Consider the following 98,670-nt stretch of genomic DNA (forward strand, 5'->3'; position numbering starts at 1 on the left):
GAGCAGCCAATAAGCACCCCTCCCCACAGCATCACGACAGAAAGATCCTGCTGAAGAATTCCATCATCTATGATTTTGGCGATTAATAAAGGCTGGACAAGCTCAACGGCAAGCTCCATAAGCATCAGGGCCAGCGCAATGGTAATCGCGATACGATAAGGTGTTAAAAACGGGAAAATTCGTTTCATGTAAAGCGCCGCCCTTCCAATGACCCAGCAAATTTGCCCTAATCATCTATATTTTCTTTGATACTCGAAATACTGTTGTAAAAACTTTATCATAATATTCGTAAAATGAGTAGAAGCGAGACGCTGCTGAGTCCATTCAATTTATTAAGATTCCCCATTATAACCGGATAAAACCCATAAAAAAAGAAGCATGAGGGGTTCTCATGCTTCTTTGTGAATTATTTGCTTGCGAGTGCATCTGAAAGTGCCTTGCCATATGGCGGCAGATCAGGCGGTCTTCTGCTGGAAATAATATGTCCGTCTGTAATGACCGCTTCGTCATGCCAGACCGCTCCTGCATTGACCATATCGTCTTTAATTCCTGGTGTACTGGTTACCTGGCGTCCTTCAAGGATGCCAGCTGAGATCAAAACCCAGCCTGCGTGACAGATCTGACCGATGATTTTTTCATGTTTGTCCATATGTCTTACCATGGCCAATACTTCCGGGTAGCGTCTTAGTTTATCAGGTGCCCATCCGCCCGGCACGAGGATGCCATCATAATCTGAAGGCTCGATGTCTGTGAAGGAATATTCTGCTTCTGCAGGTACACCGTATTTACCTATGTATGTTTCTCCTCTTTTTTCACCTACTAAGTGAACGAGTGCTCCTTCTTCGCGAAGCCTCATGACAGGATACCATAGTTCTAAGTCCTCGAAATCAGCACTTACAAGGGCGATTACTTTTTTGTCTTGCAGTCTCATTTGAAGCACCTCCTGTTGGTATTATAGCATTGATTGGGGCTGGGATCATTTCTCAGGGGCTGGGGTTGAGTTAAAGGGTTTACGTAAATGCTTCTTAATGGAGGCTGATTTCCGCTGCAGGTGGAGGCTTTCCGCGGGGCGGGGCTTAAGCTAACTTGCTAGCGCAAGTGGATCTCAAGCTCCCGCTCTATCCCGCAGGAGTCCCCACCTTCCGCTTCAATCAGCTTGGTCAGGGAAGGAATAAAATACTTCGAACGTTAATTGTGCTGTCTATTAAACGACATGTTAATAAAAGGAATCTGGCAGGAAATGTCGAACCTATACTTCAGATGGAATGAATTAAATGATTATACTTGTTTTAGTCTGGGGGAAAAGGGTTTGCGGAAAATCACGTTATCAAATGGAGAAACGGTGGAAGTTGATTGTCTTAGCTGTGGAATAGCTAGTGGATTGATTGAACCTGATGGCGGTGTGGTGATTGAAACAGAACACTTTCATGCCCATCAGGATGTTGCGTATCCTATTAGAGGGTTAATTATCTTAGCTTCGAAGAGACATATTAAATGTTTTGATGAATTAAGCGACTCTGAGCGGTTAGACTACATCAACATTTTAGCAAGAATAAGAAAAGCACAAAGAAACGCTTTGGGTATTGAATACGTTTATTATTTTTACAAGGAAGATACAACGCATCATTTTCATACGTGGATGGTTCCGAGATATGAATGGATGTATGAGTTTGGTCGTTCGGTTGAGTCGGTCAGGCCTGTATTACTTCATGCCCGAAATGAAATGAATGACAGGGAAAATGTTCAGCAAGTGACAGAAGCGATCAAGATCCTTACCAAAGAATTAAAGAGTTTGGGGTAAATGTCTCTTAATTAGGGCAGATTTCCGCTGCAGGTGGCGGCTTTCCCAGGGGCGTTCTGTAACTGTAGACTTACCTTATTCATAAAAGGCTCATACCAATAAAAATCACTCAGAAATTGATTGCAACTTAAGGAGACGACTCTGAAGGGATGCAGCTGGGAGGATTAGATCCATTAACGAAGGTTAATTAGCTAAGCCCCGCATTCAGAAAGCGTTCCCCAGCGGCGTAAATCAACATATCTCATTGAAACAGTGCATTGTATTTAGTGATTGCTTAATTTATTATTAATTTGTGAATAATTTCACAAAATTCTCACATAGGAGATGATCATTTTGAGATTTCTAGTGTTATTGACTCCAGGGGTTAAGTGGGTACAGGATGTTTTATTTCATAACCAGCCTTATATGCCGGAGCATGCCGTATATGTCCAAGACCATTATAACCAAGGCAAAGTACTTATGGCTGGACCTTTTGGAGATTTATCAGGCGGAGCTATTGTTATTGACGTGGAAAATGAAGAGGAAATCATTTGTTTCGCTGAACATGATCCTGCCGTCAAAAACGGCATATTTAATTATGAAATTAAAAAATGGGGTGAACTTATGAACAGGTTTGATAATAGAAACCCCAACTTCGGACAAGAATATTTAGATTTTAAGCATAAAGAACAAAGGGATTTAGGAATTCGTTATCCTTAATTGCTTAGTAGAGAGTTTTAAAAGAGCAATTTGTACCTTGAATGAATACAAGCACCTATTTTTTCTGTATACTGTGAATAGCAGATTAGAGAAAGGGTGAGATAATGATTACAATTACTGAATATACGGTTGAAAAGATTAATGATCCTTTTGGAATTTTAACGGGAGATCGTTATGAATACACGCTTGAAATTGATGTTCCTGAGGATGATGAGCTCTATACGGAAACGGGTGTAGCCATCAGAGTGATTTTTAGAATTGAAGATGGAAATGAAAGCATTGTAAAATACGATTTAATGGATAAAGCAACTTCACAGCCAATGGATTTTGAGCTGGAAGATGATGAGTTCGCTCAAATTGAGGCATTTTGCCGTGCGAACATGCCTGAAGACCTTTAATAACAAAAAGCCGCTGACTGATTCTCCAGTCGGCGGCTTTTTCCTTTATTTATTATCCTTATGCATAAAAGGACATTTCCCTTTAATCGGCTCAATATCATCACCGATAAAAAATTGTTTCCATTCATTGTGCTCGGGGTCACCGTAATGGCTGATGTCGGGATGTTTGGGCAGCTGATCCCATTTTTCCACCCGCTCACGTACCTTCTCTCTTGACATAATCCCGCCTTTTTCTGTTCCTTCAAGCCCTTGGAAAATGGAGCGGGGCTGAAAGCCAAGAATTAAACTGTTGCCAAGATTTCTTGTTTTACGCTGCTTGTAGGCAGGCGCGTTGCCGAATACAAAAATCGGGTCACCGTTAAAATGAAAGTCCCATAAAAAGTGTTCAGGATCCTTTGGATGATCTGCAGGCCATTCTTTCTTGTCCTGTTCATGAAGATACTGCAGAATGTCCCAAAACTGCTTTTCATAATCCTTTAGTGTCCCCTCCTGTTCAAACGGCTCAACAAATAGGAAAAAACCATGCTTAATTTTTGTTGCTTCATTGAACAAATCAAGGAACTCCTCAAGTGCAACTGGCAGATTTGACCAGTCATCCTGAGAGATATAAGCGTAACGCAGCTCCCCTTTTTTCTGGCCTTTCATGCCAAAATAGCAGGGAAACGTTGCATCCGTTACTGTTTCTTCAAATGTTTTATATTCTTCAATCAGCCATGAAGGCAAATTATCTTTTTGTTCCATATCTTCCTTTGTTAAAAGAGTTGAACTTGTCGCGATCATTTAAACTTCAGCCTCCAATGGACATAAATTACTAGCTCTAGCTGTTTGTTTTACCCTATTACTTAAGATGTAAAACCCAAAAGTTTGGAATTATCAAAGGTTAAAGATTATGGAAAAATGACTTTATAACTTGGTTGATTTTTGTTTTAAGGAAGACGCTTCAATCAGTTTATGGTTAATTCATTTAGTTCATTAAAGAATTTATGTTAATTTTAATTCGGACATCCCCCTTAATCCTTGAAGGATAGTTAGTTAATTGGACTGTTAATGGATCGGTATAGCTTTCTGTAGGCAATTCGAATCCGTATCTGGCATCAAGACCGGAGGAACGTAGAGATGAACCGTTAGTATTAAATTCCTTTCCATCTGCATCCCGTACCTCTCCAAAAAGAAAATATCTAAAATCCTCTACACCTTTTAACTTAATAAAAAAGTAGCCGTCCTCAATTTCAGCTGGGAGAAAAAAGTTTTCTTTAGGCTGACTTACTATTTCCATATTTTCAGTATCAATGACTACGTATGGGTGATCCTTATCAACTGCCTGTATTTCCCCTATTTCCAGGTATAGTTCTTCAAACTGCTCAAAATAGTTACTTTCCAGATAAACCTCCCAGCCGTTTTCGTTATCTCCTGAAGATTGGATCCCGTCCGAGGTTTTGGACCATGTTCCCCCTTTTTCATCCACTAACTGAATGGAATCAAAATGAAAGATCTTTTTTGTATTTTCAGGATCGGCTTTTATTTTCACTGCCGTTCTTATTGGATGAATGGTTATATTTTCAACAAACAGCTTTTGTCCTTCCACTTCTATTGTTTCATTTATTTCATATACCCGGCTCATTTGTTCCAGTACTTCCATGTTAAAAGGAATAGAGAAGCTTTCTGATGAAGCTGAGCTTTCTATATCTGCGTTAAAAATAAACTCCGTTTCATAAAGTGGTTCAGAAAACAAATATTCAGCTGAGACAGTAATTTCCTTTATATCCTCGTAACCAGGAGATCCGCTCATTGAAAAATCAATCGGCAGCTCGTTCCCTTCCCCATCTGTTAAACTGACATCCCCTGCCATTAGATTAGATTGAGTTTCATCTGCTTTGACCGTGTAAAAGAGGACCATCCCCTGCTGATCATAGATAGCGGAATCAATTGAAAGCGTGATGCCATTTTGTGTTTCGGATACGCCAATTGCCTGCATATATTCATTTTCCACCGCAGACATCAGCCCTTTATCGTGATTAATTAACTCCACAATTTTTCCCATCCCAGGGATTGAGGCGACCTGGCTTGCAAAAACCGGGGATACTCTGATGGAAGTGACAAGTGTGATGAGCAGGATCGCTGCGGTGAAAGCAGTCCAAATCCAGCGTTTTTTCTTTGTCATTTGTTTTTGTTTTTCTCTTTTGGCTTTCTGAAATCCTTCCTGTATAGACGTATTCAACAAATCTGCTGGAATCTCTATTTCATCAATTGAAGATTTATAGTTTATTAAGCGCCGCTCTTCATTTTGAAACACGCTGCTTTCCTCCTTCCTCTTCCATGATTGCTTTAAGCCTGCTTAACGCTTTGGTCAGCCAGGTTTTAATCGTACTCTCCGGCCGGTCCATGATCATGGCTATATCTTTTAGCTTTAAATCATGGAAGTATTTCAAAAGCAGGAGCTCCCGCTGTTTTCCGTCAAGCTTTTCCAGTGCTTCTTGTATTTCGATAAAGGCATAATTATCTTTCATGCCAATTGTTCTTATCATTTCATCATTAAAATGATGCTGGGCCGTTTTTTTAAGAGTATCCTGGCAGTAATTGATCATAATCCGGATAAGCCAGGTTTTAAAATAAGCCGGCGTTCTCAGACTCCCAATTGCTTTATACGCCCGATAGGTTACTTCCTGCAGAGCCTCAAGTGAATCGTGTTCATTTTTTAAGTAAGCATATGCGGTTTTATAAAGGTCAATTTTAAATTCATCAATTAATGATATAAATGCTTCATCATCACCGGCAATTGCCGCCTTTACCTTTTGGATGACTTCCACATCATGCCCTCCTTTCAAAAGGGGTTCTATGTATTAGACTGGAGAGTATGGAAAAAGTTTTATTTTGCGAAATTTTTTTTTACAGGAGAGTAAAACCTTCTCCTTATGAGTAATGGTAACGATCTAAAGAAACCTTTTTTTAAAACTAAATCGTATCAATGTTAGAACTATTTTCGCTGGAGGTGATGATGGTGTTCGGAGAGAAACCAAAATGCTCAGGCTATGGTAAAGAGATTAAAGGCAATGACGTTGTTTTGGTGAGAATGAGATACCCCATGTATAAAGGAATGACTGAAAAAAAGCATTTTTACGGAATGAAGGTCGTTTTATCTGTTCAGGATTGCTTCTACAAAAAAACCGGATAAAGGGTTGGCCCTCTATCCGGTCTTTTACTATCGTATTAGGTTTATCTTAGTCGGAAATTCACGCCAGCAAGATCTGTTTTACCAGCCTTTGTTGCATAGGCATAGACATTGTAATAGCCTGGTGCCAGCTTCGTACCATTAATTTTTCCGTCCCATGCGAATGTCTGGAATCCTGATCCCACATCCGTAACAATACCGATGTCCCCCAGATATTGTAGAGGTGCTCCGTTTGCATCTGATCTGTAAACAAATAGATCTACTGTCTCAGCACCGCCCGGGAAGTAGGCACTGATGGTGAAGGCTTCGCCGTTTTGTGCCACGCTCATGCTTGATACACGAGGATAATCAGGCTCCTGTACAAATAGAATCGTAGGAACATTGATCGTTTCTGTTCCATTTGAAACGTTGATTGAGCCTTCATAATAACCTGGTGCAAGCTTGCTTGCATCAACCTGAACATTCATATTGATTTTCTGGCTTGATCCAGCCTTTACCTTAAGATTTTTACTATTGTTAACTTTAATTGCTTTTCCGTGCTCACCAAAATCTACATCAAATGAGTAGGTTTGCTGTTTGGAAGATAGATTTTTAATCGTGAAATGATTTTTTTCTACCTGTTTCCCTTTGGATTTAGAGAAAATACCAAATGAGTGACTGGCATCTGTTACAAGTGTTGTCGTCTGAAGTGCATCGACTACGCGGATGCTTCCAGCTCCCTGCGTATTGTGAGGATATGATTTTCCGGTTGCAGGATCAATTAAATCCTCAGCTGTATTCATTAGAGATGCTTTTACATCCTCCACGCCCCAATCAGGATTCGCCTGCAAAATAATTGCTGCTGCTCCCGCTACGTGAGGGGACGCCATACTTGTTCCCTGCAATGCTGCATAGCCATGCGGATTTGCTGCAACATGAGTTGGTACAGTGCTTGTAATGTTAACACCAGGTGCAGATACATCAGGTTTAATCATCCATGTATCGACAACAGGTCCTCTGGATGAGAAGCCGGCCATTGTTTCCCCTACAGCCTGATCAAACTCAATGTTAAAGGAAATTTTGTTATTGCCTGCTGCAAGCTCCGCCAATAATTTCTGACCGTCAGCAAGGGTAGTTTTGATCGTTGGCACAGCAAGACCCGGTACATCAGCATGCTCACCTTCAATGTTATTGTAGATCACTGCCCCTACTGCTCCTGCAGCTTTTGCATTTTCTGCTTTATCAACAAAAGGAAGAACTCCTCGTGCAATCAAGGCAATTTTACCTGTAAGATCTTTACCGGCAAAGTCTTCCGGTGCTCCAATTCCTACATGTACAAATTCGTATTCTCCATTATTAAGGGCAAGAAGCTCCTCTTCTGTTGGAAAGCCCTGTACTTTAGCTGAAGGATAGCTTACACCTTCAGATGTGAAAATATCAGCGCTGAATACGTTGTACGGGAGCTGTGTAGCACCAACCGAGATCGCTTCGCGGGACGTTCCCGGAGAACCTACCGTCCAGTTATTCGGTCCGCTGTTGCCGTTTGAGGTTACCGCTACAACGCCTTCTGCCATTGCCCAGTCAAGAGCGATTGATGTAGCAAAATCAGGATTGTTTAATGAGTTTCCAAGAGATAGATTCATAATGTCGGCGCCGTCAAGAACAGCCTTTTCAATCCCTGCGATAACGTTTTGTGTTGTACCGCTTCCGCCAGGTCCGAGTACTCGGTACGCAAGAAGCTCAGCATCCGGGGCTACCCCTTTAATGCCGCCATTGGCTGCGACTGTACCAGCCACATGTGTGCCGTGAACGGTTGAAGCGCCACGAGGATCACCAGCTGGCGTTTCCTGAGGGTCATTGTCGTTATCGACGAAATCATAGCCTTTGTATTCTCCAAAAGCATGCTGCAGATCCGGATGTGTGTAATCAACTCCTGTATCGATGACAGCAACTGTCACTCCTTCACCAGTGTAGCCCAGGTCCCATGCCTCCTGAGAACCGATAAAAGGTGCGCTGTCAAACATTTCAGGACTGAAATCTTCCTCAGTAATACTCATCCCTTCCCCAACATCAGTCGTTGTATATGTAACATCAGGATAAACAGCCTTTACTCCCTCTACTGCCAGTAAAGCAGGAATTTCATTTTCCGGCAGATTAATAGAGAATCCTGAAAACACATGTTCATATTCTCTGTTCACTTTCGCATTTGATAGTTTTTTTGTTACCTCTGCCTTTACTTTATCGCGTTTATTTTTAAGATTAGCCTTTGTTTGGCTCTTTCCTGTGTTTTTTGCTTCAAGAATCGATGGTTCGGTTAATTCCACGATAACAGTTTCTGTGTTGGAGGATTGAAAATTAAAGTCCCCGTAAAGCTCTGCTAGTGTGTTGGCATCCTTTTCGTTTGAACTGGAGTTTGCCCCCGCTCCAAAAGAAAAAGAAGAGAATGCTAGTAAAACGGTAAGAAATACTAGAATTGATTTAAATATACCTTTCATTTATAACTTCAGCCCCTTTTTTAAGTTATGCGCGATGCTTATTTTCACCCTCTTTCTCCTGCGCCTGTAAAAAGTTTCAATCATTAGTAAAATTCAATTGAAAGCTTATTATTTCCTTGAGATTAATTACCTGTTTTATACATATTATTAAAATAGGTAATTAAACACATAATTTTCAGATAATATGACCTTTTGACTTATGTAAAAGAAAAAGCAGAAGCTCATTTTCATGAACCTCTGCTTTTTCAAAGTGATGATTATTTATTATGGCTTTCGCTTAGGCATCCAGACTCGGTCTTTATTTTTCGTCTCCGGAAATTCCTCTCCAGCTTTGAGCTTAATTTGATTTGGATCATTAACAGTGCTGCCCGTTTCCCCAATTTCTACATAGTACCCATTGTTCGGGGCTTTTTGTCCTGGTTTAAATTGATGGTTCTGTCCCATAATCTTCCCTCCTTTTTTAAGCTTCTTTCTAGTATGACCGCTCTTGGTTATTTTATTTTTTAACTTTAAAAGTGCGGAGACGAACCGCAGAAAATGAAGTGTATAGTTATATCGTTTGGAAATATCCAATATCTTAGGTATCGTGAATTCATTAAAAAAATCAAAAACAGAATTATTTTGATACCATTCCTGATTCCAAAAGTTTGAAGCATATTTTCCCCAGGCATTTTCAAGAACAGGACTGTAGATCATTTTTCCGGTCTTCTTTGAAAAACAATCCGGCCAATAATCAGCGCGTGATCCTGAATGAACCGTGGAAGCACAAAATTCCGTGATTTCTTCAGTAAGGGAAGGAGAGGAGAAAAGCATGGCATAAAGCCGTTTTCCAAGACTAATTCTTTTTTCTAAAGGAGCAAAATGACTTACGTTTCGTCCGATCAGCTGAGTCTGTCCGAAATTACGGTGAGGAAACACAATATAATTAAAATGAAAAAATTCCTGAATCCGAAAAAGCCTCGATTCGTAAACCTTCTTCTGAAAATGGCTGTTAGAGATTAAACGCTGTTCGATATAATGCTGCTCATTAATAATGAGGGCAACGGTTAGAAGCTTTGAGCTAGGTGAGTTTAGAAATGAGTGCCAGATAGGCTCCATAAAAGAAGATACACCAAAGAAAGGGAGCAGTTTAAAGTAATTTTGCCGGTCATTTTTGCTTTTCTCATAAAGCAGCAGCTGCGGAAAGGCATCATGAAAGATAAACGCATTTGCCTTTTCTAAAAAGGCAAAAAAATCTTCTTTTTGCTGCTCGGAGAAAACAAACTCCAGCAGATTCCCCTTTAAATCCGTCATACTCCACCCTCCGTTTCTTGATACCAAATGAGCAAGGAGCGCCCAATGAATCTCAGGGTGTCTTTGATAAAAATCAAAATAAGCCTGTGTTCTTGTCACGTTGGTCTGGTTTAACATACTGGTTTTTTTGTTAATTTCCTTAACCAATTCTTTTTCCTTTTCGTTCAGCTCCGGCTTATGCTTTATCTGGTTATGTGATTTCCATTTCGCAATCATGTCACGCTCTTCTTTAGACAATGTGTATGACGATCCTCTTCCCTCCTTCATTCTCACTCACCTCTTTACTTAATTTCCCTAACATAAATCTTCAACCTGCTTCATAAAAGTAAAATGATGAGAAAAGGAGGAAGGTTATGCTCGATCAGCAAGTAGAAAATGTATTAAATGATCTGATTCAAATAGAAAATAATTCCTCTGCGCTTTATTTAGCCATGTCTGCTTATTTAGCCAACCTGAATTATACGGGAATGGCCGCCTGGCACATCAATTTGCTGCTCAGACAGACCCTCAAACAGCCGTCGTTCTCCAGGAATTTCTGCGGGAGCAAATTGATGAAGAAGCACAATCACAGACGATCGTGGACCGCTTGAGTATTGCAGGAAGTAACGCAGCAGCTATTCTGGTATTGGATCAGCAGCTCGGTCAGCGCGGCACTGCAGCAGCTCCGGGAGCCGGGACTGCACCAGCAGGTGGATAACAATCAAAAGCAGGACATCCTTTCTATTATGGATGTCCTGTTTTTTATATTAAAATCCATTCATGTTTTCTTTTGTCTGGATGAGCTGTTCTTTCAGTTCGCGGATCGGCCCAATGTCTCCTCTTGCTGAAGAAGCGTTTTCGCAGGCGCGTTCAGCATGACCAAGCTTGTCCTTTGCTTCCTGGATATGAAGTGCTGAAGGATTAGTTTGAGCAAGCCCCGCTGCCTCTATGGCATTGTTTACGGAGTTGCTTAGTTGAAGAATAACCTCATCATCCTTCCAGCTTGTATCAGTCCTGTTTTCCATATTTCATCTCTCCCTTTACTTGTTTAATTTACTATGGCAATTAACCGGTTTTTTTATTCAGGAGAATGGCTGCCTGAAATCCCCTGCAATAATTTAAGCCGCATTGCTTCATACTAGGACTGTACTTCATTTTCTTAAGGAGGTTTTCATTATGAGCAGGTCCAATAATAAAACGCCTTCAGCCAATAAAAATTCCTTGCCCCAAACACCAAAGGGATTGAAGATTGCGCCTGAAAATGTAAGTGAGGAGTTTGCAAGGGAGCTTGCAGCTCATGGTGATACCATTTCAAAGCGGGAGCTGAACAGGCTCAAGCTGAATAAGAACAAGTAATAACACGCGGTTCTTGGGCACTTTAGCCTGGGAACCGTTTTTCGTGAGGCGGATTAGTTTAAATTAATCCCCCTCCTGCGTTACAGTGGGTACATAGAAAAATGCCTTACAGAAAATGGAGGAGATTAACTTATGCAAAAGAAAATTCTTTTAATTAACCGTCCTGAAGGTACACCTGATCACAATGATTTTAAAGTGGTGGAAGCAGAAATTGACCAGCCGTCTGACGGTGAGGTGCTTATTCGTACCATTTACATTTCCGTTGACCCCTATCTACGTGGACGAATGAACGAAGGAAAGTCCTATGTAGAGCCATTTCAATTAAACGAGGTTATTACAAGCGGCGTGATCGGCCAGATAGAGGATTCAAAATCCGATCGTTTCAGCAAAGGAGACGTTGTCCTTGGCTCTTTAGGATGGCAGGAGTATTCGATTGCGAAGGAAGATACGATCCGAAAAATTGATCACAATCAGGCACCTGCCTCTGCTTATTTGAGCGTGTTAGGGATGACCGGATTAACAGCTTATTTTGGCTTACTTGATATCGGAAAACCAAAAGAAGGCGAGACTGTAGTCGTTTCAGGCGCTGCCGGAGCCGTCGGATCTGTTGTAGGGCAGATTGCTAAAATAAAAGGAGCGCGGGTTGTTGGGATTGCTGGTTCAAATGAAAAAACAAGCTACCTGAAAGATCAGCTCGGCTTTGATGCAGTTATTAACTATAAAACACAAAACGTTCCAGACGCTCTTAAAGAAGCGTGTCCTGATGGAGTTGATGTTTATTTTGAGAATGTAGGCGGTGAAATTGGCGATGCGGTGCTCCCGCTTTTAAATAATTTCGCGCGTATTCCAGTATGCGGAGCTATATCTTCATATAACAATGAAACGGAGGATAAGGGTCCGCGTGTGCAGGGGCATCTGATTAAAACCAGCTCACTTATGCAGGGCTTCACTGTCGGCAACTACTCTTCCCGGTTTGGTGAAGGAGCAAAAGAGCTTGCCGGATGGTTAAGTGAAGGTAAAATTCAATACGAAGAAACTGTTACAGAGGGCTTTGATCATACGATTGATGCTTTTCTTGATTTATTCAAAGGTAAAAATCTTGGAAAAGCGCTTGTAAAGGTTGGAGACATTAACGAATAATTATTGCCCTAAAAATTTCCGCAAAAAGACTGGGACATAACGTTAATTTTAAAAACGTGAGGTGAATGGAGCGGAAGGGGGCGACTCCTGCTTAGAGGAAGCGGGAACTTGAGATCCACTTGCGTTAGCAAGTTAGCGCAGGGCCCCGCCCCGCGAAAAGCGTCCTCCTGAAGCGCAGTGAACCGGGTAAACGAGGTTGAGACACACATTTGTCTCAGCCTCGTTGTGCGTTTAGAATCATTCACACATTTGCCCAGCTTACATATTATAGTGAAAGTTACCCTGTTCAAAAATTAAGAAAAGTGGTGAATGATATGTCCTTGCCTAATATTCCGAATATCACACCAGTCATCTCCCTGGACCGCTGTGAGACCCTCAACCTTTTATTATCTTCCATTGCAATGGAGGAAATCGCACTTTCCCATATATTAAATGCTGAAGGAGAGAAGCTTCAGTTATTTTTAAAAACATGCCCAAAACATTTGGATGACTTCTTACTGATAAATGAAAGCATCAATAAAACCCTGCGCACAATTGTCAGATCCCAGCTGTTGCTTGAAATGAAGCTTGAGGACGCAGCAGATCTTGCTAAGAAATCAGATTGCTTCCCTCATCGCTGCTATGATGATAGAAAAAAATGCAAAAAAACCCCCTGCAAAGAATCCACTCATCCTTGCAAAGAAAAGGAATGTAAGGGTTGTATGTATTGTGGCAAAAAAACCTTACATTAAAAAAGACCAAAGCGAGGGGTTGTGCAGAAAGGAGTCCTGAGATAATGGCCGTTCACCTTGATGCGGAGAAAAATAAAACCTGCCTTTTGTCTTTTTCCAAAACATATGTCTGTTTTCTTACTCATACTGTTACTTTACTATTTGGATATCCTTATCATTACGAAGAAAAAAGACTTCATTTTGAACGCAGCCTGTTAGCTTCCATGAACCTGCTGGCAGCTCTTCATGAAAAAAGCTTTTCAAGGGATATACTTTTTCCTGACATTGAACTCTGTGTCCCAAATCAAAAAAGTCATGAAAAGGGCTCATCAGATACATTTATTGATCACTTGTACCAGCTTGACCGCCTTATTAATGGTTATCCTTTTCTACTCCCCAAGCATAAAAAGCTTTATGAAACTTTGTTTAAGCTTATTCTCCATTACTATGATTGCACTCCTGCAGGGTTAAAATCGTGATCGAAAATAGTGGTCTCGATCGTCCATGGGTGGGGAATAAATCGATCGGTTTGTTTTGAAGGAAACTATAACGAAAGCATGGATATGTGAATGAGTGATAAACCATTTTTATCTCTTTGTATGATTGTAAAAGATGAAGAACAAGTGATAAGAAAATGCTTAAAAAGTGTAAAGGATGCTGTAGATGAAATTATTATTGTAGATACCGGTTCTACAGATGGAACGATTGATATTTGCGAGGAATTCAATGCACAGGTTTTGCCCTAAGAATGGATCGATGATTTTTCAGCTGTTCGTAATTATGGCCTGCTGCATGCAAGCGGAGACTGGATTTTGTGTCTCGATGCAGATGAGGAACTTGATTCTGCTGATAAAAATAGTTTAAAGAATAAATTGGAGACCACAAGTGCAGCTATCCTCTCTCTTCCCATCTTAAGCTATACTGGTAAATTAAATTCTGACCCTAAAGAAGATGTGTTTGTCTTTTACCAGGCGTATCATTTCCTGGGACTTCGTCTTGAAGCCTTAATCAAAAAAGAAGAAGCCCTTGCCGCCTTCCAAAAAGAAAAAGACTCGTATTCCTAAAAAAATCCCCTCTCAGCCTGTCGTTGAGAGGGGATTACGTTTTTAATATGGATCTGCTTTATTTCCTTTGCTTTGAGCGCTGTAAACAGCTTTTTCACTTTTTATGGTACCAAGGCTCTCTTCGTTGCTTTGATTTTTCATCTCAGCTTTGACCTGCTCTAATTTCTCAGCTACACGTCTGCCGTATTCTTCATCAGCTTGCGTGAAATGGTCAATCATCGTCTCCTGGATGGTTGTGTGGCAGACAGCGAGCGCATCAGCAAGGTTGCTGACAAGCTCTTCTCTTTCCCACTCCTCAAAATTGCGGTAGGTCTCGCCTGCCTGGCCAAAGTTATTTGGACGGTCAATCGGCTCTCTTACTAGTTTATCGTTGTAATGAGGCTGGTGGTCCTTGCCCTCACGCTCCGCTTCTTTAAGTCCATCCAATACAGACGGCTCATAGTTAACATGTGGGTTTTTACCCGGCGGTGTATCTACGTAATAGGTGCTTTGACCATCCCGCTGATTTGTTGCTACGCGTTTTTTCGGCGCATTAATCGGCAGCTGCAGATAGTTTGCACCAACACGATAGCGCTGGGTATCAGAATAGGAGAACGTTCTTCCCTGAAGCATTTTGTCGTCAGAAAAATCAAGTCCATCCACAAGAACTCCAGTACCAAAGGACGCCTGCTCCACCTCAGCAAAGAAGTTTTCAGGATTTTTATTCAGCACCATTTTTCCTACAGGAAGGAATGGGAATTTATCAGTTGGCCATAGCTTTGTATCATCAAGCGGATCAAAATCAAGCTCAGGGTGCTCATCATCGCTCATGATCTGAACGCAAAGCTCCCACTCAGGGTATTCTCCCCGGTCAATCGCTTCATAAAGATCCTGAGTCGCATGGCTTGTATTTTTCGATTGGACTTCATCTGCTTCCTTCTGTGTCAAATTACGGATACCCTGGCTAAGCGGCTCCCAGTGATATTTTACAAGCACCGCTTTTCCTTCCGCATTAACCCACTTATAGGTATTAACACCGGAGCCCTGCATCTGCCGGTAATTTGCCGGGATGCCCCAAGGGGAGAAAAGAAATGTCACCATATGGGTCGCTTCCGGGGATTGGGAAATGAAATCAAACATTCTTTCAGGATTTTGTATATTCGTTACGGGATCCGGCTTAAAGGCATGGATCATGTCTGGAAATTTAATTGGATCGCGTACAAAGAAAATCTTCAGGTTGTTACCAACAAGATCCCAGTTTCCATCCTCTGTATAAAACTTAACAGCAAATCCTCTCGGGTCACGTGCCGTTTCCGGAGATTCCTTTGCTCCTGCTACAGTTGAGAAACGGACAAAGACAGGTGTTTGTTTACCTGCGCCCTGAAAAACCTTGGCTCTCGTGTATGTAGAAACATCTTCATCACCGGCTTTGCCATATGTTTCAAAATAACCGTGAGCGCCTGCGCCTCTGGCGTGAACAACTCGTTCCGGTATTCTTTCGCGGTCGAAGTGAGAAATTTTTTCTAAGAAATCGTAGTTCTCTAACGTGGTAGGGCCTCTATTTCCAACTGTTCTAACATTTTGATTGTCTGTAACAGGGTGTCCCTGACGATTGGTTAAGCTTTCCTTTGACTCGCCTGTACCCGTCCGTTCATCCCTGGAATTGCCTGCACCTTCTACAGAAGTACCTGTCATGTGATCCTTTTTCTTATCCAAGAATAATCCTCCTTCACCTATTTTTTACTTTCACTGAACTATTCCCCATAGTAAAATAAGGTAAACGCCAGATTAGAATAATTTTTATTTGATTTTAATGATTGTTAACATAATATAATGACTTATCAGATCCTAGCCTATAATTAAACGAAGCTGGGATAAATGAGTCTCAGCCTCTTTTACCCGGTTCACTGCGCTTCAGGGGGATGCTTTCCGCGGGACGGGGCTTGAGCTAACTTGCTTCGCAAGTGGATCTCAAGCTCCCGCTTCTTCCCGCAGGAGTCACCCCCTTACGCTCCGTTCACCTCACGTTTTTAAAATTATTGTTATGTCCCAGCCTCCGTTTATCTGCTTCAGAGAAACACTTTTACTACCCCTGCTTTAGCACTAACATTTAGGTTGTCTTATCCGGGAAAATCCGGTCGACTACCTGATTGAATTCATTTGCAAGACCTTCAACAGGCTCTCCTTCTTTTACCCGATTGCCGTATTCAGCCATGCGGTCAGTAAAGTCAGGATTTGATGAGACATACACATGCTCTACACCCTCAAGATCAGCTTCCTCTACTTCCTTTGTCACCTTCTCCTTAACCTCACTTGGGATTTCATTTGCAGCAGTATCTTTTAAATTAACCGCTACAAAAGCATTGTGAGCAGAAACAAATACCCAGGCGTGCTCGACTTCATCTAAATTTGCAATGCGGTCTGCTACTTCTTCCTCCACATTTAAGCGGGCATCATTGTTGTCCTGTGTATGACCATCCTCTCTGTTTACAAGGTTTGCGACTTCAGGATTGTCGTTTTGTTCAACTGCTTCATCTGCCTGGTTCACATTACATGCAGCGATTAAGAAAACAGCAATAACCAGCTGGACTCCAATCATCATTTTTTTCATGTTAGTCCCTCCTTATTCATTTGATCTTAAATTAACCAGATTTTTCTTTTATATGTATGGAACTTACTCACTTGCTCTTGATTCAAAATAAAAGATTGACAATTCAAACAGACAGAGATAAAGTAAAAAACAATTTCATATGTGGAAAAAGGTATTTTGAAAATTTGTTTTTTCAAAATTTAAAAGGGAATCCGGTGCAAATCCGGAGCGGTCCCGCCACTGTAATAGAGGAGTCATTACGAATACGCCACTGGCTAATGCCGGGAAGGCCGTAATGATGCTTAACTCTAAAGTCAGGAGACCTGCCTGTTTCGACAACACTGTGATGTACCTACGGGAGATAGGGAGGTGTTAACTTTATCAGCAGAACTTCTATGGATATTGTTGCCTCTTTGCGATGGCAGCAATGTCCTTTTTTTGTTTTAAAAACTTAATTTTTGGAGGTTACCTATTATGACATCAGTTAAAAGCAGCAATATCGGATATCCAAGAATCGGGGAAAATAGAGAATGGAAAAAAACATTGGAGGCATTTTGGTCATCATCGATTTCAGAGGAAAGCTTCTCGATCGAGATGAAAAAGCTAAGACTCTCTTATCTAAAAAATCAGCAGGAAAAAGGGATTGATTTTATTCCTGTCGGTGATTTTTCTTATTATGATCATGTGCTGGATACCGCTGTGATGTTTGGACTTGTTCCGAACAGATTTAACCATGCAGGTGGAAAAGTATCTCTATCCACTTACTTTTCCATGGCGAGAGGCTCAGCCGCTGCACATGCCTGCGAAATGACCAAATGGTTTGATACAAATTATCATTTTATCGTTCCTGAAATTGAAGATAAAAAGCCCGAGCTGGTTCAAAATAAACCGCTTGAAGCATTTCTTGAAGCTAAAAAAGAACTTAACATCCATGGGAAACCGGTTATTCTTGGCCCCTTCTCTTTTTTGAAATTGGCAAAGGGGTATGATAAAAGCCATTTTGAAGAAATACTGCAAACCTTTATTCCGGTTTATGTCCAATTGCTTCAGGAGCTCAAAGATGCAGGTGTCTCTATTGTTCAAATAGATGAACCAGTATTAGTTACAGATTTGAGCGATGATGAAATGGACGTATTCTCTCGAGTTTATAACGAAATTTGCCAGCACGTGCCTTCCTTGGAAATCATCCTGCAAACGTATTTTGAAGCAGTCACTCATTATAAAGAGCTTATCTCACTGCCGGTTAAAGGAATTGGGCTTGATTTTGTCAGAGGCCGTGAAGAAAATCTTGCTTCCATTAAGAAGCACGGATTCCCTTCAGATAAGCTGCTCGCAGCGGGCATACTCGATGGAAGAAACATATGGAAAACGAGAATGGAGGACAGTGTATCCCTTCTACATGAGCTAACTGAATATGTTTCCGTTGATCAGCTGGTGCTTCAGCCATCCTGCAGCCTTCTGCATGTGCCTATTACAGCCGAAAATGAGACCGCCATACATCCTGAAGTAAAAGCAGCGCTTGCCTTCTGTCACGAAAAACTCGATGAATTGACTTTGTTAACAAAGGCGATGAATCATCCCGGTGAAGATAGCAGCTTCCTTCTTCAAACGCAAGATGAGGCCATAAATAAGTTAAAAGCGTCCAACCTGCGGGAACGAAAAGAAATGAACGAGCTTCCTTCAAAAAGGAATAAGGTATTTGCAGACCGCTTCCCACTCCAGCATGAAAAATGGAAGCTGCCTGTTCTTCCAACAACCACGATCGGAAGCTTTCCTCAAACGAAGGAAATCCGAAAAATCCGTGCAGATTGGCGTAAGGGCGAATTGCCTCATTCAACATATGAAACATTGATTAGAGAAGAAATAAAAAAATGGATTGAAATTCAGGAGAATATTGGACTTGATGTTTTGGTTCATGGGGAATTTGAACGGAATGATATGGTCGAATTTTTCGGCGAGAAGCTTGAAGGCTTTGCTTTTTCAAAAAATGGCTGGGTTCAATCCTACGGCTCGCGCTGCGTTAAGCCGCCAATTATTTATGGGAACGTTTCTTTTAGCGAGCCGATGACGGTAAAAGAAACCTTATACGCACAGTCTCTTACGGGCAAGCCTGTAAAAGGAATGCTTACAGGACCTGTTACCATATTAAATTGGTCATTTGTTCGAAATGATCTTCCTGAAAAAGAAGTAGCCTTTCAAATTGCTGAAGCTCTCCTTAATGAGGTCAAAAGCCTTGAGCATGCAGGAATCGAAATGATCCAGGTGGATGAGCCAGCACTGAGAGAAGGCCTTCCTTTAAAGCAGGACAAGCATCAGCATTATTTAAACTGGGCCGTTGAAGCATTTCGCCTGTCTACATCAGATGTCGCTGACACAACACAGATCCATACTCATATGTGTTATTCAGACTTTGAGGATATTATCCAGGCGATTAGTGATTTAGATGCTGATGTTATTTCCATTGAAACGTCAAGAAGCCACGGCGAGCTAATATCTTCCTTTGAAGAAACTACTTATGATAAAGGAATTGGTTTAGGAGTCTATGATATTCATAGTCCAAGAGTGCCTGACGAAGAAGAAATGAGCTCGATCATTGAACGGGCACTCGCCGTTCTTCCCTCCCGCCTCTTCTGGATTAACCCTGACTGCGGATTAAAAACCCGCAACGAAAAAGAAGTGGTCGAGGCCTTAACTAATATGACGTCAGCCGCAAAGAAGATACGTTCATCTATAACAATTAAATAATGAAACTAGGATCTATGAAGAGTATGGGACACATAAATAATTCTAGAAACGTGAGGTGAATGGAGCGGAAAGCGTCCCCCTGAAGCGCAGTGAACCGGACGTACAAGGTTGAGACACCAATGTGTCTCAACCTTGTTTTTTTCTATTTAAATATTCATTTAATAATATTTATACTTTCTATTGAATTTTTATTATCCGATAATGTATAGTCTTATACAAGAATGAATAAAGGGGTTGAATTATGAATCCGATTTTATTGCTGTCTAATACAAATGAAGAAATTATGGAGACAGAGGATGAAGATATCATTATCACAACCAGAGAAGGAAAAATCATAAAAGTTACACCGCAAAGCGGGGAGCATTACGGGCTTACCCCTCACGACCTTCTAGGAAAATCAGTACTCGATCTGCAGGAGCAGGGAATTTTCAATCCTGCTATTACGCCACAGGTAGTCCAGAAAAAAAAGAAAGTCATTATGGTGCAGACAACACCAAATGGAAGCCGTGTGCTAATTACAGGTATTCCTTTATTAAATGAAGAACAGGAAGTTGAATTTGTGATCAGCTATTCATATGAGCTTTCCCAGCTGCTTGTTATGAAGGACTATTTAAAGGAGCTGGAATCAGAAATCTCACATGTAAAAGAAGAGTTGGCTTTTTTACGAAATCAGCAGATGCAGCTGGACCATTTTTTCTCAGAAAGCCCCTCCACAAAACGGGCAGTCAATACAGCGCTTAAAATTGCCCGCTACAATACGCCTGTTGTCATTAGCGGGGAGCATGGTACCGGGAAAACCTCACTTGCTGCTTTTATACACAACCAAAGTGAAAAGCGGAACGGTCCTTTTATTGAAATCGACTGCAGCACTATCCCTGACGCTGTCTTTGATTCTGCTTTTAATGGGACAGAGCGTTCGGGAGGCTATGTCCAGCTTGCTAAAGGCGGAACGATAGTAGTAAACGAAATTGACCAGCTTTCAAAAAGCGCTCAATCTAGAATAGTAAAGATCCTTGAGAACCTCGAATCCACCCGGATTATTGCAGTAAGTGAAGAAAATTTAGAGGAAATGACGAGGCAAAACAGTTTTAGAGAAGATCTTTTTTATTTTCTTCATCTTGCCCCTATACATTTGAAGCCGCTTAGGGAAAGACCTGAGGATCTGGCTAAAATTATTACCGCTGCGCTCTCAGAGCTAAACAGCCAGTATCAACAGGAAAAAAAACTCAATGATCCCCTTTTTCTTCACCTTATGCAGCTTGAGTGGAAGGGAAATATCAGGGAGGTCAAAAATGTTTTAGAACGAAGCTTCCTGGAGAGTGAACAACCCATTATCAGTTTAGAAGACTTACCTGCTCTTTACCGGCCTGATAAGGATGAACAGATCGGGATTGAAATTGAAGGGCAAAGCCTGCCCCATATTCTTGAATATGTAGAAAAGAAAGTCCTATTAAATGCGCAGAAGCGTTTTAAAACAACGACTGAAATGGCGAAGATTCTTGGAATCAGCCAGCCATCGGTCGTCAGAAAGCTGAAAAAATACGGAGGAGCTGACATCTAATGACTACACAACAAACACCGGATTGGCAGGAGCTTGCAGGCTCCATTGGAAATTTCCTGGCTCCAAGCATGGCAAAGGACCACCCTAATCTCCCTGTCGTAAAAGCGGAGGGCTGCTATTACTACGGAGCTGACGGGAAAAAATATTTAGATTTCACATCAGGCATCGCAGTAGAAAATGTCGGGCACCGGCACCCTAAAGTAGTCCAGGCGATTAAAGAAAGTGCTGATCACTTACTGCATGGACCATCAGGCGTTATTATCTATGAATCTATTTTAAAGCTTGCCTATGAACTGCAGCAGATTTTGCCGCCAAAGCTAGATAATTTCTTTTTTGCCAACAGCGGCACTGAAGCAATCGAGGGAGCGATTAAACTCGCTAAATACGCGACGAAACGTCCTTATACTATTTCATTCACTGGCTGCTTTCACGGTCGTTCCATCGGTGCGCTCAGTGTTTCCACATCTAAAAGTAAATATAGAAAGTATATGCAGCCATCATGGCTCACGTATCAGCTGCCTTATGCCCATCCAGACGATCTCCCTAAAGGAGAGGCACCGGAAACGTTTTTCCCGGAAAAGCTGGAACGTGACGTCGAGAAACTATTTAATCACCAGGTAACACCTGAAGAAGTCGCCTGCATCATTTTAGAGCCTGTACTCGGTGAAGGAGGCTATATTATCCCTCCTAAAGAGTGGCTTGCAAAGGTTCGTGAAATTTGCGACCGCCATGGCATCCTGCTAATTTTTGATGAGGTTCAAACCGGATTCGGCCGTACCGGCGACTGGTTTGCTGCTCAAACCTTTGGTGTCACACCTGATATTATGGCAATTGCAAAAGGCATCGCTGCCGGTCTTCCATTAAGTGCAACCGTTGCTTCAAAGGAATTAATGGAAAAATGGCCGCTTGGCACCCACGGTACAACATTTGGAGGAAATCCAATGGCCTGTTCAGCTGCACTTGCTTCTCTTGAAGTCCTAAAGGAAGAGCGTCTGCTTGAAAATGCTCAAAACATGGGGGCTTATGCTAAAGAAGAGCTTGAAAAGCTTAAAGCAAAGTATAAATCTATAAAAACGATTCGTGGAGTGGGGCTCATGATTGGAATTGAGCTGCAGAATGTTAACACGAGCAAACCTGATGGAGAAGCTGTTATGAAGGTATTGGATGAATGTCTTGAGCGCGGTGTGCTGTTTTATCTTTGCGGAAATGCCGGTGAGGTTATCAGAATGATCCCTCCTTTAACGGTAACGAAGGAACAAATTAAAGTCGGAATTGATGTCTTGGATCAGGCACTAAGTGCTCTGCCAATAGAATAGGAGGAAAACCAGTGTCAACATTATATAAGGAAGATCAGCATCCTTCTTCATCTTCCACATGGAAGTTTATCCTTCCGTCTTTAATCGGTGCTTTACTTTTTTTAGTTCCTGTTAAGTTTAATGATGAAATTACGATCGGCGTGGGAATTTTAGCTTCTTTCCTCCAATCAGCATTTGGAGACTGGATTCCTGCATTTGTTCTTGTATTGCTTGGTGTGTCCGCTGTTTTTTCCCTGGCAGCTACCCTGTTAAAGCCTTCTTTTGTAGAGGATTCTTCCTTCCTCCGTTCTCTTTTTATAACTAATTTATTTGGACTTATTGTTCGGGCAGTTGGTTTTGCAGTCGGTCTGATGGCTTTTTATGAAGTAGGACCTGAAGCGATTATGTCAAGAAATACGGGCGGAGTCGTTTTATACGACCTGGCCCCTGTACTTCTTACCTGGTTTTTATTTGCCGGCATCCTTTTGCCTCTCCTTGTAGAATTTGGCTTAATGGAGTTTATTGGTGCGATTTTAAATAAAATTATGAGACCGCTATTCACATTGCCAGGACGATCATCAATTGATTGTATGGCCTCCTGGATGGGCGCTGCCCCTGTCGGCGTACTTGTTACGATGAAGCAATATGACGAAGGGTATTACACGAAAAGGGAAGCAGCTGTTATTGCTACAACCTTTTCTGTCGCTTCTGTAGCGTTCAGTCTTGTAATCGCTAATGTGATTGGAATCGGGCATTTATTTCTTCCTTTTTATCTTTCAGTGACAGCAGCTTCTATTATCGCTGCATTAATTATGCCAAGAATTCCGCCTTTATCGAGAAAGCCGGATACGTATCATGAACCTGTTGGAAAACAAATTGATGATACGATTCCTGAAGGCGTTTCTTTAGTCAAGTGGGGCTTTAATGAAGCACGAAAAAAAGCAGACAAAGCAGGAAGCGTAAAGCTGCTTGCTTCAAAAGGCGCCCATACTGTTCTGGATATCTGGCTTGGACTGATTCCGTTAGTTATGACGCTTGGAACACTTGCGATTATTGTTGCTGAATATACACCTTTATTCCAAATCATTTCCTACCCGTTGATTCCGCTTTTAACGCTTCTTGGAATTCCGGAAGCGTCCGCTGCTGCACCAACGCTGTTAGTCGGTTTTGCAGATATGTTCCTGCCGGCTGTTCTTGGAGCAGGAATTGAAAGTGAATTAACAAAATTCGTTGTAGCAGGAATTTCTTTAACGCAGCTTATTTACATGTCTGAGATCGGTATTTTGATTTTACGTTCGAATATTCCGGTTAAGTTTTATGAGCTGGTGATTATCTTTGTTTTAAGAACAATCATTACACTCCCGGTTATCGTAGTCTTTGCACATTTATTTGCAGGATAAGCAAAAAGGGATTGAGACAAATGTGTCTCAATCCCTTTTGTCCGGTTCACTACGCTTCAGATGGACGCTTTCCGAGGGGCGGGGCCCTTCGCTAACTTGCTTCGCAAGTGGATCTCAAGCTCCCGCTTCCTCCCACTGGAGTCGCCACCTTTCGCTCCGTTCACCTTTCGTTATACTTTTTCAGTTCTCGTTTTAAGCATGAACCTCTTTTAAACGGTGACGGTTAACTTTCTTTTTGGCCATTGGGATGGCGAAGCGGTCAAGTCCATAACGCTGTGCGCCGTAGCCTGCAAGGATAAGTATAACCGCTGCTGTCAGAAGGACAGGGTTTGTGCTGATTGTACCTGCGAGCAGGAAGTTCAGATTCATAAATGCACCTGCGGCAAGAGCCGGCACTGTCATCAATCCAACAATTAATCCAAGTCCTACGAATAATTCGCCCCAAGGAATCAGGATATTAAAAATTCCTACATTCGGTACCGCTACATTTTCAAGGAATGCAGCGTACCATCCGGCCACAACCGGCGCCTCTCCTCCTGCTTTTGCAATTGCTCCCTGTAAATAGCGGTTCGCATCAAAGCCTCCTGTTACTTTCCCCCACCCTGCTTCAAGCCACTGTACACCAAGCCAGATCCGAAGTACTGTCCAAACCGCTGCTGCTGCTTTGCCATTCCACCATTTTTCATTCATGTTCATTCTCTCCTTTTTATTGTGAAATATTTCACATATGTAAGTAAAAAAAGAGTTCCGGTTAATTATGTGAAGTATTTCACATCTATTTCTTATCTTTATAATAAAGTATGAGTTAAGAAAAAACAATACACTTGTGTATTATTTCACAAATTAGAAACAATTATTGTTTTTCTTCATTTCTTTCTTAATATATAGTAATTTCGGCAGTTTCCCCAAATAAAAAAACCTCTTTAAAAAAGAGGTTTCAATTGGTACTTTTTATTCGTAGCCTTTCCACACTTCCGGCAGCAAGTCAGACAGCTCGTGAGCGAGTAAGGTATGGGCAGATCGTGTTTCTGTCCATTTCTCCCCGCATGCTCCGTGAAGATGAACAGCATTTAAAACAGCATGCTTCCAGTTTTCTTCTTTGTGACAGCAAAGCATGCCGAGCATCATCCCGGTCAGCGTATCACCGGTCCCTCCCTTTGCAAGAGCGCTTGAGCCTGTAGGATTTTGATACACTTCCCCGTCAGGAAAAGCAATGACCGATTCATTCCCTTTTAACACGATCGTCACTCCCAGCTTTTCAGCTAGTGAGAGAGCGTGCCCGGCACGATCCTCCTTTACCACTTTGATCTCCATTCCGGTTATTCTTGAGAATTCTCCAAGATGAGGCGTCAAGATTACAGGAGCTTGTCTTTCAGGATAACTTCTCTCAGAAAGAGCCCCTGCATCGAGAATTAAAGGAACGTCACTGCTTAGCAGTTGTTTTATTGCAGCTTCTGTTGTGCTGTCCGGTTCAATGCCAGGCCCTGCAGCAGCTGCTTTATAAGAGTCAAGACCGGCTGAACTGTCTCCAATCTTTTTTAGCCCGTCACTTAAATAGGTTGCCTCAGGAATAATCGATACCGCATGTCCGATGACTTCCTTATCCGTTCCAATGACAAGCTTTCCAATTCCGCTTCTAAGGGCACCGATTCCTGCAAGCAGGGCTGCTCCCGGCATGTCCCGGCTTCCTGCCAACAGGAGACCTGTCCCATACGTTCCTTTATGACCGGTTGCCTCTCTTTTAGGCAGCGTAGATCGCACATCCTCTTCTGACCACCAGGATACTTCACCATTTGACATCTGCTTCACCTCCGAAATGCATTTACTCTGTCTTTTCCTAAAAAAAGCTGCAGATAAACAAATTCACAAGCAGAACTTGAATAATGTCATTTTACTATAAAGCCTAAGAACCTATTTCAAGTTGAACAGGGCAATGATCGCTTCCTAATACGTACGGATGAATGGCTGCATCGATTAATTTATCTTCTAATTTTTGCGAGGCAATAAAGTAATCAATTCTCCACCCTATATTTCGCTCCCGTACCTTGCTCATGTAGGACCACCAGCTGTAAGCCCCCTCCTGATCAGAATAAAAATGGCGGAATGTATCGATAAATCCATCCTGAAGTAAAGAAGTCATTTTTCCCCGTTCTTCCTCTGTAAAGCCTGAATTTCCCCTGTTTGGTTTAGCATTTTTTAAATCAATCTCCTGATGGGCAACATTCAAATCACCACAAATAATCACCGGTTTCATTTCATCAAGCTCGTTTACATAGGCTCTGATCTCATCTTCCCATTTCAGACGGTAAACGAGGCGTGACAGATCCCGCTTTGAATTTGGGGTATAAATATTTATCAAATAAAAATCATTATATTCAAGTGTCAGGATTCTTCCCTCCGGCTCAGATTCCCGATCTCCCAGTCCATATTTAACGGATAAAGGCTTTATTCGGGTAAATACAGCAGTTCCTGAATAGCCTTTCTTCTCCGCATAATTCCAGTATTGATAATAGCCTTCAAGCTCCAGTTCAATTTGGTTTTCCTGTACCTTTGTTTCCTGAAGACAAAAAATATCGGCATTTACCTGTTTGAAATAGTCCAGAAATCCTTTTTTGACACAGGCTCTAATGCCGTTAACATTCCATGATATGAGCTTCATATACTTCCTTCTCCCTATCTGCTAGTCTTTTCATTCCCTTGTAATCCTAGCATATCCTCCTCTTTGTTGGAAAAATGAAGACTAAAATAACCTGCCGGCTTAGCTGCCGGCAGGTTTATTTCTTCCATCATCGTTTGATAGATGGTTTTAGGAATCAGAATGCTTCGGCTTATCGCTGTCACGCTGAGGATCGATATCCTGGCCTTCTTCTTTCTTCTTCTGCTGCTCGATTGAATCATTTTCCTTCTTTTTCTGATCTTTTTCATCTTTTGCCATGACTAATTCCTCCTCGTTTTTAGATTATTTTATATGTATTTCCTCTTGTTTTAATTTTAAACGTTCTTATTGGAAATAGATTAGGAGAGAATTTCTCTTAAACTATTATTTGTCGTAAGCCGCAGCTATTAATTTATTTTGCCTTTCCGCTGAAAGAATTTTTTACATTCTCTGCCTTATTTCTTTTCTTGTCGATAGAAATTCTATAAGATAAAAAGTAGATTAATTGTAAACGCTTTACTAATCTAAAATAAAAGGAGTAAAGAACATGCCCTATCTTGCAAATCAAGAACGCTATTCTGAAATGAAGTATAACCGCTGCGGCAGCTCAGGCCTTCTTCTTCCGGCTATTTCTCTTGGACTTTGGCATAATTTCGGTGGAGTGGATTCGGCAGAAAATGGACGGGCAATGCTCAGAAGAGCGTTTGATTTAGGCATTACCCATTTTGATCTCGCCAATAATTACGGACCACCTCCAGGTTCTGCTGAAGAACTGTTTGGCACGATGCTAAAAAGTGATTTTGCGCCGTATCGGGATGAGCTCGTGATTTCCTCCAAAGCAGGCTACCATATGTGGGACGGACCATATGGGGAATGGGGATCGAAAAAATATCTGGTAGCCAGCCTTGATCAAAGCTTAAAAAGAATGGGCCTTGATTATGTGGATATCTTTTATTCCCACCGGCCTGATCCTAACACCCCTCTCGAAGAAACGATGGGCGCTCTGGATCAGATTGTCCGGCAGGGTAAAGCTTTGTATGTAGGAATTTCAAGCTATGATGCAGAGCAAACGGCTCAGGCTATTTCTATTCTTAATGATCTTGGCACACCGCTTCTTATCCATCAGCCAAAATACTCCATGCTGAACCGTACGATTGAAGAGGGCGTCCAGGATGTACTTCAGGAAAACGGCGTTGGTTCCATTGCCTTTTGTCCGCTTCAGCAGGGCCTTTTAACAAACAAGTATTTAAATGGTGTTCCTGCTGAATCCCGTGCTGCAAAATCAACCGGTGCACTTGGAGAAAATGAAGTGACAGAAGAAGTAATCAGCAAGGTTCAGAAATTAAATGACATTGCATCAGAACGCGGACAAAGTCTTGCCCAAATGGCGCTTGCCTGGGTGCTGCGTGAAGGCAGGGTTACCTCTGCCCTATTAGGAGCAAGCAAGGTCAGCCAGATTGAAGAGAATGTAAAGGCTTTGGATCAGCTTGAATTCTCTACTGATGAATTAGGGGCAATCGAAAATATCCTCTCAGATTAATTTACGACTGAAAAAAGCCTCCTATTTTTGGCAATAGGATACGTTTCTTTGTATTACTTATAACTCAGTACCATAAATTACTCCTTTTACTTGAGTAATTAGGCTCAGCTAATAGACTTAAAGCACTGTACCCTCTGCATTAGGTAACATTGATTTGGCACTTCTAAAGAATACCTGCCTCCAAATGGAAGCAGGTATTTTTATTTATTAAAATTTTCTTCTTACAGTGTTTTAACTTCAAAATATGCCCCCAATCTTCGGTTTATTTTTATAGAAGTTTCTATAAGCCTACGCATCAGAATATTAATTTGAATATTTTAAAGTAATAGGTTCTATGCAGGAAGATTTGCTATTTAAAAATTTTTGAATGATAGTCTCAGCCAGGATTGTTTATAAATTCCCTATTAATTTAATCTATAAGGAGGTGGGATAAATGTATACCATTATTTTTATTGAAACAACAAAATCCGGATCAGCCAGGGAAGCAATCAAAGCCGCTCAACGTTTAGGGTACTTTACCATCCTTTTTACCAGGAGCGAAAAATTTATGAATCAGCGAAAAGAATTTCCAGATGTTTGTCAAATGATTCATTTAAAAGAGCTTACAGAACATGGTATTAGAAAAGAGATAATAGATTTACAGCAACAGAAAAAAGTCATTAAGGCAGTGGTCAGCTTTATGGATCCATACGTTTCTTTAGCTGCAAGAATTATGAATGAATTGTGTTATTCGGAAATTTCCGTTGAAGCTTTTGAGAAAATGGAAAATAAAGCTGAAACAAGAAAAGCGCTACGAAAAAATAGGGCCACACCCTGTTACAATGTATTTAATCCCAAAGACAAGCTAAAGCGATTTCTCACTCAAGAATTTACCTATCCTCTCATTGTAAAATCCCCTGTTTCAAAAGCATCAAAAGATGTTTATTTAGTTAAAAATAAGCTTAAATTGGAAAAAGAGATGACAAAAATGTTAAATTGCTACCCCGATCAAAATATTCTGCTTGAGGAATATTTAGAGGGTCCTCAATTTATAGCGGAGGTTATCGTGCATAAAGGGGAAATAAATATTGTTGCTGTTTTAAAGCAGCACATTACCAAAAAATTAAAATTTATTGTAACCGGTTATGCATTGCAGCCGAAACTTGATGAGAATTTATATAAAAGTTTATCTGCTGCAGTAAAATCAATTATTAAGGACCTTGAAGTAAAGAATGCTGCATGCCATATTGAAATCAGATATGTAAAGGGTGTGTGGAAATTGATTGAGGTTAACCCTCGAATCTCAGGCGGGGCCATGAACAGAATCATTGAGGAAGCATATGGCATTAATCTGGCAGAAGAAATCCTTAAAGTTTATCTTGGGTGTGAGCCTAACTTAACGCGGAAACATGAAAAAAATATTTATGCTTATTATTTAACAATTAACTCTTATGGAAGACTTTTAAAGGTTACAGGTAAAAACATGGCTTCTGCACAGCCCGGGGTAAGAGAAGTTCATATAAAGCCCCGTAAAGGAGCAAATCTGATGCCGCCCATTTCAATGGGCCATCGTTATGGGTATGTGATTGCTACGGGCAATACATTAAAAGAGGCCCAGACAAATGCTACAAAAGCGGCAGATCTTATTAAATTTTATTTGGAGCCGTTATAGGAGCCGAAAACAACCGCGCAAAGTGTTCTAAGGTTCTTTGGATTTCAAATGCCTCTAAACTATACTCTCTCTCTAAAAACTCGTGTAGGAATATAGGAATTGACGAAAACAAAAACCTCTGGATATTCGAAGTGAATTGGAGACCGGGTTGCAGAAACCGTGAATTTGATACTACTGCGAATACAATTCGCTATGCAGTTTACCTTGCCCGTAAACATCTTGAATAAAAGCAATTAATAGTTTGCTAGAAATGGATAAATTCTTATACCTTTAGAAATTGAAAAAAATACTGAACAGGAAGGAGGTGAATAAAGTTGGAGAAAACGAATTGCATTTCTAATGCAATGAAAATATTATTGAAGGAACAAGAAATATTATCAAAAAGAGATAAGGACTCCCTATTTATAAAGTCCAAGAAGATGGATACTATTCCCTTTATACTTACGGCTAAAAATAGTTCCACCCCGTTTACCGCTTATTCTAAATCTGGAGAAACTCCATTTTTTCGTATAGAAGAGATCGACAACCAAACGGGATGTGCTAAATTGTCATTACTTGAAGGCTACGATATGGATGGAACCCCCGCTGCCACCTGCAAAGATGTTTACTCCCTACGGAAAACAAAAGACTGTATTGTTGTGGTTTTAAATTGTTTTTGCGTCATAACTCCTCTTCCTCCAGAGCTTTTAAACAAACCCCTTCCCATCATTGAACCCCAAAAATAGTATTAGCATGTACAGCAGTGAATAAGAAAAGCCACAAGCCTATTGGCTTGTAGCTTTCTCTCTTATTATTAAATTTAGAGAGTTTTTCAGCAGCAGACTGTCCAATTCCAGCTTTACTTTTACTAGTTAGTTCACTGTGTTTCTGTTTCTGTGTTTTTTTTCGTTCCTTTGCTTTTATAGGGCTTAAAGCTCTTTGCTTTTTTCTGCCCTGCTTGCCAGCGGTTCCATCCTTTTTTACCGGTTCCGCTGCCAGTCCCACTTTTCTTTTTTGGTTTACTCATATATTCACCCTGTTTTTTAATCATTATATTGATTACATAATTTGCTTATTATCATAATCCTTTCCGAAAAGAACATTTCGGAGTCCTTTATTACCATACCATATTTTGTTCGGGGTTTCATTAGGGGAGCTGTTTATGCGACATAAAAAAACCTGCCTCCCTATGGAGACAGGCATTCCTATATTATATTTCCATCTTCCAGCGCTCCTGCTCCGTATCCTTCAGCTGTTTTTCCGTTTCTTCAGGGTAAACGGTGCGGAATTTATGCACGTCTGCCGGAATAATTTCAATCATTTTCTTAATCATATCTTCGGGATCAAATTCCTTTAACCCTTCCTCCTGCTCGATCATGTCTTGCTTTTTGGTAAAGTGTTCTTCTTCGTTATACCATTTCCACTTTTCCTCTGCGCTTCGTTTATTAAAGCCGGTAGCATAAGGTCCTGGATTAATGGTCGCGACTTTCACCCCAAATTGCTCAAGCTCTGGCTGCATTGTTTGAGCAATGCCTTCAAGCGCGTGCTTGGTAGCCGTATATGGTCCAACATACGGAGTTGCTGAAATTCCTGCCATCGAGCTTATAAAGACGATTTTTCCGCTTCCTTTTTTTACTAGCTTTTGTGCTGCCAGCTGGACAGATTCAAGCGTTGCAAATACATTGACCTCAAATAGCGCGCGGAAACGGTCCATCGGCACTTCCCCGAGCGGTCCGCCTTCGTTGATCGCTGCATTTGCAACGAAAATATCAAAATCGTATTGACTGATCTGTGCCAGATCCCTTTGATTGGTTATATCAAGCTTGAACACCTCAAGATCCAGTTCCTGCTCATCAGCTTCACGCATAAGATCTGTTTTTTGAGAGGTTAATTCGGTTGTCGCGATAACACGGTGGCCTTCCTTTGCCAGACCAAGTGCTGTTCCTTTGCCCAGTCCGCTTCCGGCACCTGTAATAAAGATTGTTTTGCTCATCCGGTATTCCTCCTAGAAAGTGTCATACCGTATTTGTTCCCATTCGCTAATAATGCAAAACATTTGAGAACCTATTAGCCTGTTTTCGCCACAGGTATTCTTGCCAATTAATTATTGATAATTACTTACAGTTCCCCAATACTCAAACCGATTATAACCGGGATCTGAAGAATCAAAATGAACCCAGATCGCACCCTGGGTAAGCTCAGGGTGAAGCATAAAAAATTCTCTGTCACCATACACGATCGCCTCCAGCGCAAGCGGAAGCTCCCTTCTGAAAATAGCATCACGAACTGCCATTGTTTGGGCTCCCACGGGACCATCTACATGGACATAGACAGATAAGAAAAGCCCCCCATTTTCTACTCTCCATTCAGCCATTACTTCATCTCTCATTGCAGTAATTTTGTCATAAGCATATTCCATGCTAATGGTAAGGAACAAATCAGCTGTTAAATCAGAATGAGTAAGGGTATATTTTCTTCCTATTATTGGACCTGCAGCATTGACACTATCACCCATTTCCACGAATAACTTATTAGGATTCAACTTCTTCATATTTCACCCGCCTCTGTTGAAACTTCTCCTATTTAATCTATGCTGCAGCCATTAAATGACTTAAAGATTTTCCCACTTTTTAAAAAAAGAATTAAATACCCTTTTTTCTGCACAAACCTTATTGAATTAAAATACTTTAATAAAAAGCAAAGCGTACACGAAGCATGGGAGGATGATGAGTCTGATTTATGAGAACGATTGTATTCATTGATAGTAATAAATCCGGCTCAAGCAGAGAGGCAATAAAAGCTGCTGCCAAACTTGGGTTCTATACCGTATTATTTACACCTAGAATGCGTTTTATTGAAAACAGAACTGATTTTCCTGATATACATCAAATGATTTATATAGACATAGCAGATTATCAAGCATTAAAAAACAACATTAAAAAATTGGGTAATGAAGGGAAGAAAATAGAAGCAATTGTGAGCTTTATCGATCCCTATGTACACATCGCAGCAAAATTGGGCTGTGAACTGGGCATCTCCTCCTTTTCTTCGAAGCCTTATGAAATCATGGAAAATAAATGGTTAACACGGGAACATTTACAAGGTCTTCCCGTGTCTCCGGATTTCAAAACTTTTCATCAATCTGACTCTTTAGAATGGTATCTATCGCATCATAAAGAACAATTCCCGCTAATCGTGAAATCAGCTGTATCTACTGGTTCAAAAGATGTCCTGCTTGTGAAAAATAAAACGCAGCTGGCTAAAGCAATAAATACTTTACTTTCAAAGGGAAATAATGAGGTTTTAATGGAGGAGTATCTAGAGGGCCCCCAATATTTAATTGAAACATGCATTTACAATGGGGAGCTTTATATTGTAGCCGTCATCCAACAGGAAATTACATTTATAAAACGATTTATTGTTACGGGTTATTGCATACTGGCAAATTTAGATCCTGAATTTTTATATGGAATTTATCAAACAGTCAGTTCAATCATCAACACTTTTCAATTGCAAAATGGATCCTGCCATCTGGAACTGAGATTAGTAAACGGAAGCTGGAAGCTCATTGAAATAAACCCGCGCATCTCGGGTGGTGCAATGAACAGGATGATCGAGATCGCCTATGGCATAAATTTAGCAGAAGAGACCATCAAAATCGCGTTAGGAAAAAAGCCCAACCTGGAAAAGAAACACCGAAAATTTGTTTATACCCACTATTTAACTAGTGATGAAACAGGCACGGTAATAAAAGTAACAGACACAAAAAGCTTCTCTACTATGCCGGGAATACAGGAGGTCTTCATTAAGCTAAAAAAAGGAATGGTAGTACATCCGCCTTTATCTATGGGTGATCGTTATGGCTATATCATTGCTGCTTCTGATTCTAAAAACGAGGCCATCCGCCTGGCGAAGGAAGCAGCAAAAGAAATTACATTTTATATAGAACCTATTTAATGCTGGAGTGAAAGCAAATGGTAAATAAAGAGGAAAAAAATCAGCTTATTATAATTATGAAAAACATTCTTGATACACAAAATAAAAGCAATTTAATGCCCTTCAAACATCTTTTTAAAGATACTATTCCTATTGTTTTATATACCAATCCAGATTGCAGCCCCTACTTTTGTGATTTCACCTTCGCCTCAGAAGAGATTCGATCCTGCTTCTTTCGTATTGAAGAAATCACAAATTCAGCGGTATCTTTAACCCCCCTTCTGCCTTTAAATGAAGAGGGGAAGTATAATAATACAGAATCCAATCCCTGCGGACTTAAAAAAACATCTGTAAAAGTCAGCCTACCGCTTCATCAGCTCAGTGCAATTCAATGCCTTGACCCTAAATTAGTAAACCGGAAAATTATTAGGGTTGATCAAAAATAACTGTTGTTATTTGCACTTTCCCTTATTGCAGGAAGAACACAAGTTAAGCTTCATTCTCATGTTGCATCTTAAGTGCTGAACCTCAAAAAGTAAAAAGGGCTTTTGCTTATTTATAGCAAAAGCCTCCCTATACCCTAATGGTATCCGTCGATAAAGGCGTTTTTTTTGTGTGCAGAAAACGCTCCTTGTCCTATTGTAATAGGCGAAACGATCAATTTTAGAGAAAAAAACTGCATTGATCTCCCCTAATAAGCAAATGTCATATATATTTCTTGCGTTGTAATCATTGTAATCAAAATTTAAACTTCTATTGAAAACCCTTTTGTAATAAGGGCTGAGCAAGGTTTAATAGATATTGATGGAAGGTTTTACCTCATAAATCCGTCAATTATCCGTGATAGAATCTAACATGAATTAAACATCAGGAGGGAAACAATGAAAAAACAATTAGGTACAATATCACTAGCACTTACACTTGGTATAAGTTCACTTGGAGCAGCACCTTCAGCCCTTGGTGCAATGCCTTCAGGTTATGGAGCAGCACCTTCAGATCAAGCAACACCATCAGATCATGAGGAAGTTCGTTCAGACACTGCAGTTGCAGCTTCTAACCAGGTTAACGAAGAAGTAGAAAATGCAAAGGCTGATGAAATCATTAGTTTTGCTAAAAGTTTAATAGGAAAAGCTACATACGGGTCTGATTATAGTTACACTTATCCCTATCAATTTAAATGTGCATCATTCATAGAGTTCATCTTTCAATCTGAAGGTATTCATCTGGGAAGCCGTGACGAGAACTATATGGTTCAGCAAGGAGAATATGTTTCAAGAGACCAATTAGAGAAAGGTGATTTAGTCTTCTTTAAAAGATCATCTTCTTCAACGACTCCAAACCATGTAGGTATGTACATTGGAAATAACCAGATCATTCATATGGCTAACGAAAAACTCGATATTGTAATTTCCGATCTCGATAGTACATCCTATTACAAAGATAATTATATGACTGCCAGAAGAGTCCTGCCGTCTTTACTTCCATCAAATCCGCCAACTAAAGCGGATAATATTATTGAAAATGCTTATGGCTTAATGGATGAGGTAGAAATGGGCAGAGTTAATGACGAAGCATCTATGAAATTTTCGGGTGGAGGTTACGTCAATTATATTTACAAAATAAATGGAATTGATCTTGGTGCAACGTCTGTAAAAGATCTCTCAGAAATAGGCAGAACTGTATCCCGTGATAACTTGGAAAAAGGGGATTTAATTTTCATAGGTTCTACACCAGGATCTACTACGCCTAGCAGGGTAGCTATTTATGCGGGCGACAGCAGAATAATAGTGCCTAGTTCGGAAGGAATTAGTTCAAGGGTTCTTTTGTCTGATTATTATAGCAGCCACTATATAACAGCAAAACGCGTATTTTAATAAAAAAGTATCAAAGCTTGATCTTTTAGATAAAATAGAAAGAGGCATTCGTTTGCGATATATAGCTGCGAATGCTTCTTTTTATTTTATTCAGTTAATTATATGTTTATCCCTTTAGATGCATAGAGCGTATCGCTTTAATTTGTTTTCGCATTTCCCCATTGCCGACTTTGGAGAAATTGCCGACCCCAGGGCTTGTATTTATTTCAAATAATACTGGATCCATACATTTACTGATGCCAAAATCAATTCCGTATTCAATTTGTGGAACAGCTGTTGCAGCTACTCCGGCTGCTATAATTGACACTTCCTTAATGCAATTAATCAGGTCATTCTTCTTTTTATCGTCCATACCTAAATGCTCTGACAACAATGTATCTATCGTCATAAGCTCAGCTCCCCGGTGTGAGTTAATCACGCCGCTGCTGGTTGTTTCTTCGGTCGCAACCTTTCCATACATCCCTCCAATCACCCATTCTCCTTTTAGCAGCTGAACATGTACCCGAATGGATAACGGCAACCCAGTTGGAGTCAGGCTTGGAATACCCTCCTGAACAAGATATCCGCCAAATCTATTGATAGGATGCAAAACAGGTTCAAACTCCTCAATCTTTTTGACATCCATCTTTATTTTTTCTCCATTAAGAGTATAACCATTAAAACAATAGAGTCCATCCTTATTTTTATATACTTTAAAAATTCCTTTCCCTTGCCCTCCTCTATCATTTTTTAAATAGACGCTTTCATACCGTTTCAGTAAATCAGTCAAGTTTTCAACTGTAAATAAAGCTGTTTCTGGAATGAATTTAGAAAGGGCTGGATGTTTACTTAACAGGATATATTGCAGCCACTTACCTAGTCGTTTTTTCAAAAAAAAACCTCCTTTTCAGTTTCTGGTCATACAGTTATTGTATGTCTATCCGCAACTCGTGCCTGGGTCTGTTTATTAGAATAATCCTTAAAAATAATTTATATTTCAAAACACTGGACAAAGCGAATACAGCCTTAAATCAGTTATTCCTTCTTTTGAAACTTTGAAGCTAATGTAATCATCCCTTTTGAATACATATCCTTTAAATAGGACAATTGTATTTTCATCTACACTCTTTTTTTCCGACTTTAATAATTTTTCCTTTGAAATCAGTAACATCAATTTAATAAATAACTCAAGATTTGTTTCATTTAAAATTGAAAGAAGCATTCGTTTGAGCTGCAAATGCTTCCTTTTGTTTTCTTCAGCTAATTATATATTTATCCCTTTAGGTGCATAGAGCGTATCGCTTTAATTCGTTTTCGCATTTCCCCATTGCCAATTTTAGAAAAATCGCCGACCCCGGGGCTTGTATTTATTTCATATATTACCGGATTCCCAGATTGACTGATACCAAAATCAATCCCATATTCTATTTCGGGAACAGCTGTTGAAGCCACTTCGGCTGCTATAATTGACGCTTCCTTAATGCATTTAATCAGTTCATTCTGCTCCTTTTTGTCCATACCTAAATGCTCCGACAGCAATTTATCCACTGTCATGATTTGAGCTCCCCGGTGCGAGCTGCCGGTTGTTTCTTCCGCTGCAACCTGTCCATATATCCCTCCAATCATCCATTCTTCTTTGAGCAGCTGGACATGTACCCGAAGAGAAAATGGTAATCCATGTGAAGTTAGGCTAGGAATACCCGCCTGGACAAGATATCCGCCAAATCTATTTATTGGATGCAGCACAGCTTCGAACTCATCAACCTTTTCCACATTCATCTGTATTTTTTTCCCATTAAGAGTATAGCCATTAAAACAATAAAGCCCCTCTTGATTTTTAGTAACTTTAAAGATTCCTTTCCCTTGCCCTCCTCTATTATTTTTCAAATAGACGCTTTCATACCGTTTCAGTAAATCAGTCAAGTTTTCAATTGTGTATAGACGTGTTTCGGGAATGAATTTAGAGATGATGGGATGTTTACTAAATAATGAATATTGCAGCCATTTACCTAGTCTTTTTTTCAAAAAAAAACCTCCTTTTAGTGTCTAGACATACAGTTAATGTATGTTCAGCGGTACCCTCTGCTTGGGTAAAAATTATATTCGATTATCAAAAACACTGATTAATATTGATCAGACTTACATGAGTTATTCTTTCTTTTGAAACTTTGAAGCTAAATTAACCATGCCCTTTGAATACATATTACCTTTGAATAGGACAATTGTATTTTCATCTACAATCTTTTTTAAGAGACGATAAACAGAGCTGCTTTTATTGATTGAGTAGACTTGCAATTCAGGATTATTTTTCTTTGCTTGATCGGCCATAATACTTGCCAGAGTATTACCTTTCACAATAAGAATATCTACACTATGTTCAGCAATCATCTCCCCTGCCTGCTGATTAATAGTTTTCCCCCAAGATCCTAATCCTGTTATGCTTCCAACTACTGCGATTTTTTTCTTCCCTTTTCCAATTTCCTCTAACACCTTAATAGCTGCCTCTAAAGAAGTAGAGGTTAAGCTCCATGTATCATCTATCAGAACCGATCCATTTATCCCATCGACCACTTGAAGCTGCCTATCAAACTTTTGAAAGGTTTTTAGCCGTATTACGGCTTCCTGAATACCAATGCCTGTTTCATAAACCGCGGCAAGTGCGGCTAATGCATTATACACTTGATGCTCACCAAGTCCCGGCACATATACCGGATAGCTTTGCTGGTTGTGCAAAAGATTAAAATGCATGCCGTTTTCCAGGAAATTTATGTCTGTTGCTCTAAAATCGCTCAAGTGACCTTTTCCGACTTTAATAATTTTTCCTTTGAAATCAGTAAAATCAATTTTTTTAGTATTTATGTCGTCTTGATTAATAATAAGTACACCTTTATGATCGAGGATCTTTGCCATATCCCCTTTTGCTTCAATATAGGATTCGATTGATTCGCAATGACGTAAATGATGAGCGCCAATATTGGTGATGATTCCAATTGTTGGTTTAAAATACTCCCCTGCATATAACACATCTCCAGGTGATCCAACCGCAGCTTCAAATACAGCGGCCTCGGTATCATCATCTATACTTAGCAGGTATTGCAAATGAGCAGTACGTGAATTATTGGTCTTCTTTGTAGCAGCTACTTTTTTATTCTTAGACAAAATATGCCGAATCATTTCCTTAGTAGTTGTTTTTCCAGTTGTTCCTGTTACAGCAACAACTGGAATATCAAACTGATTTCTATAGTAAGTTAGAAATTCCCAATATGCATTTTCTGTTGATTCTACTTCGATAATAGTTAAATTCTCAAGATGCTGAGTTTTTTTGTAGTCTTTATGAGTGACAACAATTAACGGGAAAAATTCTTCTAATTCCGTCCAGTTCCTAATTGTATATTTGGCAAAGAGGATAGTATTTTTTTTGTGAATTTGCTTAAGACGATAAGCGCCATACTCGACTACTGCATCATCAGATCCCTGGATTAATTCACCATCTATGATAGTTCTAATATCTTTAACGGTAATAGGGTTCACGGGAAACGTTTCACTCCTTTCCTTACTACTTGCATAGTATGTTTCAGCAGCTTTCTTTGCCTGTATAGATAACTGAGGGATTAACTCAAATTTTAGAAATTATAGCCCTTTTTTCTTATAGCCCAGATCATTCTACTAATATATCAATAGTTATTAATCATATAGTCAACTTCTATATTAAATTACTGAAGTTGGTATAAATAACCACACCAATATGACTTTATTTCATAAATATATATAGACGGTTATTGATTGATTGAATTATTTATAGGGAGTGGAACTCTTGAAAACAATACTTTTTATAGGTACTAATAAATCCGGTTCAAGCAGAGATGCCATTTTTGCTGCTAAACGCCTTGGATTTTTTACGGTTGTATTCACTAATAACGAAAACCAAATTCAACAGAGGGACCAGTATCCTGATGTTCATAAAATGATATTTATAGATACAGACAACCTGCAAGATATGAGAGAAGAAATAAAACGCTTACGTTCGAAAGGAATGTATATTGAGACAATTGTTAGTTTTGTAGATTCATCTGTGCTCAGTGCTTCACTACTTTGTGATGAATTTTGCAAGAACCACTTTTCATCTAGAGCCATTAAATTAATGAATAATAAGGAAGACACAAGATTGTTTTTAGAAGGTCAGCCTTATACACCTTTTTTTACAGTTATTAAACCTGGAGAAGAAATCTCTTTTGAAACGATTTTGCCTAAGTTTACATTTCCTGTTATTGTTAAATCTCCGAATTCTACTGGCTCGAAAGATGTCCTGCTGGCAGAAAAAGAGGAGCAGTTAAAAAATCATACCTTAATGCTGCAAGCAAAAGATCCGAATGAATCAATTATTGTAGAGGAATACATTACAGGTGACCAATACTTAGTGGAGGCAGTCGTATACAAGGAAGAGGTCATGATTGCAGGTGTTATTGAACAGGAAATAACGAAGGGGAAAAGATTTATTATAACAGGCTATGGTGTTATGGCCGAAATACCAAAGGATATTAAAGCTGGGATTGAAGAGGTTCTTCATTCTATTGTTAAGAAATTAGAAATCATAAATGGAGCACTGCATCTTGAATTGAGACGAAGTCCGAATGGGTGGAAGCTTATTGAAATAAACCCGAGAATTTCTGGCGGTGCAATGAATAAAATGATCCAAGCTGCCTTTGGATTCAGTTTGGTTGAAGAAACATTAAAATTGGTTTTAGGTGAAAGGCCTTCAGTAGTACCGAAACAGAAAAAATTTGTTTTTACCCAATACCAAATTGCCTCTGAACAAGGAATTTTAGAAAGAGTGACGGGAAAGGGAAAGGCTAAAAAGTCCCCAGGGATCGTAGACGTTTATGTAAAACCCAAAAAAGGAACTTTGCTATTCCCTCCTCTATCAATGGGACATCGATACGCCTATGTAATCGCAGCAGGTAATACGATGGACGAAGCAAAGAGATTTGCCAAAAATGCTGTAAATGAAATTAAGTTCCACCTAAAAAAAGAATAATACCTTTAGATCTTCTATTCTTAAAGAGAAAAAAGGTACCCCGGGAATTTTACAATCCCGGGGTACCTTTCATGTCATAGTATCTATTTGAAGGTTTTCTTTAAAAATTGAATCGTTTCATACATGTTTATCCTGCTGGCACCCTTCACTAAAATAGTGTCTTCCTTTTCTACAACCGTTTTTAGAAATTCATGCATTTCTTCTTTATTATCAAAGTGATGAACACTGTTTGAAGGAAATCCCTTTAATTTCGCCTGATTACCCATTATTTCTGTTTGATCGCCATAGGTAATAAAAAGATCAATTTCTTTCTCATACACATAGTCTCCAATTTTCCGGTATTCTGCCTCTCTTAATTTTCCCAGGGCTCTGATTTCTCCAATAACAGCTATTTTTCGGTTTTTACCGATATTTGAAAGCACATCAATTGCTGCTCTTACTCCTTCAGGATGAGAGTGAACCGTATCATCTATTAGAGTAATATTATGCCGTCGATTATAAACGGTTAACCTCCTCGCCGGTTTATTAAATAATAACCCTGCTTGGATTTGCATTGGAGTTAAACCTAAGTGGTCTGCCACAGCAATGGCATTAAGAGCATTATATACATGATGTTCACCAAAAATAGGAATGAAAAATTTTACTTCAATTCCCTGTAGTGTCATTTTGAAATACATCCCATTTTCCGCATATTCGATTTGATAGGCTTTGTAGTCAGCCTTTGACTTAATTCCAATTGTAATGATCTTTCCTCTAAATTCTTTTGTCTCCAAATACCTGGAATTCCGATTATCCTTGTTAATAATAAGCAATCCTTCTTGATCCATTCCGTGGATTAATTCTGATTTAGCCTTAGCAATTCCTTTTATATTGCTTTTGAATGAACCAACATGTGCAAGTCCGACATTTGTCACAATACTGATATTAGGCTTAATAATGCTGCAGTGTTTTGTTATGGTTCCAGGAGAGGACATTCCATACTCCAAGACGACTGCTTCATGAGATTTATCAATTTCAGAGGCATGAATTTCAGTATGCTGAGCCGTATTCCAATAATCCTTTGATTCAAAAGTGTTCCATTTATTTGAAAGGATAGAAGCAAGCATGGCTTTCGTGGTCGTTTTCCCGGCACTTCCTGTTATTGCGATAATTGGCATTTCACCCTTCGCTTTATTCTTTCTTTTCGCTGCTTCGATTTTCGCTTTAATTGCATCTTGGCTATTTGCCAGATATTTAGCATATCTAATAGAATTTTGGACAACATCCATTTCTAAATAAAATGTGGGAGGACACCCTGGAAGCCAGTTTACTTCATAAATCCATATTTTTAAATTCTCGTCTAATCCAATATCAATTCCTATTTCATCAATTACCTCTCCATATAGCTGCATTTGAAGTTCATCAAGATGCTGAGCTAAAGATAATGAAAAATGTTCGAGTGTGCCCTTAATATTAGTGGCTTCTTCTCCAAATTCCTGCTTTAAAAATGGAGTTAAGTAATTGGTATACCCCCCATTATTAATGTTGGGTATAATGGAGCCTTTTGGGGCAATTCGCGGATAAATGGATGTAATGACCCATTCGCCATGACCGTCTTTTTGAGCATGTAGTCTAAAGTCGTAAATTTGTCCTGATTTGTTAATAGATTTTATATAGGGCTGCATAATATACGTTTCAGCAGAAAGCCTTTCATCTATCAGGCTTCTCAGCTCATTTTTTGTATAATAACTGGAATCCGAATCCTTCGTTACCAAAAATTTATCTTTTTCAATGGATATAAAGTAGATCCCTTTTCCTTTCCTGCCGTCAAAGGGTTTAAATACAACACTTCGGAACCCTGAGAGATAGTGGAAAAATTTATCAGTATCACTTGTAATTTTTTCTGAAGGGATTAAATAATGAGAAAAATCCTTTCCTTTTTTTAAACGCTCATAAACACTCCACTTGTTTCCGATGGAATTTGTCGTAAAAGGGATCATTTCTCTTAACCTTTGAACAACCTTTAAAGACTTTGCCAATTTATTTGGGTCACCCGCATTATAAATGACATCGGGGAAGGGCATAATTCGATCCACCCACAAGCCATGTTCTAAAACTTTCCCCTCAATAGACCTATTAGAAAAATTCACCTTGCCAGGCGTGAAGTAAAAAAACCCGACGCCTTCTGCTTTTGCGACTGCTGCAAAAGCATACGTCTTTCTTACATTGGCCGGATCTTTTCGGTGATGCAGCATCCCTATAAGTGTCATAGCATAAACTCCTTTATTCATCTAAAAACCTACTTTATATTACATTCAGATGGTCAGTGTTTTGAAATGGACAGACGTTTACTTTTAGGTAAAAAAATAGAGCTTATAGGGATATGAAAAGGTATAGAGAAAAGGTGTTCTTTGAAAATTGTATTTAGGCATTGCTACAGGCAATCATATGAATCGTTCATATATTAATAGAAGATAATATTAATGCATGGAGTGAATTCATTTGAAACAAAACTCAAGGTTTAATAAATGGTACAAACATCAGCTATTACTGGAAAGTAAGCATCTAAAAAGATTCTTACCTGAGACTCACTTATATACAATTGAAAAGTTTTGGGAAATGATGGATCAATATAACGAGGTCATCTTAAAGCCTTCAGTTGGGAATGGAGGAAAAGGAATAATAAAAGTATCAAAAACTGATGGCGATAAAGTCGAGGTTAATCTTCAGAAGTCGAAAAAACAAATCATGTTTATAAACGATATTGAACAGCTTTTAGGAGAAAAACTAGAAGGACAGCAGTATCTTCTTCAATATTGCATCCCTCTTGCAAAAGTAAATGGCAATGTGATAGATTTCCGCTATATCACCCAACGCAATAAAGGAGATACCAAATGGGACATCACTGGGAAGTATGGGAAAATCGCTAAAGATGGGTATATAACTACTAACATACTGAATGATGGAAATTTGGTAACTGTTGAAGAAGCCCTTTCAAGGTCAAATATTAAGAATTTTGACTTAGAACAAACAATGGATGCTTTAGACCATTTATCTTTAGCACTCTCAACCTGTTATGCTAATAGCTTCAAAAATCAAAATATCTGGGGCTTTGATCTAGCTGTTGATGAATTTGGGGGTATTTGGATAATTGAAGCAAATGCGACCCCAGGGTTTGTTCCCTTCGAGAAACCGGGATTTTCAGAAATGGGTAAAAAAATAAATTCATATTTAGAGGTCGGAAAGCAAATAGATCTTCCAGAAATTCAAGGATTGGAAGAAGACCCAGGAAAACAGGTTCCTAACCGAAATAAAAAAAGAAAGGGAATCCTTCTATTAAAAGATTTATTTCAGATATTCTTAGACAAGTTTAACAAGTAATAAGGAAGAGGATATTTCTCCATGCAAAGGGAAAACCCGCTGAGACACGGTAAAACGTGCTTCAGCGGGTTTTCTGTTTTCAATCGAACGAAAAACGTTACAAATAGATGAAATTTCATCCTTTCCGGAAAAAATTATTTCCGCTGCCAGCTTACGAGAGGCTAGGCACGTTCTATTCGGTTAAACATAAAATATATAACCTAACCTGGTCAGAGGGGTCGTTCTGATGTAAGCAATTGCTTTGTTGTTTCTTTACTATCCCTTTAAACATTCATGGGGATTCACAACCTAATTTCATTTCAGATAAAGACGGTACCTTTTAGCGTTAAGAACCGGTCTGAACTTATCCTTAAATTTCTGTAACCCTCCATTATCACTGTAATCACTTCCTATATTGATCATCTCCACACCAGGATTCATGTTAAAAATTTCACGGGCAAATTCAACATTTAAAAACTCGGATAATCCATCATATCCTTTAAGGCTTTTTAAAAATGCACTCCAAGCCTGGCCATGAGGCAGGATGCCGCCTGTTACCACGCCCACTACCTCCCCCTTTGTCTCAGCAACCAGGACTATATGTTCTAATTTTTGATTGTTTTTCATTATTTTCCTGTAAGCCTGATCATCCCATATTTTTGAATATTTACTACCTGAAGTTCGATTCCATGAATCCTTAAAGTTTACTAAGGTGCGATAATCTGAAGGCTTGGCCTTTCTTACTACAGTATCGGGATAGTTTCTTAAAAAGCGGTTAATTTTTTGTCTAACTTCTTTGAATTCCTTCCCATGTAATTGAATAACCTTATTTACACTAATGTGCCGGTCCCTGCCATTTAATTTTGCAAAACGAAAGTTTTGATTAAAGAGAGAAGATGTCTGTATAAAGGAAAGCTGCTTTTTTGAGATTGCTCTCACACGAGTTTTTCCCTGCTTTCCATTGTTCCATTGATGGCAAAATTTCAAACATTTTAATAAGACTTCTGTTACTTTATCTGCATCCCCATAGCCGAATGGAAGAAAAGCGATTTGAAGAATATTTCTTCTTGTAAGCTTAAAAGTGACGAGCATCCCCCTTACAACTTTCCATAAAACAAGTTCAGAATCTGGCTGAGAGGCAGCCCAGAGGTAGTCAAAGTTAGAAGACCATAAATCAGTTGGATATTGGGTTTTTTGAATATAGTTTGCGTATAAACTCTTGTCCTGAATAGTAATCCGATAAAACTTCCATTTCCCTAAAATCACCTCTCGTGAATCAGTTTTCATTCTTTAACCCCTTTTAATCGGCATTATTTTGTTCCTTTATATATTATTTTTGAATTTTTATTTTCGCTTGTTCATTCGTCCAGATTTTCGTTAAATTTTCGGGTTATCCAAGCATTTAGATTAGAATTTCATATCCTGAAAGAATGTATTGAAAGGATTGATGAAACATGGAGATCAATTGGATAACCGGAACATTGCCCGATCAGGTTCACCTCTCTTCAAAAACTGCTGCAGAGATCGGAATTACCCCCGGTACCATGAAATTTCAGTTCGGTGAATGGAGCAGGGAGATTAACGTTCAGATTTGCAATGATTATTCCGGGGATATAATCGGGTTACCGGTACAGTGGAGGGAACAGCTGACCATTCCGGACGAACTTCCCTATAAATTAGTAAATAACGGCACAACTCTTAAGCTTGGCCCTGTTCTTGCCTTGATTGTATTTTCAGACTTAAGTGAGATGAAATTATCAAAGATGAATAAATATCGAGAATATTTTAGTGATTACTTTGCTGTTCAAGGACTTACTTATCTCTGTGCATGGAATTCCATTGATATAGAAAAGAAAAGAATTCAAGGGTACTACTATGACCCGGTAGAAAGCGATTCTGCAAAGACCTGGAAGTTAGGTACGTTTCCCTATCCTAACTCTGCGTACAATCGCACAGCGATGCCTAAAACAGTATTCGACGATTTGGTGTATGCAATAGGGGATCGGGTTTTCAATAGCTTTTCAAACGGTTCATTTAATAAATGGAGTTTATGGCAGCGGTTAGCTTCAGTAACACACCTCCGCTCCCATCTTCCAGCAACAAAATGTCTAACAGATATAAAAATAGTAGATAATATGCTTGAAAAATATAACACTATCTATCTAAAGCCAGTAAGCGGAACCTTGTCAAAAGGGATTAAGAAAGTTGAAAAAAGCTCAAGTGGATACCTTGTTAGTTCCCCAGCAGCCAGAAAAGCCGATAGGCCCGCTCAAAATTGCTTTGACACTATCTATATGGTTGAATCATGGCTGCCTAAACTAATAAAGAAGGAATACATTGCTCAACAGGCTATTTCCGTAAAGAGATATCAAAACAGACCCCTTGATTTCCGTGTCATCATGCAAAAAAATGAGAAAGGAAAATGGGGGTGCACTTGCATTTTCGGGAAATTTGGCAAGGCGGGTAATATTGTAACGAATTTCTCAAGGGCGGGTTTTATTCGCTTAGGAGTGGATGCTCTTCGTCTGGCGTTCAACATGAGTCATCAAGAAGCGCAAAGTAAAGCAGAGGATTTAGAAAAGATCGCTTATCAAATATGCCAGATTTTTGACAAATACGGAAATTACGGTGATCTCGGGATTGATCTGATAATAGACCAGGAACTGAATATATGGATTTTAGAGGTAAATACTCAGGATACTTACCATCGCTTTCCCCTCCATATAAATGATCAAAAGTTATATCTAAATATAGTAACCTCTCCCCTGAGATATGCAGAATATTTGGCTGGTTTTTCTTAATTGTCTACCTGCAAATCATTAGTGACTCAACTATTTAAGCTTTTTTTTAAAAATTTATGAAAATGCTTAAGATAATGTTTGGATTAAAAGGGTATTGATAATGAAATAGACGAAAAAGATAACTCGAGCATATGAGTCAACTAGAAGCAAGGACTCCCGATAAGGGTAGAGTTTTATTCATAAAACAATGTCAAAAGCACCTATTTAACTATCCTAAAAAGCAGAAATAACTTTCCCTTAAATTATCTTATTAACACTGGAAGTTAACTCTTTATTTAAACCGTAAAACGATGCTATTATCTAAGCATCGCCTCTACTATAGAAAAAACCGCAGAAATAATCAGCTCACCCCAAAGAAAGGCAGTGATAGAGAGATGCTATATATATGGGCAATCGAAAATATCATCAAAGATACACTGCAGGAGCATCACTTGAACCTGTCATATGAAATTGATAATAACCTTCCAGCCCCTATGAGCTTTAATGTATCAACCAATACCATTAAATTTGATTATCTGAAAATTAACGGCCATAAAGCAAAAGTGAACAATAGGCTTAAAGAAACCGATGAGAACTTTGTAAAAATTATGCTTTATCATGAAATTGGTTACTATCTCGACTTTAAAAAGAATAAACACGATTTAAAAACGTTAAAATACGGAGAAGATTGGGAGATAAAATCATTAATGAACTTGATTGAAAAGAATGCATGGGATTTTGGACGAACACTGGTACCGGATGATTTACTGGATTCCTATGACAAGTATCGGGAAATTGAAAATCAGAGAAGTTAATTTCCCCGTTAACATACAAGGCAGTTTGAACTGGTTCATGACCGGTGCAAACTGCCTTGTTGTTTATTTTTTGAACGTCTCCCACTTCCAATTCTGCCTAATCTACTATTTCGTATAGAAGTCTTTCATCCAATTTACAGACCCTATTTAATACCTTATTATGGTAGTAGTGTTTTTATCCATTTTTAACATTTTACTTCATAGACTACTAATTTAATGGAAAAACATAATTTTACGTAAAGAAAGGGATGGTTGAATGGTAAAGCTCGCAAAAATCTTTAATTCTACTGGACTCTTATTACTGCTCGTCTTCTTGCTGACAGGCTGCACAGGGAGCCCTGAAAACGAAGCATCCGCTACTGAGACAACAGAGGATGCTTCAGAAGAAAATAATCAAGCTGACGAGAAAGAAGCTAAGACAAAAACTGGGACTGATACAGAGTCAGAAGAATCTATATCCGGGGACTCCAGTGAAGCTGTCTCTCAAGAAACAACAAACTCGGATAAAGATACACCATCTGAAAGCAGTGAAGAAAATCTATTATCTGCTTATTCCACTCACGAAATCGAATATGCAAGGGTCTGGCTGCAGCTTGGTCCAAATCTAGAAATCGATGAATTGACGATTCGTCCTATTCCGGCTGGTACTTTGCTTAATCCTGATGATGAGACGAGTGAAAAATACCCAGAGGATGTGATTCAATTATCGGGCACCCGTCTGGTAGATGGTTCAGTAACTTACAGCAGCAATGGAAACGGGACGATCAATGTGTACCATGTCCCGCTCAGATGGGATGGAAATTATCCTGCGGGTGAACAATTTTACATAGACCTTATTTCCAATACTGAGCTAGTCTCGGTTGACACAGGAGACAACAAACAAATCGTTAATCTGATTAAGAAAATCAACTGACTCTCAAAAAAAGCAGGCTCTCCCTTGTATGGAGAAACCTGCTTTTTCAAATTAGCTGGTGACATGCTCTCTTAAGCTCTCAATTTTCACCCAGCCTCTTTTTTCAATCGATTGTTCTACAGCTTCAATAACCTCCTGACACCTTACTCCATCTTCAAGATCCGGTGAGATTTTCTGATCCGAGGCAATGGCTTCTATTAAATCAAACGCCTGATGCGTAAAGCAGTGCTCATAGCCAATAATATGACCAGCAGGCCACCACGAGCTCATGTACTTATGGCATGGCTCCGTTACTAGAATCGTTCTAAAGCCCTGAATATGCTCTTCATCTTCTTTTGAAAAGAATTGAAGTTCATTCATTCGTTCAAAATTAAAGGCAATCGAACCTTTCGATCCATTTATCTCAATACAGTTTTTATTTTTCCGTCCTGTAGCAAATCGAGTTGCTTCAAAATTACCAATCGCTCCATTTTCAAAATTCGCCAAAAATAATGTGGCATCATCAACCGTAACTTTTCCAAGCTTAGCCTGGTCTCCCGTTGAAGCACCAAGACCCCCATCCATATCGCCGCCGTCCGGTCTCTCTTTAACGAAGGTTTTGGACATTCCCATCACTTCTTCAAATTCACCGCATAGATATCTGGCGAGGTCAATCATATGAGCATTCAGATCTCCATGCGAACCGGATCCTGCGACTGCCTTATCCATGCGCCATACAAGCGGAAATTCCGGGTCTACAATCCAGTCCTGTAAGTAGTTCGCGCGAACGTGGTGAATGGCTCCGATTCTGCCTTCATCTATCAGCCTTTTTGCAAGAGCAATGGCCGGTACACGTCGGTACGTAAATCCCACCATATGCTTAACTCCGGCTTTTTTAACTTCTCTCAGCATTTCATTAGCATCAGCAAGTGACAACGCCAGGGGCTTTTCACATAATACATGCTTGCCTGCCCGTGCTGCTGCTATCGCAATTTCCTTATGGGTATTAGTAGGCGTTCCAATGTCCACGAGATCAATATCATCACGTTCGACAACCTTCCTCCAATCGGTCTCATATTCCTCCCAGCCGTATTTTTCCGATGCTTCCTTCACATTTTTCTCATTTCTGCCGCACAGCACTTTTAAGCGGTAGTCAAGGCTTGGCTCAAAATAAAAATTCACATTTCGATACGCCTGACTATGAGCTTTCCCCATAAATTTATACCCGATCAGTCCAATATTAAGTTCAGCCATCCTAACGCACCCTTTCAAAGTTTGTGGATGAATACGCTTACAGCAGCTGCTGCATTTATTTTATTTTTACTGTTTACATCACTCTATTATTCATGTTTTTACAGAATAAATAATAGTAAGTTTACCCTCTATCGTACAGTAAAAGTTTGAATATTTCAACAATATTAGACATGACTGCCATATAATTGGATTTATTATGTATTCATTTTAATTCCGTTTCATCCTCTTACTTGGCATCCTCAATCATTTCTCCCTGTGAAAAAATGGTTACTTTCTTTTCCTCCTGAGCCGATTTTATCGCGGCACACGTTAATTGAAAGCTCTTTATGTTATCCTCTAATGATGTAGCTGGAATCGTATTCTTTTCAATCGCCTGAGCGAAATCGTCCAACGAGCCCATTTGGTCTGAATAGGATACGGGCATCAGCTCTACTTTTTCACTTTTGACCTCTTCATTCTCGACTAAATAAAGCCTCACTTCATCATCAATGATTTCAATCGCTCCATGTTCACCTGCAATTCGTATATCCCCATTCCAGGAAGTATCTCTTCCTCTTGAAACCCAGCTGCCAAAATAGCTCACCCGGATATTGTCCTCAAATTGGATTGCCACACTCGCAGAGGGATTCCCTGCAAACCAGCTCCACTTTGGCCGGAAGCTTTGCGCGTATACTTCAAGCGGCTCCTTGCCAAGTAAGTACCTCACAATATCAAAGTGATGAATACTCATATCCTCAAGTAGAATCTCGGAATATTGATCTCTCCAACCTCCAAATTTTATGGCTTTTCTAAACTCGTACTCGATATAACCGATTTCTCCAATCATCTCTTTTTGAAGAAGTTCTTTTGCTGTACGAATCGGCGCTCTCCAGCGGTAATTTTGACTGATAGCTATTTTTTTATTAAATGCAGCGCTTATTTGCATTAACTCGTGAGCTTCCTCTATAGAGTGAGCCAGAGGCTTTTCCATAAGAACATGAAGACCAGCCTGCAGTGCTTTGATTGCTAAATCTTTATGGGTCTTAGGGGGTGTAATAATTAATGCCGCATCGGCCTCCAGCTCTTTTAATACCAGATCCACATTACTATAAAAACGATCTGCAGGAAGATTGATTTCCTCTTTTGCTTTTGATAAATTCTCAGGAACAAGGTCGACAACGCCAACTAATTCAGTTCGCTCATACTGCTCTACTATCGTAAGCCAGGACTGACCAAAGCCACCCGCTCCGATTTGTATGACTTTTAATGGTTTCACATCTCTGACTCCTTTTTTAGTTTTAATAATAATTTATTTTCCATTTCTATCCTTAATTTTATTCTATTTTGAAGGTTTAGGCAATTTTACTTTTAACCAACTGCTTTTCAAATTTACTAATAAAAAAACTGCAAATGAAAGAGACCAAGACGATATGTCTTATTTTCCCATCAAGGCGCTTCAGATAGCTGCTTTCTTCATAAATGATTCGGACAATTCTTCAATACGATACACAACCTTTCATTCAGTGTATAAAATATGAAGTAGTCCATCCTTCATAACGGCAGCTGTCCGGGTATTTCTCAGAATCTAAAAAGTTTATCTAAATCAATTAAATAGAAATGATTCAACTCTTTCATTTCCTGAAATCATATCCTTTACTTTGTATCGATTATTTTTCACTTCATCCTCACCGATAATAATGACATACCGGATGTCCTCTTTATTTGCTTTATCAAGAGCTTTTCCTATTTTTCTCTTGCTCATCTCGAACTCCACCTTAAAGCCCTTTTTTCTTAAATCATTCGCCACAAGCAGGGATTCCTTTTGAGTACCTAATGGAATAACATAATAATCAATCGTTGAACTTTCCTTAGAGCTCTTTCCTATTGAGCTCACTGCTGTAAAAATGACATCCAGCCCAAATGAAATACCTACTGTAGAAACGTTTAGTTCAGTGCCAATAAACCCGCCAATAGCGTTGTCATATCTTCCTCCGCTCCCGATACTCGATTTAATCGATTGATCTATTAGAAATATTTCATAGATTGTTCCTGTGTAGATCTCTAATCCCCTTGCTAAAAATGGGTTAAATACACAGTGTTCATTTACATTTAGGAATGTTAAATAGGATTGTAATTCCTTCAGCTCATTTAATCCCTGCCTTACATCTTCATTTTGTTCTGCATAAGAATCAAAATAGTCAAAGCTTGAATTTTCTTCATCACGTAAAAACTGCTTGATCATTGTAATCGTTTCAGCAGATAACCCTTGCTCATTAAGCTCAGACAAAACTGCTTCCAAACCCACTTTTTCAAGCTTATCCAGCACTAAAATAACTTTATTCATTTTTTCTTTTTGATTACCAAATACAGTAAGCATTCCTGTTAATAATTTTCGGTTGTTATAGTGAATCGCTACAGGTAAATCCAGCTTGTTGAATGCGTCAAGGGCCATAACCAGTAATTCGGCTTCAGCAATTTGTGAATCCACCCCTACTATATCAACGTCACATTGGGTAAACTCACGAAATCTTCCCGTTTTAATTGGTCCATCCCTGAATACTTTTCCAATTTCATAGCGTTTCAAAGGCATTTTCAACGTAGGGTTCATTGCCACAACCTTTGCAAATGGAATCGTCAGGTCATAGCGCAGAGCTAAATCTCTCTCTCCTCTATCCGTTAATGTGTACATTTCCTCAATGATCTCCGCTCCGCCCCCATACTTAGAAGCCAGTAATTCCGTGTAATTTAAGATTGGGGTTTCCAACGGTTTACATCCGTATTGAATAAATACATCTTCCAGTGTTCGTCTGATGTCTCTTCTAATTATTTCAGCATTCGGCAGGTAATCCTGAGTACCCTTTACATTTTGGTAATCCATTTTCTTCATGTTCAATTCCTCCATTTTTTGTAAAATAAAAAACCGCACCTGATTTAAGTAAAAACTTAATCAAATGCGATTTAATGGGAAATAGCCTTCCTATTTGCGATTTCTTAAAAATCGAATAGCAAGACTACTTAATATGATGATGTAGTTGTGAGTTCAAGCTTATTTGTTTTTTAACTGATTGCATAAACACTCACCTCTTATTTCCATTTATGTTACCATATCGCTTTTTTTCGCTCAATATTTTTTTTAGTCGACACGATAAATGCTTGCCACACACTCCACATGGCTCGTCTGCGGAAACATATCAACTGGCTGTACCTTTTCTGTTCGATAGCCGCCGTCTTCAAGCACTCGCAGATCCCTTGCGAGTGTCCCAGGATTACAGGATACATAAACAACGCGCTTCGGTTTCATTTCTAAGATGGTTTGCAGCAGTGCTTCATCACAGCCCTTGCGCGGAGGATCTACAACAATAACGTCTGCTGTTTTTCCTTCTTTGTGCCATTTGGGGATAATGACTTCTGCCGGTCCTGCTTCAAACTCTGCATTGTTGATGCCATTGAGCTCAGCATTTTTCTTAGCATCTTCGATTGCCTGCTCGACGATTTCAACGCCGTATACCTTCTTTGCTTTTTGCGCGAGGAATAGTGAAATCGTACCGATCCCGCAATAAGCATCGACGACGTTTTCTTCCCCTGTGAGCTCTGCATATTCTAGTGCCTTTTTATACAATACCTCTGTTTGAACAGGGTTAATTTGATAAAAGCTCTGAGCTGAGATCGCAAAACGAATATCTCCGATAGAATCATAAATCACGTCGCTTCCCCAAAGAACGGTTGTTTTTTCACCCATGATCACATTGGTTTTCTTGCTGTTAACATTATGAATGATGGACGATAAGCCTTTGATGTTTTCTTTTAATACGTCAATAAGCTCCAGTACATGAGGAACATCATTTGTTCTTGTGACAAGCACGACCATCACTTCGCCTGAGGTACGGCCATAGCGGATCACAACATGGCGGAGCACTCCTTTATGACGGGCTTCGTCATAGGGCTGGATGCCAAGCTCATTGGCTTTTTGCTTAACGAGTGTCATGACCTGATCGCTTACTTCTTCCTGGATAATGCACTCCTTTACGTCAACAATTTCGTGGCTGCGTTTTGCATAAAAGCCTGAAATGACACGCCCTTCACTCATGCCAAAAGGAACCTGGCTTTTATTGCGGTAGCGCCAGGGCTCTTCCATGCCAAGTGTCGGAAGCACTGGAACGTCAGGGAGCTTTCCGATTCTCTCCATTACGTCCTGCACCTGCTTTTGCTTGGCAGTTAGCTGCCCTTCATAGCTCAAATGCTGAAGCTGGCAGCCACCGCATTTGTAGTAAACCGGACAAGGCGGCACCACACGGTCCTGGCTTTTATTATGCCAGTCCATCACCCGGCCAAAGCCGTAATTTTTTGAGGTTTTTACTACTTTTACACGAACCTGCTCTCCAGGCAGTGCATTAGGAATGAATAACGGATAGCCGTCAATCTTTCCTACACCGTGTCCCTCATGGGTTAAATCTTCTATGCGAAGGTCCGTCACATCATTTTTCTTAACGGGAAGCACTCCCTGCGTTTTCTTTGCCATCTATATCTTCCTTTACTTAATCGAATGAGTAAAAATCGTACCTTTTATTTTACCATATAAATTATTGGCAATGTTAGTTTCTATGCAGATCTTGCTTATAGCGCTTAAGGCATCCTCGCTTTTTTCGAAATTGAATATCATCCCTGAAATTGTTTGTATATTTCCATCCAAAGGTTTACATAATGAAAATATTGGGTAAATATTAAATCACTAAAAATAAAATTTTTAAAAAAAGGTTGATTTATCCTTTTTTATTAAGTAGAATAATTAAAATATTCTCTTAATTCTAGAAATTATAATAAAAGGAGAGCTTCATATGGCAAATTCACCATTAGTTAAAAGAAAGGTGCTTGCATACATTACACGCGTTCAGGATGGCAGCAGGGAATTACTCGTTTTCTCACATCGCGATTACCCCGAAGCAGGCCTTCAGGTACCAGGCGGCACAGTGGAGGACTCTGAGCTGCTGATTGATGCTTTATATCGTGAGGTGGAAGAGGAATGCGGCCTCAAACGTGATGAGCTTCAGCTTCAGGGAAAGCTTCATAAATATATGTATTACGCCGAAGACCGCAAGAAGGTGTACGAACGGAACTTCTTCCATCTTGAAGTAACTACCGATACAGCAGATGAGTGGGAATATGTTGTTGACGGTGACGGAGAAGATGGCGGATTGCATTTTCAGTTCCGTTGGACGCCAATAGAAGATTGCTCGTTGGCAGCAGATCTTGATAATGCAGTAGAATGGTTGTACCAATAAAAAGTCAGTCATCTTAGGCTGGCTTTTATTGTGCACTAAAAAAATAAGATCGCCCCAAAAGCTGGGAGCAATCTTATCTAATCAAGCAGATTATTTTTTAACGTTACGGTTTTATCGTCATCCACGCGATCCTGCTCCCGCAGCTGGTCAAGCGGCGCAAAAACATTCAGGTGGCGGTATAGGTTTTGGAATTCTGCCGGCAATAATCCCCCGAACTCCCCATCAAGATTCAGCTGCACCTTTTCTTTAGCCGTGATTTTAATATGGTTAGCCTTAACATACACAAGATGCGGATCATGAAGATGCTCTCCTCTAAGGGCAAGCGAGATAATTCTTATCGTTTCCGCAAGATTTGTTTTCTTTAAAAACATCAGAGTAAACAACCCATCGTTTATAGAGGAATCGGGAGCGAGTTTTTCAAATCCTCCGACAGAATTCGTTAAACCGACAAGAAAAATCATAACTTCTCCTTCAAATACCTTACCATCATATTCAATTCTGACATCTGATGGTTTAAAGGATGGCAGCATTTCAATCCCCTTAAGATAGTAGGCAAGCTGGCCTAGCATCGTTTTCAGTCTGCTTGGCACTTCATACGTCAGCTCTGTAATACGGCCTCCTCCGGCAATATTAATAAAGTACTTATCATTCATTCTCCCAAGGTCTACAGGGATCGTGTTTCCTTCTAAGATGATATCCAGCGCTTTTTCAATATCGCGGGGGATGTGGAGGGCTCTTGCAAAATCATTTGTGGTACCCATCGGAATAAGCCCCAATTTCGGTCTGTTCGGCTTTTCAGCTATCCCATTTACAACCTCGTTTAATGTGCCGTCTCCACCTGCTGCAATAATAAGATCATGTCCGCGGTTGACCGCTATTTCTGCTGCAGCTGTTGCATCGCCTGCACGGGTAGTCGCATGACAGGAGGTTTCATAGCCTGCCTGTTCAAGCTTCATTAATACCTCCGGCAAATGCTTTTTAAACAGCTCCCTGCCTGAGGTTGGATTATAAATAATTCTTGCTCTTTTCATCATTTCTTCATCCTACTCTTTGATTAGTCATGCCATTTGTAATCTATAGATGGTCCTTTTGCTGCAAATCGTAACCAGTACCATTCTATGCGTAAACCAGTTTAAGTAAATCACTACTTACATAAAAAAAAGATAAGCCGGAACTCCAGCTTATCTTTATCATAACGTGACCTTATGAAGATTTCCACTTTCCTCTGTGAAAAAAAGTGTTAATTCTTTAAGACCGCCTTTAATTCTTCATAAACTGCAAGCCAAAAATCCTCTCGTTCCTGATAAGCGGCGGTAAGCTGTTTGAATAATAGCTCCTGACCCGTTTTAAATGCGGGATCTTCCTTTGCCGGCAGAGTACTTTTTGATTCATCGACAAACTCCTGAACCTTTTGGGCGCGTGGTCCCCATTTCCCAATCTCGCTGCCATCTTCATCAATGAAAATAAAGATAGGAATGGAGCGGGCAGTACCGTTTGTTAAATAGCGGTCCATTAATTCAAGGTTTGAGTCCCTTAAAAGAAAACGAACCTTAATGTTTGATTCATTTGCGAGCGCCAGCAGAACAGGGTTGTTCATCATTGCGTCTCCGCACCAGTCCTCTGTAAGAACGAGGGCTCTAATGTTACGTGCAGCAAGTGATGAAAAAAATTCCTGATCCTCTGGCAGTGAAAACTGCTTTGCCACATTCTCCATATTTTCCTTATGTGTTGTCATCGAGTTTTTATATTCTTCTTCTGTTAATCCTTTATCAAACCATTCATTTAATGTAGTCATTCTTATCACCTCAGCTATTTGATTTTCTACTACAGAATGACACAAAGAAGTAATTTTTTCCATTATTTTGATTTAAAAAAACCGCCAAAATGGCGGTTTTTGAGTTCATTATCTTTTTTGAATTTCCTGGTTTAACAGCTTGTTGACCATTGGCGGATTTGCCTGGCCTTTTGAAGCCTTCATTATTTGGCCTACAAGGAAGCCGATGGCGCGGTCCTTACCGTTTTTAAAGTCTTCAATTGACTGAGGATTTGCATCGAGAACATCGGTTACAAACTTCAGTAATTCGCCTTCATCGGAAATTTGGACTAGCCCTTTTTCTTTCACGATCTTTTTAGGGTCTCCGCCTTTTTCAATCAGCTCTTTAAAGACCTTTTTCGCTATTTTAGAAGAAATGGTGCCGTCTTGAATCAGCTTAATCATTCCAGCAAGACCCTGAGGCGTTAAGGCAATATCCTTTAGCTCCTTCTGCTCTGCGTTAAGATAGCCGGATACTTCTCCCATCAGCCAGTTTGAAGCAAGCTTAGCATCTGCCCCCTGCTCAAGGGTTGCTTCAAAGAAGTCGGACATTTCTTTTGTTAACGTCAAAACCATGGCATCGTAGCCGGGAAGTCCAAATTCTTCTACATAACGCTTTTTACGTGCATCAGGAAGCTCAGGAATAGAAGCTCTTACGCTTTCTCTCCACTCCTCATCAATATACATAGCCACAAGATCCGGTTCAGGGAAATAACGGTAGTCATCTGACCCTTCCTTCACACGCATCAGCAGGGTTTTACCGGTTGATTCATCATAGCGGCGTGATTCCTGTCTGATTTCCCCGCCTGAAAGCAGCACCTGCTCCTGGCGGATTTGTTCATGCTCAAGGCCTTTTTTTACATAGTTAAAGGAGTTAAGGTTTTTCAGTTCAGCTTTTGTACCGAATTCCTCCTGTCCAATTGGACGAAGAGAAATATTCGCATCACAGCGCAGTGAACCCTCTTCCATTTTACAGTCAGATACTCCTGTATATTGAATAATTGATTTAATTTTTTCAAGGTAGGCATAGGCTTCTGCCGGTGTTCTGATATCCGGCTCAGAAACGATCTCAATTAACGGCGTCCCCTGGCGGTTATAGTCACATAGTGAATAGCCTTTATCCGTGTGAGTCAGCTTGCCGGCATCCTCCTCCAGGTGAAGGCGCGTGATGCCGATTCGTTTTTTGTAGCCGTCTACTTCAATTTCAACCCATCCATGTTCACCGATCGGCTGATCAAATTGTGAAATCTGATAGGCTTTTGGGTTGTCGGGATAAAAATAGTTTTTGCGGTCGAATTTCGTTTGCTCTGCGATTTCACAGTTTAGAGCCATCGCTGCTTTCATGCCCCACTCAACTGCACGCTTATTGATCACTGGCAGCACACCCGGATAACCAAGGTCAATTACATTGGTGTTTGTGTTCGGCTCCGCACCAAAATGTGCAGGTGCAGGAGAGAACATTTTAGAGTCAGTTTTAAGCTCTACATGGACTTCAAGTCCAATAATCGTTTCGAAATTAGTCATGTTTGTTCTCCCTCCTACAATCCTGGTTTTAACTTATGGTGTTCGGTCGCTTGTTCAAATGCGTGAGCAACGCGGTAAACCGTGCTCTCATCAAAATGCTTGCCGATAATTTGAAGACCGAGCGGCAATCCGTTTGAAGAAAGACCAGCCGGAACAGAAATTCCAGGAACCCCTGCAAGGTTAACCGGAATCGTTAAAATATCGTTTGCATACATCGTTAGCGGGTCGTCCACTTTTTCACCAATCTTAAAGGATGGTGTAGGTGTTGTCGGTCCGACGACTACATCATACTGTTCAAAGATCTGGTCGAAGTCCTGCTTAATTAGCGTGCGGACCTTTTGAGCTTTTTTATAGTAAGCATCATAATAGCCTGAGCTTAATGCATACGTTCCAAGCATAATACGGCGTTTTACTTCATCACCGAAGCCTTCTGCCCGCGTTTTTTTATAAAGGTCAATTAGATTTTCTGCATTGTCTGCACGGTAGCCGTAGCGAATACCGTCAAAACGAGCAAGGTTTGCTGATGCTTCAGATGAAGACAGCAGATAATAAGTGGCTACTCCGTATTTAGAATGCGGCAGTGATACTTCATCGACAGTCGCCCCAAGTCCTTCTAACACATCAAGTGCTTTACGGACAGATTGGCGGACCTCTTCGCTTACCCCTTCACCAAGGTATTCTTTAGGCACAGCAATTTTCAGGCCTTTAATATCACCTGTTAAAGCCTGGCGGTAGCTTGGTACATTCACATTTGCTGAAGTTGAATCGTTGGGATCGAGCCCGGCAATGGCTTCTAATAGGTACGCATTATCCTCGACATTTCGAGTAATCGGACCGATTTGATCCAATGATGATGCAAATGCAATTAAGCCAAAACGTGAAACCCGGCCATAGGTTGGCTTAAGCCCAACAACTCCGCAAAATGAAGCAGGCTGACGGATGGAGCCCCCTGTGTCTGACCCCAAAGAAAATGGCACCTCTCCTGCAGCTACTGCAGCAGCAGAACCTCCTGAAGAACCTCCAGGCACTGTTTCTAAGTTCCATGGATTTTTTGTTTTTCTCATGGAGGAGTTTTCAGTAGAAGATCCCATCGCAAATTCATCCATATTTAATTTTCCAATCGTAATCGCATCTGCAGCCCGAAGCTTATCGACTACTGTAGCGTTATAGATCGGATCAAAATTTCCAAGTATTTTACTAGCTGCTGTTGTGCGCAGATCCTTTGTAACGATATTATCCTTTACGCCAATCGGCATGCCAAAAAGCATTCCCTGCGAACCATCTGAAGATAATTTTGATTGAAGTGCTTCAGCCTGCGCCAGTGCACGCTCTTCATCTAATGTTAAAAACGCCTGAACCTGATCATCTACCTCAGAAATTCGCTTATAGGATTCCCGGACAAGATCGGTTACAGTAATCTCTTTTTTATGTAGAAGGCCTTGCAGATCGGACAACTTCTGATCAAATAATGACATGTCTACGCCTCCCTATTCCAGTATTGTTGGCACCTTCACTTGACCATCCTGATGGTCCGGTGCATTTTTTAAGACTTCCTCACGTGGAAGGCCTTTTGATGCTTTATCTTCACGCATAATATTTTTCATTTCAAGCACATGAGTCGTAGGCTCTACATTAGAGGTATCAAGCTCATTCAGCTGTTCAGCAAAGGTAATAATTGAACCCAGCTGTCCGGCAAATTTTTCAGCTTCTTCTTCTGTAATAGCAAGACGCGCCAAGTGGGCTACGTGCTTAACCTGATCCGTCGTTATTTTTGTCATTGTGTAAGTCACCTCCGCGATTGTTCGAACACTCACAATACTGCTTATCATACCAAAAATGCGCTTTAGAAGGCAAATCCATATCCGATAATTCGGTGCAGTCGTTTTTCTTTAGCAGCCCTATCCGAAGAAACGTTTAAAGAAAGAGGGTTTTTCCTCAATACTTTCACTTGGTTTAGCTCTTTTTGAAATCTCAATGCGCTCCTTATCAACGGCTTCCTCATGTGCAAGCACCAGCCCGTACTCAGAATTGTGCTCCTTATTGGAAACAGATGTATAAGATACTTTGTACTTATCAGCTAGCCGAATATATTTAGATAAAAAGCTGTAGCTCATATTTCCATTTAAGAAAAGCTTAAGGTTTTTATTCTTTTTCATGGCTTCCTCTATTTCAGAGTAAGCCTCTTCTTCTCTTACCTGAGTCTGCAAAAGAACATACTCAATTCTCTCCCGAATCGTTCCTAAATATTTTCGCCTTTCATCCGGAAGAATTTCTTTTGCTCCGTATATACCATCCTGAATATAGTCATCTACACTTTTTCTGTTATTACTCATGCTGTCACCTCTTTGCTATACTTTGAATTACACTTTCATATGGCATCATTGTACTTGATTTAATCATTCATTTCACTGAAAGACACCTGTTAGACGATAGGATAAAATGATCCCTTTTACTTCCTTATTTAACTTAACCAATGCATAGTAAAAAGAATTAGCGCGAGAATAACAACAAACGCAATGAGTCTTGTTTTTAATACTAATTTTTAACTACTCATTCAAAAAGAACTAATAGATATTATTTTTTGCTTCTCAAAAACAATATTTCCTATTTTCCCCGTATTCACCCTGGTATAATAGTCTGAATATTTTTATTTTAATTTTTTGTTAAATCTCAGCTAACCCCTGTCCTTATAAGCTCTTGAGCCTTTATTACCATCCGTTTCCTAGTTTGACTCCCTTGAATAAAGGATACTTATTTGATAGGTTATTCAACTGTAAGTATGTCGAATAATGTCATACAAAACTACATCATGATGAAAGGAGCGATTTTGTGGACAACGTTGAAATTGGCTATGAAGTCTATATTTCACTCGGGCTTTATTTTCTTGTCATGCTGGGCATCGGTTATTATGCCTACAAACGATCTACCGGAGATTTATCTGAATACATGCTTGGAGGAAGAAAAGTAGGACCTGCGGTTACAGCACTTTCTGCTGGAGCATCAGACATGAGCGGCTGGATGCTTCTTGGTCTACCAGGCGCAATCTATCTTTCCGGCTTCTCGGGAATGTGGATTGCGGTTGGTTTATCCATCGGTGCTTACTTGAATTATATTTTGGTTGCACCGCGTCTGCGAACGTATACAGAGGTTGCAAATGATTCCATTACCATCCCGGATTATTTTGAAAATCGATTTGTCGATAATACAAGAATTCTTCGTTTGGTTTCTGCAATTGTTATTATTATCTTCTTTACGGTTTACACCTCTTCAGGAATGGTCGCAGGAGGCGTGCTTTTCCAAAGCGCATTTCAGATGGATTATTTAACCGGTCTTTTAATTACAGCGGGGGTTGTACTTGCCTACACTTTATTTGGCGGCTTCCTGGCTGTTAGTATCACAGATTTTGTACAGGGCTGTATTATGTTTGTTGCCCTGATTCTTGTACCTGTTGTCGCATTTATTGAGCTCGGCGGGATCGGCCCGACATTTGAAACAATCGAAGCCATTGACCCGACGATGACTTCCTTTTTTCAAGGAACGACTTTCTTAGGCTTTATAGGGCTGATGGCGTGGGGGCTTGGCTATTTCGGACAGCCGCATATTATTGTCCGCTTTATGGCAATCCGTAATGTTAAGGCGTTAAAAACTGCCAGAAGAATCGGAATGACCTGGATGATTGTTGCTGTTATCGGTGCTTTATTTACCGGTTTTACAGGGATTGCCTATGTGTCTGCAACAGGTGCGGAGCTTGAGGATCCTGAAACGATTTTTGTATTCTTCTCACAGGTTCTGTTTCACCCGATTATTTCCGGCTTCTTGCTAGCTGCTATTTTGGCAGCTATTATGAGTACGATTTCTTCTCAGCTTCTGGTGACATCAAGTGCCTTAACTGAGGACTTTTATAATACCTTCTTAAAGCGCAATGCTTCTGACAAGGAGCTTGTGTTAGTCGGAAGAGGATCAGTCCTATTGGTAGCTATTGTAGCCATTCTGCTTTCGTTAAACTCGAACAGTTCGATTCTTGATCTGGTAAGTAATGCGTGGGCTGGATTTGGTTCTGCTTTTGGTCCGGCCATTTTGCTCAGCCTTTACTGGAAGCGGATGAACCGCTGGGGAGCACTTGCAGGAATGCTCGTTGGGGCGATTACCGTTATTCTCTGGGTTTATGTATTCCAGCTTAGCGGCTTCCTTTATGAGATGATTCCAGGGTTCTTCCTAAGTACTCTTGCAATCATTGTGGTCAGCTTAACGACCGGGAATTCCCGTAAGCCAGTTCGTGAGGGCTATGATAAGTTTGAAAAGGTTCATGAATCAGAATTAAATAAATAAACAAGTAGCCGGAGGGATCCATTTCCTCTGGCTTTTTTTGTCCAATTATGATTTACTTCTGCAATGGTTATTAATGAAGAAAACCGGGTACATAAATTTAGAAGTTGACTTTCTTTGGGAATTTTTTTTACTCCCTGCCACCGGCCTATAAATTTTTCTGAAAATCTCTTTATATTCAAGGATAATCGAGCATCTTTGTAGAATAGGTAACTAAACACAATGTAGAAAGGATGAGAGCCTCTTATGATTGTTGCACCAAGCGACTACGATGTACATTTATTTCATGAAGGCACACTTTACCAGGCTCACAAGCTCTTTGGGGCTCATCTGCTTAAAAAACGTTCAGGAACTGTCACCCAATTTACCGTCTGGGCCCCCAATGCTGTTGAGGTTTCGGTAGTGGGAAACTTTAATAATTGGGACGCCGAAGAGCATGCTTTGGAAAGAATTAACAACGAGGGGATCTGGAGCATCGGAATTGAACAAAATCTTGAAGGTGAAATTTATAAATATTCAATTAAATCAAAAAGAGGCGAGGTTCTTCTAAAAGCTGATCCTTATGCATTTTATTCAGAGCTTCGCCCAAACACAGCTTCTGTCGTATATGATCTGAAGGGGTACTCATGGAACGATAAACTCTACAGGCAGCGCGTCAAGCGCAGAAAGCCTATTTACGAAAGGCCGCTTTCCATTTATGAATTGCATTTGAATTCGTGGAAGCAAAAAGAGGACGGCTCTTACTATACCTACCGTGAGCTGGTCGATGAGCTGATCCCTTATGTTAAAGAGAGAGGGTTTACACATATAGAACTGCTCCCTTTAACGGAGCATCCATTAGACGCCTCCTGGGGCTACCAGGGGATTGGTTACTTCTCCCCTACCAGCCGTTTTGGAACCCCGCATGACCTGATGTATTTTATCGACCATTGTCATCAGGAGGATATAGGCGTACTGCTGGATTGGGTACCTGGACATTTTTGCAAGGATGCCCACGGACTTTACCTTTTTGACGGAGATCCGGCTTATGAGTATGAAACACCTGCTGATAGGGAAAATCTTGAGTGGGGCACCGCTAATTTTAATTTAGCAAGGGGTGAGGTACGGAGCTTTTTAATCTCAAACGCACTTTACTGGATGAATGTATTTAGAATTGACGGTCTTCGGGTTGATGCAGTGGCGAATATGCTTTACTGGGCAAACAGCGAGCCGGCAAAAGAAAATCCCTATACTGTGGAATTTCTGCAGGAGCTGAACACAGCTGTGTTTAAGGAAAACCCTAACTTTTTAATGATGGCTGAAGATTCAACAGATTGGCCGAAGGTAACTTCACCTGTACATGAAAACGGCCTGGGCTTTAATTATAAGTGGAATATGGGCTGGATGAATGATGTACTGGACTATATGGAGAGACCTCCGTTCGAACGAAGTCATCATCATCATAAGATGACCTTCTCTCTTGTCTATTCTTATACAGAAAACTTTATTTTACCTTTATCGCATGATGAAGTTGTGCATGGAAAGCGCTCTCTGCTTCATAAGATGCCTGGAGAGTATTGGGAAAAGTTTGCTCAGCTAAGGCTGCTCTTAAGCTTTATGATGGTTCACCCAGGTAAAAAGCTTTTATTTATGGGAGCTGAATTTGGCCAATATGATGAGTGGAAATTTGCTCAAGGGCTGGACTGGTTCCTCAAAGACTTTGAATCCCACGCCAAAATGGATCATTTCACCACAGATTTATTGGCGTTCTACCATGGTCAAAAAGCGCTTTTTCAGCTTGACCATGATCCGGAAGGGTTTGAATGGATTGATGCAGATAATACAGAACAAAGTATTTTCTCCTTTATCAGAAAAGGCAGAAGAAAAAATGATACACTTGTTATCATCTGCAACTTCACCAACATCCCCTACGACACCTTCCTGGTTGGAGCTCCTTTTGAAGGTAAATGGCAGGAAATATTCAACAGTGATCAGGAAGCGTATGGAGGCTCTAATCAGCCGCATAATACTAATGTGGATACAGAGCCGGTCTCCATTCACAACCGGAAACAGGCTTTGAAAATCAGTGTACCGCCGCTTGGGATGACGGTGTGGAAGCCTGCTAAATAAGAAAGATATAACTAGAACATGAGGGGTGTGACATTTATGGTAAAGAAAAAATGTGTTGCAATGCTATTAGCAGGAGGACAGGGAAGCCGGCTGCACTCATTAACATCGGACCTTGCAAAACCAGCTGTTCCTTTTGGAGGAAAATACCGGATTATTGATTTTACCTTAAGTAACTGCACCAATTCAGGAATTGATACAGTCGGCGTACTGACTCAGTATCAGCCCCTCGTTCTCAATTCCTATATCGGAATCGGGAGTGCCTGGGACCTTGACCGCCGCAACGGTGGAGTCACCGTTCTCCCTCCTTACACAGAGGCATCCGAGGTTAAATGGTACAGCGGTACAGCCAATGCGATTTATCACAACATGAAATATATTGAACAATATGATCCTGAGTATGTCCTTGTGCTTTCAGGCGACCATATTTATAAAATGGATTATTCAAAAATGCTTGATTACCACATCCAAAATGAAGCAGAGGCCACGATTTCAGTTGTGGAGGTTCCATGGGATGAGGCGCACCGTTTCGGTATTATGAATACAAACAGCAGCTATGAAATTCTTGAGTTCGATGAAAAGCCTTCTGAGCCTCGAAGCAATCTCGCTTCTATGGGTATCTATATTTTCAACTGGAAGGCATTAAAAGAGTTTCTTGAGGTCGATAATGTAAATGAGGATTCTTCCCATGACTTTGGTAAGGATTTGATTCCTTTATTTTTAAATGAAGACAAACGCTTAATGGCGTATCCATTTGAAGGCTACTGGAAAGATGTTGGTACGGTCAAAAGTCTTTGGGAGGCAAATATGGATTTGCTTGAAGAGAACCCGGGACTGAATCTCTTTGATCACTCATGGAGAATTTATTCCAGAAATCCAAACCAGCCGCCGCAATATCTCTCACCTACAGCAAAGGTACAGGAATCCTTGATTAATGAAGGATGCTTTATTGAAGGGAATGTTCAGACCTCTGTAATATTCCAGGGTGTAACAATCGGTGAAGGTGCCCTGGTGGAAGAAGCGGTTATCATGCCGGATGCCATCATCGGCGAAAACGCGGTGATTAAACGCGCGATTGTTCCAACATGCCTTACCGTTCCTAACGGGATTACAATCGAGCCTGAGGAAGGATCGGATGATATTATTCTGGTAACAGAAGAAATGATTGAAAAACTGCGAAAGGACGTGACCGCATGAGCCGTCTGTTAGGTGTTATCGATGCAACAAATGTAATTAACGGGCTTCAGGATTTATCATTAAACCGTTCTGTCGCTTCTATTCCCTTTGCTGGGCGCTACCGCTTTATCGACTTTATCCTATCCAATATGGTGAATTCAGGGGTGGACAGCATTGCGATTTTTCCGAAGCACCAGTACCGCTCCCTGATGGATCATATTGGCTCAGGTAAAAATTGGGATCTTGACCGGAAGAAGGATGGCCTGTTCTTCTTCCCCCCTTACTTTGAACCAAATGAAAATAGTACAGTGGGATCCTTCGCACGTTTTGAGCAGCATCTCGACTATTTCAAACGCAGTCATCAGGATTATGTTTTCATAGCCAATAGCTACGTCATTACCAATATTGATATTGAGGAGGCTCTGGCAGAGCACTTAATCCATGACCATGATATTACAGAGCTTGTCAATCACTCTCAATCACTTGATATGTACATTCTGAAGAAATCACTTCTGATTGATTTAATTGAAGACCGTAAAAATTCACAATTTATCAGTGTAGCAGATGTGGTGACGCAGCCTCTTCACAATTATAAGATCGGTTCTTATCAGCATAATGGATACACTGCAACTATGGATTCGATCGAAGCTTATTACCGGCATTCCATGAAATTGCTTGATGCTTCTGTATGGAATCAGCTGTTCCCAACTGACCGTCCGGTCTTCACTAAAGTAAAGGATGAGCCGCCTACCCGCTACTCAACAGATGCTATTGTTACAAATTCAATGGTAGCAAATGGGGCGGTTATTAAAGGCAAAGTGGATGCAAGTATTATCTCCAGAGCAGTTAAAATTGGTAAAGGCTCACATGTAACAAATTGTATTGTGATGCAAAAAAGCCAGATCGGCGAAGGCTGCACACTCGAACATGTTATTTTAGACAAGGATGTCCGGGTGCTTGACGGAGTTACGCTTAAGGGATCTCCTGATAAGCCGTTAGTGCTTCGTAAAGGAACAGTAAGGGAAATGGCGGTGAGCATGTGAAGATATTATTTGCCGTATCTGAATGTGCACCATTTATAAAGTCAGGGGGCCTCGGCGATGTAGCCGGGGCTCTTCCTAGAGAGCTAATAAAGCTTGGTGCAGATGTCAGAGTTGTGATGCCTAAATACTCACTTATTGCAGATGAACTTTTATCAAAGGCTAAAAAAATCACTTCTATTTCAATTCAAATGAGCTGGAGAAGCCAGTATTGCGGAATTGAAACACTTGTACATAACGGAGTGACCTACTACCTGATTGATAATGAATATTATTTTAAGCGTGACACTTTGTACGGTCATGACGATGATGGAGAGCGTTTTTCATTTTTCTGCCAGGCTGTACTGGAAAGTCTGCCTGTTATTCCATTTAAACCGGACCTTATCCATTGTCATGACTGGCATTCGGGTATGGTTCCCTTCCTGCTTGACCGAAAATACAAAAGCGACCCCTACTACAGGGATATGAGAACTGTCTTTACCATTCATAATCTTCAATTCCAGGGGTGGTTTGAGCGGGATATCCTGGGAGATATGCTGAACCTGGAGGATTACCACTTCGATTCAGGTGATGTGGAATTCAATGGCATGGTGAATTTCATGAAAGGCGCTATTCTAAGCTCGAATGCGATTACCACTGTAAGTCCAACCTACCGGGATGAGATCCAGACGCCATTTTTTGGTGAACAAATGGATGGTGTGCTAAGAGAGCAGTCCTTTAAGCTGCACGGGATTATTAATGGGATTGATACTGAAAGCTATAACCCTGAGACAGACCGCTTAATTGAAGCCAATTACAGTAAAGAGGATCCTATTAATAAAGATCTAAATAAGCTTGCCCTCCAAAAAGAATTTAATCTGCCAGAAGCGAAGGAAACGCCTATCATCGCTATGGTAACAAGACTGACAGAGCAAAAAGGTTTATCCCTGGTTCAGCATATTATGCATGAAATTCTGGAAGAGGAAGATGTCCAGCTGATCGTTCTAGGAAGCGGCGAATACGAATATGAGGAGTATTTTAATTACCTGGCGAGTACCTATTCTGAGCAGGCTGGTGTTTACATAGGTTTTAGCGAGGCGCTGGCTCATCGTATTTATGCAGGTGCCGATTTCTTTTTAATGCCCTCTCTATTTGAACCGTGCGGACTCAGCCAGCTGATTTCGTTTCAATATGGGACGATTCCAATCGCCCGTGAAACAGGCGGATTAAATGATACCGTCCATCCATTAAATGAATTTGAATTAACAGGCAATGGCTTTACATTCTCAGATTATAATGCCCATGATATGAAATATACGATTAAGCGCGCCCTATCCTTTTACAAGCATAAAGAGGTCTGGCCTGCGCTACTTAAAAATGCCATGTCCGGTGATTACAGCTGGGCGCAATCAGCTGCTCAATATCATGAGCTCTATACTAAGCTTCAGAGGAGGCACTAATTCATGTTCCATGACAAAGAGCAGTTTAAAAAGTCATTTTCAAGAAGACTGGAGCAAACATCCGGTGTATCCTTCGCTAATTCAACACTGCAGCATCAATATCAGACACTGGGCATGATGGTTCGGGAATATGTCAGCTCCAACTGGATTGTTTCAAATGAAGATACACGTAAAGGGGATCATAAGGAAGTCTACTATCTCTCAATTGAATTTTTGCTGGGAAGACTTCTCGTCAGCTCTCTTGTCAATCTCGGGGTTAAGGACCTTGTGGAGGATGGCTTAAAGGAGTTAGGAATTGAGCTTGGCAATCTCGAGGAAGCAGAAGCAGATGCCGGTCTTGGCAACGGCGGACTCGGACGTCTGGCAGCTTGCTTTCTCGACTCAATGGCCTCTCTTACACTGCCGGGTCATGGTCATGGAATAAGGTATAAGCACGGACTATTTGAACAAAAAATCATCGATGGCTATCAGGTTGAACTGCCCGAGCAATGGCTCAGAAACGGAAACGTCTGGGAGGTTAGAAAGCCTGACCTTGCCATTGAAATTCCTTTTTGGGGAGACGTTCAGTGGATTGAAAAGAACGGAAAATTAACCTATGTTCACGAGCATGCGGAAACGGTATTAGCGGTTCCTTATGATATGCCGGTTATCGGCTACGATACAGACCGTGTAAATACGCTTAGACTTTGGGGTGCTGAGCCTGCTAAGAATTTTCCATCTCACAAGGATTTCATGCAGTATAAACGCGACACAGAGCAAATTTCTGAATTTTTGTATCCAAACGATATGTCAAATGACGGGAAGATTTTAAGACTCAAGCAGCAATACTTTTTAGTGCGGGCAAGCCTGCAGAGCATTATACGTGAATACAAACAGCATCACAGCGATTTATTCAGCTTTCATGAACATATTGCGATTCATATTAATGACACGCACCCTGCCCTTGCGATTCCTGAACTAATGCGTATCTTAATTGACGAAGAAAAGATGAAATGGGAGCAGGCCTGGACAATTGTTACAAACACCATTTCCTATACGAACCATACCATTTTGTCTGAGGCGCTTGAAAAATGGTCAATCGATTTATTCAAGCCTCTCCTCCCTCGTATTTTTATGATTATTGAAGAGATCAATAAACGCTTTTGCAAGGAGCTGTGGCAGGAGTACCCGGGAGATTGGGACCGGATTGCCCACATGGCCATCATTGCGCATGGCTTTGTCAAAATGGCTCATCTGTCTATTGTTGGCAGCCATAGTGTAAACGGGGTAGCGAAGCTTCATACTGAAATCCTGAAGATGCGGGAAATGAAGAACTTCCATGAGTACTATCCTGAGAAGTTTAACAACAAAACAAACGGTATCACACACAGAAGATGGCTGCTGCAGTCAAATCCTGAGCTGACCGCCTCTATTAACAACACAATCGGAACAGCATGGATTGCAGAGCCTGAGCGTCTGCGTGAGCTTGCAGCATTTTCTGATGACTCCTCCTTTAAACTTGAGATAGAAAACATGAAGCAGTTGAAAAAGAAAGAGCTTGCAAAACTGATCTTTGAGCGTGATGGGCTTGTTGTCGATGAGCATTCCATTTTTGATGTCCAGATAAAACGGCTTCATGCTTACAAAAGACAGCTTATGAACGTGCTTCATATTATGCACCTGTATAACCGGATGAAGGAGGACTCCTCCTTTAAGCCTCATCCACGCACGTTTATTTTCGGTGCAAAGGCAGCACCCGGCTATGAATATGCAAAGAAGGTCATTAAGCTTGTTCATTCTGTAGCAAATATCGTGAACAACGACCCTGTCTCAAAGGACTACCTTAAAGTTGTTTTTCTGGAAAACTATCGTGTCTCTCTTGCAGAAAAAATTATCCCTGCAACAAATGTCAGTGAACAGATTTCAACAGCCAGCAAGGAAGCATCCGGCACAGGAAATATGAAATTCATGATGAATGGCGCCATTACAATTGGCACAATGGATGGAGCAAATGTAGAAATGCGTGATCTGGTTGGCCATGAGAATATTTCTATTTTCGGCCTTGAAGCGGAAGAGGTTATGCATTACGAGCGCTACGGGGGCTATCATTCCCATGATTACTATCATAATGATAGGAGAATTAAACAGGTAGTAGACCAGCTCACCTCCGGATTTTTCCGGGATTCCTATTATGATTTCGAAGCGATTTCTGATTCGCTCCTAATGGAAAACGACCAATATTTTGTATTGAAGGATTTTTCTTCTTACGTAGATGCACAGGAGCAGGTTGCTGCTGCTTATAAAGACCGAGAAAGATGGCTAAAGATGAGTATTTTAAATATTGCCCATTCCGGCTTTTTCTCGAGTGACCGGACAGTAAACGAGTACGCGAAGGAAATTTGGAACGTTAAAGCTAAATAAACAGATAAAAGGCTGTTGGTGGGTATTAATCCCCACCAACAGCCTTTTCATATAGTTTTATAGTGAGTTAATGCTCATAAATGTGAACAAACGGATCCGTATCTTCCGGTTCTTTTAAAATTAGCGCTTCCGGTCCATTTACAGAAGTAATGCTTACCTCAATATCGAAATGGGAAGGAAATTGATCGATAATTCGTCCGGCTACAAATTGTGTAAAACCGACGATTTCCGCTTTTCCATAAAACTGAATAGGAATGTCAATTTTAAGCTTGGACAGCTGATCGCCATGGTAAAGCCCTCTTCCTATGACACTATTAAAATTAGGAAAATAGGATTCTACGTCCTGTCTGAAATTCAGGAAGGATGTTTCATCATTTCTGAAATTCTCATTCGCTTCCCTTGAAGGGAAAAGGACATAATTTTCATTCATCCCACTCCATTCACCCAGTTCATTTGCTCCTCCATTTGTTGAAGAATAAGCAATAAAGTTACCAGGGATTACAGAGCTTCTTGGCTCCTGTTTAAACAGGGCGACAGTAATCGGTATATCGGCCAGGTCTGATTTTTCAGGGTCCTCCTGCGCCATTGTGCGCATGCGATTTACTACTTCCTGCGCAATTCTTTTTCCCTGCTCTTCAATTTCAGCTTGAGGAATGTCCTCCTCATACGTAGGACCAAACGGATCATTATCATTTTGGTAATAGTAGACAGAATTTAACGCAAGACCAATAACAACTCCGCCAAGCCTCACCTTGCTGTCATCGTCTCCGGATTTAGTGAAATAATTATGTTCAAGAATATGTGCAAGATAAATAGGACTATCCTTTGCACGTGCTGCTCTATTCTCTCCACCCGGGTCGATTGGATTCAACCCCAGATTATTTTCCGGCTCAACACTTTCTTCCGCCATTTGCGCTTCATTCAGCTCTCTGCTCAGCCAGCTTGAGATAACGCTGCTCTCTAAAAACTGCCCTGACTGAAAAAAGTAGTCATTCGGACTGAAGTTTTGCTGTGCTATTCTCATCAGACCACTTTCAAGCTCAGCAATATCGTAATTCGTATGAATATTGTTTACGACCATTCCTCTTGAAGATGAAGGCTCAAAAGGAAGCAGCGTTCGATAGTACTCATCTGAGATTTGAAAGTTTGGAATAATGACTGTCTGTGTTTCTGTATCCTCCGGGGCATTTTCCTGCACGACTTCATCCTCTGGCTGTAAAGAAGGGATACATCCGCTTAATACTAACGCAGCTCCTACTGTAGCTGCTAACCATTTTTTCATGTGCACCTTACACCTCTTGTACGTTTATTTCTTCCAGGAGTTGGTTTTCATCCCATATCGTTATTCCCAGATCCTGTGCTTTGGAAAGCTTCGAGCCTGCATCCTCACCCGCTACCAGCACATCGGTTTTCTTACTTACACTGCCAGTGACATTTCCTCCAAGCATTTCTATTTTCTCTTTCGCTTCATTTCGTGTCAATTGAACTAATTTCCCAGTTAGCACGACTGTTTTTCCTGAAAGGGCAGAATCCATTCTTTCAGCACGTTGAAGCTTAGGTCCTGTATAAGTTAAATTAACTCCTGCTTCTTTCAGCTCGGCAATTAATTCCTGTACTTCCTCATGACTAAAATAAGTGACGATGCTTGAAGCCATTTTGTCACCTATTTCATTAATTTGGAGTAAATTTTCTTCTGAAGCCTCCATCAGCGCCTCAATTGTTTCAAACTGCTGGGCAATCGTTTTGGCCGCCTTCGCTCCTACATGCCGAATTCCAAGACCAAATAAAAGCTTTTCCAGCGAGTTTTTCTTCGATGCTTCAATCGCCTTCAGCAAATTGCATGCTGATTTGTCTCCCATTCGTTCAAGGCCGATTAAATCCTCCATCGTTAAACGGTAGATATCCGCCACATCTTCAATCAGACTTTCTCTATATAACTGGGCCACTACCTTTTCACCGAGACCATCAATGTTCATGGCGTTACGTGAAACAAAGTGAATCAGCCCCTCCTGAATTTGAGCTGGACATTTCGGGTTAATGCAGCGCAGGGCCACTTCCCCCTCGAGACGCTCAAGCTCGCTTTCACAGGCTGGACAATGTGTTGGCATGCTGAATTCCTTTTCTTCACCCGTTCGTCGTTCAGTGATGGCTCTGACAACCTCAGGAATGATATCTCCAGCTTTCTTTACGACAACATGGTCGCCAATACGGATATCTTTTTCCCGGATTAAATCTTCATTGTGTAAAGAAGCACGCTGGACCGTCGTTCCGGCTACGAGGACAGGCTCCAAAAGTGCAGTAGGTGTTACGACACCGGTTCTTCCTACACTCAGTTCAATATCCCGGATAACCGTTACCACTTCTTCAGCAGGGAATTTAAATGCAATGGCCCATCTTGGACTTTTTACAGTCGTACCAAGCTCCTCCTGCTGGGAAAGTGAATCAACTTTTATGACAATACCATCGATATCATATTCAAGCTCAGCACGCTTTTCTGTCCATTCCTCTACATACTGAAGCACTTCTTCAATCGATTCGCATTTACGGCGCTCTTTATTCGTTTTAAACCCAAGCTCAGATAATAAATCAAGTCCTCCGCTTTGGGTCTCGGCTCCTGTTTCCCCAAGCTCTCCGATTCCATACAGGAACAAATCGAGATTTCTGGAGGAAGCAATTCTTGGATCAAGCTGGCGAAGAGACCCTGCTGCAGCATTTCTAGGATTGGCAAAAGGAAGCTCTTCCCGCTCTTCCTTCTCTTTGTTTAATTGAAGAAAGGAAGACCGCGGCATGAAGGCTTCCCCTCTGACCTCTAAACTGAACGGCTTGTTTAAGCGCAGCGGAATCGAACGGATCGTTTTAAGGTTAGCTGTGATGTCCTCGCCAACCGAACCGTCCCCGCGCGTTGCCCCCTGGACAAACAAACCCTTCTCGTAGCGGAGGGAAACTGCCAGACCATCTATTTTTAATTCACATATATAGGAGATTTTATCGCCCACTGCTTTTCGAACCCGTTTATCAAAATCTCTTAAATCCTGTTCATTAAACGCATTTCCCAGGCTTAACATCGGCGTTTTATGATTCACCTTTGAAAATTGCTCAAGTACGGATCCTCCAATCCGCTGCGTAGGAGAATCAGGGGTCAAAAATTCTGGATACTCTTCTTCCAGCTGCTTAAGCTCATGAAGAAGCTTGTCGTACTCTACATCCGGAACAGAAGGCTTGTCCAGTACATGGTATTCATAATTATACCGGCTTAAAAGCTCCTGAAGCTCTTTTACTCTTGATTCCGCATTTGATCGATCCATTATCTTTGACTCCCTTTCATCCTGTGACTTTTTTAACAGGTGCAAATTTTGCTAAAAGCCGTTTAATACCTGTAGGGCTTGGGAAGGCAATATCAAGCTCCATGGAATCTCCTTCACCCTTCACACTGACAACGGTGCCTGTGCCCCATTTTCCATGCTCAGCTTTATCACCGACAAACCAGCCGATTGCATCTCCCCCGGTCTGGCGTGGAGCCGGACGAGTGACCGGCTTTCTAGGCGCCGGTCTGCTTTGGCCAAAGGAGGGTGACCCGCTTCTTCCGCTCATGCCAAAAGGATTGGAGCCTGCTTCTTTTTTGTCCGGCTCCTCTATCAGCTCAGACGGAATTTCTGCTATAAATCTGGAAACAGGGTTCATATTCGTCCTTCCAAACAGCGTTCTCATCTGAGCATTGGACATATAGAGCTCTTGTTCGGCTCTTGTAATCCCTACATAAGCAAGCCTGCGCTCCTCCTCCATTTCCACTTCCTCCATCAGGGAGCGGCTGTGAGGAAACACACCTTCTTCAAGTCCCATTAAAAAGACAACCGGAAACTCAAGTCCCTTTGCTGAGTGAAGGGTCATTAACGTCACTAATTCAGAGGAGTTCTCTTCCTTATCGAGCTGGTCAATGTCCGCTACCAGCGCAAGATCCGTTAAGAATGCAATCAGGCTCTTGTCTTCATTTGCTTCCTCAAAGGCCTTTGTAACAGATAGAAACTCTTCAATATTTTCCAGGCGGCTTTCCGCTTCAATGGTCTTTTCGGCTATTAATGCATCTTTGTAGCCTGACTTTTCGATAATATCCTCAACTAATTCTGTTACAGATAAGTATTCCTGCATCTGGTTAAAATTAGCGATAAAATCACGGAACTCAATAACTGTCTTTGTAATTTTTGGGCTTATATCGATAAAATCCCCTAAGCCGAGTGCTTCATACATGGACATATCATTATCCCTGGCGTAATTGGCAATCCGGTCAACAGAGGTTGAACCAACGCCCCGTTTTGGCACGTTAATAACCCTGATTAAACTAATATCATCAGCGGGATTTGCTACTAATCTAAGGTAGGCAAGAATATCTTTAATTTCTTTTCTGTCATAGAACTTAGTGCCGCCTACGATTGTATAATCAATGTTAGATTTCATTAACACTTCCTCCATCACACGGGATTGAGCATTCGTGCGATAAAGAATGGCAAACTCTGATTTTTTACGTTTACCTGATTGTACTAATTCATTAATTTTGCCGGCTACAAATTGGGCTTCCCCCTGCTCACTGTCAGCGCGGTGATACATGATTTTTTGCCCGTCTTGATTTTCAGTCCATAAATTTTTAGGCTTGCGGTTAGGGTTATTTTTAATCACCTGATTTGCCGCATCGAGGATTTTTTTAGTGGAGCGGTAGTTTTGTTCAAGCATAATCACTTTGGCATTCGGATAATCCTTTTCAAAGGAAAGGATATTGGTAATGTCAGCTCCCCGCCAGCGGTAGATGGACTGGTCTGAATCACCTACTACACAAAGATTCCTAAAGCGTGAAGCCAGCTGCTTTACAAGCATATACTGGGCTTTATTTGTATCCTGATACTCATCGACATGGATAAACTGAAATTTTCTTTGATAAAACTCAAGCACCTCTGGAATTCGCTCGAATAAATGAATGGTCTGCATAATTAGGTCATCAAAGTCCAGAGCAGAGTTTTTACGAAGTCTTCTTTGATATTCTGTAAAGATCTCACTGATTGTCTGGTCATAGAAGCTTCCTGCATCCTTGGCGAATTGCTCCGGTGTGGTTAATTCATTTTTTGCTGAGCTGATTACAGATAAAATTCCTCTTGGGTCGAATTTCTTCGGATCAAGATTCTTTTCTTTTAAAATCCGTTTTATGACCGACTGCTGGTCTGTCGAATCAAGTATTGTGAAGTTCCGGCTGTAACCGATCCTGTCTATATCACGTCTCAGGATCCGAACACACATAGAGTGGAATGTGGAAATCCATACGTCCTCTGATGCTCCACCAAGAATATTTCCAACCCTGTTTTTCATCTCTCTTGCCGCTTTATTCGTAAAAGTTATAGCAAGTATGTTATAAGGTGCGACTCCTTTTTCAATCATCAAATAAGCAATTCGATGTGTCAGGACACGCGTTTTACCTGATCCTGCACCTGCCATAATTAATAGAGGGCCTTCTGTTGCTTTAATGGCTTTTGCCTGTTCGGGATTCATCCCTTTTAAAAGTCTGTCTGTTAAAAATTGCATTTCCTCACCGCCTAACGAACGTTTGTTCTTATTATATATGAATTTCGTGTTACTTACACGATTGTTTTTAGTGCTTCTCCCAGATTATCGTAAATGAGATTGCCAACAACAATGACATCTGCTGCCTGAGCCATTTCGAGAGCCTTTTCCTTTGACGTAATCCCACCGCCATAAAAAAGTGTCGTCTCATCTAATTCCTGATGAACCGCTTTTACAATCGATGGATCACCGTAAATACCGCTGTACTCTAAGTAAAAAATAGGAAGTCTGAACAGTCTTTCAGACATGCGGGCATAGGCGATGATGTCATCCTTTGTTAAATCAGTTTTGGCGTCTGTGAGCCTCGCCGCCTTACAATCCGGGTTAATAATGCAATAGCCTTCAGCGATGATTTCTTCCCAGTTCATTAAATCCCCATGCTCCTTCAAAGCCTCGTGATGAAGACCGGTGATCCATCTTAGGTCCTTAGAGTTCAGAACGGTCGGAATAAAATATAAATCAAACCCGGGCGTAACCGATTCCAGGTTTGACACCTCAAGTACACATGGTACCGTATAACGTCGCACTCTTGCCATCAGATCCAGTACATTTTCGAGCGTAACCCCGTCTGACCCGCCAATCAGGACAGCATCTGTTCCGGATTCACAGATGGTTTCCAGATCCTGATCTGAAAGCTCCTTATTCGGGTCCAGCTTAAATACATGCTTCCATTCCCGGACATCATACATTAGTGCATCCTCCATTTCACTTACGTTCCGCGTCAAACTTTATCCGTATTATTATAGCATCCATAAGAAGAAGCATAAAGCACAGTGAATAAGATTAAAAAAGAGAAACTAGAAGGAATTCTCTTTCAATTTGAACCTTTTTACATAATTAAAATAAAAAACGCCTCTCCCCGCAGGGAAAAGCGTTTTTTAATATCCTCTAGTTGGATTCATCTTCTTTGTCGTCCTTATGAACCCGTTCAAGCACCATAGAATACGTATCGTTCCCATAATTCAGGCAGCGTTTAACCCTGGAAATGGTCGCTGTACTTGCACCGGTCTCACTTTCAATTTTATGATACGTTTTCCCTTCGCGAAGCATACGTGCTACCTCCAGCCGCTGAGCTAAGGACTGTATTTCATTTATTGTGCACAGATCGTCAAAAAAACGGTAGCATTCGTCCAGATCATTAAGTGAAAGAACAGCGTTAAATAGCTGGTCAAGCTCTTTTCCTCGCAGTTTATCGATTTGCATAATAGTAAGACGACTCCTTTGTCAGTTATTCCTCCAGCTTTACAGAGTGATTAAATCCCTTATCTTTTGGGATGATGTGAATCCAGCTTAATCCTGGTGACAGTTTGGCAGGCTCCCCTTTATAGTAAGGAACCATTCTGCCATCTTCATCCTGCCAGGTCATAGGAACATAAACTCCCTGCTGAAAAACGTAGGCATTTCCGCCAGAGGTTAGATCAATATCGATCCGCCCCTGCTCATCGATTACCTTGTGCTCTGCTTCAATAATAATAATAGTTGAAATGGAAACAGGCTCTCCTGTTTCGTTATCGATGGTTGGCGCACCATCAACCGCACGCTCATAGGTTCCGGATGTATTATTATAGGTATAGCCGCTGGTATAGCTTGGTTTATCGTCATATGTCAGGTAAAGGAAGCAGCAGACTCACCTTCCTCAAGATCCTGTTTCTGAACTCCAAAAGCCATTTCTTTCGGGGCTCCGCTTAACGAAGCGTCTGTCAGCTCGGCACCTTCTTTTAAAAAATCCAGTCCGCTGTAGGAATTATGAGGCGGTACACGGTCAGAAGAACGGAAAAATTATTTCCCGTCAAAATCCATCCCGTTAATATGATCAACTATGTTTTTATCCAGCATTGCTTTTGCATCTGGACTATAGCCTGGCGTCAGGATGGTTATTTATTATAACGGAAATGGCACGACTATCACTGTCTGTAATCGGTTCACCTGAAAGAGGAGATCGAAACCCATTTACTGCCTCTTCGGCTTCCTCCGCAGGATTGTTGTGCTCTGATTCCTGATTAACCTTTTCTAGGCTGCATCCAGTCAAAATCATCGCTGCGGCTATCAGCAATACTCTTTTTATACCCACTAACACCTCAAAATAAATGTTGATTACTTTTACATTTTAACGCATTATCGTTGGAAAGAGTACCGTTTTCTTTTTAACGTCGTATAACCCTTTCTGTGTCAGCCTTATATAAGGCAGGTGGGTGGACGATAAAAATAATAAAGTGTAAACCGGGTCGTTATGCGTGTAGCCTTTCTTTTCCAGGATCGCTTTTAGCTTCTCCTCAGAAGCCATAACAGCCTCCATTGGCTCCTTGGACATCATGCCGCCTATTGTCAGAGGAATTTCATGCAGCACCTCCCCCTGATCCACCAGCACAATACCTCCATTAAGCGCTTTAATACGGGAAAAAGCTGTACTCATATCCTTTTTACTTTTTCCAATAAGAATAATATCCCCTGAATTTGAAAAAGAAGAACCAAGAGCCCCCAAATCCCGCGAAAACCCTTTAATAATTGTGCATATCTTCCATTTGCCATAACGGTCAATCAGCATTAGAAAGCTCTCATCACTTTCTCTGTTAATTTCTTCAACGGAGGTATCAAATTCAATCGAATATGGCTTTGTAATAACATTATTGACCATTTCTATTCCGCATGGCATTGAAAACTGCAGATCTTCGTCCCCAAGCTCCCAATCAAGTCCCAGCTCCGGAATCTGTGACCAGTCAGGCTGTTCAATGCTTACATTACGCTTTCCGTCTTTTTTCATCCAATGTCCTTTAGACATCACTGATAGAGGGGTTGGATTATCAATTGATTCAAGAACATTAAGCGTCGCCAGCCTGCCTGTTGCGATCATTCCCTGCATAAATTCCATCCGGTAATATTTCGCAATGGAATAAGATGCCATATGGTACGCATCAATCGGGTCTATACCCTCCTCAATAGCGATTGAAATCAACCGGTCCATTACACCGTCACGATAGAAGGAAGGTGTTGAGCCATCAGTTGTCATCATTAGAGAATCAAAGGATCGAAGTCCCTTGTCCTTTAGTTCCTGTATTAACTTTGGTAAATCCGGACGGATAGAGGAATGTCTGAGTGTAACCGACAAGCCCTGTTCAAGGCGCATCCAGGCCTCATCGCCCGTCATCGCTTCATGATCTCCAGTCACACCGAGTAAAACCATTTTTGCGATCGTTTTTTCAGAAGCTCCCGGTAAATGACCTTCAATCCGTTTATAATTAACTCTTGCTTCCTGCATCCAGCTTAAAATAAGATCATCATCATCGATAACCTTCGGCCAGCTCGTCAGTTCGCCTGCAAGAAGTACGCTTGGATCTGCAAGCCACTGGCGCACTTCCCCGTTCGTTATCAGCTCTTCTTCATTTAAGAGCTCGGTTTGTGAATCCAGGCGTGCCCACCAGTAAAAGGACAATGGGGATTTTTTGAATTGCTGTATAAAAGGAAGCGCTTTCTTTTTTTCGTTTAATAAAAGCATCATCAAATTGTCCTGGATAAAGGTAGTCGTTCCAGATTGAGATGCATACTCAGCAAAAGATTGGGGATTATAAAGCTGAAAAGGATGGACATGAGGTTCTATATATCCCGGTACAATCCATTTTCCAGTCATGTCTAAGATTTCTGTACCGCTTGAATTTTTGGGTAAGAGCTCACCCACATACACAATGCGGTCTTTGTAAATCCAAATGTTCGCCTGCTTCCACATACGTAAAGAAGAATTCAGGTAAGTTGCATTTTTCAGCACCATTGTTGGAGGGAGTTTCCCATCAAGTATTAATGTATGTTGTCTAATATTGTGTATTTTCCATGGAAAACGCTGGTCCATCTTCTTAGTTCCTCCTGACATCTATAACTAAAGGGCAAGCAGCTGATCAGCCTGACTTTAAAATATAGGTTAAAAATCATTAAGCAGTATAAAAATATGGGTTAATTTTATCATATTTTATCTTTCACCGCACTAAAGAGCTACAGGTTCACAAATATTTCATAATAGGAGTGGTTGAGATGCATTCAAATATTAGTGGAGTCAACTCGTTTGTCCGTATGATTATTGGATTGACCGTACTTAGCTTTGCAACAGGAAGAATGTCCAGAAAGCCATGGAAGCAGTCTTACATCCTGCTTGCTGCTTTAGGCGCTATGAAGGTGGCGGAGGGGCTCATGCATTATTGTCCTTTAGTTGCCCTGTGGGAACGCCGAGGAAGCTGGATGGATGATGCGCTGAATTGGGAAAATGAAACAAGTAATTACCTTCATTCCTCTGAAGTAGGTTCAGGAGAGTAGTTGCTTGTTCTTAAAAGAAAACATAAAAATGTGTAACGCTCTATGTTCGGTCTTCACATTCGACAAAAACCGAGAAATAAATATTAAAATCTCGTGCGTTATAGTGTCCTTTCACATATTTTGTGCTAAAATGGGTAATGTATTGAAATTAGTCCATCAAGGTGTGTGAGAGTATGATAGGTGATCGTGTAAAAACACTTAGAAAAGAGAAAAAAATGTCATTATCAGAACTGGCAGAACAGGCTGGCGTGGCGAAGTCCTATATTAGTTCATTAGAGCGCAACCTCCAGCAAAACCCTTCCATTCAGTTTCTGGAAAAAATTGCTCCGGTTCTCGGAGTGACAGTAAACTCATTGCTCGACCCCGATGATAATCAAAAGAATATAGATACCGACTGGGTAAAGCTGGCTAAATCAGCCCAGGAATCCGGAATTACCAAGGAGCAGTTTAAAGAGTTCATCGAATTTAATAAATGGCGGAAAAATCAAAAATGACCTGAGGATCTGCTCAGGTCATTTTGATCGTACTTTACACACTAAAGCATCTTCTTGCATTTCCCTCATTCGAAGGCTCATTCCCATTTAAAAATTCTACAATTTCAATTTCGGAAATCCCAGCTCCCAGCGCCTCATTGATAAGAGATACCCACTCCATATCTACTTCTATTTTCCGACCCACCATTTTCCCTCCCGAAAATACTTATTTCAGTACCTCAGGCGGCTCAGCCATCATAGCATTTCAATAAACAAATGCCTTAGACCTGTAAGCTTTGCGTCCCAGTCTTTCGAAAGGTTTGCCCTTGACTGTGTTACCCGAATAGCTACTCCATGACCCCGGCATTATTTATTTTGTCCTAGACGATTTGATGTTGTTACTAGTTTACCACCTTTCCCCTCTGGAAAAACATAGTATTTTAGAACTAAGGTTTTTTCAAATTACGACAATAATTTTCAAATGAAGATAATGTGCAACCCGCAATGCCATTATTCATTAAAATAACCCGCTATTATGAAAGGCTTCTTAAAGAGGGCAAAACTCCCTGATTAACTCGTTATTACACCGGTTGTTCTTTATTAAGAAATAACATACTTGTATTATACGTTTATTTCCTATTATGTTAAAGTATCATTTTTTCTTTTAATGGAATAAAACACCTATAAATACTCATTTTTCCTCCTGTTTTCTCTTATTATCTAAATTTTCTATTTTTTTAATACTGTTCTATATAGTGAAAAAAAGAACTCATAAGTGAGTTCTTTCTAGTAGATTATCCTTTTTTAACGGCTTTATAAGCGATGTCTTTTCGATAAAAGAGTCCATCTGTTACCTTTTCATCCAAAAATGAATAAGCATTTTCCTGCGCTGACTTCACGGAATCCCCGCTTCCTAAAACCAGCAGCACCCTTCCTCCTGCAGAATACAGTCTCCCATTATCTTCTTCTGTACCAGAATGAAAAACCCGGTCGTTTTTCCCATGAAAGGAATCAAGCGAGATTCCTTTTTTGTATTCTCCTGGATAACCCTCAGCCGCAGCTACCACTCCTACCTTTGCTTCCGGGTTCCATTTTGGAGCAATTTTTTCCCCGTTCAAAAGACTCAGCAGAAGCTCCGCAAGATCTGTTTCAAGTCTTGGCAGGACCACCTGAGTTTCCGGATCTCCAAAACGTGCGTTGAACTCTATAACCTTTGGTCCATTTGCTGTCAAAATTAAGCCGGCATATAATACACCGGTAAACGGTTTTGCTTCTTTGATCATCGCCTCTGCTACCGGCTCTAAGATCGTTGACAATGCTTCCTCCGCAATAGAAGCAGGCAGATGAGGAACCGGTGAATAAGCCCCCATGCCGCCCGTATTTGGGCCTTTATCACCGTCAAAAGCCCGTTTATGGTCCTGAGCAATCTCAAGAGGGATAATATCCTGATTATGGACTAGCGCCATTAGAGAAAATTCTTCTCCATCCAAAAATTCCTCAATGACGATCTGCCTTGAAGACGAGCCAAACTGTCCTTCTATCAACATATTCTCCACCGCTTTTTCCGCTTCTTCAAGCGTTTCAGCGACAACAACACCTTTACCCGCTGCAAGACCGTCTGCCTTGATCACGATTGGGGCACCCTGCTTTTTTATGTACTCCTTTGCAAGGTCCGCATCCTGAAATGTTTCATAGGCGCCAGTAGGCACATCATATTTTTTCATTAAGTCTTTTGCAAATGACTTGCTTCCCTCAATCAGCGCGGCTTCTTTTGTTGGACCAAATATTTTTAAATTTTCTGCTAAAAATCGATCTGTTATCCCCTCTGAAAGAGGCTGCTCAGGTCCTACAATCGTTAATTTTATGTCGTTTTCCTTTGCGAATTGAATAATAGACTCCTGGTCTGTTTCTTCAATATTCACCCGTTTTGCAACAGCTGCAATCCCTGCATTTCCCGGCGCACAAAAAACGTTCGTTACAGAAGCTGAATTCGCAAGACTTGAGCAAATCGCATGTTCTCTTCCGCCTCTTCCGATTACAAGCACATTCATTATTCATCTTCCTTTCTGCCTAAACGATCTATAAAAGAAGCTGACCCACGATCATATGAGTCAGCAAAAAGACATGGACATGTGTAAGATAGTCTTTGACATGGAATATCTTACGTAAATATATTAGTGTTTGAAGTGACGGACCCCTGTTAGGACCATTGTAATCCCGTATTCATTTGCTTTTTTAATTGAATCCTCATCACGAATTGAGCCGCCTGTCTGGATAATGGCTGTTATGCCTGCTTTTGCTGCAGCTTCAACGGTATCGTCCATTGGGAAGAAAGCATCTGATGCAAGGCTTGCCCCTTTGGCACGTTCTCCTGCCTGTTCGAGGGCAATCTTCGCAGCGCCAACCCGGTTCATCTGTCCGGCTCCAATTCCAAGCGTCATATTGGTATCTGCAACGACGATTGCATTTGACTTAACGTGCTTCACCACCTTCCAAGCCATTTTCATTGCTTCCCATTCCGCTTCTGTCGGCTGTCTTTCTGTCGCTACTCTAACGTCCCCATTTTCAAGAGTAAAATGATCCTGATCCTGAACGAGGAGGCCTCCCTCTACTGAAGTGAAGACACGCTCATGAACTGAATGACGGTCAAATGGCACGGTCAACAGCCGGATATTCTTTTTAGCTGTTAAGATGGCCATTGCTTCATCCGTAAAGGCTGGTGCAATAATAATTTCTAAAAAGATTTCTGATAGCTTCTCAGCCGTTTTCCCATCCACTGCACGATTAAAGGCAACAATACCTCCAAAAATGGAAGTTGAATCACTTTCGTAAGCCTTTAAAAATGCTTCATAAGGGTTTATGCCTGTTCCTACACCACATGGATTCATATGCTTTACTGCCACTGCCGCCGGCTCTCCGAAGTCTTTAACGATCTGAAGGGCTGCATCAGCATCTTTAATATTGTTATAGGAAAGCTCTTTGCCGTGATGCTGTCTGGCATGGGCTACTGAGAATTCTGAACCCAGCGGATTCCGGTAAAAAGCAGCCTGCTGATGAGGGTTTTCCCCGTAGCGCAGGTCCTGCTGACGTTCATATGTAAGAGTCATCCGCTCCGGATTGTCTTCCCCAGCTTCTTTTGAAAGGTATTGAGAAATATAAGCATCATAAGCAGCCGTATGACGGAAAACCTTTGCTGCCAGACTGCGTCTTGTCTCACTATTGACCTGACCGTCCTTATGCAATTGAGCAAGGACCCGCTCATAATCAAGAGAATCGACTATAACCGTGATATAGGTATGGTTTTTTGCTGCAGCACGCAGCATAGTCGGTCCGCCGATATCAATATTTTCAATGGCATCTTCATAGGCAACATTCGGATTGCTGATCGTCTGCTGAAATGGATAAAGATTAACACAGACTACATCAATCGGCTGAATGCCCTGCTCCTTCATTTGCTGCTGATGCAATTCGTTGTCCTGTTTTGCAAGAAGTCCTCCGTGAATGAAGGGGTGAAGCGTTTTAACGCGTCCTTCAAGAATCTCAGGAAAACCGGTAACTTCATCAACACCTGTGACAGGAATATCCTGATCCTGAAGCAATTTTTTCGTACCGCCTGTTGACAGAATTTCGTAGCCGAGCTTGTGAAGCCCATCTGCAAATTCTACTACTCCTGCTTTATCTGACACACTTATAAGTGCTCGCTTTGCCATTGTCATTCCTCCATCTTTTAAGTCACCTTTTACTAGTCCTATACCCGGGTAACTTTTGGTTAAGTAAAAAGCTGTTGTAAGGTAGAGGGATAGAGCTTATGCTCGATGCTGTGTATTTGCTTCTCAATTTGAACCTTGTCCATCTCCTCTGATACTGCAAAGGACTCCTGAGCGATGATTGGACCGGTATCCATCCCTTCATCAACATAATGAATGGTTACGCCCATTACTTTTACGCCGTACTCCACAGCTTGTCCTACTGCATCTTTACCTGGAAATGCAGGCAAAAGAGATGGATGAATATTAATAATTTTCTTTTCATATGCAGAAAGAAGCACCTTCCCGATTAAGCGCATATATCCGGCTAAAATGATCCACTCAATCCCTTTTTCCTCAAGCTTTTCACATATGATTTTTTCATACTCTTCCTTAGAAGAAAAAGATTTTGCCTGAAAAGAGAAGACGTCAATTCCTGCATTTTTCGCCCGTTCAATGACAAACGCATTCGGCTTGTCACATACAACGAGCTCTACTGCAGCATTGAGCTTCTTCTGTTCAATTGCATCAATAATAGCTTGAACATTACTTCCATTGCCAGAAGCAAAGAGGGCTATTTTTGTCATACTGCTCACTCCCTATACCTGCTGCTTAAATGTTACCCGCTCTTCATTTGCTGCGGTAACTTTTCCGATTAGATACGCATCTTCACCGGATGCAGCAATGGAATTCAGCGCTTTCTCTGCCTGATCCTCTTTTACTACAACGACAAATCCGATCCCCATATTAAAGACATGGAATAGCTCATCCTGTGTCATTCCTGCCGCCTCCTGAATGACATTAAAAACAGGATGTACCGGCCAGCTGCCAAGCGTGATTTCTACACCAAGCCCCTCAGGCAGCATGCGAGGAAGATTTTCATAGAAGCCGCCTCCAGTTACGTGGGCCATCCCCATCACTTTGACCTCTTTTAAAAGCGGAAGAACTGATTTTGCATAAAGCTTTGTCGGTGTTAAAAGCACCTCTCCAAGCGGTTGATCAAGCCCCTCCACCATATCAGTTAAAGCGTAGCCTTTATCCTCAAGCAGGCTTTTACGGACAAGAGAATAGCCATTGCTGTGAATTCCGCTTGAAGAAAGACCGATGAGAATATGTCCTTCTTTAATTTTTTCACCTGTAATAATTTCACTTTTCTCACAGGCACCAACAGCAAACCCGGCCATATCATACTCGTCTTCTTCATACATCCCCGGCATCTCAGCTGTTTCTCCGCCGATAAGAGCGCAGCCGGATTGCTCACAGCCATCGGCAATTCCTTTAACGAGCTGTTCGATTTTTTCAGGTACAGCCTTCCCGACTGCCAGGTAATCTAAAAAGTATAGCGGTTCTGCCCCTTGAGCAATAATATCGTTCACACACATTGCCACGCAGTCAACGCCGATCGTATCATGACTGTCCATGGCAAATGCCAGCCGAAGCTTCGTGCCGACTCCATCAGTACCAGAGATCAGGACCGGTTCTTTGTAAGGCAGGGAAGATAAGTCAAACATTCCGCCAAATCCGCCGAAAGAACCCATCACACCCGGACGTGCGGTACGGGCAACATGTTTTTTCATTCGCTTAACGGATTCGTACCCTGCTTCTATATCTACTCCTGCTTGTCGGTAGGCATTTGACATTACTGTTCCTCCTAGTGAGTTAACTCTTTTTCATATGGATGCAAGGTATCCGGATAAATCTCCGTTGGATATTTTCCGGTAAAGCAGGCTAAGCAATGCCCGCGATTCTCCCCCGAGTCCGGTCTGCCGATCGCTTCCACCATGCCATCAACAGAGATAAAGCTGAGGCTGTCTGCCCCAATAATGGAACGAATTTCTTCAACCGAATTTTTACTCGCGATTAATTCCTCATGAGTACTCGTGTCGATGCCGTAAAAACAAGGGTTCTTAATTGGCGGTGAGCTGATTACCACATGAACCTCTGTTGCTCCTGCATCCTTCAGCATTTTCACGATTCTTCTGCTTGTGGTGCCGCGAACGATTGAATCATCAACCATGACGACACGCTTTCCGTCAACAACACCACGGACAGGAGAGAGCTTCATTTTAACCCCCTGCTCACGCAGCTCCTGAGATGGCTGAATGAAGGTACGGCCAATGTAGCGGTTTTTAATCAGACCCATTTCATAAGGAATATTTGCTGCTTCAGCATAGCCAATCGCTGCAGAGATACTGGAATCCGGCACCCCTGTTACGACATCTGCCTCAATTGGAAATTCAACAGCAAGCTGTTTACCAAGACGTTTTCTTGCACTGTGGATATTAAGGCCGTCAATATCACTGTCAGGACGGGAAAAATACACATACTCCATCGTGCAGATTGAGCGGTTTGTGGCATACGTGAATTTTTCTGAGCGAATGCCTTCATCATTAATGATGAGGAGCTCCCCCGGTTCAACTGAACGGATGTACTCTGCTCCGATAATATCAAATGCACATGTTTCAGATGCTACGACAAATCCATCACCAATCTGACCTAGTGAGAGCGGGCGCAGCCCATTTGGATCAAGTGCTACCATAAGCTCTGTTTCTGTCATGATGACAAATGCGTATGCCCCTTTTAACATGGTTAGAGCATTTTTTACGCGTTCCTTCATGTTTTCGTAGCCGCTGCGTTTAATTAAATGAGCCAGCACCTCTGTATCCGAAGTGGTTTGAAAGATGCTGCCCTGACGCTCAAGCTGATGCTTCAGTGCGTTTGCATTTACAAGATTGCCGTTATGGGCAAGAGCAAGGCTTTCTGTTTGAGAACGGAACAGCAGGGGCTGAACATTCTCATATCCGCCGCCGCCGGCTGTCGTATAACGCACATGTCCAACTGCGCCGTGTCCGTTAAGTTTATCAAGCTCCTCCTGGCTGAAGACTTCTGTTACAAGTCCCTCACCTTTAAAGCTTGTGATGTCTTTGCCGTTTGACGCTACAATACCTGCGCCTTCCTGTCCCCGGTGCTGAAGACTTTGAAGTGCGTAGTACGTAAGCTGTGCTGCCTGTTCATGTCCCCAGATGCCGAATACTCCACACTCTTCATTTAGTCCTTTTAGCTCAGCAAGCATGAGATCGCTCCTCTCCAGCTATCTTCGAAGTCTTTAACAGGGCGATTAATTACAGCCTGCCCCCCGTTACGGACAAAGATGGCTGATTGGGCGGTTACATGTCCGATGTGCGCTGCGTCTACAAGTGCTTCAAATGCTTCCTTATGCTCCGGTGAAACAGAAACCAAAAAGCGTGATTGCGTTTCACTGAAAAGTGCCGTTACCGCTGATCCATCAATCTCTGCTTCCACTCCAAGACCGTCTGTACCAAATGCAGATTCTGCAAGCGCTACTGCAAGACCGCCTTCTGCAAGATCGTGCGCCGAGGCTACAAGCCCCTGCTGAATGGCTTCAAGCAGCTGCTGCTGGCGTAATTTCTCTATATCCAGATTAAGCTCAGGTGCTTTTCCAAAGATTTTTCCATGTACTAATTTTTGAAGCTCACTACCGCCAAATTCTGTTTTCGTATCGCCAATCAAATAAACAAGATCGCCGGCTTTTTTAAAGCTTTGCGTTGTAATATGCTTTACATTATCAATAAGGCCGACCATTCCAACAACCGGCGTTGGATAAACAGCTGTACCATTTGTTTCGTTGTACAAGGAAACATTTCCGCCGATCACTGGAGAGTTTAGCTCTCTGCACGCTTCACTCATTCCATCCACCGCTTTTTCCATTTGCCAGAAAATTTCCGGCTTATCAGGGCTTCCAAAATTCAAGCAGTCTGTGATCGCAAGCGGCTTTCCACCAGAGCAAATGATATTTCTGGATGCCTCAGCCACTGCAATTTTCCCGCCTGTTTCAGGATCAAGATATAAGTAGCGTGAGTTGCAGTCTGTTGTCATAGCCAAAGCTTTTTCAGTCCCGCGAATCCGGAGAACAGCTGCATCTGACCCAGGCGTAACAATCGTATTTGTCCGCACCTGATAATCATACTGGTCATAGACCCATTCCTTACTTGCAATCGTTGGCTGCTTTAAAAGGGCTAAAAGAGTTTCTTCAACATTCTCAACCTCAGGCTCCTTGTTCTCCATTGCCTGGAACTCACGATAGTATGCAGGCTCACTTGAAGGCTTGTGATAGACAGGCGCATCCTCAGCCAGAGCATCAACCGGAACATCTGCTACTACTTCACCGTTATGGGTCAGACGGAGGTTATGATCGTCCGTCACATATCCAACGGCCACTGCATCTAAATCATATTTATGGAAGAGCTCCTGAATTTCCTGCTCACGCCCTTTTTCAATGACGATCAGCATCCGTTCCTGTGATTCAGAAAGCATCATTTCATAAGCTGTCATACCCGTTTCACGCTGAGGAACAAGGTCAAGATTCATTTCGATGCCTGATCCTGCTTTGCTGGCCATTTCAGCTGAGGAGCTTGTTAGACCTGCTGCTCCCATATCCTGAATCCCGATCAGGGCATCTGATTTAATTAACTCCAGGCATGCTTCAAGAAGAAGCTTTTCCATAAACGGATCGCCTACTTGGACAGCCGGGCGTTTTTCCTCTGAAGCATCGCTTAATTCCTCAGAAGCAAAGGTTGCTCCATGAATGCCGTCGCGTCCTGTTTTAGCACCAACATACATCACCGTATTGCCGACACCCTTTGCCTGGCCCTTTTGAATGTCTTTATGGTCGATTAACCCGACGCACATTGCATTTACAAGAGGGTTTCCATCGTAGGATGCGTCAAATTGAATTTCTCCGCCAACTGTTGGAATGCCGATGCAGTTTCCGTAGCCTGCAATTCCTGCAACTACCTCTTCAAAAAGGTACCGAACACGAGCAGAATCCAATTCTCCAAAGCGTAAAGAGTTGAGGATCGCGATGGGTCTTGCTCCCATTGAAAATACATCACGTATAATTCCGCCAACACCTGTTGCAGCGCCCTGGTAAGGTTCAATAGCAGAAGGGTGATTATGGCTTTCGATTTTAAATGCCACTGCTTGCCCGTCTCCAATATCAACGATACCCGCTCCTTCACCCGGTCCCTGTAAAACCTGCTCGCCTGTTACAGGGAACTTTTTCAGTAAGGGTTTAGAATTTTTATAGCTGCAATGCTCAGACCACATAACTGAAAATAATCCAAGCTCTGTATAGTTAGGAAGACGTCCCAGAATTTTTTCTACCAGGCCGAACTCTTCGTCAGTTAATCCCATTTCCTTATAAATCTTTTCATCTTTTATATTCTGTGCTGTCGGTTCAAGCAGTAACGACATTTGAGTCCCTCCAATGCTTTACAATCGATTGAAACAGTTTAAGTCCGTCTGCGCTTCCAAGAAGCGAATCCACTGCGCGTTCCGGGTGCGGCATCATACCAAGCACATTCCCTTTGGCATTTGTAATGCCGGCAATATCCCCTAAGCTTCCATTAGGATTTGTTCCTTCATAGGTAAAGGCAATCTGACCGTTTTCCTTTAATTCATTAAAAGTTGCATCATCACAGTAGTAGTTGCCTTCTCCATGCGCAATTGGAATCTGAATAACCTGATCCTTTTCATAGTCAGAGGTAAACATTGTTTTCGCATTTTCAACACGAAGGCCAACGGTTCTGCACATGAATTTAAGCTCTTTATTCCGAAGCATAGCCCCTGGAAGAAGTCCTGCTTCAAGAAGAATTTGAAATCCGTTACATACGCCAAGAACCGGTTTGCCCTCCTCAGCTGCTTTTACGACTTCCTTCATTACATTTGAAAAGCGGGCAATTGAGCCTGAGCGCAGGTAATCCCCGTAGGAGAATCCTCCAGGAAGTAAGATCCCGTCGTAGCTGCTCAAGTCGCCTTCGTCGTGCCAAACATACTCTGCTTCTTCTCCGAGTTCATCTTTAATCGCATGGTACATATCAATATCACAGTTCGAGCCTGGAAATACAATCACTGCAAATTTCATTTTGTGACTGCCTCCTCCACCTCATACTCATAGTTTTCAATCACTGTATTCGCAAGAAGTCTTTCGCACATTTCTTTCACGACCTCATCAATCGGGCGATCGGTTGGTTCAAGTGTTACTTCAAGGTATTTACCGATGCGTACATCCTGAACCTCATGATAATTTAACGCGTGCAATGAGCTTTTCACTGCTGTTCCCTGTGGATCAAGTACACTTTCTCTTAAAGTTACGTGGATTTTTACTTTTATCATGATGATACGCCTCCTAGTCTTGTGAAAACAGTTTGATAGGCATCTGTTAAACTGCCCAAATCTCTTCTAAAAACATCTTTATCAAGCTTTTCCTTTGTTTTTGAATCCCATAATCTGCACGTGTCCGGAGATATTTCATCCGCCAAAAGAATTGATCCGTCTTTTCCTCTGCCAAACTCCAATTTAAAATCAATTAAATCAACGCCGATTTCATTAAAGAAGCGGGTTAGTATGCTATTGATTTCAAGTGCTTTTTCTTTTAGCACTGTAAGCTCCTCAGGCTTGGCAAGAGATAGAATCGAGATATGATCTTCATTAATGAGAGGATCTCCAAGTTCATCATCCTTGTAATACCATTCCACAATCGTATGCTTAAGCGGCTGTCCTTCCTCTAGTCCAATTCTTTTGGCCAATGTTCCGGCTACAACGTTTCTTACAACAACTTCAATCGGAATAATTTCTACATGGCGCACAAGCTGTTCATGATCGGAAAGCTTTTGAACAAAATGCGAGTCAATTCCTTCTGCTTTTAACTTTTCAAACAGTAATGAGGTAATATGATTGTTTAACTGACCCTTGCCTTCAATACTGGCTTTTTTCTCGCCGTTAAAGGCGGTTGCAGAATCCTTGTATTCAAGCCATAAAATCCCTTCTTCATTTGTTGAATACAAACGCTTTGCTTTTCCTTCATAGAGCAGCTGCCTTTTTTCCATGTGAAATACACTCCTTGAAAGTCGGAATTTTGAATCTATTTATCTTGTAAACCAGGGAAATTCCAAGGTCCGCACATTTAGTGCGGGCCTTAGAATCCATCATTTAATCGTTTAGCCCTAGACGGGTAAAGATCGTATCAACATGCTGGAGATGATAGCTGTAATCAAAGCAGTTGGCAATTTCTTCAGGTGACAGCTTTGAGGTGATCGCTTCTTCTCCTTCTACAAGCTCACGGAAATGAACCTGCTTTTCCCACGCTTCCATTGCTTTTGGCTGAACAGTATCATAGGCTTCTTCTCGTGAAAGACCTTTGTCAATTAGTGCAAGAAGTACACGCTGTGAATATATAAGTCCGAGTGTTGCGTCCATATTCCGATTCATGTTTTCAGGGAAGACGGTCAGGTTCTTCACGATATTGCCAAAGCGGTTCAGCATATAATTTAATGCGATCGTTGCATCCGGTAAAATAACCCGTTCTGCAGAAGAGTGGGAGATATCCCGCTCATGCCATAGCGGCACGTTTTCATAGGCAGTCAGCATATAGCCCCGGATTAATCGTGCAAGCCCCGTCATGTTTTCAGATCCGATCGGGTTGCGTTTATGCGGCATAGCAGATGAACCTTTTTGTCCTTTTGCGAAAAATTCCTCAACTTCTCTTGTTTCACTTTTTTGCAGGCCGCGTACCTCAACGGAAAACTTTTCAATGGAGGTTGCAATTAGCGCCAGGGTAGACATGTAATCAGCATGACGGTCGCGCTGCAGTGTCTGTGTTGAAATAGGTGCTGCCTGGAGCCCCAATTGCTCACATACATATGCTTCTACAAAAGGATTAATATTGGCATACGTTCCAACCGCTCCGGACATTTTTCCAAATTCAACGCCTTCTGCTGCAAGTTTAAAACGCTCAAGGTTTCTCTTCATTTCCTGGTGCCACAGGGCAAGCTTCAGGCCAAATGTCGTCGGCTCTGCATGCACACCATGCGTACGGCCCATCATAACGGTTAATTTATGTTCTTTTGCTTTTGCAGCAAGAATGTCAACGAAGTTCTCAAGATCATTAAGAAGGATTTCATTCGCCTGCTTAAGTATGTATGAAAGTGCTGTGTCGACCACATCTGTTGAAGTTAAGCCGTAATGCACCCATTTTTTTTCGTCTCCAAGTGTTTCAGAAACTGCACGAGTAAACGCTACGACGTCATGACGGGTTTCCTCTTCGATTTCCTGGATGCGGTTTACGTCAAATGAAGCATTTGCTCGTATCTTCTTTACATCCTCCTTAGGAATATCGCCAAGCTCAGCCCATGCCTCACAGGCTAAAATTTCTACTTCAAGCCAGGCCTGAAAACGGTTTTGTTCTGTCCAGATTGATCCCATTTCGGGACGTGTGTAACGTTCAATCATCTTGTGGTACCTCCAATTATGTTGTCTTCCAAATTTGTGAACCGTCAGCCTCAATTAAGGCTTCCTCTACATCATGGGTCAGTATCGTAACATGTCCCATCTTTCGGTTTTCCTTCGCTTCAGCTTTCCCGTATAAATGAATGGACCAGTTTGGATAGCTATCCAAAGCACCAATGACCGGCTCGACATGCTGACCGAGAATATTTACCATGACAACCGGCATAACGAGCTCTGTTGTTTTTAACGGCCAGTTGCAGATGGCTCTGATATGCTGGTGAAATTGAGATGTTGCACAGGCTTCGATTGAATAATGACCTGAATTATGCGGCCTTGGTGCAAGCTCATTAACATAAATTTCACCGGTTTTTGTCACGAACATTTCAACGGCGAGTGTTCCAACCAGCCCGATTTGATCGGCTATCTGAAGAGCAAGCTTGATCGCAAGTCCTGACACTTCAGGCTCCAGTCTTGCTGGAACGATTGACTGGTGCAGAATATGATTTATATGGATGTTCTCAGCAATTGGCAGGGTAGTGGTCTGTCCGTACTCATTCCGGTGAACGATAACAGAAACTTCTTTGTCAAATTGGATGAAGGATTCAAGTACACATGGTCCGCTTTGGGTAATGAGCGCTGTTCCTTCGTCCAAATCCTCCATGGTATTTAGCTTTACCTGTCCTTTTCCATCGTATCCTCCTGTAGAGGTTTTTAAAACAGCCGGAAAACCGAACGTTTCTATCTTATCATATAAGTCTTGTTCGTTTTCAATGATTTTATAGGGAGCAACAGGTACGCCTGCCTGATCAAGCATATTTTTTTCATATCGGCGGTCCTGTGTAATCCTGATCAGCTCCGAACCCTGTGGCACATGAGCTATTGTGGTTAACCACTTAAGAGCGTCTGCATTTATATTTTCGAATTCATAGGTGATAACGTCACTGCTTTCAGCGAGCCTTTTCAATGCTTCACGGTCATCAAAGGCAGCCTGAATCTCTACATCAGCGACTTGGCCGCATGGAGAATTCTCACCCGGATCAAGCACTGCAATGTTAAATCCGGCTTCCTTGGCAGCTAATGCCATCATCCGTCCGAGCTGGCCTCCGCCAATTATGCCAATAGTCTGTCCTGGAAGAATTCTTTTCATATAAGATCACCACTGCTCTTTTTGACTTTTTCTTCACTTGCCTTTCTCCTGTCATCTAAACGCTGGGCAAGATCGGGATCAAACGCAGATAGGATCTGGGCGGAAAGAAGACCTGCATTAACCGCACCAGCGTCCCCTATTGCAACTGTTGCAACAGGTACTCCTCCTGGCATTTGTACAATCGAAAGAAGTGAATCAAGCCCGTTTAGTGCCTTGGATTGAATCGGTACACCAATCACCGGAAGTGTCGTCTTAGCTGCGACCATTCCTGGTAAATGCGCAGCTCCCCCTGCTCCTGCAATAATTACCTTTATCCCTTTTTCTCTGGCACCATTTGCATACTCAAACATAAGATCCGGGGTACGGTGGGCGCTGACAACCTGTTTTTCATAAGGTACTTCAAGCTCTTCAAGAATGTCGCATGCTTTTTTCATCGTCGGCCAATCTGATGTGCTTCCCATAATGACACCAACTGCTGCTTTCATCATCTCACTCCATTAATCTATTAAGTATTCAGGCATGAAAAAAACCCAGGTCAACAATCTCCTTTTATCAGAAGGAAAGTTGTTCACCTGGGTCCCGAATTCAATCATTTACCCTAAAAAGGGCATAGCGGATCCATGGCAATACTTTCCCTCATAGTCCGGTCATTTACGGTAACCGGGTAGAAACTTTTGGGCCATATTCCCATGATTATATGAGGTCGTATGCGGTATTCGTTTATCTCGTATTCATCATAACAAGGTGACATGCCTGCGTCAACCTTAAACCGAACAATTTTATACTGCTATAATTTATTGTTCGCTTTTCATTCCCTGAAATCGAATTTTCTGTCTAATTGGCTCTCTTTTGACAGAACTTCCCTCTTTTATTTCTTTAAAAACAGGCTCTTCCATTCTTCTTACCGGAAGATATCCAAGCTCCGCCATGCGCTTGAGACAGTTATCAATCGATTCATTCTCTTCCACCTCAAACCATTGTTTCTTGCTCATTTTTCTTTTCCTCCTGCGCAATTCGTCTTCTTACACTCTTCACCCAGAAACCGCCGTGGATTGCTTTTGGTTCATACGAGATAATAAATGCTTTTGGGTCTATTTCTTTAATCGTCTGATAAAGCTTAAGCTCATACCTTCTTGGGGTCAAAATCTGCATAGCCCATCTTCCCCCTTCAAGCCCGTTCGCCTCCCAATCCGTTACCCCGTAACCTTTTGCACGAAGTTTTCTTGGAAGATCGAGTCCGTTATCCATTGTAATCACATTAACGGTTATATAGCCGAGGGCAAGCTTTTCTTCTATTTTCATGCCGACAATAACACCGATTCCATAGCCGACAGCATAAGCAATGAGGTTTTGAAGCTCATTTAAATTATCAAGCACGAGTCCAAGTCCAACTACATAAATCACAACCTCGACGGTACTGACGCCCGCCGCTAAATATCGGTAGCCCTTTAAGGTTAAAATCATTCGTATAGTAAAAAAAGATACATAAAAAATATTAATCACAAAAATGATCGCCATCATAATTAACCCGTTTTCAAGCACGCTTTTTCCTCCTTTATCAATGGAAGAAACGGATCTCATCTCAGCAAGATAAATTTCTTCTTATTTCTACTAACGTTATGCTACTAGCGCTTTGAGAAAAAGTAAAGATTAACCTTTGCAAACTTATATTCTTTTTATCCTTCGTCTTGCGAAATGATATACTAAAAGAATCTTACCATAAGGAGCTAAATCATGACACAGCCTGTATATATTGCCATCATTGGTCTTGGAGCAATTGGGGAGCGGCTCATTCCTTCTTTTCTCGCACATCCCCACTACAGTATAAAAGCCATTTGCGATGTAGATCATCAGCATATGGAAAAAATCAATTCTGCCTATAAGCTTAATGCAGCCACCTATACTTCTTTTGAAGAATTACTTAAAGATCCGTCTGTAAATTCCGTTTATATTGCGGTTCCTCCTAAATGGCATTACATCTATACAATGCAGGCGATCAACAAAGGTAAGCATATTCTTTGTGAAAAACCGCTGGCTAATTCATTGTCAGAGGCCATGGAAATGGTCAAGGCAGCTGATGATAACGGAATCATTAATGCTATTCACTTTCCACTGCACTACAGTCAAGAAGCAGTAAGTTTAAACGAAAAGCTTCCTGAGATTGGTCAGCTAAAACGGATAGAATTAACGATGCGCTTTGAAACCTGGCCAAGAAGCTGGCAGCAAAATGACTGGATCGCAAAACGTGAACAGGGAGGCTTTATCAGGGAGATTACTCCTCATTTTATTCAGCTTACCCATTCACTTGCAGGTGAAATTAGTGATATCCAATCTATTGTTCAATATCCAGGAGACCATGAAAGCTGTGAAACAAGCATTATTGCTTCTGGAATGCTTTCCGGTAACGTTCCGATTATTATTAACGGTCATTCAGGAATCGGTATGAAGGATGATCTCACCTATCGTTTATTTGGAACGAAGGGAGTCCTCTCTCTTGATCAATGGGCGCAGCTGAAACAAGGTTCCCTGACTCAACCTCTTGAGCTTATTCAGTCGAGAGAAGACCGGTCCTCTCACTCTGTTCTTGAGGAATTTCACAACGCTATTAACTTGAAAAAAGCAAACCTGGTTTCTTTTCAGGAAGGGCATGCAGTTCAGCGTACACTTGAAGAATTACTTTAAACTTAAAGACATTCATTTAAAGATTAAAAAGAGGGTGAGACAAATGTATGTCTCACCCTCTTTTGTCCGGTTCACTGCGCTTCAGGCGGACGCTTCCGCGGGGCGGGGCCTTTCGCTAACTTGCTTCGAAAGTGGATCTCAAACTCCCGCTTCATCCTGCAGGAGACGCCACCTTCCGCTCCATTTACCTCACGTTTTTAAAATTATTGATATGTCCCAGAGTTTTTACTTATTTTCCAATCACATTAACAAAAGCTTCTGCTGTTTTTTGGCTTGATTGAGGGTTTTGACCAGTTACGAAATTACCGTCTCTCACGACATGGTCTGCCCAGTTAGCCTGAGCCACAAAATGCGCTCCCTGCTCTTCCAGACGGCTTTGAAGTAAAAATGGCATTTTTTCCACAAGTCCCATTTCCTTTTCTTCCTCATCAGTAAATGAAGTCAGCTTTCTTCCTTTTACAAGCGGAGTCCCGTCAGAAAGCTCGACATCGATAAATCCTGCTGGACCGTGGCATACAGCCCCGATTGCTTTATTGTTTTCCGCAAAGTGGGCAAGCCCGTCCTGAAGCTGCGGTTCATTTGGCAGGTCAAACATCGTTCCGTGCCCGCCCGGCAGAAATACTCCATCAAAATGATCAAATACAACACTTGATAACTGTTCGGTCTGAAGAAGCTGTGCTTCCGCTTCCTTCCATTCAGATGGCTGCTCTCCCTCAAGACTGTTTGGATCAAGCGGGATCGCTCCTCCCTTAGGACTTACCACCGTAACATCATAACCATTTCGCTTAAATTCAACATACGGCTCTGCAAACTCAGACAGCCATAATCCAGTTGGGTTATCTGCATCAATTTTATCAGTATTCGTTACTACCATTAAAACACTTTTAGTCATTATTGCATTCCACCTTTTTAAGTTGGTTAACTCTCACTTTAAAAATACCCCTTTGGAATGGCAATAAACATAAAAGGAACCCTTTGCCAGTTTCAGGTTTCAGTAGTAAAGCGCCATTCTTGCACTCTGCTTCTTATGACAGTTTAATTTCCACCTGAATAAATAAAAAAACTGCCATCCTTTTTAAAGGAGACAGTCTTTTATCATTTACTTAACACTTCCGACACCTAAAATATCAACCGGTCCGTGATCATCACAATGATCCCCATGGACATGATGCAATCGCCCGTTTACTAAGTAATCAAAATGATCTCCATGAGGAACCATCTCATGCCCGCAATCTTCATTATGACTGCAGCCGCACTCATGTGGCTTACATTCTTCGGGGTTTGTATCACTAACCTCTATCTTACACTCGTCCCAATGCCCTTCATGTTCATGGTGAAGATGACCATCATGGACATAATCGATATGATCTTTATGCTGGATCCTGGTGTGGCCGCAATCTTCGCTGTGCTGATGCTGATGATCTTCATGTGTATGATGAGACATTTAAGTTTCACCTCCTTTTCGACAAATTTCCTCTTATATTTAAAATATCCCACTTGGTAAGAATTAAACAATAAAAAATTTTATCTTTTAAGCCTATTTTCTACTGTATTTCATTTGGCAAAGAAACAACAAAAGAATCTTAGACCATCTGTTTCAAGAGCTTCGACCTTATTTACAGACGCTCAACAGCAGGGAAATCGGAAAATGCAGGGTAAGAGGCGGAGAACTAGATTGTCAATAAAGCAGAAATTAACTTTGGGCAGTGTCTTTTTATGGGGCTGTTTTTAAGTTTGAGGGTAGACTTTTACTTATGAGCGCGATTACTGTTTTATGAGCAGAAATGGGAGATTTATAAGCGCAATTGTGAATTTGTGAGCCGAATGAGGTAATTTATGAGCGGATTGATTCTAAGGTATTTTTTTGCGCAAACAAAAAAAGCCATTCCCCAACAGGGAATGGCTCACATGCCTAGCGACGTCCTACTCTCACAGGGGGACCCCCAA

Annotated in this window: 93 protein-coding genes, 1 pseudogene and 3 riboswitches (1 of these 97 running past the window's edge); of the genes and pseudogenes, 35 read left to right on the forward strand and 59 right to left on the reverse strand. The window is 41.2% G+C overall.

Annotated features, from left to right (window positions below):
* Positions 1 to 188: the 5' portion of an ABC transporter ATP-binding protein gene (locus C4B60_RS18540; RefSeq protein ID WP_104059531.1), read on the reverse strand. It extends 1,552 nt beyond the left edge of the window; 188 of the gene's 1,740 nt are visible here — the first part of the coding sequence; the start codon lies at positions 186 to 188; its stop codon lies beyond the left edge, outside the window.
* Between the two features lie 218 nt (positions 189 to 406).
* On the reverse strand, positions 407 to 931 hold the full coding sequence (locus tag C4B60_RS18545) for a type 1 glutamine amidotransferase domain-containing protein (RefSeq protein WP_104059532.1): 525 nt from the start codon (positions 929 to 931) through the stop codon (positions 407 to 409).
* Between the two features lie 378 nt (positions 932 to 1,309).
* On the opposite strand from C4B60_RS18545, the gene C4B60_RS18555 reads away from it, so the two are divergent.
* The 3 genes from C4B60_RS18555 (at position 1,310) to C4B60_RS18565 (ending at position 2,898) form a co-directional block, all read left to right on the forward strand.
* On the forward strand, positions 1,310 to 1,801 hold the full coding sequence (locus tag C4B60_RS18555; protein ID WP_104059534.1) for an HIT family protein: 492 nt from the start codon (positions 1,310 to 1,312) through the stop codon (positions 1,799 to 1,801).
* A 333-nt stretch (positions 1,802 to 2,134) separates the two neighbouring features.
* A complete protein-coding gene (locus C4B60_RS18560; protein ID WP_104059535.1) occupies positions 2,135 to 2,500 on the forward strand; it encodes a YciI family protein in 366 nt (121 codons plus the stop codon).
* Between the two features lie 104 nt (positions 2,501 to 2,604).
* Positions 2,605 to 2,898 (forward strand): DUF6509 family protein, encoded by a 294-nt coding sequence (locus C4B60_RS18565; protein WP_104059536.1) that lies wholly within the window; start codon positions 2,605 to 2,607, stop codon positions 2,896 to 2,898.
* A gap of 45 nt (positions 2,899 to 2,943) precedes the next feature.
* Here the strand turns inward: C4B60_RS18565 and C4B60_RS18570 are convergent, their stop codons facing one another.
* The 3 genes from C4B60_RS18570 to C4B60_RS18580 all read right to left on the reverse strand — a co-directional run bounded on the left by C4B60_RS18570 (position 2,944) and on the right by C4B60_RS18580 (position 5,705).
* On the reverse strand, positions 2,944 to 3,678 hold the full coding sequence (locus C4B60_RS18570; protein ID WP_104059537.1) for a YqcI/YcgG family protein: 735 nt from the start codon (positions 3,676 to 3,678) through the stop codon (positions 2,944 to 2,946).
* Positions 3,679 to 3,862: 184 nt separating this feature from the next.
* On the reverse strand, positions 3,863 to 5,191 hold the full coding sequence (locus C4B60_RS18575) for a DUF4179 domain-containing protein (protein WP_104059538.1): 1,329 nt from the start codon (positions 5,189 to 5,191) through the stop codon (positions 3,863 to 3,865).
* Positions 5,178 to 5,705 carry a sigma-70 family RNA polymerase sigma factor gene (locus C4B60_RS18580; RefSeq protein WP_104059539.1) on the reverse strand — a complete coding sequence of 176 codons (528 nt, stop codon included), beginning with the start codon at positions 5,703 to 5,705 and terminating at the stop codon, positions 5,178 to 5,180. The genes C4B60_RS18575 and C4B60_RS18580 overlap by 14 nt, the downstream gene beginning before the upstream one ends.
* A gap of 158 nt (positions 5,706 to 5,863) precedes the next feature.
* Between C4B60_RS18580 and C4B60_RS18585 the strand changes: the two genes are divergently transcribed.
* Entirely contained in the window at positions 5,864 to 6,070 is a 207-nt protein-coding gene (locus C4B60_RS18585) for a Fe3+ hydroxamate ABC transporter substrate-binding protein (RefSeq protein ID WP_245154051.1), read from the forward strand.
* A 41-nt stretch (positions 6,071 to 6,111) separates the two neighbouring features.
* Here C4B60_RS18585 and C4B60_RS18590 read toward each other — a convergent pair whose 3' ends face one another.
* Complete coding sequence (locus C4B60_RS18590; RefSeq protein ID WP_104059540.1) at positions 6,112 to 8,541, reverse strand: S8 family peptidase; 2,430 nt, start codon at positions 8,539 to 8,541, stop codon at positions 6,112 to 6,114.
* A gap of 264 nt (positions 8,542 to 8,805) precedes the next feature.
* Positions 8,806 to 10,101 carry a YjzC family protein gene (locus C4B60_RS18595; protein WP_104059541.1) on the reverse strand — a complete coding sequence of 432 codons (1,296 nt, stop codon included), beginning with the start codon at positions 10,099 to 10,101 and terminating at the stop codon, positions 8,806 to 8,808.
* A gap of 86 nt (positions 10,102 to 10,187) precedes the next feature.
* On the opposite strand from C4B60_RS18595, the gene C4B60_RS18600 reads away from it, so the two are divergent.
* Positions 10,188 to 10,424, forward strand: a complete 237-nt coding sequence (locus C4B60_RS18600; RefSeq protein ID WP_342365051.1) for a hypothetical protein — start codon at positions 10,188 to 10,190, stop codon at positions 10,422 to 10,424.
* Positions 10,425 to 10,580: 156 nt separating this feature from the next.
* Here the strand turns inward: C4B60_RS18600 and C4B60_RS18605 are convergent, their stop codons facing one another.
* Positions 10,581 to 10,838 (reverse strand): hypothetical protein, encoded by a 258-nt coding sequence (locus C4B60_RS18605; RefSeq protein ID WP_104059542.1) that lies wholly within the window; start codon positions 10,836 to 10,838, stop codon positions 10,581 to 10,583.
* Positions 10,839 to 10,989: 151 nt separating this feature from the next.
* Between C4B60_RS18605 and C4B60_RS18610 the strand changes: the two genes are divergently transcribed.
* The 5 genes and pseudogenes from C4B60_RS18610 to C4B60_RS18630 all read left to right on the forward strand — a co-directional run bounded on the left by C4B60_RS18610 (position 10,990) and on the right by C4B60_RS18630 (position 14,083).
* Entirely contained in the window at positions 10,990 to 11,169 is a 180-nt protein-coding gene (locus tag C4B60_RS18610) for a YfhD family protein (RefSeq protein WP_104059543.1), read from the forward strand.
* Positions 11,170 to 11,301: 132 nt separating this feature from the next.
* Complete coding sequence (locus tag C4B60_RS18615; protein ID WP_104059544.1) at positions 11,302 to 12,309, forward strand: NADP-dependent oxidoreductase; 1,008 nt, start codon at positions 11,302 to 11,304, stop codon at positions 12,307 to 12,309.
* A 314-nt stretch (positions 12,310 to 12,623) separates the two neighbouring features.
* Positions 12,624 to 13,040 (forward strand): alpha-helical endospore appendage domain-containing protein, encoded by a 417-nt coding sequence (locus C4B60_RS18620; protein ID WP_104059545.1) that lies wholly within the window; start codon positions 12,624 to 12,626, stop codon positions 13,038 to 13,040.
* A 44-nt stretch (positions 13,041 to 13,084) separates the two neighbouring features.
* Positions 13,085 to 13,498 carry a hypothetical protein gene (locus tag C4B60_RS18625; protein WP_104059546.1) on the forward strand — a complete coding sequence of 138 codons (414 nt, stop codon included), beginning with the start codon at positions 13,085 to 13,087 and terminating at the stop codon, positions 13,496 to 13,498.
* Between the two features lie 120 nt (positions 13,499 to 13,618).
* Positions 13,619 to 14,083 (forward strand): annotated as a pseudogene (locus C4B60_RS18630) (glycosyltransferase family 2 protein).
* 42 nt (positions 14,084 to 14,125) lie between these two features.
* Here the strand turns inward: C4B60_RS18630 and C4B60_RS18635 are convergent.
* Both C4B60_RS18635 and C4B60_RS18640 read right to left on the reverse strand, forming a co-directional pair.
* On the reverse strand, positions 14,126 to 15,757 hold the full coding sequence (locus C4B60_RS18635; RefSeq protein WP_104059621.1) for a catalase: 1,632 nt from the start codon (positions 15,755 to 15,757) through the stop codon (positions 14,126 to 14,128).
* 415 nt (positions 15,758 to 16,172) lie between these two features.
* Positions 16,173 to 16,673 (reverse strand): YhcN/YlaJ family sporulation lipoprotein, encoded by a 501-nt coding sequence (locus C4B60_RS18640; RefSeq protein WP_104059547.1) that lies wholly within the window; start codon positions 16,671 to 16,673, stop codon positions 16,173 to 16,175.
* Positions 16,674 to 16,805: 132 nt separating this feature from the next.
* Positions 16,806 to 16,997: riboswitch (cobalamin riboswitch) on the forward strand.
* Positions 16,998 to 17,126: 129 nt separating this feature from the next.
* Between C4B60_RS18640 and metE the strand changes: the two genes are divergently transcribed.
* The 4 genes from metE (at position 17,127) to C4B60_RS18660 (ending at position 23,653) form a co-directional block, all read left to right on the forward strand.
* Positions 17,127 to 19,397: a 5-methyltetrahydropteroyltriglutamate--homocysteine S-methyltransferase gene (gene metE / locus C4B60_RS18645; protein ID WP_104059548.1), complete on the forward strand. Its 2,271-nt coding sequence runs from the start codon at positions 17,127 to 17,129 to the stop codon at positions 19,395 to 19,397.
* 241 nt (positions 19,398 to 19,638) lie between these two features.
* Positions 19,639 to 20,958 (forward strand): sigma 54-interacting transcriptional regulator, encoded by a 1,320-nt coding sequence (locus C4B60_RS18650; protein WP_104059549.1) that lies wholly within the window; start codon positions 19,639 to 19,641, stop codon positions 20,956 to 20,958.
* Positions 20,958 to 22,274, forward strand: coding sequence for an aspartate aminotransferase family protein (locus tag C4B60_RS18655; RefSeq protein WP_104059550.1), 1,317 nt, complete (start codon positions 20,958 to 20,960; stop codon positions 22,272 to 22,274). The genes C4B60_RS18650 and C4B60_RS18655 overlap by 1 nt, the downstream gene beginning before the upstream one ends.
* An 11-nt stretch (positions 22,275 to 22,285) precedes the next feature.
* Complete coding sequence (locus C4B60_RS18660) at positions 22,286 to 23,653, forward strand: YjiH family protein (RefSeq protein ID WP_104059551.1); 1,368 nt, start codon at positions 22,286 to 22,288, stop codon at positions 23,651 to 23,653.
* Between the two features lie 192 nt (positions 23,654 to 23,845).
* On the opposite strand, the gene C4B60_RS18665 is transcribed toward C4B60_RS18660, so the two are convergent.
* From C4B60_RS18665 to C4B60_RS18680, 5 genes are all read right to left on the reverse strand, one after another.
* On the reverse strand, positions 23,846 to 24,343 hold the full coding sequence (locus C4B60_RS18665) for a DoxX family protein (protein ID WP_104059552.1): 498 nt from the start codon (positions 24,341 to 24,343) through the stop codon (positions 23,846 to 23,848).
* Positions 24,344 to 24,604: 261 nt separating this feature from the next.
* Positions 24,605 to 25,453 carry an NAD(P)H-hydrate dehydratase gene (locus C4B60_RS18670; protein WP_104059553.1) on the reverse strand — a complete coding sequence of 283 codons (849 nt, stop codon included), beginning with the start codon at positions 25,451 to 25,453 and terminating at the stop codon, positions 24,605 to 24,607.
* Positions 25,454 to 25,556: 103 nt separating this feature from the next.
* Positions 25,557 to 26,312, reverse strand: coding sequence for an exodeoxyribonuclease III (locus C4B60_RS18675; protein ID WP_104059554.1), 756 nt, complete (start codon positions 26,310 to 26,312; stop codon positions 25,557 to 25,559).
* Between the two features lie 14 nt (positions 26,313 to 26,326).
* Entirely contained in the window at positions 26,327 to 26,494 is a 168-nt protein-coding gene (locus C4B60_RS21550) for a hypothetical protein (RefSeq protein ID WP_167578704.1), read from the reverse strand.
* Positions 26,460 to 26,588, reverse strand: a complete 129-nt coding sequence (locus C4B60_RS18680; protein ID WP_104059555.1) for a 3-methyladenine DNA glycosylase — start codon at positions 26,586 to 26,588, stop codon at positions 26,460 to 26,462. Before C4B60_RS18680 ends, C4B60_RS21550 begins: the two co-directional genes overlap by 35 nt.
* A 268-nt stretch (positions 26,589 to 26,856) precedes the next feature.
* Here C4B60_RS18680 and mgrA point away from each other — a divergent pair, with 268 nt between their 5' ends.
* The 3 genes from mgrA (at position 26,857) to C4B60_RS18695 (ending at position 30,225) form a co-directional block, all read left to right on the forward strand.
* On the forward strand, positions 26,857 to 27,849 hold the full coding sequence (mgrA, locus tag C4B60_RS18685) for an L-glyceraldehyde 3-phosphate reductase (RefSeq protein WP_104059556.1): 993 nt from the start codon (positions 26,857 to 26,859) through the stop codon (positions 27,847 to 27,849).
* Positions 27,850 to 28,282: 433 nt separating this feature from the next.
* On the forward strand, positions 28,283 to 29,500 hold the full coding sequence (locus C4B60_RS18690) for an ATP-grasp domain-containing protein (protein ID WP_104059557.1): 1,218 nt from the start codon (positions 28,283 to 28,285) through the stop codon (positions 29,498 to 29,500).
* 314 nt (positions 29,501 to 29,814) lie between these two features.
* Positions 29,815 to 30,225: a CotY/CotZ family spore coat protein gene (locus tag C4B60_RS18695; protein ID WP_104059558.1), complete on the forward strand. Its 411-nt coding sequence runs from the start codon at positions 29,815 to 29,817 to the stop codon at positions 30,223 to 30,225.
* Positions 30,226 to 30,356: 131 nt separating this feature from the next.
* Here the strand turns inward: C4B60_RS18695 and C4B60_RS18700 are convergent, their stop codons facing one another.
* The 3 genes from C4B60_RS18700 to C4B60_RS18710 all read right to left on the reverse strand — a co-directional run bounded on the left by C4B60_RS18700 (position 30,357) and on the right by C4B60_RS18710 (position 32,030).
* Entirely contained in the window at positions 30,357 to 30,506 is a 150-nt protein-coding gene (locus C4B60_RS18700; RefSeq protein ID WP_104059559.1) for a DUF3934 family protein, read from the reverse strand.
* 183 nt (positions 30,507 to 30,689) lie between these two features.
* Positions 30,690 to 31,472 carry an SDR family oxidoreductase gene (locus C4B60_RS18705; RefSeq protein WP_104059560.1) on the reverse strand — a complete coding sequence of 261 codons (783 nt, stop codon included), beginning with the start codon at positions 31,470 to 31,472 and terminating at the stop codon, positions 30,690 to 30,692.
* A gap of 111 nt (positions 31,473 to 31,583) precedes the next feature.
* Positions 31,584 to 32,030, reverse strand: coding sequence for a staygreen family protein (locus C4B60_RS18710; RefSeq protein ID WP_104059561.1), 447 nt, complete (start codon positions 32,028 to 32,030; stop codon positions 31,584 to 31,586).
* Between the two features lie 188 nt (positions 32,031 to 32,218).
* Between C4B60_RS18710 and C4B60_RS18715 the strand changes: the two genes are divergently transcribed.
* From C4B60_RS18715 to C4B60_RS18725, 3 genes are all read left to right on the forward strand, one after another.
* Complete coding sequence (locus tag C4B60_RS18715) at positions 32,219 to 33,436, forward strand: ATP-grasp domain-containing protein (RefSeq protein WP_104059562.1); 1,218 nt, start codon at positions 32,219 to 32,221, stop codon at positions 33,434 to 33,436.
* A gap of 17 nt (positions 33,437 to 33,453) precedes the next feature.
* Positions 33,454 to 33,861: a CotY/CotZ family spore coat protein gene (locus C4B60_RS18720; protein ID WP_104059563.1), complete on the forward strand. Its 408-nt coding sequence runs from the start codon at positions 33,454 to 33,456 to the stop codon at positions 33,859 to 33,861.
* A gap of 435 nt (positions 33,862 to 34,296) precedes the next feature.
* Entirely contained in the window at positions 34,297 to 35,289 is a 993-nt protein-coding gene (locus tag C4B60_RS18725) for a C40 family peptidase (protein ID WP_104059564.1), read from the forward strand.
* Between the two features lie 106 nt (positions 35,290 to 35,395).
* Here C4B60_RS18725 and C4B60_RS18730 read toward each other — a convergent pair whose 3' ends face one another.
* The 4 genes from C4B60_RS18730 to C4B60_RS18745 form a co-directional block, all read right to left on the reverse strand.
* Positions 35,396 to 36,160 carry a YheC/YheD family protein gene (locus C4B60_RS18730; RefSeq protein ID WP_104059565.1) on the reverse strand — a complete coding sequence of 255 codons (765 nt, stop codon included), beginning with the start codon at positions 36,158 to 36,160 and terminating at the stop codon, positions 35,396 to 35,398.
* A gap of 105 nt (positions 36,161 to 36,265) precedes the next feature.
* On the reverse strand, positions 36,266 to 36,490 hold the full coding sequence (locus tag C4B60_RS18735) for a hypothetical protein (protein WP_104059566.1): 225 nt from the start codon (positions 36,488 to 36,490) through the stop codon (positions 36,266 to 36,268).
* A gap of 50 nt (positions 36,491 to 36,540) precedes the next feature.
* A complete protein-coding gene (locus tag C4B60_RS18740; RefSeq protein ID WP_104059567.1) occupies positions 36,541 to 37,293 on the reverse strand; it encodes a YheC/YheD family protein in 753 nt (250 codons plus the stop codon).
* Positions 37,294 to 37,416: 123 nt separating this feature from the next.
* A complete protein-coding gene (locus C4B60_RS18745; RefSeq protein ID WP_104059568.1) occupies positions 37,417 to 38,799 on the reverse strand; it encodes a Mur ligase family protein in 1,383 nt (460 codons plus the stop codon).
* Positions 38,800 to 39,073: 274 nt separating this feature from the next.
* On the opposite strand from C4B60_RS18745, the gene C4B60_RS18750 reads away from it, so the two are divergent.
* Positions 39,074 to 40,303, forward strand: coding sequence for an ATP-grasp domain-containing protein (locus C4B60_RS18750; RefSeq protein ID WP_104059569.1), 1,230 nt, complete (start codon positions 39,074 to 39,076; stop codon positions 40,301 to 40,303).
* 83 nt (positions 40,304 to 40,386) lie between these two features.
* On the opposite strand, the gene C4B60_RS18755 is transcribed toward C4B60_RS18750, so the two are convergent.
* Complete coding sequence (locus C4B60_RS18755; protein WP_104059570.1) at positions 40,387 to 42,552, reverse strand: YheC/YheD family protein; 2,166 nt, start codon at positions 42,550 to 42,552, stop codon at positions 40,387 to 40,389.
* Between the two features lie 232 nt (positions 42,553 to 42,784).
* Here C4B60_RS18755 and C4B60_RS18760 point away from each other — a divergent pair, with 232 nt between their 5' ends.
* A complete protein-coding gene (locus C4B60_RS18760) occupies positions 42,785 to 43,663 on the forward strand; it encodes a YheC/YheD family protein (RefSeq protein ID WP_167578705.1) in 879 nt (292 codons plus the stop codon).
* 294 nt (positions 43,664 to 43,957) lie between these two features.
* On the opposite strand, the gene C4B60_RS18765 is transcribed toward C4B60_RS18760, so the two are convergent.
* Positions 43,958 to 44,929 carry a phosphatidylglycerol lysyltransferase domain-containing protein gene (locus C4B60_RS18765; RefSeq protein WP_104059572.1) on the reverse strand — a complete coding sequence of 324 codons (972 nt, stop codon included), beginning with the start codon at positions 44,927 to 44,929 and terminating at the stop codon, positions 43,958 to 43,960.
* Positions 44,930 to 45,186: 257 nt separating this feature from the next.
* On the opposite strand from C4B60_RS18765, the gene C4B60_RS18770 reads away from it, so the two are divergent.
* From C4B60_RS18770 to C4B60_RS18780, 3 genes are all read left to right on the forward strand, one after another.
* The gene (locus C4B60_RS18770; protein WP_167578706.1) at positions 45,187 to 46,443 is read left to right on the forward strand and encodes a YheC/YheD family endospore coat-associated protein; all 1,257 of its coding nucleotides are present in this window, start codon (positions 45,187 to 45,189) and stop codon (positions 46,441 to 46,443) included.
* Positions 46,444 to 46,817: 374 nt separating this feature from the next.
* The gene (locus C4B60_RS18775; RefSeq protein ID WP_104059622.1) at positions 46,818 to 47,237 is read left to right on the forward strand and encodes a hypothetical protein; all 420 of its coding nucleotides are present in this window, start codon (positions 46,818 to 46,820) and stop codon (positions 47,235 to 47,237) included.
* Between the two features lie 256 nt (positions 47,238 to 47,493).
* Positions 47,494 to 48,150, forward strand: a complete 657-nt coding sequence (locus tag C4B60_RS18780) for a hypothetical protein (RefSeq protein WP_104059574.1) — start codon at positions 47,494 to 47,496, stop codon at positions 48,148 to 48,150.
* Positions 48,151 to 48,201: 51 nt separating this feature from the next.
* Here C4B60_RS18780 and C4B60_RS18785 read toward each other — a convergent pair whose 3' ends face one another.
* From C4B60_RS18785 to rlmD, 4 genes are all read right to left on the reverse strand, one after another.
* Complete coding sequence (locus C4B60_RS18785) at positions 48,202 to 49,383, reverse strand: Gfo/Idh/MocA family protein (protein WP_104059575.1); 1,182 nt, start codon at positions 49,381 to 49,383, stop codon at positions 48,202 to 48,204.
* A 226-nt stretch (positions 49,384 to 49,609) separates the two neighbouring features.
* On the reverse strand, positions 49,610 to 50,638 hold the full coding sequence (locus C4B60_RS18790; protein WP_104059576.1) for a Gfo/Idh/MocA family protein: 1,029 nt from the start codon (positions 50,636 to 50,638) through the stop codon (positions 49,610 to 49,612).
* A gap of 327 nt (positions 50,639 to 50,965) precedes the next feature.
* Positions 50,966 to 52,249 carry a histidine--tRNA ligase gene (locus C4B60_RS18795; RefSeq protein ID WP_104059577.1) on the reverse strand — a complete coding sequence of 428 codons (1,284 nt, stop codon included), beginning with the start codon at positions 52,247 to 52,249 and terminating at the stop codon, positions 50,966 to 50,968.
* 246 nt (positions 52,250 to 52,495) lie between these two features.
* Complete coding sequence (rlmD, locus tag C4B60_RS18800) at positions 52,496 to 53,881, reverse strand: 23S rRNA (uracil(1939)-C(5))-methyltransferase RlmD (protein WP_104059578.1); 1,386 nt, start codon at positions 53,879 to 53,881, stop codon at positions 52,496 to 52,498.
* Positions 53,882 to 54,197: 316 nt separating this feature from the next.
* On the opposite strand from rlmD, the gene C4B60_RS18805 reads away from it, so the two are divergent.
* A complete protein-coding gene (locus C4B60_RS18805) occupies positions 54,198 to 54,641 on the forward strand; it encodes an NUDIX hydrolase (protein WP_104059579.1) in 444 nt (147 codons plus the stop codon).
* Between the two features lie 77 nt (positions 54,642 to 54,718).
* Here the strand turns inward: C4B60_RS18805 and C4B60_RS18810 are convergent, their stop codons facing one another.
* From C4B60_RS18810 to C4B60_RS18835, 6 genes are all read right to left on the reverse strand, one after another.
* Positions 54,719 to 55,672, reverse strand: coding sequence for a diacylglycerol kinase (locus tag C4B60_RS18810; protein WP_104059580.1), 954 nt, complete (start codon positions 55,670 to 55,672; stop codon positions 54,719 to 54,721).
* Positions 55,673 to 55,881: 209 nt separating this feature from the next.
* Positions 55,882 to 56,499: a thioredoxin family protein gene (locus C4B60_RS18815; protein ID WP_245154052.1), complete on the reverse strand. Its 618-nt coding sequence runs from the start codon at positions 56,497 to 56,499 to the stop codon at positions 55,882 to 55,884.
* A gap of 45 nt (positions 56,500 to 56,544) precedes the next feature.
* Entirely contained in the window at positions 56,545 to 57,978 is a 1,434-nt protein-coding gene (gatB, locus tag C4B60_RS18820; RefSeq protein ID WP_104059582.1) for an Asp-tRNA(Asn)/Glu-tRNA(Gln) amidotransferase subunit GatB, read from the reverse strand.
* Between the two features lie 14 nt (positions 57,979 to 57,992).
* Positions 57,993 to 59,453 carry an Asp-tRNA(Asn)/Glu-tRNA(Gln) amidotransferase subunit GatA gene (gene gatA, locus C4B60_RS18825; protein ID WP_104059583.1) on the reverse strand — a complete coding sequence of 487 codons (1,461 nt, stop codon included), beginning with the start codon at positions 59,451 to 59,453 and terminating at the stop codon, positions 57,993 to 57,995.
* A gap of 12 nt (positions 59,454 to 59,465) precedes the next feature.
* Entirely contained in the window at positions 59,466 to 59,756 is a 291-nt protein-coding gene (gene gatC, locus C4B60_RS18830) for an Asp-tRNA(Asn)/Glu-tRNA(Gln) amidotransferase subunit GatC (protein WP_104059584.1), read from the reverse strand.
* A 120-nt stretch (positions 59,757 to 59,876) separates the two neighbouring features.
* Entirely contained in the window at positions 59,877 to 60,311 is a 435-nt protein-coding gene (locus C4B60_RS18835) for a YueI family protein (RefSeq protein WP_104059585.1), read from the reverse strand.
* A 496-nt stretch (positions 60,312 to 60,807) separates the two neighbouring features.
* On the opposite strand from C4B60_RS18835, the gene putP reads away from it, so the two are divergent.
* The 6 genes from putP (at position 60,808) to C4B60_RS18870 (ending at position 70,465) form a co-directional block, all read left to right on the forward strand.
* Positions 60,808 to 62,307, forward strand: a complete 1,500-nt coding sequence (gene putP / locus C4B60_RS18840; protein ID WP_425331181.1) for a sodium/proline symporter PutP — start codon at positions 60,808 to 60,810, stop codon at positions 62,305 to 62,307.
* Between the two features lie 243 nt (positions 62,308 to 62,550).
* Positions 62,551 to 64,413, forward strand: coding sequence for a 1,4-alpha-glucan branching protein GlgB (glgB, locus tag C4B60_RS18850; RefSeq protein WP_342365052.1), 1,863 nt, complete (start codon positions 62,551 to 62,553; stop codon positions 64,411 to 64,413).
* A gap of 36 nt (positions 64,414 to 64,449) precedes the next feature.
* Complete coding sequence (locus C4B60_RS18855) at positions 64,450 to 65,607, forward strand: glucose-1-phosphate adenylyltransferase (RefSeq protein ID WP_104059587.1); 1,158 nt, start codon at positions 64,450 to 64,452, stop codon at positions 65,605 to 65,607.
* A complete protein-coding gene (locus tag C4B60_RS18860) occupies positions 65,604 to 66,629 on the forward strand; it encodes a GlgC family sugar phosphate nucleotidyltransferase (protein WP_104059588.1) in 1,026 nt (341 codons plus the stop codon). The genes C4B60_RS18855 and C4B60_RS18860 overlap by 4 nt, the downstream gene beginning before the upstream one ends.
* Entirely contained in the window at positions 66,626 to 68,065 is a 1,440-nt protein-coding gene (gene glgA, locus C4B60_RS18865; RefSeq protein ID WP_104059589.1) for a glycogen synthase GlgA, read from the forward strand. The genes C4B60_RS18860 and glgA overlap by 4 nt, the downstream gene beginning before the upstream one ends.
* A 3-nt stretch (positions 68,066 to 68,068) precedes the next feature.
* On the forward strand, positions 68,069 to 70,465 hold the full coding sequence (locus C4B60_RS18870; RefSeq protein ID WP_104059590.1) for a glycogen/starch/alpha-glucan phosphorylase: 2,397 nt from the start codon (positions 68,069 to 68,071) through the stop codon (positions 70,463 to 70,465).
* 67 nt (positions 70,466 to 70,532) lie between these two features.
* Here the strand turns inward: C4B60_RS18870 and C4B60_RS18875 are convergent, their stop codons facing one another.
* The 8 genes from C4B60_RS18875 to C4B60_RS18910 form a co-directional block, all read right to left on the reverse strand.
* Positions 70,533 to 71,747: a CamS family sex pheromone protein gene (locus tag C4B60_RS18875; protein WP_104059624.1), complete on the reverse strand. Its 1,215-nt coding sequence runs from the start codon at positions 71,745 to 71,747 to the stop codon at positions 70,533 to 70,535.
* 7 nt (positions 71,748 to 71,754) lie between these two features.
* Positions 71,755 to 73,770: an NAD-dependent DNA ligase LigA gene (gene ligA / locus C4B60_RS18880; protein ID WP_104059591.1), complete on the reverse strand. Its 2,016-nt coding sequence runs from the start codon at positions 73,768 to 73,770 to the stop codon at positions 71,755 to 71,757.
* A 16-nt stretch (positions 73,771 to 73,786) separates the two neighbouring features.
* Positions 73,787 to 76,030 carry a DNA helicase PcrA gene (gene pcrA, locus C4B60_RS18885; protein ID WP_104059592.1) on the reverse strand — a complete coding sequence of 748 codons (2,244 nt, stop codon included), beginning with the start codon at positions 76,028 to 76,030 and terminating at the stop codon, positions 73,787 to 73,789.
* A 53-nt stretch (positions 76,031 to 76,083) separates the two neighbouring features.
* Positions 76,084 to 76,758: a heptaprenylglyceryl phosphate synthase gene (gene pcrB / locus C4B60_RS18890; protein ID WP_104059593.1), complete on the reverse strand. Its 675-nt coding sequence runs from the start codon at positions 76,756 to 76,758 to the stop codon at positions 76,084 to 76,086.
* Positions 76,759 to 76,957: 199 nt separating this feature from the next.
* Positions 76,958 to 77,272 carry a YerC/YecD family TrpR-related protein gene (locus C4B60_RS18895; protein ID WP_104059594.1) on the reverse strand — a complete coding sequence of 105 codons (315 nt, stop codon included), beginning with the start codon at positions 77,270 to 77,272 and terminating at the stop codon, positions 76,958 to 76,960.
* A 25-nt stretch (positions 77,273 to 77,297) separates the two neighbouring features.
* Complete coding sequence (locus tag C4B60_RS18900) at positions 77,298 to 77,678, reverse strand: DUF3048 C-terminal domain-containing protein (protein ID WP_104059595.1); 381 nt, start codon at positions 77,676 to 77,678, stop codon at positions 77,298 to 77,300.
* 243 nt (positions 77,679 to 77,921) lie between these two features.
* Positions 77,922 to 78,140 carry a hypothetical protein gene (locus tag C4B60_RS18905; protein ID WP_104059596.1) on the reverse strand — a complete coding sequence of 73 codons (219 nt, stop codon included), beginning with the start codon at positions 78,138 to 78,140 and terminating at the stop codon, positions 77,922 to 77,924.
* Positions 78,141 to 78,176: 36 nt separating this feature from the next.
* Positions 78,177 to 79,910: an adenine deaminase C-terminal domain-containing protein gene (locus tag C4B60_RS18910; protein WP_104059597.1), complete on the reverse strand. Its 1,734-nt coding sequence runs from the start codon at positions 79,908 to 79,910 to the stop codon at positions 78,177 to 78,179.
* 179 nt (positions 79,911 to 80,089) lie between these two features.
* Here C4B60_RS18910 and C4B60_RS18915 point away from each other — a divergent pair, with 179 nt between their 5' ends.
* Positions 80,090 to 80,368 (forward strand): YgaP family membrane protein, encoded by a 279-nt coding sequence (locus C4B60_RS18915; protein ID WP_104059598.1) that lies wholly within the window; start codon positions 80,090 to 80,092, stop codon positions 80,366 to 80,368.
* Positions 80,369 to 80,541: 173 nt separating this feature from the next.
* Positions 80,542 to 80,862, forward strand: a complete 321-nt coding sequence (locus tag C4B60_RS18920) for a helix-turn-helix domain-containing protein (RefSeq protein WP_104059599.1) — start codon at positions 80,542 to 80,544, stop codon at positions 80,860 to 80,862.
* A gap of 34 nt (positions 80,863 to 80,896) precedes the next feature.
* Here C4B60_RS18920 and C4B60_RS21555 read toward each other — a convergent pair whose 3' ends face one another.
* The 15 genes from C4B60_RS21555 to C4B60_RS18990 form a co-directional block, all read right to left on the reverse strand.
* Positions 80,897 to 81,046: a hypothetical protein gene (locus C4B60_RS21555; protein ID WP_167578707.1), complete on the reverse strand. Its 150-nt coding sequence runs from the start codon at positions 81,044 to 81,046 to the stop codon at positions 80,897 to 80,899.
* A 34-nt stretch (positions 81,047 to 81,080) separates the two neighbouring features.
* Positions 81,081 to 81,176: riboswitch (cyclic di-GMP riboswitch) on the reverse strand.
* Between the two features lie 459 nt (positions 81,177 to 81,635).
* Complete coding sequence (gene purD / locus C4B60_RS18925) at positions 81,636 to 82,892, reverse strand: phosphoribosylamine--glycine ligase (RefSeq protein ID WP_104059600.1); 1,257 nt, start codon at positions 82,890 to 82,892, stop codon at positions 81,636 to 81,638.
* 123 nt (positions 82,893 to 83,015) lie between these two features.
* A complete protein-coding gene (gene purH / locus C4B60_RS18930) occupies positions 83,016 to 84,551 on the reverse strand; it encodes a bifunctional phosphoribosylaminoimidazolecarboxamide formyltransferase/IMP cyclohydrolase (RefSeq protein ID WP_104059601.1) in 1,536 nt (511 codons plus the stop codon).
* A gap of 59 nt (positions 84,552 to 84,610) precedes the next feature.
* Entirely contained in the window at positions 84,611 to 85,174 is a 564-nt protein-coding gene (gene purN / locus C4B60_RS18935) for a phosphoribosylglycinamide formyltransferase (protein WP_104059602.1), read from the reverse strand.
* A 12-nt stretch (positions 85,175 to 85,186) separates the two neighbouring features.
* Positions 85,187 to 86,227: a phosphoribosylformylglycinamidine cyclo-ligase gene (purM, locus tag C4B60_RS18940; RefSeq protein WP_104059603.1), complete on the reverse strand. Its 1,041-nt coding sequence runs from the start codon at positions 86,225 to 86,227 to the stop codon at positions 85,187 to 85,189.
* Between the two features lie 11 nt (positions 86,228 to 86,238).
* Positions 86,239 to 87,660: an amidophosphoribosyltransferase gene (gene purF / locus C4B60_RS18945; protein ID WP_104059604.1), complete on the reverse strand. Its 1,422-nt coding sequence runs from the start codon at positions 87,658 to 87,660 to the stop codon at positions 86,239 to 86,241.
* On the reverse strand, positions 87,645 to 89,861 hold the full coding sequence (purL, locus tag C4B60_RS18950) for a phosphoribosylformylglycinamidine synthase subunit PurL (RefSeq protein ID WP_104059605.1): 2,217 nt from the start codon (positions 89,859 to 89,861) through the stop codon (positions 87,645 to 87,647). The genes purF and purL overlap by 16 nt, the downstream gene beginning before the upstream one ends.
* The gene (gene purQ / locus C4B60_RS18955; protein WP_104059606.1) at positions 89,845 to 90,531 is read right to left on the reverse strand and encodes a phosphoribosylformylglycinamidine synthase subunit PurQ; all 687 of its coding nucleotides are present in this window, start codon (positions 90,529 to 90,531) and stop codon (positions 89,845 to 89,847) included. The genes purL and purQ overlap by 17 nt, the downstream gene beginning before the upstream one ends.
* Positions 90,528 to 90,782, reverse strand: a complete 255-nt coding sequence (gene purS, locus C4B60_RS18960) for a phosphoribosylformylglycinamidine synthase subunit PurS (RefSeq protein ID WP_104059607.1) — start codon at positions 90,780 to 90,782, stop codon at positions 90,528 to 90,530. The genes purQ and purS overlap by 4 nt, the downstream gene beginning before the upstream one ends.
* Positions 90,779 to 91,495: a phosphoribosylaminoimidazolesuccinocarboxamide synthase gene (gene purC, locus C4B60_RS18965; RefSeq protein ID WP_104059608.1), complete on the reverse strand. Its 717-nt coding sequence runs from the start codon at positions 91,493 to 91,495 to the stop codon at positions 90,779 to 90,781. The genes purS and purC overlap by 4 nt, the downstream gene beginning before the upstream one ends.
* A gap of 103 nt (positions 91,496 to 91,598) precedes the next feature.
* The gene (purB, locus tag C4B60_RS18970) at positions 91,599 to 92,897 is read right to left on the reverse strand and encodes an adenylosuccinate lyase (protein ID WP_104059609.1); all 1,299 of its coding nucleotides are present in this window, start codon (positions 92,895 to 92,897) and stop codon (positions 91,599 to 91,601) included.
* Positions 92,898 to 92,913: 16 nt separating this feature from the next.
* The gene (gene purK, locus C4B60_RS18975) at positions 92,914 to 94,041 is read right to left on the reverse strand and encodes a 5-(carboxyamino)imidazole ribonucleotide synthase (protein WP_104059610.1); all 1,128 of its coding nucleotides are present in this window, start codon (positions 94,039 to 94,041) and stop codon (positions 92,914 to 92,916) included.
* Complete coding sequence (gene purE, locus C4B60_RS18980; RefSeq protein ID WP_104059611.1) at positions 94,038 to 94,526, reverse strand: 5-(carboxyamino)imidazole ribonucleotide mutase; 489 nt, start codon at positions 94,524 to 94,526, stop codon at positions 94,038 to 94,040. The genes purK and purE overlap by 4 nt, the downstream gene beginning before the upstream one ends.
* A gap of 134 nt (positions 94,527 to 94,660) precedes the next feature.
* Positions 94,661 to 94,762: riboswitch (purine riboswitch) on the reverse strand.
* Between the two features lie 73 nt (positions 94,763 to 94,835).
* On the reverse strand, positions 94,836 to 95,033 hold the full coding sequence (locus C4B60_RS18985; protein WP_104059612.1) for an NETI motif-containing protein: 198 nt from the start codon (positions 95,031 to 95,033) through the stop codon (positions 94,836 to 94,838).
* Positions 95,011 to 95,583, reverse strand: a complete 573-nt coding sequence (locus C4B60_RS18990) for a DUF2179 domain-containing protein (RefSeq protein ID WP_104059613.1) — start codon at positions 95,581 to 95,583, stop codon at positions 95,011 to 95,013. The genes C4B60_RS18985 and C4B60_RS18990 overlap by 23 nt, the downstream gene beginning before the upstream one ends.
* 192 nt (positions 95,584 to 95,775) lie before the next feature.
* On the opposite strand from C4B60_RS18990, the gene C4B60_RS18995 reads away from it, so the two are divergent.
* Entirely contained in the window at positions 95,776 to 96,723 is a 948-nt protein-coding gene (locus C4B60_RS18995) for a Gfo/Idh/MocA family protein (RefSeq protein ID WP_104059614.1), read from the forward strand.
* A 229-nt stretch (positions 96,724 to 96,952) separates the two neighbouring features.
* On the opposite strand, the gene C4B60_RS19000 is transcribed toward C4B60_RS18995, so the two are convergent.
* Both C4B60_RS19000 and C4B60_RS19005 read right to left on the reverse strand, forming a co-directional pair.
* Positions 96,953 to 97,615, reverse strand: a complete 663-nt coding sequence (locus C4B60_RS19000) for a type 1 glutamine amidotransferase domain-containing protein (RefSeq protein ID WP_209020113.1) — start codon at positions 97,613 to 97,615, stop codon at positions 96,953 to 96,955.
* Between the two features lie 207 nt (positions 97,616 to 97,822).
* A complete protein-coding gene (locus C4B60_RS19005; RefSeq protein WP_104059616.1) occupies positions 97,823 to 98,167 on the reverse strand; it encodes a hypothetical protein in 345 nt (114 codons plus the stop codon).
* Positions 98,168 to 98,670 lie beyond the last annotated feature (503 nt).

The sequence above is a fragment of the Jeotgalibacillus proteolyticus genome, assembly GCF_002926065.1.
GTDB classification, from domain to species: Bacteria; Bacillota; Bacilli; order Bacillales; family Jeotgalibacillaceae; genus Jeotgalibacillus; species Jeotgalibacillus proteolyticus.

Bases quoted from the DNA above. Each gene is read 5' to 3' on its own strand.
- C4B60_RS18545 (WP_104059532.1), bottom strand. From the start codon at position 931: ATGAGACTGCAAGACAAAAAAGTAATCGCCCTTGTAAGTGCTGATTTC.
- C4B60_RS18565 (WP_104059536.1), top strand. From the start codon at position 2,605: ATGATTACAATTACTGAATATACGGTTGAAAAGATTAATGATCCTTTT.
- C4B60_RS18570 (WP_104059537.1), bottom strand. From the start codon at position 3,678: ATGATCGCGACAAGTTCAACTCTTTTAACAAAGGAAGATATGGAACAA.
- C4B60_RS18585 (WP_245154051.1), top strand. From the start codon at position 5,864: ATGTTAGAACTATTTTCGCTGGAGGTGATGATGGTGTTCGGAGAGAAA.
- C4B60_RS18590 (WP_104059540.1), bottom strand. From the start codon at position 8,541: ATGAAAGGTATATTTAAATCAATTCTAGTATTTCTTACCGTTTTACTA.
- C4B60_RS18595 (WP_104059541.1), bottom strand. From the start codon at position 10,101: ATGAAGGAGGGAAGAGGATCGTCATACACATTGTCTAAAGAAGAGCGT.
- C4B60_RS18600 (WP_342365051.1), top strand. From the start codon at position 10,188: ATGCTCGATCAGCAAGTAGAAAATGTATTAAATGATCTGATTCAAATA.
- C4B60_RS18605 (WP_104059542.1), bottom strand. From the start codon at position 10,838: ATGGAAAACAGGACTGATACAAGCTGGAAGGATGATGAGGTTATTCTT.
- C4B60_RS18610 (WP_104059543.1), top strand. From the start codon at position 10,990: ATGAGCAGGTCCAATAATAAAACGCCTTCAGCCAATAAAAATTCCTTG.
- C4B60_RS18615 (WP_104059544.1), top strand. From the start codon at position 11,302: ATGCAAAAGAAAATTCTTTTAATTAACCGTCCTGAAGGTACACCTGAT.
- C4B60_RS18620 (WP_104059545.1), top strand. From the start codon at position 12,624: ATGTCCTTGCCTAATATTCCGAATATCACACCAGTCATCTCCCTGGAC.
- C4B60_RS18625 (WP_104059546.1), top strand. From the start codon at position 13,085: ATGGCCGTTCACCTTGATGCGGAGAAAAATAAAACCTGCCTTTTGTCT.
- C4B60_RS18635 (WP_104059621.1), bottom strand. From the start codon at position 15,757: ATGACAGGTACTTCTGTAGAAGGTGCAGGCAATTCCAGGGATGAACGG.
- C4B60_RS18640 (WP_104059547.1), bottom strand. From the start codon at position 16,673: ATGAAAAAAATGATGATTGGAGTCCAGCTGGTTATTGCTGTTTTCTTA.
- metE (WP_104059548.1), top strand. From the start codon at position 17,127: ATGACATCAGTTAAAAGCAGCAATATCGGATATCCAAGAATCGGGGAA.
- C4B60_RS18650 (WP_104059549.1), top strand. From the start codon at position 19,639: ATGAATCCGATTTTATTGCTGTCTAATACAAATGAAGAAATTATGGAG.
- C4B60_RS18655 (WP_104059550.1), top strand. From the start codon at position 20,958: ATGACTACACAACAAACACCGGATTGGCAGGAGCTTGCAGGCTCCATT.
- C4B60_RS18665 (WP_104059552.1), bottom strand. From the start codon at position 24,343: ATGAATGAAAAATGGTGGAATGGCAAAGCAGCAGCAGCGGTTTGGACA.
- C4B60_RS18670 (WP_104059553.1), bottom strand. From the start codon at position 25,453: ATGTCAAATGGTGAAGTATCCTGGTGGTCAGAAGAGGATGTGCGATCT.
- C4B60_RS18675 (WP_104059554.1), bottom strand. From the start codon at position 26,312: ATGAAGCTCATATCATGGAATGTTAACGGCATTAGAGCCTGTGTCAAA.
- C4B60_RS18680 (WP_104059555.1), bottom strand. From the start codon at position 26,588: ATGGCAAAAGATGAAAAAGATCAGAAAAAGAAGGAAAATGATTCAATC.
- mgrA (WP_104059556.1), top strand. From the start codon at position 26,857: ATGCCCTATCTTGCAAATCAAGAACGCTATTCTGAAATGAAGTATAAC.
- C4B60_RS18690 (WP_104059557.1), top strand. From the start codon at position 28,283: ATGTATACCATTATTTTTATTGAAACAACAAAATCCGGATCAGCCAGG.
- C4B60_RS18700 (WP_104059559.1), bottom strand. From the start codon at position 30,506: ATGAGTAAACCAAAAAAGAAAAGTGGGACTGGCAGCGGAACCGGTAAA.
- C4B60_RS18705 (WP_104059560.1), bottom strand. From the start codon at position 31,472: ATGAGCAAAACAATCTTTATTACAGGTGCCGGAAGCGGACTGGGCAAA.
- C4B60_RS18710 (WP_104059561.1), bottom strand. From the start codon at position 32,030: ATGAAGAAGTTGAATCCTAATAAGTTATTCGTGGAAATGGGTGATAGT.
- C4B60_RS18715 (WP_104059562.1), top strand. From the start codon at position 32,219: ATGAGAACGATTGTATTCATTGATAGTAATAAATCCGGCTCAAGCAGA.
- C4B60_RS18720 (WP_104059563.1), top strand. From the start codon at position 33,454: ATGGTAAATAAAGAGGAAAAAAATCAGCTTATTATAATTATGAAAAAC.
- C4B60_RS18725 (WP_104059564.1), top strand. From the start codon at position 34,297: ATGAAAAAACAATTAGGTACAATATCACTAGCACTTACACTTGGTATA.
- C4B60_RS18735 (WP_104059566.1), bottom strand. From the start codon at position 36,490: ATGCTTCTTTCAATTTTAAATGAAACAAATCTTGAGTTATTTATTAAA.
- C4B60_RS18755 (WP_104059570.1), bottom strand. From the start codon at position 42,552: ATGACACTTATAGGGATGCTGCATCACCGAAAAGATCCGGCCAATGTA.
- C4B60_RS18765 (WP_104059572.1), bottom strand. From the start codon at position 44,929: ATGAAAACTGATTCACGAGAGGTGATTTTAGGGAAATGGAAGTTTTAT.
- C4B60_RS18770 (WP_167578706.1), top strand. From the start codon at position 45,187: ATGAAATTTCAGTTCGGTGAATGGAGCAGGGAGATTAACGTTCAGATT.
- C4B60_RS18775 (WP_104059622.1), top strand. From the start codon at position 46,818: ATGCTATATATATGGGCAATCGAAAATATCATCAAAGATACACTGCAG.
- C4B60_RS18780 (WP_104059574.1), top strand. From the start codon at position 47,494: ATGGTAAAGCTCGCAAAAATCTTTAATTCTACTGGACTCTTATTACTG.
- C4B60_RS18785 (WP_104059575.1), bottom strand. From the start codon at position 49,383: ATGGCTGAACTTAATATTGGACTGATCGGGTATAAATTTATGGGGAAA.
- C4B60_RS18795 (WP_104059577.1), bottom strand. From the start codon at position 52,249: ATGAAGAAAATGGATTACCAAAATGTAAAGGGTACTCAGGATTACCTG.
- rlmD (WP_104059578.1), bottom strand. From the start codon at position 53,881: ATGGCAAAGAAAACGCAGGGAGTGCTTCCCGTTAAGAAAAATGATGTG.
- C4B60_RS18805 (WP_104059579.1), top strand. From the start codon at position 54,198: ATGGCAAATTCACCATTAGTTAAAAGAAAGGTGCTTGCATACATTACA.
- C4B60_RS18810 (WP_104059580.1), bottom strand. From the start codon at position 55,672: ATGAAAAGAGCAAGAATTATTTATAATCCAACCTCAGGCAGGGAGCTG.
- C4B60_RS18815 (WP_245154052.1), bottom strand. From the start codon at position 56,499: ATGGAAAAAATTACTTCTTTGTGTCATTCTGTAGTAGAAAATCAAATA.
- gatB (WP_104059582.1), bottom strand. From the start codon at position 57,978: ATGACTAATTTCGAAACGATTATTGGACTTGAAGTCCATGTAGAGCTT.
- gatA (WP_104059583.1), bottom strand. From the start codon at position 59,453: ATGTCATTATTTGATCAGAAGTTGTCCGATCTGCAAGGCCTTCTACAT.
- gatC (WP_104059584.1), bottom strand. From the start codon at position 59,756: ATGACAAAAATAACGACGGATCAGGTTAAGCACGTAGCCCACTTGGCG.
- C4B60_RS18835 (WP_104059585.1), bottom strand. From the start codon at position 60,311: ATGAGTAATAACAGAAAAAGTGTAGATGACTATATTCAGGATGGTATA.
- glgB (WP_342365052.1), top strand. From the start codon at position 62,551: ATGATTGTTGCACCAAGCGACTACGATGTACATTTATTTCATGAAGGC.
- C4B60_RS18855 (WP_104059587.1), top strand. From the start codon at position 64,450: ATGGTAAAGAAAAAATGTGTTGCAATGCTATTAGCAGGAGGACAGGGA.
- C4B60_RS18860 (WP_104059588.1), top strand. From the start codon at position 65,604: ATGAGCCGTCTGTTAGGTGTTATCGATGCAACAAATGTAATTAACGGG.
- C4B60_RS18870 (WP_104059590.1), top strand. From the start codon at position 68,069: ATGTTCCATGACAAAGAGCAGTTTAAAAAGTCATTTTCAAGAAGACTG.
- C4B60_RS18875 (WP_104059624.1), bottom strand. From the start codon at position 71,747: ATGAAAAAATGGTTAGCAGCTACAGTAGGAGCTGCGTTAGTATTAAGC.
- ligA (WP_104059591.1), bottom strand. From the start codon at position 73,770: ATGGATCGATCAAATGCGGAATCAAGAGTAAAAGAGCTTCAGGAGCTT.
- pcrA (WP_104059592.1), bottom strand. From the start codon at position 76,030: ATGCAATTTTTAACAGACAGACTTTTAAAAGGGATGAATCCCGAACAG.
- pcrB (WP_104059593.1), bottom strand. From the start codon at position 76,758: ATGTATGATGTCCGGGAATGGAAGCATGTATTTAAGCTGGACCCGAAT.
- C4B60_RS18895 (WP_104059594.1), bottom strand. From the start codon at position 77,272: ATGCAAATCGATAAACTGCGAGGAAAAGAGCTTGACCAGCTATTTAAC.
- C4B60_RS18910 (WP_104059597.1), bottom strand. From the start codon at position 79,910: ATGGACCAGCGTTTTCCATGGAAAATACACAATATTAGACAACATACA.
- C4B60_RS18915 (WP_104059598.1), top strand. From the start codon at position 80,090: ATGCATTCAAATATTAGTGGAGTCAACTCGTTTGTCCGTATGATTATT.
- C4B60_RS18920 (WP_104059599.1), top strand. From the start codon at position 80,542: ATGATAGGTGATCGTGTAAAAACACTTAGAAAAGAGAAAAAAATGTCA.
- purD (WP_104059600.1), bottom strand. From the start codon at position 82,892: ATGAATGTGCTTGTAATCGGAAGAGGCGGAAGAGAACATGCGATTTGC.
- purH (WP_104059601.1), bottom strand. From the start codon at position 84,551: ATGGCAAAGCGAGCACTTATAAGTGTGTCAGATAAAGCAGGAGTAGTA.
- purN (WP_104059602.1), bottom strand. From the start codon at position 85,174: ATGACAAAAATAGCCCTCTTTGCTTCTGGCAATGGAAGTAATGTTCAA.
- purM (WP_104059603.1), bottom strand. From the start codon at position 86,227: ATGTCAAATGCCTACCGACAAGCAGGAGTAGATATAGAAGCAGGGTAC.
- purF (WP_104059604.1), bottom strand. From the start codon at position 87,660: ATGCTTGCTGAGCTAAAAGGACTAAATGAAGAGTGTGGAGTATTCGGC.
- purL (WP_104059605.1), bottom strand. From the start codon at position 89,861: ATGTCGTTACTGCTTGAACCGACAGCACAGAATATAAAAGATGAAAAG.
- purQ (WP_104059606.1), bottom strand. From the start codon at position 90,531: ATGAAATTTGCAGTGATTGTATTTCCAGGCTCGAACTGTGATATTGAT.
- purS (WP_104059607.1), bottom strand. From the start codon at position 90,782: ATGATAAAAGTAAAAATCCACGTAACTTTAAGAGAAAGTGTACTTGAT.
- purC (WP_104059608.1), bottom strand. From the start codon at position 91,495: ATGGAAAAAAGGCAGCTGCTCTATGAAGGAAAAGCAAAGCGTTTGTAT.
- purB (WP_104059609.1), bottom strand. From the start codon at position 92,897: ATGATTGAACGTTACACACGTCCCGAAATGGGATCAATCTGGACAGAA.
- purK (WP_104059610.1), bottom strand. From the start codon at position 94,041: ATGAAAAGAATTCTTCCAGGACAGACTATTGGCATAATTGGCGGAGGC.
- purE (WP_104059611.1), bottom strand. From the start codon at position 94,526: ATGAAAGCAGCAGTTGGTGTCATTATGGGAAGCACATCAGATTGGCCG.
- C4B60_RS18985 (WP_104059612.1), bottom strand. From the start codon at position 95,033: ATGAGCAAGAAACAATGGTTTGAGGTGGAAGAGAATGAATCGATTGAT.
- C4B60_RS18995 (WP_104059614.1), top strand. From the start codon at position 95,776: ATGACACAGCCTGTATATATTGCCATCATTGGTCTTGGAGCAATTGGG.
- C4B60_RS19000 (WP_209020113.1), bottom strand. From the start codon at position 97,615: ATGACTAAAAGTGTTTTAATGGTAGTAACGAATACTGATAAAATTGAT.
- C4B60_RS19005 (WP_104059616.1), bottom strand. From the start codon at position 98,167: ATGTCTCATCATACACATGAAGATCATCAGCATCAGCACAGCGAAGAT.